Source organism: Desulfomonile tiedjei (assembly GCA_016212925.1).
Classification (GTDB): domain Bacteria; phylum Desulfobacterota; class Desulfomonilia; order Desulfomonilales; family Desulfomonilaceae; genus JACRDF01.
The window spans coordinates 115,344-230,686 of sequence record JACRDF010000015.1 but is presented as its reverse complement, the minus strand read 5'-3'; the positions used below and the strand labels follow the sequence as shown (position 1 = coordinate 230,686).

At 54.7% G+C, this 115,343-nt stretch carries 99 protein-coding genes and 1 riboswitch (1 of these 100 only partly in view); of the genes, 49 read left to right on the top strand and 50 right to left on the bottom strand.

The features are described from left to right. Positions 1 to 609: 609 nt before the first annotated feature. From HY913_08435 to HY913_08425, 3 genes are all read right to left on the bottom strand, one after another. Positions 610 to 864, bottom strand: coding sequence for a type II toxin-antitoxin system RelE/ParE family toxin (locus HY913_08435; GenBank protein MBI4963290.1), 255 nt, complete (start codon positions 862 to 864; stop codon positions 610 to 612). Between the two features lie 7 nt (positions 865 to 871). Next, the gene (locus tag HY913_08430) at positions 872 to 1,069 is read right to left on the bottom strand and encodes a hypothetical protein (protein MBI4963289.1); all 198 of its coding nucleotides are present in this window, start codon (positions 1,067 to 1,069) and stop codon (positions 872 to 874) included. A gap of 208 nt (positions 1,070 to 1,277) precedes the next feature. Beyond that, positions 1,278 to 3,002 carry an ABC transporter ATP-binding protein gene (locus tag HY913_08425; GenBank protein MBI4963288.1) on the bottom strand — a complete coding sequence of 575 codons (1,725 nt, stop codon included), beginning with the start codon at positions 3,000 to 3,002 and terminating at the stop codon, positions 1,278 to 1,280. A gap of 581 nt (positions 3,003 to 3,583) precedes the next feature. On the opposite strand from HY913_08425, the gene HY913_08420 reads away from it, so the two are divergent. From HY913_08420 to HY913_08360, 13 genes are all read left to right on the top strand, one after another. Continuing rightward, positions 3,584 to 6,565 carry a CHAT domain-containing protein gene (locus HY913_08420; GenBank protein ID MBI4963287.1) on the top strand — a complete coding sequence of 994 codons (2,982 nt, stop codon included), beginning with the start codon at positions 3,584 to 3,586 and terminating at the stop codon, positions 6,563 to 6,565. Between the two features lie 613 nt (positions 6,566 to 7,178). Next, a complete protein-coding gene (locus HY913_08415; GenBank protein MBI4963286.1) occupies positions 7,179 to 7,886 on the top strand; it encodes a hypothetical protein in 708 nt (235 codons plus the stop codon). A gap of 74 nt (positions 7,887 to 7,960) precedes the next feature. Further along, positions 7,961 to 8,902, top strand: a complete 942-nt coding sequence (locus tag HY913_08410; GenBank protein ID MBI4963285.1) for an OmpA family protein — start codon at positions 7,961 to 7,963, stop codon at positions 8,900 to 8,902. 12 nt (positions 8,903 to 8,914) lie between these two features. Continuing rightward, positions 8,915 to 9,637, top strand: coding sequence for a DUF4384 domain-containing protein (locus HY913_08405; GenBank protein MBI4963284.1), 723 nt, complete (start codon positions 8,915 to 8,917; stop codon positions 9,635 to 9,637). Between the two features lie 60 nt (positions 9,638 to 9,697). After that, positions 9,698 to 10,066: an antibiotic biosynthesis monooxygenase gene (locus HY913_08400; GenBank protein ID MBI4963283.1), complete on the top strand. Its 369-nt coding sequence runs from the start codon at positions 9,698 to 9,700 to the stop codon at positions 10,064 to 10,066. Positions 10,067 to 10,325: 259 nt separating this feature from the next. Next, a riboswitch (cobalamin riboswitch) is annotated at positions 10,326 to 10,513 on the top strand. 342 nt (positions 10,514 to 10,855) lie between these two features. Next, complete coding sequence (locus HY913_08395; protein MBI4963282.1) at positions 10,856 to 11,743, top strand: sirohydrochlorin cobaltochelatase; 888 nt, start codon at positions 10,856 to 10,858, stop codon at positions 11,741 to 11,743. A 119-nt stretch (positions 11,744 to 11,862) separates the two neighbouring features. Further along, complete coding sequence (locus HY913_08390; protein ID MBI4963281.1) at positions 11,863 to 12,882, top strand: iron ABC transporter permease; 1,020 nt, start codon at positions 11,863 to 11,865, stop codon at positions 12,880 to 12,882. Next, positions 12,875 to 13,705, top strand: a complete 831-nt coding sequence (locus HY913_08385; GenBank protein MBI4963280.1) for an ABC transporter ATP-binding protein — start codon at positions 12,875 to 12,877, stop codon at positions 13,703 to 13,705. Before HY913_08390 ends, HY913_08385 begins: the two co-directional genes overlap by 8 nt. Then, on the top strand, positions 13,668 to 14,531 hold the full coding sequence (locus tag HY913_08380; GenBank protein MBI4963279.1) for an ABC transporter substrate-binding protein: 864 nt from the start codon (positions 13,668 to 13,670) through the stop codon (positions 14,529 to 14,531). The genes HY913_08385 and HY913_08380 overlap by 38 nt, the downstream gene beginning before the upstream one ends. Before the next feature lie 36 nt (positions 14,532 to 14,567). Beyond that, positions 14,568 to 15,290 (top strand): precorrin-2 C(20)-methyltransferase, encoded by a 723-nt coding sequence (gene cobI / locus HY913_08375; GenBank protein ID MBI4963278.1) that lies wholly within the window; start codon positions 14,568 to 14,570, stop codon positions 15,288 to 15,290. Positions 15,291 to 15,506: 216 nt separating this feature from the next. Continuing rightward, positions 15,507 to 16,553, top strand: a complete 1,047-nt coding sequence (locus tag HY913_08370; GenBank protein MBI4963277.1) for a nucleoside recognition domain-containing protein — start codon at positions 15,507 to 15,509, stop codon at positions 16,551 to 16,553. A 113-nt stretch (positions 16,554 to 16,666) separates the two neighbouring features. After that, positions 16,667 to 17,524, top strand: coding sequence for an arginyltransferase (locus tag HY913_08365; protein ID MBI4963276.1), 858 nt, complete (start codon positions 16,667 to 16,669; stop codon positions 17,522 to 17,524). A gap of 79 nt (positions 17,525 to 17,603) precedes the next feature. Continuing rightward, positions 17,604 to 19,400 carry an AAA family ATPase gene (locus HY913_08360; GenBank protein MBI4963275.1) on the top strand — a complete coding sequence of 599 codons (1,797 nt, stop codon included), beginning with the start codon at positions 17,604 to 17,606 and terminating at the stop codon, positions 19,398 to 19,400. A 126-nt stretch (positions 19,401 to 19,526) separates the two neighbouring features. On the opposite strand, the gene HY913_08355 is transcribed toward HY913_08360, so the two are convergent. The 6 genes from HY913_08355 to HY913_08330 form a co-directional block, all read right to left on the bottom strand. After that, positions 19,527 to 20,939: a hypothetical protein gene (locus tag HY913_08355; GenBank protein ID MBI4963274.1), complete on the bottom strand. Its 1,413-nt coding sequence runs from the start codon at positions 20,937 to 20,939 to the stop codon at positions 19,527 to 19,529. Positions 20,940 to 21,174: 235 nt separating this feature from the next. Continuing rightward, positions 21,175 to 21,435, bottom strand: a complete 261-nt coding sequence (locus tag HY913_08350) for a hypothetical protein (GenBank protein MBI4963273.1) — start codon at positions 21,433 to 21,435, stop codon at positions 21,175 to 21,177. A gap of 177 nt (positions 21,436 to 21,612) precedes the next feature. Next, positions 21,613 to 22,122 (bottom strand): 2-oxoacid:acceptor oxidoreductase family protein, encoded by a 510-nt coding sequence (locus HY913_08345; GenBank protein MBI4963272.1) that lies wholly within the window; start codon positions 22,120 to 22,122, stop codon positions 21,613 to 21,615. Positions 22,123 to 22,124: 2 nt separating this feature from the next. Next, positions 22,125 to 23,951: a 4Fe-4S binding protein gene (locus tag HY913_08340; protein ID MBI4963271.1), complete on the bottom strand. Its 1,827-nt coding sequence runs from the start codon at positions 23,949 to 23,951 to the stop codon at positions 22,125 to 22,127. 669 nt (positions 23,952 to 24,620) lie between these two features. After that, positions 24,621 to 25,055 carry a hypothetical protein gene (locus HY913_08335; protein MBI4963270.1) on the bottom strand — a complete coding sequence of 145 codons (435 nt, stop codon included), beginning with the start codon at positions 25,053 to 25,055 and terminating at the stop codon, positions 24,621 to 24,623. 47 nt (positions 25,056 to 25,102) lie between these two features. Next, positions 25,103 to 25,888 carry an alpha/beta hydrolase gene (locus HY913_08330; protein ID MBI4963269.1) on the bottom strand — a complete coding sequence of 262 codons (786 nt, stop codon included), beginning with the start codon at positions 25,886 to 25,888 and terminating at the stop codon, positions 25,103 to 25,105. 117 nt (positions 25,889 to 26,005) lie between these two features. On the opposite strand from HY913_08330, the gene HY913_08325 reads away from it, so the two are divergent. Both HY913_08325 and HY913_08320 read left to right on the top strand, forming a co-directional pair. Then, the gene (locus tag HY913_08325) at positions 26,006 to 26,554 is read left to right on the top strand and encodes a hypothetical protein (GenBank protein ID MBI4963268.1); all 549 of its coding nucleotides are present in this window, start codon (positions 26,006 to 26,008) and stop codon (positions 26,552 to 26,554) included. A gap of 84 nt (positions 26,555 to 26,638) precedes the next feature. After that, the gene (locus tag HY913_08320) at positions 26,639 to 27,235 is read left to right on the top strand and encodes an NAD(P)H-dependent oxidoreductase (GenBank protein MBI4963267.1); all 597 of its coding nucleotides are present in this window, start codon (positions 26,639 to 26,641) and stop codon (positions 27,233 to 27,235) included. Between the two features lie 175 nt (positions 27,236 to 27,410). On the opposite strand, the gene HY913_08315 is transcribed toward HY913_08320, so the two are convergent. The 18 genes from HY913_08315 to HY913_08230 form a co-directional block, all read right to left on the bottom strand. Next, complete coding sequence (locus tag HY913_08315; GenBank protein MBI4963266.1) at positions 27,411 to 28,247, bottom strand: 3-keto-5-aminohexanoate cleavage protein; 837 nt, start codon at positions 28,245 to 28,247, stop codon at positions 27,411 to 27,413. Positions 28,248 to 28,356: 109 nt separating this feature from the next. Next, on the bottom strand, positions 28,357 to 29,334 hold the full coding sequence (locus HY913_08310) for a 3-hydroxyacyl-CoA dehydrogenase family protein (protein MBI4963265.1): 978 nt from the start codon (positions 29,332 to 29,334) through the stop codon (positions 28,357 to 28,359). A gap of 402 nt (positions 29,335 to 29,736) precedes the next feature. Further along, positions 29,737 to 30,684, bottom strand: a complete 948-nt coding sequence (locus HY913_08305) for an amidohydrolase (GenBank protein ID MBI4963264.1) — start codon at positions 30,682 to 30,684, stop codon at positions 29,737 to 29,739. Positions 30,685 to 30,696: 12 nt separating this feature from the next. Beyond that, entirely contained in the window at positions 30,697 to 32,439 is a 1,743-nt protein-coding gene (locus HY913_08300; GenBank protein MBI4963263.1) for a thiamine pyrophosphate-binding protein, read from the bottom strand. 102 nt (positions 32,440 to 32,541) lie between these two features. After that, positions 32,542 to 33,252, bottom strand: a complete 711-nt coding sequence (locus HY913_08295; GenBank protein MBI4963262.1) for an ABC transporter ATP-binding protein — start codon at positions 33,250 to 33,252, stop codon at positions 32,542 to 32,544. After that, positions 33,230 to 35,059 (bottom strand): branched-chain amino acid ABC transporter ATP-binding protein/permease, encoded by a 1,830-nt coding sequence (locus tag HY913_08290; protein ID MBI4963261.1) that lies wholly within the window; start codon positions 35,057 to 35,059, stop codon positions 33,230 to 33,232. The genes HY913_08295 and HY913_08290 overlap by 23 nt, the downstream gene beginning before the upstream one ends. Then, the gene (locus HY913_08285) at positions 35,059 to 35,940 is read right to left on the bottom strand and encodes a branched-chain amino acid ABC transporter permease (GenBank protein ID MBI4963260.1); all 882 of its coding nucleotides are present in this window, start codon (positions 35,938 to 35,940) and stop codon (positions 35,059 to 35,061) included. Before HY913_08285 ends, HY913_08290 begins: the two co-directional genes overlap by 1 nt. A gap of 79 nt (positions 35,941 to 36,019) precedes the next feature. After that, entirely contained in the window at positions 36,020 to 37,255 is a 1,236-nt protein-coding gene (locus HY913_08280; GenBank protein ID MBI4963259.1) for an ABC transporter substrate-binding protein, read from the bottom strand. Between the two features lie 139 nt (positions 37,256 to 37,394). Beyond that, the gene (locus HY913_08275) at positions 37,395 to 38,999 is read right to left on the bottom strand and encodes an AMP-binding protein (GenBank protein MBI4963258.1); all 1,605 of its coding nucleotides are present in this window, start codon (positions 38,997 to 38,999) and stop codon (positions 37,395 to 37,397) included. Next, positions 38,992 to 39,414, bottom strand: coding sequence for a methylmalonyl-CoA epimerase (gene mce / locus HY913_08270; GenBank protein MBI4963257.1), 423 nt, complete (start codon positions 39,412 to 39,414; stop codon positions 38,992 to 38,994). Before mce ends, HY913_08275 begins: the two co-directional genes overlap by 8 nt. Further along, positions 39,414 to 39,821 (bottom strand): cobalamin B12-binding domain-containing protein, encoded by a 408-nt coding sequence (locus tag HY913_08265; protein ID MBI4963256.1) that lies wholly within the window; start codon positions 39,819 to 39,821, stop codon positions 39,414 to 39,416. Before HY913_08265 ends, mce begins: the two co-directional genes overlap by 1 nt. A 36-nt stretch (positions 39,822 to 39,857) precedes the next feature. Beyond that, positions 39,858 to 41,531, bottom strand: coding sequence for a methylmalonyl-CoA mutase (locus HY913_08260; GenBank protein ID MBI4963255.1), 1,674 nt, complete (start codon positions 41,529 to 41,531; stop codon positions 39,858 to 39,860). Positions 41,532 to 41,565: 34 nt separating this feature from the next. Beyond that, positions 41,566 to 42,339 (bottom strand): SDR family oxidoreductase, encoded by a 774-nt coding sequence (locus tag HY913_08255; GenBank protein MBI4963254.1) that lies wholly within the window; start codon positions 42,337 to 42,339, stop codon positions 41,566 to 41,568. A 20-nt stretch (positions 42,340 to 42,359) separates the two neighbouring features. Further along, on the bottom strand, positions 42,360 to 43,325 hold the full coding sequence (locus HY913_08250) for a tripartite tricarboxylate transporter substrate binding protein (protein MBI4963253.1): 966 nt from the start codon (positions 43,323 to 43,325) through the stop codon (positions 42,360 to 42,362). Positions 43,326 to 43,395: 70 nt separating this feature from the next. Then, the gene (locus HY913_08245; GenBank protein MBI4963252.1) at positions 43,396 to 44,901 is read right to left on the bottom strand and encodes a tripartite tricarboxylate transporter permease; all 1,506 of its coding nucleotides are present in this window, start codon (positions 44,899 to 44,901) and stop codon (positions 43,396 to 43,398) included. Positions 44,902 to 44,903: 2 nt separating this feature from the next. Then, on the bottom strand, positions 44,904 to 45,383 hold the full coding sequence (locus HY913_08240; protein ID MBI4963251.1) for a tripartite tricarboxylate transporter TctB family protein: 480 nt from the start codon (positions 45,381 to 45,383) through the stop codon (positions 44,904 to 44,906). A 91-nt stretch (positions 45,384 to 45,474) separates the two neighbouring features. Then, complete coding sequence (locus HY913_08235) at positions 45,475 to 46,218, bottom strand: SDR family oxidoreductase (GenBank protein MBI4963250.1); 744 nt, start codon at positions 46,216 to 46,218, stop codon at positions 45,475 to 45,477. Positions 46,219 to 46,229: 11 nt separating this feature from the next. Continuing rightward, entirely contained in the window at positions 46,230 to 46,919 is a 690-nt protein-coding gene (locus HY913_08230; GenBank protein MBI4963249.1) for a GntR family transcriptional regulator, read from the bottom strand. 1,036 nt (positions 46,920 to 47,955) lie between these two features. Between HY913_08230 and HY913_08225 the strand changes: the two genes are divergently transcribed. The 20 genes from HY913_08225 to HY913_08130 all read left to right on the top strand — a co-directional run bounded on the left by HY913_08225 (position 47,956) and on the right by HY913_08130 (position 70,266). Then, positions 47,956 to 48,615: a hypothetical protein gene (locus tag HY913_08225; GenBank protein MBI4963248.1), complete on the top strand. Its 660-nt coding sequence runs from the start codon at positions 47,956 to 47,958 to the stop codon at positions 48,613 to 48,615. A gap of 93 nt (positions 48,616 to 48,708) precedes the next feature. Then, a complete protein-coding gene (locus tag HY913_08220; protein MBI4963247.1) occupies positions 48,709 to 50,025 on the top strand; it encodes a hypothetical protein in 1,317 nt (438 codons plus the stop codon). 28 nt (positions 50,026 to 50,053) lie between these two features. Next, a complete protein-coding gene (locus tag HY913_08215) occupies positions 50,054 to 50,620 on the top strand; it encodes a hypothetical protein (protein ID MBI4963246.1) in 567 nt (188 codons plus the stop codon). After that, positions 50,590 to 51,381, top strand: coding sequence for a hypothetical protein (locus tag HY913_08210; GenBank protein MBI4963245.1), 792 nt, complete (start codon positions 50,590 to 50,592; stop codon positions 51,379 to 51,381). Before HY913_08215 ends, HY913_08210 begins: the two co-directional genes overlap by 31 nt. A gap of 767 nt (positions 51,382 to 52,148) precedes the next feature. Further along, positions 52,149 to 52,760, top strand: coding sequence for a TetR/AcrR family transcriptional regulator (locus HY913_08205; protein MBI4963244.1), 612 nt, complete (start codon positions 52,149 to 52,151; stop codon positions 52,758 to 52,760). A gap of 56 nt (positions 52,761 to 52,816) precedes the next feature. Beyond that, positions 52,817 to 54,475 carry an AMP-binding protein gene (locus HY913_08200; protein MBI4963243.1) on the top strand — a complete coding sequence of 553 codons (1,659 nt, stop codon included), beginning with the start codon at positions 52,817 to 52,819 and terminating at the stop codon, positions 54,473 to 54,475. Positions 54,476 to 54,645: 170 nt separating this feature from the next. Then, the gene (locus HY913_08195) at positions 54,646 to 55,668 is read left to right on the top strand and encodes a TRAP transporter substrate-binding protein (protein MBI4963242.1); all 1,023 of its coding nucleotides are present in this window, start codon (positions 54,646 to 54,648) and stop codon (positions 55,666 to 55,668) included. 242 nt (positions 55,669 to 55,910) lie between these two features. Further along, complete coding sequence (locus HY913_08190; protein ID MBI4963241.1) at positions 55,911 to 56,384, top strand: TRAP transporter small permease; 474 nt, start codon at positions 55,911 to 55,913, stop codon at positions 56,382 to 56,384. Next, positions 56,377 to 57,684, top strand: coding sequence for a TRAP transporter large permease (locus HY913_08185; GenBank protein ID MBI4963240.1), 1,308 nt, complete (start codon positions 56,377 to 56,379; stop codon positions 57,682 to 57,684). The genes HY913_08190 and HY913_08185 overlap by 8 nt, the downstream gene beginning before the upstream one ends. 149 nt (positions 57,685 to 57,833) lie before the next feature. Continuing rightward, the gene (locus HY913_08180) at positions 57,834 to 59,324 is read left to right on the top strand and encodes a 4-hydroxybutyryl-CoA dehydratase (GenBank protein MBI4963239.1); all 1,491 of its coding nucleotides are present in this window, start codon (positions 57,834 to 57,836) and stop codon (positions 59,322 to 59,324) included. Between the two features lie 563 nt (positions 59,325 to 59,887). After that, complete coding sequence (locus HY913_08175; GenBank protein ID MBI4963238.1) at positions 59,888 to 60,619, top strand: GntR family transcriptional regulator; 732 nt, start codon at positions 59,888 to 59,890, stop codon at positions 60,617 to 60,619. A 43-nt stretch (positions 60,620 to 60,662) separates the two neighbouring features. Then, positions 60,663 to 61,637, top strand: a complete 975-nt coding sequence (locus HY913_08170) for a tripartite tricarboxylate transporter substrate binding protein (protein MBI4963237.1) — start codon at positions 60,663 to 60,665, stop codon at positions 61,635 to 61,637. Between the two features lie 343 nt (positions 61,638 to 61,980). Next, complete coding sequence (locus tag HY913_08165; GenBank protein ID MBI4963236.1) at positions 61,981 to 62,220, top strand: 4Fe-4S dicluster domain-containing protein; 240 nt, start codon at positions 61,981 to 61,983, stop codon at positions 62,218 to 62,220. Then, positions 62,217 to 63,371, top strand: coding sequence for a 2-oxoacid:acceptor oxidoreductase subunit alpha (locus HY913_08160; protein ID MBI4963235.1), 1,155 nt, complete (start codon positions 62,217 to 62,219; stop codon positions 63,369 to 63,371). The genes HY913_08165 and HY913_08160 overlap by 4 nt, the downstream gene beginning before the upstream one ends. Further along, positions 63,368 to 64,201, top strand: coding sequence for a 2-oxoglutarate synthase (locus tag HY913_08155; GenBank protein MBI4963234.1), 834 nt, complete (start codon positions 63,368 to 63,370; stop codon positions 64,199 to 64,201). Before HY913_08160 ends, HY913_08155 begins: the two co-directional genes overlap by 4 nt. Then, positions 64,198 to 64,731: a 2-oxoacid:acceptor oxidoreductase family protein gene (locus HY913_08150; GenBank protein MBI4963233.1), complete on the top strand. Its 534-nt coding sequence runs from the start codon at positions 64,198 to 64,200 to the stop codon at positions 64,729 to 64,731. Before HY913_08155 ends, HY913_08150 begins: the two co-directional genes overlap by 4 nt. Before the next feature lie 113 nt (positions 64,732 to 64,844). Next, positions 64,845 to 66,308, top strand: a complete 1,464-nt coding sequence (locus HY913_08145) for a 4-hydroxybutyryl-CoA dehydratase (protein MBI4963232.1) — start codon at positions 64,845 to 64,847, stop codon at positions 66,306 to 66,308. Between the two features lie 32 nt (positions 66,309 to 66,340). Continuing rightward, a complete protein-coding gene (locus HY913_08140) occupies positions 66,341 to 67,420 on the top strand; it encodes an Ldh family oxidoreductase (protein MBI4963231.1) in 1,080 nt (359 codons plus the stop codon). A gap of 180 nt (positions 67,421 to 67,600) precedes the next feature. Beyond that, positions 67,601 to 68,065: a (2Fe-2S)-binding protein gene (locus tag HY913_08135; GenBank protein ID MBI4963230.1), complete on the top strand. Its 465-nt coding sequence runs from the start codon at positions 67,601 to 67,603 to the stop codon at positions 68,063 to 68,065. Then, the gene (locus HY913_08130; GenBank protein MBI4963229.1) at positions 68,062 to 70,266 is read left to right on the top strand and encodes a xanthine dehydrogenase family protein molybdopterin-binding subunit; all 2,205 of its coding nucleotides are present in this window, start codon (positions 68,062 to 68,064) and stop codon (positions 70,264 to 70,266) included. Before HY913_08135 ends, HY913_08130 begins: the two co-directional genes overlap by 4 nt. A 208-nt stretch (positions 70,267 to 70,474) precedes the next feature. On the opposite strand, the gene HY913_08125 is transcribed toward HY913_08130, so the two are convergent. Together HY913_08125 and HY913_08120 are read right to left on the bottom strand one after the other, a co-directional pair. Next, entirely contained in the window at positions 70,475 to 70,729 is a 255-nt protein-coding gene (locus tag HY913_08125) for a Txe/YoeB family addiction module toxin (GenBank protein MBI4963228.1), read from the bottom strand. Beyond that, positions 70,726 to 70,977, bottom strand: a complete 252-nt coding sequence (locus HY913_08120) for a type II toxin-antitoxin system prevent-host-death family antitoxin (protein ID MBI4963227.1) — start codon at positions 70,975 to 70,977, stop codon at positions 70,726 to 70,728. Before HY913_08120 ends, HY913_08125 begins: the two co-directional genes overlap by 4 nt. A 233-nt stretch (positions 70,978 to 71,210) precedes the next feature. On the opposite strand from HY913_08120, the gene HY913_08115 reads away from it, so the two are divergent. From HY913_08115 to HY913_08105, 3 genes are all read left to right on the top strand, one after another. Beyond that, positions 71,211 to 71,825, top strand: a complete 615-nt coding sequence (locus tag HY913_08115) for a LysE family translocator (protein MBI4963226.1) — start codon at positions 71,211 to 71,213, stop codon at positions 71,823 to 71,825. Positions 71,826 to 72,654: 829 nt separating this feature from the next. Beyond that, positions 72,655 to 74,340: an acetolactate synthase large subunit gene (gene ilvB / locus HY913_08110; protein MBI4963225.1), complete on the top strand. Its 1,686-nt coding sequence runs from the start codon at positions 72,655 to 72,657 to the stop codon at positions 74,338 to 74,340. Then, complete coding sequence (locus tag HY913_08105) at positions 74,324 to 74,659, top strand: ACT domain-containing protein (GenBank protein ID MBI4963224.1); 336 nt, start codon at positions 74,324 to 74,326, stop codon at positions 74,657 to 74,659. Before ilvB ends, HY913_08105 begins: the two co-directional genes overlap by 17 nt. Positions 74,660 to 74,946: 287 nt before the next feature. Here the strand turns inward: HY913_08105 and HY913_08100 are convergent, their stop codons facing one another. Beyond that, on the bottom strand, positions 74,947 to 75,195 hold the full coding sequence (locus HY913_08100) for a hypothetical protein (protein ID MBI4963223.1): 249 nt from the start codon (positions 75,193 to 75,195) through the stop codon (positions 74,947 to 74,949). A 334-nt stretch (positions 75,196 to 75,529) separates the two neighbouring features. On the opposite strand from HY913_08100, the gene nadA reads away from it, so the two are divergent. The 3 genes from nadA to nadB are packed head-to-tail and all read left to right on the top strand — an operon-like array spanning position 75,530 to position 79,067. Then, on the top strand, positions 75,530 to 76,549 hold the full coding sequence (gene nadA, locus HY913_08095) for a quinolinate synthase NadA (GenBank protein MBI4963222.1): 1,020 nt from the start codon (positions 75,530 to 75,532) through the stop codon (positions 76,547 to 76,549). Positions 76,550 to 76,569: 20 nt separating this feature from the next. Then, a complete protein-coding gene (gene nadC, locus HY913_08090; GenBank protein ID MBI4963221.1) occupies positions 76,570 to 77,409 on the top strand; it encodes a carboxylating nicotinate-nucleotide diphosphorylase in 840 nt (279 codons plus the stop codon). Between the two features lie 38 nt (positions 77,410 to 77,447). Continuing rightward, positions 77,448 to 79,067 carry an L-aspartate oxidase gene (gene nadB, locus HY913_08085; protein ID MBI4963220.1) on the top strand — a complete coding sequence of 540 codons (1,620 nt, stop codon included), beginning with the start codon at positions 77,448 to 77,450 and terminating at the stop codon, positions 79,065 to 79,067. A gap of 87 nt (positions 79,068 to 79,154) precedes the next feature. Here nadB and HY913_08080 read toward each other — a convergent pair whose 3' ends face one another. The 16 genes from HY913_08080 to HY913_08005 form a co-directional block, all read right to left on the bottom strand. Further along, positions 79,155 to 79,865: a response regulator transcription factor gene (locus HY913_08080; GenBank protein MBI4963219.1), complete on the bottom strand. Its 711-nt coding sequence runs from the start codon at positions 79,863 to 79,865 to the stop codon at positions 79,155 to 79,157. Between the two features lie 17 nt (positions 79,866 to 79,882). Then, the gene (locus HY913_08075) at positions 79,883 to 81,595 is read right to left on the bottom strand and encodes a hypothetical protein (GenBank protein ID MBI4963218.1); all 1,713 of its coding nucleotides are present in this window, start codon (positions 81,593 to 81,595) and stop codon (positions 79,883 to 79,885) included. 364 nt (positions 81,596 to 81,959) lie between these two features. Beyond that, positions 81,960 to 83,402 carry a VWA domain-containing protein gene (locus HY913_08070; protein MBI4963217.1) on the bottom strand — a complete coding sequence of 481 codons (1,443 nt, stop codon included), beginning with the start codon at positions 83,400 to 83,402 and terminating at the stop codon, positions 81,960 to 81,962. Between the two features lie 407 nt (positions 83,403 to 83,809). Beyond that, positions 83,810 to 84,622: an ABC transporter ATP-binding protein gene (locus HY913_08065; protein ID MBI4963216.1), complete on the bottom strand. Its 813-nt coding sequence runs from the start codon at positions 84,620 to 84,622 to the stop codon at positions 83,810 to 83,812. Positions 84,623 to 84,624: 2 nt separating this feature from the next. Continuing rightward, a complete protein-coding gene (locus HY913_08060) occupies positions 84,625 to 85,929 on the bottom strand; it encodes an ABC transporter substrate-binding protein (GenBank protein ID MBI4963215.1) in 1,305 nt (434 codons plus the stop codon). 133 nt (positions 85,930 to 86,062) lie between these two features. After that, positions 86,063 to 87,142 carry a branched-chain amino acid ABC transporter permease gene (locus HY913_08055; GenBank protein MBI4963214.1) on the bottom strand — a complete coding sequence of 360 codons (1,080 nt, stop codon included), beginning with the start codon at positions 87,140 to 87,142 and terminating at the stop codon, positions 86,063 to 86,065. Between the two features lie 3 nt (positions 87,143 to 87,145). Beyond that, complete coding sequence (locus tag HY913_08050; GenBank protein ID MBI4963213.1) at positions 87,146 to 88,036, bottom strand: branched-chain amino acid ABC transporter permease; 891 nt, start codon at positions 88,034 to 88,036, stop codon at positions 87,146 to 87,148. 148 nt (positions 88,037 to 88,184) lie between these two features. Continuing rightward, positions 88,185 to 88,973 (bottom strand): ABC transporter ATP-binding protein, encoded by a 789-nt coding sequence (locus tag HY913_08045; protein ID MBI4963212.1) that lies wholly within the window; start codon positions 88,971 to 88,973, stop codon positions 88,185 to 88,187. A 66-nt stretch (positions 88,974 to 89,039) separates the two neighbouring features. Continuing rightward, entirely contained in the window at positions 89,040 to 90,986 is a 1,947-nt protein-coding gene (locus HY913_08040) for an AMP-binding protein (GenBank protein MBI4963211.1), read from the bottom strand. Between the two features lie 837 nt (positions 90,987 to 91,823). Then, positions 91,824 to 92,117, bottom strand: coding sequence for a type II toxin-antitoxin system RelE/ParE family toxin (locus HY913_08035; GenBank protein MBI4963210.1), 294 nt, complete (start codon positions 92,115 to 92,117; stop codon positions 91,824 to 91,826). Further along, positions 92,114 to 92,341, bottom strand: coding sequence for an addiction module protein (locus tag HY913_08030; GenBank protein MBI4963209.1), 228 nt, complete (start codon positions 92,339 to 92,341; stop codon positions 92,114 to 92,116). The genes HY913_08035 and HY913_08030 overlap by 4 nt, the downstream gene beginning before the upstream one ends. Before the next feature lie 362 nt (positions 92,342 to 92,703). Further along, a complete protein-coding gene (locus HY913_08025) occupies positions 92,704 to 94,161 on the bottom strand; it encodes a 4-hydroxyphenylacetate 3-hydroxylase (protein MBI4963208.1) in 1,458 nt (485 codons plus the stop codon). A 32-nt stretch (positions 94,162 to 94,193) separates the two neighbouring features. Then, positions 94,194 to 95,198, bottom strand: coding sequence for an electron transfer flavoprotein subunit alpha/FixB family protein (locus HY913_08020; protein MBI4963207.1), 1,005 nt, complete (start codon positions 95,196 to 95,198; stop codon positions 94,194 to 94,196). A 9-nt stretch (positions 95,199 to 95,207) separates the two neighbouring features. Next, the gene (locus tag HY913_08015; protein MBI4963206.1) at positions 95,208 to 96,002 is read right to left on the bottom strand and encodes an electron transfer flavoprotein subunit beta/FixA family protein; all 795 of its coding nucleotides are present in this window, start codon (positions 96,000 to 96,002) and stop codon (positions 95,208 to 95,210) included. Positions 96,003 to 96,350: 348 nt separating this feature from the next. Further along, on the bottom strand, positions 96,351 to 97,493 hold the full coding sequence (locus tag HY913_08010) for an acyl-CoA dehydrogenase family protein (protein ID MBI4963205.1): 1,143 nt from the start codon (positions 97,491 to 97,493) through the stop codon (positions 96,351 to 96,353). A 56-nt stretch (positions 97,494 to 97,549) separates the two neighbouring features. Further along, positions 97,550 to 98,140, bottom strand: coding sequence for a TetR/AcrR family transcriptional regulator (locus tag HY913_08005; protein ID MBI4963204.1), 591 nt, complete (start codon positions 98,138 to 98,140; stop codon positions 97,550 to 97,552). 458 nt (positions 98,141 to 98,598) lie between these two features. Here HY913_08005 and HY913_08000 point away from each other — a divergent pair, with 458 nt between their 5' ends. Continuing rightward, positions 98,599 to 99,150 (top strand): cysteine hydrolase, encoded by a 552-nt coding sequence (locus HY913_08000; GenBank protein ID MBI4963203.1) that lies wholly within the window; start codon positions 98,599 to 98,601, stop codon positions 99,148 to 99,150. Positions 99,151 to 99,290: 140 nt separating this feature from the next. Beyond that, positions 99,291 to 100,538, top strand: coding sequence for an ABC transporter substrate-binding protein (locus HY913_07995; protein ID MBI4963202.1), 1,248 nt, complete (start codon positions 99,291 to 99,293; stop codon positions 100,536 to 100,538). A 534-nt stretch (positions 100,539 to 101,072) separates the two neighbouring features. Here the strand turns inward: HY913_07995 and HY913_07990 are convergent. The 4 genes from HY913_07990 to HY913_07975 all read right to left on the bottom strand — a co-directional run bounded on the left by HY913_07990 (position 101,073) and on the right by HY913_07975 (position 105,342). Then, positions 101,073 to 102,479, bottom strand: a complete 1,407-nt coding sequence (locus HY913_07990) for a CoA-binding protein (protein ID MBI4963201.1) — start codon at positions 102,477 to 102,479, stop codon at positions 101,073 to 101,075. A 41-nt stretch (positions 102,480 to 102,520) separates the two neighbouring features. Continuing rightward, positions 102,521 to 102,934, bottom strand: a complete 414-nt coding sequence (locus HY913_07985; protein MBI4963200.1) for a carboxymuconolactone decarboxylase family protein — start codon at positions 102,932 to 102,934, stop codon at positions 102,521 to 102,523. A gap of 320 nt (positions 102,935 to 103,254) precedes the next feature. Next, positions 103,255 to 104,091, bottom strand: coding sequence for a MaoC family dehydratase N-terminal domain-containing protein (locus tag HY913_07980; GenBank protein MBI4963199.1), 837 nt, complete (start codon positions 104,089 to 104,091; stop codon positions 103,255 to 103,257). A 105-nt stretch (positions 104,092 to 104,196) separates the two neighbouring features. Further along, positions 104,197 to 105,342 (bottom strand): nitronate monooxygenase, encoded by a 1,146-nt coding sequence (locus HY913_07975; GenBank protein ID MBI4963198.1) that lies wholly within the window; start codon positions 105,340 to 105,342, stop codon positions 104,197 to 104,199. A gap of 1,130 nt (positions 105,343 to 106,472) precedes the next feature. Here HY913_07975 and HY913_07970 point away from each other — a divergent pair. The 6 genes from HY913_07970 to HY913_07945 form a co-directional block, all read left to right on the top strand. Continuing rightward, positions 106,473 to 107,717: a TetR/AcrR family transcriptional regulator gene (locus tag HY913_07970; protein MBI4963197.1), complete on the top strand. Its 1,245-nt coding sequence runs from the start codon at positions 106,473 to 106,475 to the stop codon at positions 107,715 to 107,717. 6 nt (positions 107,718 to 107,723) lie between these two features. Further along, positions 107,724 to 109,853, top strand: coding sequence for an enoyl-CoA hydratase/isomerase family protein (locus tag HY913_07965; GenBank protein ID MBI4963196.1), 2,130 nt, complete (start codon positions 107,724 to 107,726; stop codon positions 109,851 to 109,853). Positions 109,854 to 109,863: 10 nt separating this feature from the next. Further along, positions 109,864 to 111,669 (top strand): acyl-CoA dehydrogenase, encoded by a 1,806-nt coding sequence (locus HY913_07960; protein ID MBI4963195.1) that lies wholly within the window; start codon positions 109,864 to 109,866, stop codon positions 111,667 to 111,669. 139 nt (positions 111,670 to 111,808) lie between these two features. Continuing rightward, positions 111,809 to 113,011, top strand: a complete 1,203-nt coding sequence (locus HY913_07955; GenBank protein ID MBI4963194.1) for an acetyl-CoA C-acetyltransferase — start codon at positions 111,809 to 111,811, stop codon at positions 113,009 to 113,011. Between the two features lie 336 nt (positions 113,012 to 113,347). Next, on the top strand, positions 113,348 to 115,024 hold the full coding sequence (locus tag HY913_07950) for a long-chain fatty acid--CoA ligase (protein ID MBI4963193.1): 1,677 nt from the start codon (positions 113,348 to 113,350) through the stop codon (positions 115,022 to 115,024). A 63-nt stretch (positions 115,025 to 115,087) separates the two neighbouring features. Then, positions 115,088 to 115,343, top strand: partial view of an aromatic ring hydroxylase gene (locus tag HY913_07945; GenBank protein MBI4963192.1) — the 5' portion only. Its footprint extends 1,244 nt past the window's final position; 256 of the gene's 1,500 nt are visible here — the first part of the coding sequence; its start codon is at positions 115,088 to 115,090; its stop codon lies off the right edge, out of view.

Below are 115,343 nucleotides of genomic sequence, written 5' to 3'. Positions count from 1 at the left end.
GGTTCATTGGCACGTCGCGTATCAGCTCGCGCCGGACGCCGTCCCCACCAGACGAGTGTTCCTCCGATAAAGGCCAAGAATATTCCCGGAGGGAGGAATACGAAGGGCAAAGCAAACATGAGGCCGCCAGGGGGCCAGCTTGATATCCCGAGAAAAATGAGTACCCCTGCCAGAATCACGAAAAGCCAGCCCAGAAAAATCGCTACGGGACGCAATGTCTTAACCCTAAGTGGCCTGATGGCATGAGTTCCGAACGCCGTCCACACCAGCATGGTCACCTGATAGCAATTGCCAAAATTTCTGACCGAATCGGTGGTGTGGCATTGAGAAAGGCTGCGGCTATCTGAAGCGCTTTTGGCAATCGTCATTCATGAGACGGCGGGCACGGCCCGCCCTACAGGAGGCGCGTCGCAAATTCGTAGGGCGGGCCGTGCCCGCCGACCGTGACGGTGACCGAGAGCTCACCAGATGGCGTTGGCGGACATTATTTTTTACACTTGCTATAATTATAGCTGTTTTGAAGAAACATACGAGGACAGGAGCCCACTGCTGGAAAAGCCGACAGTGGTACCCAACATTCAGTCGGCCATTAGCATCTGTCCCAATCGCCTACGGGAAATATCTGTAGATGTCACGGCGATTCAGAACCCTCACAAAAGTGACGGTACCACCATCTATCGCCAAGCCTATCCTGTGGTCACCGACCCTTTCTCGGAAATAGCGACCTTCTACACTGAGCTTCTTGAGATTGGGTATATCCGAAAGAGACGGGGCCGATTCTATGGCCTCAATTATTTCAAGAGCTTGGCGCAAAATCTCCTTATCTTTGACTCGTTTCACGTCTTTCGCGAAACGGCCCTGAATTCGACCTTCATGCCTGTCCGCCTTGGAGAATGTCGAGAATCTCTTGCTTATCGATCGATTTAGTCGCCTCTCCTTCCTTGATGGCGCTAACTAATGCCCGATCTTCTATCACCCCCGACTGGATGTCGTAGATCACGTCCTTACGATCCTCCAACACCTCCATCAGTGCCTCTTTCATCAATTCCTTGAGCTTACTTCTCGCCAACACATATTTCCATGTAAAACTCCAGTTCCGACGTACCGCCTGCTGCCATACACCAGAAGCGGTTTCAAAACCTCGTAGGTGAAGGAGACATTGGACTAATCTGCACCGCATCATTGTCGGCACTGGCGACAATGATGCAAGATCACAGGAGTTTTTGGGGAAGGGTTTGGGGAGGCCCTTTTTGCAAAAAGGGCCTCCCCGGAAGTTTCTACTCTCCGACCCGCCCGCCTTCGATCACCACAACTCTGTCGGCGCATTGAACCGCGGATTGGCGGTGCGAGATGAATACCACGGTCATTGTGCCTCGGAGTTCTTGCAGAGCCTGTATGATGCGCTGCTCGTTTTCCGCGTCCAGGTTGCTCGTGGCTTCGTCCAGCAGGAGCAAAGTGGGCTTGCGCAACAGAGCCCTTGCCAGAGCGACTCTCTGCCGCTGACCGCCTGAGAGCCTTACCCCGCGGTCTCCAAGGATTGTGTTCAGCCCCTCGGGCAATGCTCTGACAAAGTCCTCGGCCGCGGCTAGTCGCAGGGCCTCCCAGATGTCTGCCTCGGAGCTTCCTGGCGAAGCCCAACGCATGTTTTCCTGTAAGGTCTCGTGGAACAACAGGCTTTCCTGCGGAACGTAACCGACCGATTTGCGCCAGGAATGCAGAACGTTTCCTTCCAGCCTCTTGCCGTCAATTAGCACCTCCCCCAAATCCGGGGTCAGCAAGCCTATCAACAGGTCTGCGAAGGTGCTTTTGCCTCCACCGGACGGCCCGAGAATGACCGTGGTTTTCAAAGCATGAAGAGTCAAATCAACGTCTTTCAGCACGAAATTCCCGTCTGCCTTGTCATACCTGAAGGAAACGTCACGAAATTCCACCCCGCTCTGAAGCTCGATCGGGTTAACCTGACCGTGCGCCAACGGTTCCTCCGCGGAGCGGAACCTGTCGGCCATTTCCAACACCGCCCTGTAAGCGGGCAGCATATTCAAGATCCCTTGCCATGTCCGCTGCATCCAGGAGAATTGGGGCACAAGGCTCGCAAAAAGAAAAACCATGATCAGCAGTCGGGCCGCGGGGATGTGCAGAACTTGCACTCCGACGAAGAAGAACACACTCACCACAAAGACTCCGCCAATTTCGTAATACATTGACGTGGAGGAGAGGATTCCCGCGTACCGATTGGCCTGTTGCTCCAGGTTGCCACTCAATGAGCAGAAACTCCGGACATGCCGATCCTCGGCCCCGAAGCTTTTGGCCACCTTCATCCCGGCCAAATGGTCCATCAAGACGCCGAATAATGAGGCCATGGTCTGGCGCCATTCCTCGCCGAGCGAATAGGAGCGGCGATTCAGCGGCCTGAGTATCACGAGCAGGACGCCGGAACTTGCCATCGCTACGCACGTTAGAGGAAAGGACAACATCATGGCTATTCCGATATGAACCAGGACGACAAAGACGCTGCTGATAAGTGCGAAAAGACCGTAGGTCCCGTTGTCTACGGTGGTGAGGTTCGATGTCATGACATGGTTGATTTCCGATTGCCTCATCTGAATGAAACGCAGCCATTGAACTCGGGCCATTGCCTTGAACAGATCGTCACGCAGTTTGCGCGTGAATGCGTGAGAGAGCTTTGAATTGAGTATGGTGGACCACCGTTGTATCACGGCATACAGGGAAACTATTCCGACATAGACTATCAGCACGGCCGGCAGGTTCAATGGAAGCCCTGTATAACTCCATGCTTGTCCTATCATCGAGACAATTCCGGTAGGCGTCGCATCACCAATGCCGATCAATTGCAAAAAAGGGATCAGCATCAGCAAACCGACCCCTTGGGTAAGTCCCACAGCGATCAACACTGCAATGGCAAAGAAAGCCTTTGCTCCTGCCTGCTCGAACAGCTTTTTCAGGTATTCGATAAACAGCTTATTTTTGGTGAATTCTTCCATGCTGGTGTCCTGCCTGAGTTCAGTGTCAACGCCGGCAATAAGCCGACCGCCCAACGCATTATTGGTTCACCGTGCTTCCACGCCTTGGCGTGGTACGCCCGGTGAGGATGGCAGGGGAGATGCATCTCCCCCTCCATGCCTCCCCCATCGTAATTCTGAGCCGCCACACTCGTCCCGGTGAACGTTTACGTTTCTTTATTATATTGCATACTTTAATTTTTCAAACCGTCCAAGGTCCGTTGAACTGTCGCTCCTGTCCTTTGCGGTAAGCTTCGAAAAAAGAGCGGTCAATTACTTGACTTCGGTTCAGGAGTAGCCAAGCTAACTGCATAGCCATTGGAGCCTTCGGAGAGCGGAGCAATCATGAAGTAGCAAAGGAGCGGCAAGATGAATCCGTGGAAGATTTTAACAGACCGGAAGCTGCAATTGCTTCTCATTTTGTTCATAGTTGCCGCCATCCCGCTTGTCCGTTCAGCTCAATTGACTCCTGCCACCTGTTCCCAACACCGTGGAAAACCTGATATTCCCCGTGGATCGTCCGATCCGAATCCAAATCATGTCCAGACAAAGGGAGGTGTACTGTGAACGCACCAATGCTCCTCAAAAGGAATTTCCCACCCTTCTACATAATGGTCCTGGCAGTTTGTCTTTCATTGGTCTTACCGGTTCAAGCCCTTGGCAGCTCCAGCGGAGGAGGCGGAGGGAAAGGTGGAGGCGGATTCGGCGTCGGCGTGTACATCGGCGGACCTCCAGTCGGCGGCGGCGGATGGACCTACATGGGGACGACGTCTCAACATGAAATCGACAGGGCCAATACCGAGATCATTCCGGACGGGGGATCGACCGGGGGACGCACGGCCGTGGCACAGCCAAAGCCGGTGGAGCGGCCTGTCAAACTGAGCAAGCTCCGCATCGGCTATCTCGAAGATTTGGCCGTGAATTTCGATCCTGAGATGAAGAAAGAGGCCCTTTCCAATCCAGCCAAGACACTGGAGAGTTACCAACGTCTGTTGGCGCAGGCCCGGCAAACAGGCGACAAGAGAGCGGAACAGGCGGCGCTGACCAATTTGGGAGCCCTTTACCTTCTTATCGGGTGGTTTTCCAAGGCCGCGGACACATTACAGCAACTCTTGAATTTGGCCGGAACCGTGGGTGATACCAGACTGCAAGCGCAGGCCCTGAGCAGTTTGGCCGCGGTTATGATCGCGTGGGGAGATTACGCGAAGGCAGCAGAATATGCCGGTAATTCATATTTGATTTATTCCACGGAAAAGGATGCCGTCGGAGAGCAAACGGTTCTCAACAACTTGGGCGTCCTGGAGAAGAATAAGGGTTCCTTTGCAATGGCCCGAGCCAGCTTCAATGAGGCGGTCAAAGCAAGCCCTGGCAACAACAAGCTGCTGGTCGTGATTTTTTCCAACATGGCCAACCTTTACAGGCGATGGGGCTTCCAGACAGAGGCGTCCGATTACTACCAGAAGGCCATTGATGCCGCGAAACAGTTGTCGGATCCTGCTAAAGAGGCGGAAGTCCTTCTTGCCGCGGGTCAGGGATACCTTGACATGGGGAATTATCAGAAGGGCCTTGAAGCTCTGATAGCCGCGCTCAGCGTATCGGCTCAGGTCGGAACTCCTACAGACTGGGCCGCAAAGCTTATAGGTGATGCATATCTTGACGCGGGCATGCTGAATGAAGCGGAAGGTCTCATCCGGCAGGCTGATTACGATTCATCGTTGGGCCGTTTGTATTTGCTGAAATCCGATCCCGGCTCCGCAAAGAAGCATTATGAACAGCTCCTGCGATCTGCCAAGAACGCTGGCAACGCAGAAGAGACTTTTACGGCATATGTAGGTTTGGGAAAGGTTTACGAACTCACTGGGAATTTCGACCAGGCCCGTAGCAATTACTCGCAAGCTGTCAAGATAATCGAGGAGATTCGGTCAGGGCTACTTCCTTCAGAAAGAAGGAACTTCTACGCAGTGACAGTTAACGGTTTCTCCAGGTCGGAGCCTGCCAAAGGCCTGGTACGCATCGCGTTGAAGTCGAACAACGGAACTCAAAGCATTTATCCGAGCGAGCTGCTCCGAGCGAGGGATTTCGCGGAAAACCTTGCCAGGAAGTTTGATTTCGAGGCTTTTGGCGTTCCGCAAGAAGTCTTGGAAAAAGAGGTCGATTTGGAGAACAAAGTGGCCTCTCTGAAGGTCGCGCTCACTGTGTTGCCCAAACAGCTTGAACCGAGGCGGTATAACGATATTGCAAACCAGATCAAGAAAGCTGAATCAGCTACACAAAACCTTACCAAGGAAATTGCCGCCAACTACAAAACCTATGCTTCGGCTCGATATCCGAAGCCTGTTCAGTTGGAGAATGCGCTCATAGGCCCACAAGAGCACGTAATTCTATTTGATGTGCTCGGCGATGGTGTCGGCGCCAGACTCATCAAAGGCAAGAAAGTCGTAAAGACGACGTACGCCAAGTTGCCGGGTTCCGACCTTGAACGGGAAATTCAGGAGTTCAGAAAGCCCTTCGAAACAGTCAAGCTTGATGAATTCGACCCGGAGAGGGCCGCCAGGCTGTACCGGATTCTTCTCGCCGATCTGGTGCAGGATGTTCCGGAAGGGGCCTCAATCACTATTATTCCGGACGGCCTGTTGGCTCTGCTGCCCTTCGAGGCCCTTGTAACGGGCGGCACACCGCAGTGGCAAGGGGGTAAAGGGGGCAAATATCCGACCGGTCTGAAGTATTTTGGCGATCGGCATCCGATAACATACTACCCCTCCATCACAGCGCTCACTTTTACAAGATCGCTGGCGGGAAAAGGCGCACCCGGCGGCCGTACACTTGTCATGGCCGACCCGGTGTTTACCATAGCTGACGCCAGGGCGCAGAGCGCAGGCCCTAACATGAACGTAGCTGCGACCAGCGGTACGGATTCTTTGAGGCTTATGGCGTCAATTGAAGATGAGACCGGCGGGTTCTTCAAGCTCCCCAGACTTGCGGAAACTGAAGGGCTCGCCAAACACTGTAACGAGCAAATGTACGGTGAGAACTGCGAAGCATACACCGGTCTTGAATCAAGCAAGTCCAATTTCATGGCTAACATTGTTCCGCATTTGTTCAATTTCAAATCGGTTGTGTTTGCAACCCACGGCTTTGCTTCGAACACCATACCGGGAATCATGGAACCGACGCTAGCGCTAAGCATGGTTCCTCCCGGAACGGACGGATTCTTGACCATGAGCGAAATAGCCGCGTTAAAGATGAACCCTGAAGTTGCCGCTTTGGTGGCCTGCCAGACCGGGGTTGGAGTGAAACTTCCCGGCGAAGGCGTGATGAGCATGGGCCGAGCGTTTTTGTCCGCGGGCGCAAAATCGGTCGTTATGAGCCTGTGGTCGGTTTCGGAGGAATCGTCGGTCAAGATGATGGATTCCTTCTTCAGGAATTTGCAGGCAGGAAAACCTAAGCTGGCGGCCTGGACCGAAGCCAGGAATTCGGTGCGTCAAGAGGGCTTCGAGCATCCTTTCTTCTGGGCGGCCTTCGTGCTCGTAGGAGAATCGAGTTGATAGGGAGCCGCCTCAAATAAATTGAAAGGCGCTCGTCACCCCATCAAAATCCGTAGCCATATTTTGTATGTCTCCCGTGCTTCGAAAAGGAGCAGAAAGGAGCAGTCCAATGTCCCGGAGAATCCCGACCATAACCCCATCCACAGGTCTTTTCATAGTCGTTTCCGTGCTCGTCGTAACGGGACTAACTGTTGTATCCGCGCAGGCTATGCAGGGAATGCCGGCGCCAAAGAGCCAATCCCAACCGCAGCAGGCACATCAGCCTCAATCCAGCCCCGGCATTGATTGGGGAAAGTTGTTCGGTCCTTTGCTTATGCCTCCAAGGGGTCCTATGGTGTATCCAGGGGGAAATACTCCGGAGCCTCCCGAGAACATTGACCTTTTGTGGCCAAGCGATCCGGGCACAGGACTTGGGATGCCACCAGAGATCCCAAGAATACCGGAACAGCAGGAGCCAACACCGACCGCGACCCCCAGCAAGGGGAATTTACTCAATTCTGGTGGCGGCAATCCAGTGGAGTCGCTGACAGGGCCCGCAACCCCCAAAACTCCGGATACACCAACCGAGAAGACACCGGAAGATCTACTGCAAGGCAGCCCGGGGAATACCCCAATGTCACCTATAGATTTGGCCCAAGAAGGACCCGGCATTATCACGCAGGACGATAGAGGCAACACGTACCTTGACGGTGTATGGACCGGGGGGCCGGATAATCCCGAGAACCCACAACCGAAGTCATCGCAGCCTAAGTTAGGCAGCAATGTGGATCCGAATAATCCAGCGGTAAAGCAACTTATCGAAAATCCGAAAGGCAGTCAGACCACAACACCTCCGCCTGTGCCGCCGGCACCTTTGACTGCACCGCCATCAGTCGCTTCATCAGAGCCGACTAAACCCGCTACGGGTGCGCCACCATCGGTTGCATCATCAGGGCCCACAACAACCACGACATCGCCTTCATCGGCTAAGGCCGGCCTCGACAAGGCTTTGAAGGCAGCGGACAAACTGGACAAACAGGCCAAAGACAAAGGTCTGGATCTTCCCGGGATCGACAATGTCCTCGAACACGTCCCTGGCGGCAAACATTTGAATCCCGCGCGAGAGGTAATCAACACTGGGAAGGACTTCCTTCGCAACATTCAAAAGACTCCGGAGGAGCGGAAGGAATGGGGCAAGCAGCAAATGGAGGAGAAGGCGAAGCCGGTGACGGACGCCTTGAAAGGAATTCGAGAAAAGGCCACGCAGCCGGGAGGATTCATGAACCCACAACAACAACAACTGGAGGACATGGACCTCAAGATGCCGACAGATAACAATTAAGGGGAAACGATTCGCGGGAGTGGGAAAGCTAAGGACGAACCAAATTCGTTAACGAACAAGCAAGCAGGCCCGAAATGAGAAATCACACGAACATGGTTTTGGTCGGGATCTTCTTTTGGATCTTTTGCTTGGTGACAACCTCCATAGCAGACGATTGCGCGAAAGCGAAAGAGACTTACGCATCCGGCGTCCCTCTATCGAATTACGAGCAACGGCGGGCCGTGTTCCAGAAGGCGGTTGATCTATGTCCATCTTATGCGGAAGCGCACGTCAATCTGGCAGATGCTCTGGAGAATCTCGCGAGAGAGCACAAAGGAGACGTGGACCGCTTCAACAGGCTTCTTGACGCGGCTGCGGGGGAGTACGTGCAGGCAATAAAACTGCGAAAAGACCTCTTTCCAGCTTTTCTCGGCCTGGGAGAAACTTTGAGAGTCATGGGTCTTTACGCCCAATCGGAACAAGCGTACCTGCGAGCGCTTCAGTTGAAGCCCGGACATCCTGCCGCGGTTGCGGGACTCGACAAGATTAAGGCGATCAATTCTTTCGAGCACGACGGATTCAAGTCTTCAAGAGAAATTGTGAATCATTTTAAGAAGGCATCTGAGGACAAAGGGCAAGGGACATTGATGGGCTTCAAGAACGAAACCGCGATCAAAGATCGCATCAGATTTAGTAATGTTCTATTTGATGAATGGTCCTTCAACCTCAATCGTCCTGAAGCGCAAAAGCAGCTCAAAGAGATCGGAGAAGCCGTTAACGACCCTGAGCTGAAGGGCAGCATATTCATTATCGAAGGGCACACAGACAATCGGGGCGGCGAAGAGCGTAACATGAAGCTTTCGCTGGATCGTGCCGAATCCGTCCGGAAATACCTTATCGACCAATTCAAAGTGGATGCATCCCGTGTCAAGACGCAAGGTTTTGGGTATTCCCGCCCAAGATTCCCCAATGACAGCCCGGTTCACATGCTGAAAAATCGTAGGGTGGAACTTCTTTTCGTGGATCGCAGCGATTGAAGGGAGAAAGCCATGGTAATTGATAGTAGTTTTAGGGGCGCATGTTCGGTGCTATTTGCGGTGACGTTCGCTTTGGCCGGCGCTTCGGCACTCCTCGCCGCAACGAATAATACCCCGTTTGAAATCAAGACCCAGTTCTTTTACAAAGATGACGGCAAAGAAATCAAGCCACTTGACAATAATTCGGTGCTCAAATCGGGCCAGAACGTAGGGGTCGTCTTTCAGTCTAAAGAGAACTGTTTTGTTTACATTTTTTGGAAAGATTCGACGGGCAACGTGGGGACGCTTTTCCCTAACCCAGGTCTGACCGCGGAAATCCCCCAAGTTATGGCCGGTAAGACCTACTGGCTGCCTCATCAAGACGGGGACAGGTGGTACATACTGGATGACACTCCCGGAACCGAGGTTCTCTACTTTGTGGCAAGCCGCACCAGGAATTCAAGGCTCGAGCAGCTCTCCAAAGCTCTGCTCGCCACATCTTCAGGCACTCAGGCAAATTCAGGCGAAAAGGGTGTTGCTCCATCTCAGGCGACTCAGCCGGCAAATCAGGCTACCGCACGGGAAATGGAACGCGAACTCAGTACTATGGGATTTGCTCAGTACAGTGTTCCGAAAGGAGTTGAGAAAGCGTCTTTTGCCAGTAAGGAGGAAATGTTCAAAAACCTTGAGGGAGTTATTAGGGTATCCGGCGCGGAAGCTCTCATCAAGATTGAATTCAAACATATCCCCAATTGATTCGTTGGAACGGAAATGCGAGCTCGGATTTTACGTCGTTGAGGCAGGAAAGGAGGAGATATGCCCCAATTCGTTGAAATGGATGAAAAGGTTACCATTTTTGCTCAGATGGAAGGAGAGGGCGGCCCGGTCATTCTGATTAACAAATTCAACGTTGCGCCCGATGAAGCGGAACAGCTGCTCCAAGCCTGGGCGGAGGACGCTGCCTTCATGAAAAGGCAACCAGGTTTTATTTCCACTCAACTGCACCGTGGGATTGGTGGCAGTTGCGTGTACATAAACTATGCCGTATGGGAGTCGGTCGCAGACTTCAAGCAGGCGTTTACCAATCCCGAGTTTCAATCTCATTTGAAGAGTTACCCATCCAGCGCAGTGGCGTCGCCTCATCTATTCACGAAGGTCGCAGTGCCTGGGATATGTGTGGCCTAATGCTTATCCGAATACATGAGAAAAGAATATCGTACCTTGTTTAGTGCGATATGGAAACACACGTGCCTTGCACGTGATCAGGGGCCATAGGTTGTGCCGGTAGATTTCGTAAAGCTTTCGTAGAACCCCTCAACCCAGGTCGTCACCCCGGCGAAAGCCGGGGACCAGTATTAGGGGCCTGGATTCCCGCTGGTAACTGAGGCGTTACCTATCTTCGCCATTTTGGCTTGACCCTCTCACTTGCCACAAGGTACAATGCAATCTGCAAAACTCTGCGGGTTCCTCATCGAGGATAAATGGGAATCCTGTGTAAATCAGGAGTGGGCCCGCCGCTGTAACCGGGGACGAAGCCCGTAAAACGCCACTGGGGAAGTCAAATCCCTGGGAAGGCACGGGCTCCAGGGTGATCCGGAAGCCAGAAGACCAGCTCGCAGGGTATCGTTTTCTTGCCGTCGCGGACTCAAGGCAAGAGCGAAGTCATTCGAGGGATAAAAAAGGGCAATCCCCGGCCGAATAGGTACGGGGTTTTTTTGTGGAAGGGGGAAGAGAACTGTGGGGAGGCCCTTTTTGCAAAAAGGGCCTCCCCACACCCCTCCCCAAAAACTCCTGTATATTTGTGGCTTGGGAACATCCGCCGATAGCGGAAGTTCCCAAGCCACAAAACCTGAGGGTCACTTGACACGCTTATCGCGGTTCAGCATCCAGCAGATACCACAGGGAAGATACCGCCCTGAATTACGCCGTTTGCACTTCGGTTGATCAGTGGAAAGTGCAGAAGAAGGGTGCCTCATGAAGAAGATCTTATGTGTCGTCGGCGTCTTAATTGCGGTCAATCTCCTCCTCATCGGCAATGTCAGCCAAGCCAAGCACGGAGAGGAGAAACCGGCAAAGAAGGCCATACTTGTGGTGGCCTTCGGCACCTCTGTTCCTCAGGCCCAGGTAGCATACGAGCAGGTAGATAAAAGAATTAAGGAGATTTTCCCGGCCACCGAGATCTGCTGGGCGTACACCTCGAAGGCCATCCGGCACAAACTGGCCAAACAGGGGACGGTCCTTGAATCGCCGGAGACGGCAATGGCAAAGCTGATGGATGATGACTTCACCCATGTTGCAGTGCTGCCTTTACACGCAATACCGGGCCTGGAATTCCATGAGACTTATGCCAACCTCCGGGCTTTCCAAACAATGTTGGGTGGAATTAAGGAGTTACAGGTCGCTCGGCCCTTGCTGGCATCGCAGGAAGACTGCCGAAAGGTAGCCCAGGCCTTGATCAAACGTGTCCCTGAGAGCCGAAAGCCCGATGATGCGGTGATTTTCATGGGGCACGGCACCCCAAACCATCCGTCGTATGCAGGGTATTACGCTATGAACGCGGCTTGCCAAGCTTTGGATCGGAACGTTCATATAGCCTGCGTTGCCGGTGAACCGTGCTTGGAGGACGTTATCCTAAAAATCAAAGCCCAAGGGGTCAAAAGAGCCTACCTGATGCCGATGATGGCAGTGGCCGGCGAGCACGCTCACAAGGACATGGCCGGGGACCAAAAAGATAGCTGGAAATCCGTCCTTGCGAGCGAGGGGATCCAATGCGAGGCAGTGCTCAAAGGCATAGCCGAGTACCCTGAAGTCGTCCAGGTCTGGCTCGATCATTTGAAGGGAGCATACGAGCGGCTGAAATGAACTATCCGCGGAGAAGGTGATACACGGAAAAGCAAGCTCTCCAAACCACTGTCGATCAGCGCCAATCCCCCAGCGAGGTGATAAGGGCACAGGAGCAGCGGTGGCATCGCCGATTTGTGATGCTGCTGGTGTTACTGACGCTCGGCACGACCGTATCTATTCTGGCCGCGGCCATGTTCGGCCGAATGGAGATTCCCGCTCTGGGTGTTTTCAAGGCCATTGCAGCCGGCTTGGGCCTTTCGAGTGGTTCCGGCCAAGATCCCGTATGGGAGAAAGTGGTTTTCAATATAAGGCTGAGCAGGATTTGTCTTTCCGGTCTCGTGGGGCTCACATTGGCTGCAGCAGGTGCTGCTTTTCAAGGGATTTTGAGAAATCCGCTGGCTGATCCGTTCACTATAGGCGTTTCAACCGGAGCGGCCTTTGGCGCTTCTCTGGCCATTTTTCTGGGTCTTGGCGGCCAGACTTATCTGGGCATGGGGTTCATCCCGTTGGCCGCGTTGGCCGGGGCTCTTGCGGCGCTCTTTACTGTAATAGCCTTAGCCCGCATAAATCGTCAGCTCAGGCCCGAGACCATGGTCCTGGCAGGCATAGTGGTGGCTACTTTTCTGGCTGCGCTCATATCCCTGATTAAGTCACTGGATGAGGAATCCGTGTCAAGCATTGTTTTTTGGGTCATGGGCAGCTTTCAGGGAAGGGGCTGGAATCACGTAGCATTTGCCCTGCCGTACATGGCCGCAGGGCTCGTGCTCATCGGGCTCTATTCCCGAGAGTTGGATCTGCTGTCGCTTGGAGGCGTGCAGGCTCGGCAGCTCGGCGTAAATGTGGACCGAGTTCGCTTGAGGATTTTGATCGGCGCCAGTCTGTTAACTGCCGGGGCTGTGTCTGTTTCGGGTGTCATCGGTTTTGTGGGACTGGTCATACCTCATCTCGTGAGGATGGCCGTGGGAGCCGATCATCGGCCCCTGCTCATACTATCCGGGCTGCTCGGGGCTGTTGCTCTAATATGGTCCGACGTGGCTGCTCGGGTTCTGCTCCCCGGAGGTGAGGAGTTGCCCGTGGGCGTAGTAACAGCGTTGCTGGGAGGCCCTTTTTTCTGTCTGCTTCTGAAGTGGAGGAAGGAGCGCGGCGGTCTTGATTGAGGTACAAGCCCTTCACTGCGGTTACGGGAGCACGGAAGTGCTCAAGGGCATATCCCTCAAAGTGCCCGCGGGAGAAATGGCCGGCCTTCTCGGTCCCAATGGAAGCGGAAAGACCACTCTATTGCTCGCGCTGACAGGCGTGCTCCCTATTCGCTCGGGGAGCATCCGAGTGGAGGGTGTGGATATCAGCCGGCAAGACAGCAGGTGGAAAGCGCGGCTCATGGCTTCTGTTCCGCAGAGGTCTGAATTCGCTTTTCCCTTCAAATGTCTGTCAGTGGTCTTGATGGGGCGCTATCCTCACCTCGACAGTTGGGGTGGATATTCCCCGAAAGACCTGGAGGTAGCCGTCTCGGCTCTGGAAGAAACCAAGATCTCGCATCTGGCTCAAAGATACATCGGGGAGGTCTCCGGCGGAGAGGCCCAGATGGTAATGGTAGCCAGGGCCCTGGCACAAGAAACCGAAATCCTGCTCCTGGACGAGGCAACTTCCAATCTGGACGTGGCACGCAAGGTCCAGGTCTTCGATTTATTGGCGGAGAAGAACCGTCAGGGCGGCACCATGCTATGTGTGATGCACGATTTGAACCTGGCCGCGCTCTATTGTAGGAGGCTCATTTTCCTGAAAAGCGGCAGGGTAGCGGCAGACGGAAAAACTGAGGACGTGTTCAATGACAGGAATCTTTCGGAAATATACGAGACTGAGATCCGAGTCTCAAGGCACCCGATCACCGGCAGTCCGCAAGCGCATTTCGTACCTAATCAGGGCCGCGTTGGTGTTGGCGGTGATTCTGCTCCCGAGTCCGGCGCCGGCCTCGGCCTTTGAGATCGTGGATGACACGGGTCGAACCATTCGACTCGACAAGCCCGCCACAAGGATTATCGCCCTATACGGGGCATATAACGAAATCCTCGCCAGCATGGGCATGGAATCGAGGATAGTTGGAAGGACCAAAGCCGATGTGTCGCCTCCGTCGATAGTTTCCAGACCGAGCATAGGCACGCACATGCGACCGAACGTAGAAATGGTAATGGGCCTCAAACCCGATCTCATAATTCAAGGAGCCGGCCGAAAAGAGGCCATGATGCCTGTTAATCAGTTGAGCAAAGAAGGGCTGACCGTGGCGGTGTTCAATCCGACCAGCTTTGCCGAAATATTTTCAGTCATCGAGCGTATCGGCACGCTTACCGGCGAGCCCGTGGAGGCGGATCGTCTGGTGAGTTCCTTGAAGGGTACGCTGGATAGAGTGAAGAAACGGCTTGCCGCAGCCTCAACGCGGCCGAAGCTTTTTTTCGAGGTGCGTTATCCTGACATCCTCAGCGCTGGAACCAATTCCATAGTCAACGACGTCATCGAGCACGCGGGCGGGTCCAATTGTGTCTCTGTGAAGAAAAAGCTGGTGCGAATGAGTATTGAAACAGTGGTTGCCTGCAACCCGGACTTTTACGTGGTCCAGGAGGGCCCAATGAACCGCAATCCCGTGCCGCCTGGGGAGCGGCCGCATTTTTCCGCGCTTCAGGCTGTGAGAGATGGGCGTGTGCTGACGGTGGACGAGCAGGTTTTCTCGAGGCCTGGCCCACGGTCAGTGGAAGCGGTCGAGCAGTTAGCGACTTTCTTGCACCCTCAGTTAATTTCAGAGGATAAACCATGATTTGTGTAAGCTCGATCTTTCCGAGGAGACGCGGCCATGCCTGAGAAAGCCGGTACATTGTACGGGCTGGGTGTCGGGCCGGGAGATCCGGACTTGATAACGGTCAAAGCCCTGGAAATCCTCAGACGTGTGCCGAACATCTTCGCGGCATCTTCCACGAAGAACCACTATAGCCTGGCCCACAACATCGTGCGCAAGCATCTGCCCAACGCGGACGTTGAACGGATCGCGTTCCCAATGACGACAGACAAGGCGGTCTTGCAGCCTGCATGGGAGAAAGGAGCGCGGCGAGTCCTGCAAGTCCTGGATTCAGGCAACGACGCTGCGTTCGTCACTCTCGGAGATCCACTGACATATTCCACTTTTTGCTATCTTCTCAGGACTGTAAAAAGCATTTCGCCCGAGACCAGGGTGGTTACGGTGCCGGGGGTCACGTCTTACCATGCGGCCGCTGCAGCTTCCAACACACCGCTGACGGAAGGCGAGGAATCGTTTCATCTAATTTCCGGCGCGATGGGCGGTTCGCAACTGCGCAAGATCATAGAGACCTCGGATAATGTGGTAATGCTGAAAACCTACCGGCATTTCGACAACATTTATCAAACGCTTGAAGAGCTGAGCCTGCTCGATCGAGCAGTCTGCATAAGCCGCTGCGGGCTGGATGGGGAAACCGTGGTGGAGAATATCCGTTCCTTGCGTGGCAAAAAGATGCCTTATTTGTCATTGATCATCATAAAAAGGAAAGGCATCGAGTTGTGAGCGTTTGCGCAGCCCGGTTGGGCTCAAAATAGGAATGTCTGTGAGGAGCGTCTTGCGATAAAAGTCTTTCCGGCAAGGCTTTCGAGGAACTGCTATATCCTTCCCGTTGAGCCGCGTGCGCTGCCAGCGCAAGCGGCTCAACGGGCAAGATATGGAGTTTTTTGAAGGGGGTGCGGGGGAAACTCTTTTGCAGAAAAAAGTTTCTCCCGAATTCTTATGGAACGCAACCGCCGTTGGATCATAGTTCCTGTTTTGCTGTCAGCTACAGCCTGCGCGGGCATCGCCGTGGGAATGCTGCACTTGGGAGGGATCGCTCTCTCGCCTGAAAAGGTCTACCAAAAGTTAGTGATCCCGGTGGTTCGTCTTCTTTGCTTTCTGGGATTAGGCCTGCTGGCGGGACAGATGCTGGAAGCCCTGGGATGGATGTCCGCGTTGGCCGGATGGGTTAGTCCTCTGACACGATGGGCGCACTTGAAGGGTGAGAGCGGTGCAGCCCTGGCCACGGGGTTTGTTTCCGGAATCCTTGCGAACACCATCCTCATGAACGCTTACCTCGAAAAGAGGCTCACACGCCGAGAGGTAACAGTAACATATCTGCTTAACGCCAGCCTGCCGACCTTCCTGGTGCATTTGCCTACTACGTTTTTCATTGTAGCTTCTCTCGCAGGGAGCGCGGGCATGTTGTACATGGGTATGGTTTTCGCTGCTGCGTGCCTTCGCGGCGCCGGGCTGCTGATTTACGGCCGCTCTGTGCTCCCCGTGCCGTGCAGTTCCACGGCGACGGGGAACTTGGAGGGCGAGCCCAAGGCCTCTGCAAAATTTGCCACTATTTTGAACAGGTTTCAGTCGAGGTTTGTTCGTGTGGTTCTTTACACAATACCCATTTATGTTCTCGTCTTTCTGGTCAATGAATGGGGTTTGTTCCAATGGTTGCGGCAGGGCTCCGCTGGGTGGATATCAAAGGAGTTTTTCCCCGTGGAAGCTGCCGGAGTGATCATATTTGCGCTGGCAGCGGAATTCAGCTCCGGCATGGCCGCCGCGGGAGCTTTGCTGGAAGCCGGCAGTCTCACCGCCAAGCAGACCGCCTTGGCCCTGATACTTGGAACGATCATAGCCGCTCCCATCAGGGCCGTCCGGCATCAGCTCCCGACCCAGGTTGGGCTCTTCCGGCTGGCAATGGGCACCCAGCTTTTGCTGCTCAGCCAGGGATTGAGAATTTTCAGCCTCCTTGCCGTGGCAATACCTTATGCCGTATGGTGGTGATCTCTGAGGATCTTTCCATCTCTTCAGTGATGAAAAACCGCTTTCTGATGCCAAGTCAGTGGTATAGAATAGTTGGCAGGGCAGAATAGCTCTGAAAAACCGAGTTTTTTCCGATGCACATGGATATCACGAACCCCAACAGCCGGTCTGCGGCCACCGGTGGTCGCATAAGTTCACTTTTTTCCCCGCATTACGGGACGATCCCGCTTGATTTTCTGATGGCCGGGGATGTGCATGCTTGTCCTTACCTGCCCGGCCGAGACGCGAGGGAGGAGTTCTTCCTGGCCGAGGCCTTCCCGTCAGAGCTGTATCATGACTTTATGGATCAAGGGTTTCGGAGATCAGGTCAAATCTTTTACCGGCCCATTTGTGACGGATGCTGGGAATGCCGTCCCATAAGAGTTCCTGCTGCGACCTTCAAGCCCGATAAGTCCCAGAGGCGGGTTCTGAGAAAAAACGCGGAAGTGGAGGTCAGGGTCGGTGCTCCGCGGTTTTCCAAGGAGAAGTTTAGCATATACTCCGATTATCTCTTGCTGAAACACGGCACCCTTCCGGACAGAACTCCCGAATATCTCAAGGAATCGCTTTACCTCTCGCCTGTGAAGACCATCGAATTTGAGTATCGAGTTCGCGGGCGTCTGGTGGGCGTGGGAATCGCTGATTTGTGCTCGCGTTCCTTATCGAGCGTGTACATGTTCTATGACCCGGATTGTGCTTACCGGAGTCTTGGCACCTTTTCGGCTATCCAGGAGATATGGTTCTGCACAGGGCACTCGATTCCCTACTATTACCTGGGCTTCTTTGTCAGCGAATGCTCGGCAATGAGTTACAAGCAGCGGTTCAGGCCTAATGAGATTCTGGATCGGTCCTGCAATTGGATAAGCGGGCAGGATGGAGAGGCCGGGGGAGCAACGAAGTCCGCGGGCCGCTCCTTCAAGCAACGGTCGGGCCTCAGCCCCGGCAAGGATTGACGTCATGAAGCGCGGTACATATATTTATCAGAAGCCAAGATGACAGTGGCTGTTGTTAAACGTTTGAGAGGCTTGAACCATGGACAAGAAAGATGACGTTCAGGGAACCAATTTCCCCGACCCCAAAGAGGTCGAGAAAGAAATAAACGAATTCCTCGCGAGCAAGTACGGAAATCGTATTAGGGTGATGGGGACCCAGATCGGTCCCTGGCCTGGTGCGGAAGAAACGGGCGAAGGACATACTATCAAGACTGATGTGGGACCTTCTCCAATTCGTTTCGATATGAAACCGGCCGAACTCCACGAGTACCTGGATCGTTTCGTGATTCGCCAGGACGCGGCCAAGGAAATTCTCGCCACCAAGATGTGCACTCATTTCAACCGGATTCGATATTACCAGGAAAAGGGTGAGGGTGAGGACCGCGAAGGACTGGGGAGGATCAAAAACAACATTATCCTGATCGGTCCCACTGGTGTGGGCAAGACGTATCTTATCAAGCTGATTGCCCGCAAATTGGGGGTCCCCTTTGTCAAAGGCGATGCCACCAAATTCAGTGAGACCGGGTACGTTGGAGGTGATGTCGAGGACCTGGTGAGAGACTTGGTCCAGGAGGCCGATGGAGACATTGAAAAGGCCCGCTACGGCATCATCTACATAGACGAAATAGACAAGATAGCGTCTTCCGGCAACATCATCGGCCTGGATGTTTCGCGATCAGGGGTGCAGCGCAATCTTCTGAAACCCATGGAAGAAACGGAGGTTGACCTTAAAGTCGCTCACGACCCGGTGTCGCTCATGGAGGCCGCAGCGCATTTTCAAAAGACCGGTAAACGGCTGAAACGGACTATAAACACTCGAGATATACTGTTTATAGTTTCAGGGGCTTTCAACGGGCTCGACGAGATCGTTTCCAAGAGGCTGACTCGAAAAGGATTGGGCTTTGGGGCGACTCTGAAAGGGAAAGAAGACAGAGGTGATTTGTTCCGCGAAGTGAAGGCTGAGGACCTCATCGAGTACGGTTTTGAATCCGAATTCGTGGGGCGCCTCCCGGTCATCGCTGTTTTGGAGGACTTGGACGAGGGAGATCTGTACCAGATTCTTCAGAATAGGTACTCATCCGTTGTGACGGCCAAGAAGCAGGATTTCAAGTCCTACGGCATTGACATTCGGTTCGCTGACGGAGCCTTGAGGCAGATGGCCGCGCTGGCTCACAAAGAAAAGACAGGAGCTAGAGCGCTTATAAGCGTGATGGAAAAAATCCTTGTCGGGTTTGAGCGAACCCTTCCATCGACTCCGGTAAAACAGTTCGCTGTTACCGATGAGTTGGTGGAAAAACCCAGATTGATTCTGCAGGAGATTCTGGAGGACGAATCGCATCCATTGCGATGCGAGGTTTTCGACGGGATTGATTCCCAGGAGCGAGCGGAATTGCTGGAGGAGCTTGAACGCCGCGGCCCGGAACTCGCGAAAACTTACGGCCGGGCTCTGACTGGCGCCGCGCTGGAAGCTGTTGTAGACGCTTCGGTATCTCAAGGGATAGCCCCCGAAACCATGTATAGGCGTTACACAAGAGTTGAAAGCCAAATCCATGATTTTGAGAAAGAATTCGAAGGCCTTTATGGGCTGAGGATTCGCTTTGCCGATGACGCTCTCCACGAATTGATCCGGCGGGTGCTCAACGGTTCAGAGGAAGCTCTCATTGTCTGCCGCAAGATTTTCCAGAATTATCACCACGGCCTCAAGTTGGTGATGGAACGCTCCGGTCAATACGAGTTCGTCATTCCAAAGAGCGCCATCGAGAACCCTGAACGCTTCCTGAACGAAATGATTCAACTCACCTACCGACAGCAAGACGCTGAGCAAAAGTCACGATAACCGCGTTAGGCGAACCTCGTCACCCGAGTGATGGGGCGCGCCTACTTGCTGTACCTTGAACAGGATCCAAATAAAAAGTCCGGCCATAGGCCGGACTCACTTCACCATCCTATGTGACCGCTTTTCTTAGTCCGCATGATGTCTAGACTTGTCCCTGTCAATCATGCTGCGAGGGGACGGGCCGCTTGTGCTGGTGGTTGGCGGCGCGAAAATCTCCTTCAAGGTGGACCACAACCCGCCACCTTCAGGCTGTTGCTGCTGTTGCACCTGTATAGGGGTGGCTTGGCCGGATGGCTGAGAAGGCATGATTTGCAAAGGGGCTCCAGGGGCCGCTGCGGTAGCCGGGTAACCCTGGCCGGGAGCGGGGTAGGCTTGTCCGGGGGCAGCCGCGGCCTGCGGATATGCCTGCTGGGGCTGCATCGGTTGCGGGTACTGAGCAGGAGCAGGCTGGCCTTGTGCTTGAGGCATCGCCCTTGCCTGGTAACCGCCTGCGGGGGGGCCACTCTCACCGGAAACTCCCATTAACTCATAGTATCTTTGCTGGGCCGCTCGAAGGGCTTCGTATGATTCCGCTAGAGCTTTCTTGTGGTATTCCTCACGTAACTCCGCCTGTCGCCGCTCCTGTTCGACCGCTTTTTGCTGCGCAGTTTGAAGCATTTGCTGGGCCTGCTGAAGTTCCTGAGAAGCGGCCTGCTGCTGTGCAGCCAGTTCCGCCGCGCGCTGACGCGCGACTGCTCGCTCGTAAGCCTTTTGCTGAGCGGACCTGACCATCGGGTCCGAACTCAAGGGGTCTTGGCCTGCCGCCTGCTGTGGTTGAGCAGCTTGCGGTTGCATCTGGCCGTAGGCCTGCTGTTGATAGCCTGCAGGGTAACCGCCTTGCTGCTGCTGGTAGCCAGGCTGGGCATATTGACCCTGCTGATAGGCCTGTTGCTGTGCATACGCCTGCTGTTGCTGCGCATAGGCCTGCTGTTGTGCGTACGCCTGCTGCTGTGCGATTTCCGCTGCCTGGCGCTTCGCGCTTACTCGTTTTTTCTTGCCTGTGGTTCCCTGGGGCGCTTGCATGGCCTGCGGGGGGGCTGCGGCAGGAGCCTGCTGATAGTAGGTTTGACCAGCCGGAGCCTGATAGCCCTGCGGAGCCTGAGGTGGCGCATACGCCTGTCCGCCTGGAGCTTGCCCGCCATAAGTCGAGTAATAGTCCGACGGATTGTAATACATACCGGCGGCTTGGTTGGTAGCCTGAGGCGACGTGGCCTCGCTGGAAGGGGAAGCCGGATAGTAGCTGGTCACCGGCATGGAACCGGGATAGCTGCCTGTTACGGATTGATAGCCTCCCTCTCGCTGCAGGTTGTCGAGGTAAGTCTGCCAGTACGGATAGTACACGCTCGGCTGACTGCCGAAGCTGCCTGTGGGGGTTTCCATTAAAGAAGATGCGTCGCTATTAGCGGAACCTCCCTGTACTGACCACTGCCCGGGAGCTGAACCCACCATCAGCGTCAATCCCGCGACAGTCACTATCAGCACCACCCATATCTTTCGCATGACGAATCTCCTTTCGGCACGTGCAATCCGGCAGGGGATTTGTTGTGCCGAGCACGCCTAGTCCGTGCTTATCTAATATGTTCTAGCTACAGCTATTCCTACCGCCTTGGACATTTCCACTCACATTATACCTTTTTTGCTAGCAAAATCAAGCTGAAAAAGCAGGCCTTTTCCCTCGAAGTTGCGTCTTCAGAGATAACTAGCCCTACTTCTTCCCAAATTACAGACAAACAACCTACTTGACTACTTTAAGCAGGTTTTTTGATGGCTTAGTGGGCTCCGGCGGTCTCGAACCCTTCACTTTTTCATTAAAGATCTTGTTCTTGACCCTTACCGAGTTAATCAGAAAGTACACCACTATGGACCGTTCCCAGTCTCGCGTAGGCGAAAACTCGGAAACTTTCTTTAGATACTTCTCCTGAAGTTGGGCCAGGGATGCCTCGTCGAAATCCAGAACACGATCCGCCAACCCGAGAAGTACGTCTTCAATCCCCACGGCGCCTCCTAAAAGAACCTTCAGTAAAGGGTAAGGTTTTTAGCCGGTCAGGTCAAGGGGAGAATGGCCACCTGCAACCTCCGCATGGCAATCCGCCCTTGCCTGAACGAGGTTTTACGTCTTCAGGCATGATGCGAGGAAAATGTGTCCCGCACATCTGATTTCACGATACAACCCCTATGCCGCCGCGTCTACTCCGGCTTGCAGCGCTCTCAGATTAAGAGACCGAACCTGTTCTCTCGGTTCCTTGCTTAGCTGGCCGCGGATTTGCTCCACAGTCACAGGAAACCCTTCAAGAGTAGCCGCGTACCCGAGAAGCACAACGTTTTCAAGCTGAACTCGCCCCAGTTCCCTGGCCAGGCCGGCCGCGTCGATTCGCTTGATCCCGGGCTCTTCGGCCAGAGTTGAATTCTCCACGATCAAGCCGCCCGGCTTCAGGTAATGCTTGTTATTATCGGTTTCTGTGGCGTCCAAAGAAATCAGGAAGTCCGCGTGCCCCGCTCGGATCAGCGGAGAAAAGAACCCTCCGATCCTGAGGTGGCTGTTGATCGACCCCCCGCGCACCGCCATGCCGTGAGTTTCGGAGGACACCACATTCAGCCCTTTCGCAGATAGGACCTGTCCGATTTGCCGTGTCAGGAACACAATCCCCTGACCTCCTCTGCCGCACAAAATCAATTCAGCCATAGTCAGGCCCCTTTTGCCTTGATAGCCTGTGAAGGACATACTTGTACGCAGAACCCGCATCCTGCACAGAGGTCTGCATCGATCTCCATTCTTTTTTCGCTCTTCACGTAATGAAACGCAGGGCATTCAAGGTCTCTGAGGCAGCTCATGCAGAGGTCACAGGCTTCGCCGATCTCGAATCTGTCGGAAGGCAGCTCAACTTTAGGGGCCCGCACACACGGGCGGCGGGTTATGACAACTGCAACGCCTTTATCATCATCAAACGCGTAGCTCCTGGCCTTCTCCAGAATCTGCTTCATCCCTTCGGCGTCATACGGATCTGCGATTTCCAGGAAGTCGACGCCGCAACCTCGAACCAGCCGCTCCATGTCAACGGCGACTCCCGGCGATCCGTCGGCCAAGAAATCCTGCGCAGGGGTAGGCTGGCCGCCGGTCATCGCGGTGATGTTGTTGTCCATGATGACCAGGACAAATCGCGCCCGCGTATGGACGGCATTGACCAGAGCCGGAACGCCCGCGTGGTAAAACGTCGAATCACCGATGGTAGCCACAACCCTTGTCTGTCCCTCGGTGAACGGCGCCCTGGACATACCGCCTGCCATGCCTATGGAAGCCCCCATACAGAGGCACGTATCCACAGCGCCCATATTTATTCCCAGTGTGTAGCAACCGATATCTCCGGTATAAACAGCCTGGTCGAACACCTGGCGCATCGTGTAGAACGCGGGCCTGTGCGGACAGCCGGGACACAGGGAAGGGCGCCTTGGCTTGACAACAGGGGCTTCCCGCAGGACAGGTTCCTTCCCGCAAACCCGGAGAACAATCTCTTCCACAAGCTCGGGCAGGAGTTCGCCCTGCGAAGGCACATCGCCCGAAAGCCTACCCGTGACCTTTCGCCTATCCTTTATCTGCAATTCCAAAACGGGGTAGGTTTCTTCCACCACGAGGGTCCGTTCATGCTCGTCCACTATTTTTTGAAGCGCGTCCCGATTTGCAGGGAAGGGCAGGTCGACCTTGTACACGTCTATGCCTTGGAGTCGTTCGTCAGAGGCTACTATGTCGCGAACATGCGAGGATACCGATCCTGAGGTAACCAGCGCGATGGAGTTGCCCGCTCCCTCATTAAGGAGGACAGGACTAGCTGCGGGTTCTTCTCGTTCAATTCGTGCCAGCTTCTCGTTCAATTCCCCGTGAAGCTTCAGCCTGTATTTCGGTATGGCGGCCCAACGAGTCCAGTCCTTCTTGAACGGGCCCACGTATGCCGCCGGCCGCGGAGTATTCAGAGAGACGTTTTGCCGAGCATGGCACACCCTTAAACACGGCCTCAACAGAACCGGCACCTGGTACTTCTCCGAGAGTTCGAAGGCCCGCAGGGTCATTTCCAGGGCCTCCGCGGGAGTTCCAGGGTCCAAAACCGGAACTTTGGCGAACCATGCGAAAAATCGGCTGTCCTGTTCCGTCTGGCTGGAATGAGGCCCTGGATCGTCCGCCACCACCACGACCAATCCGCCTCGAATCCCCAGGTAAGCTGCGCTCAGAAACGGGTCCGACGCGACGTTGAGCCCGACCATTTTCATGGCAGCAGCAGCGCGTACTCCGCCAAGAGAAGCGCCGTAAGCAACCTCGAACGCTACCTTCTCGTTTACGGACCACTCCACGTAAATAGGATGGTTAAGCTCTTTTTTCCAGCGGACGAGGGATTCAAGGACTTCGGACGACGGAGTACCGGGATAAGCTGCTGCCACGGTGCAGCCGGCTTCGACAATACCCCGCCCGATGGCCTCATTCCCCATGAGGAACCTGACATCGGGATTATTTTGTTGTGTCATGGTTTTTTCTTACCTTAGGGGTCAAAAACTGTCAATCGGTGGATCGGTGACAAGATCGCACGACAAGGACCTTCCGGGATTCGAAGCGTCCGCGCGTAGTGACCTGTTTAAGGAAGTCTTCTACCGATCGGAATGGTTCACTATGCAAATAATGCTTCACTTTCGCGGAAATCATAGCGCCGACCACATGGTATCCGTGCTTGTTTCTCATCGCCTGCTCCTGTAGGGGCGACCGGTGGTCGCCCTAATACGGGCGCACGCCATGCGCGCCGTACAGGAATTGGAGATGCAGCTCTGGATGATGACCAGCTAGCAGCCTCTTATTTGCCAAGTGCATGATTCAGTTACCGATTTGCCTTCAAAGAAGTGACTTCAGCAATGGCCGGCAGGGACGCCGGCCGCTACCATAATGTGGTGGCGGTCCTGCGGGACGCGGGAAGCCCGCCATGTTCACTGGTACGAAAGCGCATTGGTATTGTTCCTGTAGCGCCGGCATCTTGCCGGTTGCCTTCGAGACGTTTTCATAGGAATTCTGGAATGTTAGCAGGGATTGATTCCCGGGTGCCACGGACCTGGGCTTTGCCAGGTCCGTGTGTGATTCAACGGGATATTCATTGTTTGACCGCGCATTGGTCTAAGCTGGGTTTCAAGACAGCCGTTGCGCGAAATTCAATGCCTTGCACTATGACTTGACCCCTTTTCATCGAGAAGGACCAGCCAACCCGCAGTGCAGAGGCCCCACACAATATTGAACAAAATAACGAACAGCGGCATCAGGGTGCCCAGTTCCAAACCCAGCCATCCTTTTCCGAGCTTGAAAGGAAAAACCACCAGCAATTGCACAGCCGTCGGCCCCAGGCTGTAGATGATACCCCGCGCCACCACCGAACCTTTGAGAAAGGGCAAGAGGAACAGGAATCCCCACAGGCCTCCCCACACAAGGCGAGGATACAGAAAACCCGCGGTCAATGCAGGAGCTGATTGGACGCCGAGAGCGGCCGTGATCCCCAAAATACCGAAAAGCCACGCGGCCAGGCTGTTGGCCAGAGCGCCCACACTACCTGCGGCATAGGTCAACGACACGTCTTTCAGAAAATCCTTCATTACACCCCCCTCGTGAAAAGGGTTGCCTCGGTAACCCATGATACGGTTCAAACAGCCTCAGCAGGCAAAGATTCAATGAAACTTCTTATCTTGTCAAAATATTCTCGCCCGCCTACAAAATAAGTATCATTATGTCCGGCCCCTGCAATGGTGACGAATTCCTTCGAGGCTGTTGCCGCGTTGAAGAGTTCACGCCCCAGGTCAATAGGGACTATCGTGTCGAGGTCTCCGTGGAAAAAGAGAATCGAGGCCTTTACGCGGGGGATCTTCTCCAACGCATTCAGCCTGTTTTGAAGGAGCTTCCCCGGAACGGGCAACGGAAAATGCACCGCGGCCATCGCGGCCATGTGCGTGAAGGTTGATTCAAGTATAAGGCCGGGAGCGTTATGTTGAGCGCCCAGATGGACCGCTGCGATGCCGCCGAGCGATCTGCCGAATATGACGAGTTTGAGGTGCCCCCGGTTCACGTACTTCCGAGCTTCGCGGTAAGCAGCCTCGGCATCAAGATAAAAGCCGGCTTCGGTTATTCGGCCGCTGCTCTGCCCGTACCCGCGATAATCAAAAATGAACACGCTGATCCCAATATCGTGTAACCGGCGAATATTGTCCACGCGATGGGACACGTTCCCTGCATTGCCGTGGCAGAACAGCATAAGAGGCGAGTTCTCTTCCGAGGGAACCAGCCAGCCGTGGAGGCGAATGCCGTCGGTTGTTACAAACCAAACGTCCTCATAATCGAGCTGCACCTCTGCGGGCGTGCAGATCAGAAACGGGTCGGGAAAGAATATCTGACTTTCTATGAATCGGTTCAACATGTCGCCGGTGAGGTTCATTTTAAATCTCGCTCTCGACCCTGTTGACGGCAATAGGTATAATTCGATCCGAGCTGCGCCATGATATCTGATTAGGGACCGGCTCTCAACCGTTTACAGCGCTCCGAGAGGCGAAAGATGAAATATTCCGACCCGAACAGAGTGATCTTTCGAGAGATCCAAGAGTTTCGGCAGCCCTATGTATGGGTCATTATGATTGCAGTTCTTGCCGTGACCGTTGCTACCTGCGGATGGGCCGCCGTGATGGTGCTCAAGACCCCGGCGCCGTCCGGGGCAGGAAGGTCTCAGGGTGTGGCTCTGTTGGCCCTGGCAGCTGGTGTTCTGGTAATGGGAGGCACAGCCTATCTTTTGTACGCTATGAAATTGATAACGGAAGTTAGAGAGGACGGTCTGTACATTCGATTCTACCCGCTGCACTTTTCCTTCAAGAGGATACCGCTGGAGAAGGTAAGGAGATTTACTGTCGTAACGTACCGGCCTATTCTTGAATACGGCGGGTGGGGCATAAGATACGGCTGGCATGGCAACGCTTATAACGTCAGCGGCAACAGAGGCGTGAAGCTCGAGTTAATCAAGGGCAGGCATCTGCTTGTAGGTTCGCGGAAACCTGAGGAACTCGCACACGCGCTTGAAGGGATTATGCCTGAGTCCCACAGAGGTCTATAGTCTGGGCTTCTGCCAGGCAGGGTAACAGGTGCGAAACACCGGCGGTTCAGGCTTTGGGTCCTACCGCGGAGAGGACTGATACTTATGAACATTCTGGTCATCTATGCACATCCCGGTGAAACAAGCTTCAACAAGGCTATTGCAGACACGGTTGTCCGGACCTTGCGAAGCAACCGGCATGAGGTCATATTTCATGATCTCTATAAGGAAGCCTTTGATCCGATCCTGTTGGAAGGCGAGACCCCGAAAGGTGCTTCTCTGGACCAGGCAATCGAGAAACACTGTGCAGAACTCTCCGCCGCGGAAGGCATCGCGATCGTTCATCCCAACTGGTGGGGGCAACCGCCTGCCATTCTGAAAGGATGGGTCGACAGGGTTTTTCGACCGGGAGTGGCCTATGAATTCCAGGAGGGAGACGCTGGAGAAGGAATTCCTGTCGGATTGCTAAAAGCCAAGGCAGCAATCGTATTGAATACCTCCAACACATCCATGAGCCGGGAGCTGGAAGCCTTCGGAGATCCGCTGGAAACTCTGTGGAAGAACTGCATCTTCGATCTTTGCGGAGTAAGGAACTTTCACCGGAGAATGTTTACCGTGATCGTCACCAGCACGCCGGAGCAGCGCGAAGATTGGCTGCGAGAAGTTGCGGACCTTATTGAAAAGCATTTCCCTGGAGACTGATACCGATTTGCAATGAAACTTGGAACATCGCAGCGAAGCGGGTGCCACTGCTGGCTTGCCCAGCAGTGCCTTCTCAGGAAATCCCGCGGCGGGACTGGATTCCTGCTTCCGCAGGAATGACGGAATGGGGTCCTATCGAATCGGACAAAACTTTTTTGGCGCCTGGTATGGTATTTTAGCCGGGTTTTTTGATCCCGAGCATCTTCCGAGCCTGCGCGGGTGTGGCCACCTGTCTGCCAAGTCGCTCAGCCAGATCCGCGGCCATCTCCACAAAATGCGCATTGCTCTTGGCCAAGACGCCTCTTTTCAGATAGATGTTGTCTTCGAAGCCGACCCTAACGTTTCCCCCCAGGATCAGGGACATCGTAATCATGGGGAGCTGGGACTTCCCGGTCCCAAGAACACTCCATAGGGCATTAGCAGGCAGTTTGCTCTTCATGAAGAGGAGGTTTTCAGCAGAGGCTTCAATGCCCCACTGTACGCCCATGCACAACTGGAAATAAGGCGGCGGGTCGATCAGTCCCCGCCGAACAAGATCTGCCGCCTGCCAGATATGGCCTGTGTCGAAGACCTCTATCTCGGGTTTTACACCATTCTCCAGCATGCATTTTGCCGCGCTTTCCGACCATTCCGGCGGGTTGTTGAACACACGGTCGTGAAAATTCATCGATCCTAAATCCAGGGAGCAGATATCGGGTTTGAGAAATACGGGTTGAAGACGCTGCATGATCACATCCGACCCTGCCAGACGCAGTCCGCTGGTGGTGAGATTTACGATCATGTCGCACTTCTCGCGGATACGTTCCAATACCTCTCTGAAAAGCTCAACTTTGAACGCCGGTTCTCCTGTTTCCGGATCTCTGACGTGAATATGAGCTATCGCAGCTCCGGCCTTGCAGCTCTCTACCGCGGCATCCGCGATTTCTTTGGGTGTATAGGGTACGGCCGGATTCATTTCCTTTGTGGGAAAAGATCCGGTAACGGCAGCGGTTAGGATCACTGGATCTGCCATAGACTCTCCTGCAATTCTTCAGACGAGCTTATTGTTTACGAAATAGTGGGGCTGGCGTACGCAACAGGTGACGAAAACCTATTCCCCATGCCTCCACAAATTGGGTTGCTTAGTCAGAGGCCCACAACTCCTCCTCAATCTCTTGGAGCACTTCTCTCATGCGTAACAGCAACTTGTCTCGCCGTTCATAAATCTCTTGAAGTTCCTCTCCACCGTAATCATAAAAGCCCTTACCCGACTTTACGCCCAAATGCCCTTTTGACACGAGTTTCTTCAGCGCGGCAGGTGCGTTGTCCTCGGTCATCAAGCCTATGGAAGGATTGGAATATACCTTGAGGGCAAAATCCAGACCAGCAAAATCATAGCGGCGGACGACTCCAAGCACGGGAAGACGAATTCCCAGGCTGGCCAGCACCGCCCGGTCTATCTCTTCCGGTTTGGCGTAACCCTGGTCAATGAGATGGAAGATCTCGCGGCCCAAAGCCCGCTGAAGTCTGTTCACGATGAAGCCGGGGATGAATTTATCCAGCACGACCGGCTTCTGGCCCGCGGCCAACAACATGTCCCGCATGCGGTCGATGACTTCACCAAGGGTCGCCGGCCCCCGGACAAGCTCGACAAGCGGGATGAGATAAGGTGGTGCAAAGAAATGGCTGATCAGTAGCCGTGGCTGAAGTGACTCCGGGGCAAGTTCGAACACATTTAGGTAGGATGTGTTGCTGGCCACGATAGCGTCCGGCCTACAGAGGGTTTCAGCCTTGGCGTAGAAGGCCCTTTTTGCCTCCGGATCTTCAGAGATGGTTTCTATCACCACGTCCGCCTCTGATAGGGCCTCGATGCCGGTGCTTGGCCGTATCCGTTCCATGACCTCGGGGATAGACCTCTCGGGCATCTGCCCCGACTCCGAGAGCTTAAGAAGGTGGGATTGGATCAATGTGACGGCTTTATCAAGGATCTCTTGGCTCAGATCCATGATAATTGTCTCGTGTCCCGCTTTGGCCATCAGCAGGGCCAGCCCGTGCCCCATGGTTCCTGCTCCCGCCACCACTACCCTGAGGCCTTTGCCGGCCTCTGTCTGTTCGGTCAAAAGTAATCCCTCCAAAACCGTAGTTATTCATTTACTACAACTGGCTGCGGAACCTCTATGTCCCATTGTGGTGCAGTAGGGGCGCTTCGAGAAGCGCCCTGATTCCGGGCGGTTCACGAACCGCCCCTACAATAGGACAAAACATATTGTTGTCCCGTGTAGGTTTTGCAACCAGTTGTAGGGGAACGGACGGTGGGAGTCAATGCTCCTGAATTCAGCAGAATCCCGGCAATCCCCGACTTCAGCTCGACGAACCCCGGAATCCACGAAAATCTCTGGACCCCGGCCTCCGCCGGGGTGACGGATGCTTGATTTCGGCCTTACGTGAAAATCTAGTGCCGAGGCTTTCATGCTCCGTTGTGACTAACGTATCACGGAGGTTCGCCGGAACGACGGAGTATGTCAACTATTCCGGCTGTCAGCCTCCATCACTCTCAGGGCGTTTTGGTACAGGATTTTTTCTACCTCTTCGGAGGTGAATCGAATTCCAGCCGGGGCCTGTTCAGGCAAGCCCTTGATAATTTCCATATAGCTCTTGTTTTCCATGCCGTAAAGCCGAAATGCGGGGCCGTCCGTTGCAAAAAGAAATGCATGCGATCCCGCTATGTCCAGCATGTCTCGCAGATACCGGCAGAATAGTTCGTAAGAGCGGAACGCGAGCGGCTGCCATCCCGAGATGTCCGTCATCAGGTTCGCTTTCCTACTGATCATGAAACAGAGCTGCTGCCACCACCCGAAGGACACGTGCGCCGCAATGACGGTCAGATCGGGAAAATCGAGGGTCACGTCGTCGAGGTATATAGGATCGCAGAATTTGTTCCGGAACGGCGCAATGGTAGCCCCTGTGTGGACCAGGACCGGGACTCGCAGTTCCAAGGCCTTCTCGTAATAAGGGTAGACGATCCGCTCGTTTGGATAGTACCCAGAGGCGGGGTCGAGCTTGAGGCCTGTCATACCCCACTCCGTGACGGCCTTCTCAAAGAGAGCTACGCCGCCTTCCCGTTGCGGATCGATCCCGAAGTAGGCTTGTACCTTGGGTGAATGCTGTTTGACGATCTGACTGATAAGCCTGTTTTTTTCCTCGATGGAAGCCGGAGGCTCTCCGAGTTCGAGACCCAAATCCAACGGCATAATCTGCGTAACAGCGATACCCGACTCATCCATCTCGCGAACCAGCACGTCCCCGTTCGGATCGTCGAAGAGAACCGAGAACTCCCTCTGAACTTCTTCACGGGTGGGTGTCTGCCCAGCCCTTTCCTTGACTGCTAAGGTCCTTTCGGTCATGCCATCCCAGAACTTCTCCGGCAGCCAATCCCTGTTGAATAAATGCGCATGGAAATCAATAACCATAATTCCACCACCTTACTTGTAGTAGCAGTTTCTTGAACTCATTCGTGTAAAGCTCTTCTTGGCAAATGGCGAGAAGAGCTGTTCGTATATCTTTTCTTCCCGGCTGATCTGCACATCCAGGACATAGGGTCTATTCGATTCATAGGCCGACTTCAGAGCCTTTGTGAACTCACTCGGGCGGGTTATTCGCTTGCCCTCGCAGCCGAAGGACCTGGCGATCGCGGCATAGTCCGTGTCGTTGAACTCCGATCCGATCGGCCTCTCCCACTGGCCTTCGCGAACCATGCCCAACTGGGAGTCGTTCATCACCACAAAAACCACACCTAGGCCGTACTGTACCGCTGTGGCAAGGGCATGGATCTGCATGGAGAACCCACCGTCTCCTGCGACCGAAAGGACAGGGCGGTCGGGAAACAGCAGCTTTGCGGTAAGTGCCGCGGGAATTCCGAAACTCACTGAGAGCGTTCCGCCGGGGCTCCAGTAACATCCCGGCTTGGCGCTGTAGTAACGGAGCATCCAGAACCGGTTGTTGCCTCCGTCCGTGGTGACGATGGTGTCCTTGGGGCTGTGCTTCGAGATCTGTCCGGCCAGCCATTTTGGATGGATCGGCTCCGAGGGCTCCATTTCGAGAGTCGACTCAAAGTGATCCTGGTGCTTTAGCTTCTGCATCTTTTCGATCCACTGGCTGCGGTCAAAGCGAGAGAGGCCTTCCTTCCGAATCGCGGCCAGAAGCTGCAAAAGCATGCTTTTCGCGTCAGCCTGGATTCCCAGGGCCGCGGGGAAGGTCCAGTTGATGTTTGCCGGGTCGATGTCCACATGGACGATCTTCTGGCGGTCCGGATCGATCATCTTCGGGTCCTCGTAACACGTATCCGGTGGTTTCAGCCGTGACCCTACGATCAGGAGGAAATCCGCCTGGCTGACGATTCGGTTCGCGGCAGGTTGGCCGAAAGACCCGATGGTGCCGAATGATTGCGGCAGGTCTTCATCAAAGACCCCCTTCCCCATGCTGGTTGTGACCACCGGCAAGGAGAGAGCTGTTGCCAGGTCCCGCAGTTCATCATAAGCCTCCGCGACGTTGATCCCGTTCCCGGCTATGATCACAGGTTTTCGGGATGCCTTCAGAAGCTCCAGGGTTTTCGCTACTGCGGAATCGGAAGCCACCGCTTTCTCGGATACGCTGTACGCCTTGGGAGGGAACAGCCTTGGGAGGAACCCTTCGTCCGCGTCAGCGCAGATATTGGAAGACCTAACAACGACCGCACAGGGACCCGGCCTGCCCGTCACAGCGTGTTTGAGGGCTTGTTGAACAGCCTGTACGCAATCGTTCTGGGCCGTAGGGGCGGAAACGAATTTGCAGCACAGCTTGAGGACGCCCCGAGCATCCAGGGACCCGTATTCACCCGAGGTCGATTGAGGCACCCCGTGGGCGTGGAATACCCCGAAATCGGTAATGTCCGTTATGAGGACCATGGGTGCGCTTCCCAGAGCCGCTTCGTTAAGCCCGAATAGGGCCGTGGAAATCCCGTAAGGCCCCTGGCATATGACCACTCCGGGCTTGCCGGTCATGCGGCCGTAAGCGTTCGCCATACATGAGGCTGTCTGCTCGTTTCTCGTTACGATCACGCTGACCGAGTCTCTATAATCGTAAAAGGCATTGATGAATGGAATGGTTATGCCGCCCGGGTAGATGAATACATGGGTGATGCCTGCGTCCACAATGGACCTGGCGATCAGATCGGTTACCTTGCTCATTTGAGACGTCTTCCTTCGAGGTTTTGATTGGATGCAAAGCCTAAATTGTGGACGGATCACGGACCACATGTGCCTGGCCGCTCTTCCGCTTTCGAGCCCTTTTCAGAGGCCCAGATACGCCTTTCTGACCTTATCGCTCGCTAAGATCTCACCCGCATTTCCGGATAGAACCATCCGCCGGTTCTCCAGGACGAACCCCTGCACGGCGATCTCCAGCGAGGCCCTGACGTCCTGTTCCACAAGGAGGATGGTTGTGCCCGACCGATTTATGGAAGCGATGGCCCCAAATATCTCCTTGACGATAATGGGGGCAAGGCCCAGAGAGGGCTCGTCCATCATCAGAAGCCTGGGATCCGCCATAAGCCCGCGTCCTATGGCGAGCATCTGTTGTTCGCCTCCACTAAGGGTCCCGGCTGTCTGATCCGACCTTTTGGCCAGGAGAGGGAAGAGGTCCATGGCCCGTCCAAGGTTCTCACGTCTTTTACTTTTTGCTCTCCGGGTCATGGAACCCAACTCCAGGTTTTCCCTGACGCTCATGTGAGGAAAGACGTGCCGTCCCTCCGGGATTTGGATCAGGCCCAGCTCCACTCGCCGGTGACAGGGCAGGGCATTGATAACTTGGCCGTCAAAACAGATGCTTCCGGAATGACAGGCAACGAGCCCGGAGATGGCCTTGAGCATGGTTGACTTACCCGCACCGTTGGAACCGACAATGCTCGTGATCGCATGCTCTTCGGCCTCCATGGAGACTTCACTCAATGCCTCCATGTCACCGTAGCGCACCGTCACTTTATCCAGTCTTAATAAGCTCATAGCCGTCTCCCAGATATGCCTTGATCACGCGTTCATCCTTGATGACCTCCTGAGGCGTTCCTTCCATCACCTTCAGGCCCTCCGCCATGACCATGATCCGGTCCGAAAGGCTCATTACGGCCTGCATTACATGTTCTACGATTATCACGGTTATTCCGCAGTTCCGAACTCGGTTGATCAGTTCTATCGCTTCGTTGACCTCTGTGGGAGTGAGCCCGGCCATCACTTCGTCGAGTAAGAGAACATCCGGTCTGGTGGCCAGGGCCCGAGCCATTTCGAGCCGCTTCTTATCCGCCAAGGTCAGGGCGTTCCCCAGGGAATCCTTTTTCTCGGCCATACCTACGAAATCGAGAACGTCGTGCGCGAGTCTCACGGCCTCGGCCTTGATGCTACCCTTGCAAAAGGCGCCTACCAGGACATTCTCGAACACGGTGATGTTTTCGAAAGGTTTGACTAACTGAAAGGTCCGTCCAATCCCCATCCTGCAAACTAGATAGGGCCGGTTGATCCCGGATATGTCTCGGCCTTTGAACCTGACAACCCCTTTGTCCTGAGGAAAAACTGCGGACAGGACATTGAACAGGGTACTCTTCCCCGCGCCGTTGGGTCCTATAATGCCGAAAATTTGGCCCTGTTCGACCGAAAAGCTTATCTGATGCAATGCAAGCACACCGCCGAAGCGCTTGGCGACTCCTTCGGCCTCGATCACCGGAATGGAGGCGCTTGTGGGCATTCGGGTTGGGCGCAACCCCGCGGCTAAGTCATCCGCCTTTTTAGGCGCAGGGCTGCCTTCCACTGCCGCTTCTCCGCTTCCGAACTCCGGCAAGCGAGAGACGAGCCGCCGGTAGGGGGTCGTGAAGAAGGCCGTAATGCCATGGGGCATAAACATGACCACCCCAATCAGTGCGACTCCGTAGATCACGAAGTAAAGCCCCTGGTAGGCCCCGCCAATCCATCCTCTCAAGAACTCCTGGAGAGGGATCAACAGAAAGGCCCCGAGGGCCGGGCCTACCACCGTGCCCAATCCTCCGACCATGGAGATAAGAGCCAGATTGATGGATATATTCAAGGAAAACGCCGAGTGCGGTTCCAGGAAAAGCACATACTGAGCAAAAAGGCTTGCACCCAGCGCGGTCAGTCCTCCGCTGATAAGGAGAGCAGTGATCTTTGCTCTGCTGGTGCTGATGCCCAGGGATTCCGCTGCATTGTCGTCATCGCGGAGCGCAACGAGGTGATAACCGAGTTTGGAGCGCTGAATCCACCTGGAGACCCCGAGCACGAGCAACATGAAACCGAAGGCGACCAAGGCATAATTGGTCTTGGATTCAAAGGCAAGGTTCAGAAGCGAAGGCTTATACGGGATGGAAAGCCCCTCGGACCCGTCCGTTACCCCTCGAAAATAGACGGCAAGAAGCTGAAGGGCTTCGGCAATGGCGATAGTGGCCAGAGTGAAGAACGGCCCTTTGAGCCTGAAGCACGGAAAACCTATCACCAGGGCCAACACAAGGGCCAGGGCGATGCTTGCAAAGACTCCGATCAGGGGCGGGATACCGAGTTTTACAAACAAGAGGGCCGAGGTGTAGGCCCCGACTCCGAAGAAAGCGCTGTGACCTAGGGAGAGCTGGCCGCCAAACCCGCCGATGATGTTCCAGGCCCCCGAAAGCCCGGCAAACATGAAGACCATAAAGTACAGGTTCAGGTAAAACGAGTTTTCCGTCAGGAGCACCAAAACGGCCGTTGCCGCTAGGAGTGCCAAGGGCACATATACCTCGGGTTTTCCCAATGATCGGCCTCTGACAAGCGGCATTATTTCATCCCCATTTCTTCTGCGCCGACCATTCCCATCAATCCTGACGGCTTAACCAGCAAGACGATCAGGAAGATAATGAAGTAAACGACTTCTTTCAAAGAGGGGTCGATGTAATAACCGCTCAAAGAGTCGGTCACGCCGATGAGGATTCCTCCGATCAGGGCACCCATCATGTTGCCCATCCCGCCGAGGACAACCACCACGAAGGCCGTAAGAACGAAATAGACCCCTACGGACGGAAAGACATAGTAGACGGGCATGATCAGCCCGCCGGCAATGGCCACCAACGCACTTCCAATTCCAAAGGTGACCATATAAAGCCGATTCAGATTGATCCCCATCAACTGAGCGGCCATTCGGTCCTGGGCAATTGCCCGGATCTGTTTTCCCGTGTCCGTCTTCTGCAAGAAGAGGTAAAGCCCCACGGATACGACCAGCGCTGAAAAAAAGATGACCAGCCTGGCGTAACTAATAGCAATGCCTCCGAGCAGCAGGGTCTTCTTGGCAAAGGGCATATTGATGCTCTGATAATCGCCTGTGAAGAAAAACAGAGCCGAATTCAACAGAACAATAGATAAACCGACCGTTGCAAAGATCTGCATATACGAAGGGGCGTTCCTCAGCGGCCGTATGATGATCTGATCGGTTACGACACCTAGGACGAACATCAGAGGCACGTTGATTATCAGCGAAACATAGGGATTCAGACCGAGGAGGGAATAGCTGAAATAGGCCACATACATGGAAAGCATCAAAAACTCCCCATGTGCAAAGTTGATCACCCGCACGACACCGAAGATAAGGGTCAGGCCGATGCTGATAAGCGCATAAATGCCTCCCAGGAGAATGCCGTTCACTATGATTTGCAAGAGGATCATTTCGGTCGTTCCTCTCCTTCGGCTTCCGGTACAGGAGGCTTGCCCGACGGGAAGCCTCCTGCCGCTTTTCTCTCAACGCTTACTTCGATATCACCAGACTTTTTCCCTTAGATGATGCTGCTTCCGGAAAAACGATATAGAGGTTCCCATCCTGCCATTGGGTCACGAAGTAGTGAGCCAGCGTGTTCTGGCCCATGTTCGGGCTCTCCGGGGGAGCGAACTTGATTCCGTAGCCCAGAAGAGTGGCTTCTCCCGGTATGCTGGTTTCCCTGGCGGCCTTGACTATGGCGTCCGGATTGGTCGAGCCGGCCCTTTCGATGACATCCCAGAGCGCCATGGTGCCCATGTAGTTGATTACCGAGAAGACGCTGGTGGGATCCTTCTGGAAGGTCTTGACGTACAGAGCGGCAAGCTTGTCGATCCCCTTGGCATAATCCGGGTTGAGGTTATAGCCGGGGTAACCCACATTGCAGACCTTATTGTCGATGGCATTACCCAGGGCTTTTTGGTACCCGGGAAGGTTCATCCCGCCGCCCGAGCCGATGAACATCTTGACATCCAGACCTAGTTCCTGCGCCTGGCGAAAGAACAGAATGGCGTCGTTCTCGTAGGAGGATTCAAGGATCACGTCTGGAGCGGCCGCCTTGACTTTCATGACCAGGGAAGACAAATCGGTGGTCTTGTGATTGTACGATTCGTCTGCCACGAGCTTAACGCCCATCTCCTTCGCCAGATCCCTGATGCCTTGTGCGCAGGGAGTGCCGTACGCAGAGTCCTCATAGATGCTCGCAATGCGAATGGTGTCCTTTGTCTTGCCGATCTTCGGCGCAATTCCGTTCAGGGCAAACCGGAGCTGCTCACGTCCCAGGTCCGATCCCGTAGGACAAGTGCGGAAGACGTACTTCAGCCCTCTCTCCGTAATCTTGTCTCCCACGGCCCCCAGTTCCCAGAATACTACCTTGTGCTGGTCCGCCTTTGCGCTTGCGGCAAAGGCTATGGAGCTGGCAAAAGAGCCCAGGATGACCGGGACTTTCTCCACGGTGCATAACCTTTCCGTTTCCCCCACGGCGGCCGTCGGATCGACGGCATCGCCGTTTACAAACTCGATTTTTTTGCCAAGGAGTCCGCCCTTCTCGTTCTGAACTAGCCGGGCCAGTTCAGCACCTCTCCAACTTTCCAGGCCCAGGTTGGCAAGAGGACCGGTCCGTGAAAAGATGGTGCCAATTTTGATTACGTCCTCCGCGGGCAAGGTGTGCGGAAAGGCAAAGCCTATGGCGAAACAAACGGTGGCTGCAAAAACAAGGTATCTCTTCATGGGTTCCTCCTTTTAGATACCGCTAACATCGACTCACGAAAATACGTCGCATTAACCGGCTGGAATCAAGGCCGGGTCCCCCGACAATATCTTGTCCTTGTGCTCACCTCCTTCAATAACCTTTCGGCAGCATTAATTCTCACCGCTTGCCCGCTGCCGAGGCCGGCGGATTCAGTCGGTCGTAGCAGTCTTTGGTGAGATCGCCTTTTTCCTGCTTCAGGGCGTTCTTTTGTATCCTGCCGATGGCGCTTCTCGGGAAATCTTCACGGAATTCCATGTAACGGGGCACCTTGAAATCGGCCAGGTGATCGGCACACCAGGAGACGATCTCTTCGTACGAAGCCGTCTGCCCCTCGTTCAGCCGCACGTACGACTTGATCTCCTCTTCTCCGGCCCCCAGACCGGAGGAAACCCCAATGACCGCGGACTCTGCCACAGCCGAGTGTCTATTGATCACGGCCTCGATCTCCGTGGGTGAGATAAGCTCTCCTCTTCTCCGAAGGACCTCTTTTTCCCTTCCCACAAAAAAGAAGTACCCGTCCTGGTCCTGATAACCGATGTCCCCTGTATGGAACCATCCGTCCTTCATCGCGTCCTTCGTTTTTTGCTCGTCCTTGAAATATCCGATCAACAGGGCCGGGTTGCGAATAACGATCTCGCCTTGTCTTCCTCTTGAAAGTTCCGCTCCGTCGGGGTCCACGATCCTGACATCGTTCCTGATGTTCGGGTCGGGGTGCTCCATGGGGATTCCTATTCCGCCGGGCTTTCTCTCCATAGTGCCTTCTCGCGGACCCATGATGCCCATGACCGATTCGGACAGGGAATAGATCGTCTGGATCTTCAGGTTGAATCGTTTTTCGAAATCCCAATAGATTTCCGCTGGCACATTTCCGGCAACCAGGGTTCGGACGGGATTGTCCCAATCGTTTTCCATGCGGGGGCGATTCCAGACCCATGGAGTTACGGCCTGGACCAGGACAAGTTTGGTGGCCTGGTACTGCCGGGCCTGTTCGAGTATCTGCGAAGCACTGAAGCGCCTGAGAAGAACCAGGCTTGCACCCGCGGACAAGGCACCCATGGTTGCGTACGCCTGTGCGTTGGCATGAAAAAGGGGGTTGGACGTCATCACGCGGTCTTCTTCCGAGATGCCGACCGTGTATGCATAGGCCTGGCCGGTTAGTATCCAGTTTCCGTGAGAGTTGAGCACACCCTTGGGCTTGTCCGTTGTCCCGGAGGTATAGATGCAGACCGCGGGGTCTCTTTCAGAAATCGACACATGGTCCAGTTCGGCCGATTCAGAGAACATCTCCGAAAAACCGACCGCTGATTTGGGCACATGCTCTTTCCCGTCCACAACGATGTGCTTGATATTCGGGATATCCTTCGGGTCGATTCGGCCAAGGACCGGATAGTAATCCTCGTGGACAACCATGCCGACCGCTTCCGAATGCTGAAGGACATAAGCCAGTTCGTTCTCCTTGAAATTGGTATTGACGGGGACCTGTATTGCGCCGATTTTGTTGAGGGCCATCCAGGCGTAGAGAAACGCAGGCGAATTAGGCAGCATGAGCGCTACCATCCGGCCCTTTTTTATGCCCATTTTCCTAAAAGCGTTTGCCACGCGATTGACCGAGTCGTTGAAATCCCTGTAACTGATCTCCTCATTCTCGAAATAGAGAAAGACCTTGTTCGCGTATCTCTCCGCCTGCTTTTCCAGCAGCTCACGAACATTCAGCTCAGTCACCCGTGACCTCCCTTTTTCTTTCCACCAATTCGGTCAGAACATTTTGTGTAAAAGAGGGATCTATAAAGGCAATTCTCGAATCATCACCGCCGGGCCTGGGTTGTTCGTCTCTGAGCCGAGCCCCCGTTTCCTTCAACCTGCTAAGGGCCGCATCAATGTCCTTCACTCGAAAAGCGATATGGTGGAATCCTTCTCCTTGCTCCTGCAGGAACTTCCCGATGCGGCCGGCGCCTTCCTCGGTGGGCTCCAGCAGTTCGATCAGGACTTCTCCGAGGGGAATGAAGGCAATTCTCACATGAATATCCTCAAGAGTCTGTATTTTCAGGGGATGGAGGCCGTAAACCTCCTCGTACATTTTCAAGGCCTTTTCCAGACTGTGGACCGCGATGCCCATATGATCGATTTTTTCGAACATCAGGAGTCTCTCCTCTTTCGGATCTCTTCTTGTACAATTCTGACGATTTCGCTCATGGAAGAACCCGGACCGAATATCTCCACGATGCCGAGCCGTTTTAACTCCGCCACATCGTCCGGGGGGATGATGCCTCCGCCGAAAACCAGGATATCGCCGGCCTGCCTTTCCGTCAGAACACCGAGGACCCTTTTGAACATGGTTTCATGGGCGCCGGACAGGATACTGAGACCGATCGCATCCACATCTTCCTGCAAGGCGCTGTTGACAATTTGCTCAGGGGTCTGGCGCCTTCCCGTGTAGATGACTTCCATACCCGCGTCTCGTAGCGCTCTAGCCACAATCTTCGCGCCCCGGTCATGTCCGTCCAGACCTGGCTTGGCGATCAATATTCGCAGCCTGCGTTCCATCCGGCCTCCTCGTGAACCGAACCTTCAAAATGGACCTTAAAAAGCGGTCTCCTCGTACCCGCCATAGACCTTCCTGAAGACGTCGCAAATCTCACCGAGAGTGGCGTAGTTCTTGACAGCCTCTACGAGAATGGGCACCAGGTTGTCTTCACCCTCAGCCACGCGCTCGATCTCCTTCAGCAGGCCCTTGACCTTGCTGTTGTTCCGGTTTTCTCTTATTCTCTTCAGCTTGGAGTGCTGTTTCTCCGCAGTGTCGCGAGGTGGTTTGAAGACCTCGATAGGGGTCTCTTCCTTTTCCCGGTACTCATTGACGCCAACGATGACCCGCTCCCGGTTTTCTATCTCGTTTTGAAGCCTGTACGAGGCCTCGGCTATCTCCTCTTGGAAATAGTTTTGCTCTATGGCCTTTACAGAGCCCCCTCTCTGTTCGACTTCCGCAAGATAGCGGATTACTTCAGTCTCAATGCCCTTTGTAAGCGATTCCACATAATAGGAGCCGCCCAAGGGATCAATCGTGTCGGCCACGCCCGTCTCATGGGCTATGATCTGCTGAGTCCTCAACGCAACATTGACAGCTTGTTCCGACGGAGTGCAGTACGCCTCGTCCATGGAACACGGGAACAGAGACTGGCAGCCGCCGAGCACCCCGGCCAGGCACTCGATGGTGACTCGAACGATGTTGTTCATGGGCTGCTGCGCAGTCAGGCTGCTTCCCGCTGTGAAGTTCACCAGATTGAAGTTGAGAACCGATAGGTCTTGGATAGCGTATCTCTGTGCGAACAGGGTGGACCATAATCTTCTCAAGGCCCTGAACTTGGCGACCTCTTCGAAAAAATCCATGTTAACGCTCATGAACGCGGAGAGCTTGGGAAGCACCTTCTCCATGGCAAAGCCTTTTCGGTGGACGTGGTCCATGTACTCCATCGCATTGGCCAAGCTAAAAGCGATTTCCTGGATAGCCGTGGAACCGCTCTCCCGGATGTGATACCCACATATGGTCATGGGCAGCCAGTTCGGGTGATTTTCCGCGCAATAGGTGACCACGTCAGTGGCCATTCTCAGGGAAGGGCCTGGAGGGCACATGTAGGTGCCACGTGCTATGAACTCCTTCAGGACATCGTTCTGGATGCGGAGGATCGTGTCCTGCGTTGAGACCTTCTGTTTTTCCGCCAGCGCGATGAACATGGCCAGGCCGATCAATGCAACCGAATTGGCTACAAGGCTGATCTGCCGCGGCTTGTTGAGGGGGATGCCGCTGAAGAGGATCTCAAGGTCTTCGAGAGAATCGATTGCCACGCCTACCTTGCCCACTTCCCCTTCAGCAAGCGGATGGTCCGAGTCGATGCCAATCTGAGTGGGAAGGTCAAGAGCGATAGAGACGCCTGTCTGGCCCTTTTCCAACAGAAACCGATACCTCTTGTTCGCCTCCTCCGCATCCCCGAACCCGGCATACTGTTGGAATATCCAGAAATTGTCCCTGTATCCCGTTGCATCCTTTCCTCGGGTAAACGGGTACTGTCCCGGAAAACCGAGATCTTCCCGGTAGTCAAACCCGATATCCTCAAGATCCAGAGGCGTATAGACAGGCTTAATAGGCAGCCCCGATTGTGTCGCGAAGGCCTTCTTTCTTTCTCCTCGGCCTCTCAGGCCTTCCCGATAGGGACCTTCAAGCCATCGGTCTTGCGCCGCCTTCAGATCTCGTTTTCCCATACAATCTCCTTCCGGGATTCGTTTCCGATCGGGCTTATACGGAGAACAGCCCGCCGTTTACATCCAGCGTGAGGCCTGTAATGTAATTGGATTGCTCCGAACACAGAAACAGCACCGCGTCGGTCACTTCGGATATCTTTCCCAGCCGTTTGAGCGGGATCTTCTGCACGTACTGCCGTCTTTCGTCCTCGGTTTTGCGCTCGTACCACATCTTCTCCAGGCGAGGTCCGCTCAGTATGATCCCCGGGGCCACGGCATTGACGCAGATACCGTACGGCCCCAGTTCCTGCGCCACGTGCCTGGTAAAAGTTGAGATAGCGCCCTTGGAGGCCACGTACTGAACAGGAGTGAGTTCCCCTCCCACCCGGGCGGTTATCGAGCTGAGATTCACGATCTTGCCTGCCTGTTGCTTCTTCATCCAGGGCACGACCGCCTGAGTGCAAAGGAACGTCCCTTTCAGGTTCAGCGCAACGACCCGGTCCCAGTCCGCTTCGTCCACCTGGTCGATGGGGACCTTTGGGACCCCCATGCTACCCCCGGCATCGTTGATCAGGATGTCGATTCTGCCGAAGGCTTCCAAGCAACGTTCTGCCATCCGGATCACTTCGGCCTTGACGGTAACATCGGTTCTGTGAAAGAGGCATGCCGCTCCCCCGCTGCGTAGCTCCTCCGCTGTGGCTTCTCCGGAGGTCTCTTCGCAGTCTGCTACGAGGACTGAGCAGCCTTCGGCGGTCAGCGACGCGGCAAAGCTCTTTCCCAGGCCATTTGCACCGCCGGTCACAATTGCTGCCTTGCCTTGAAACCGCATGTCAATTCTCCCTCGAAGCTTTACTTCGGCGCGTAGATCCCGATCCCCAGGCTCTTAATGAACTCGCCCATGAACTTGTCCTGCGTGCGGATAAGTTCCGCGTCCTCTTCAGGGCCAAGGAAGTCGTTGGGCATATCGAATTTCAAACACACCTGCTTGAAAGCGTCGGTCTGGGCGGCTTTCCTGAAGGCTTCCGCCAGCTTCTTCACTATTTCCTGTGAAATACCGTGCGGTGCCCAGAGGCTAATTCCGGTGGTCACCTGGACGTCGATGCCTTTTTCCTTAGCGGTAGGAACATCCGGGAAACTCAGGAGCCGCTTGGGGTTCCAGGCAAGCAGCATCCGCATCTTGCCTGCGAGCACGTGGTCCTTGAACTCGGTCGTCTGCGAAACCGCGTCCACGTGGCCACCCAACACCGCCACGGCAGCCTCCACGCCTCCCTTGAACGGTACCATGGACCACTGGATGCCGTTCTTCTTGGCAACGAACTCCATTCCCAGGTGCTGTCCCGTGCCGACGCCGGCCGTGGAGTACTTGATCTTGCGAGGGTTCTTCTTGGCGTAATCGACGAACTCTTCCCAGGTCTCCCACGGCGAGTCCGCTCGGACCGCCAAGCCGTACTGGTACTGGGAATACTCACAGATCGGGACAAGGTCCGACGCCTTGAAGGGCGACTCCTGAATGTGGGGTATTCGGTAGACATTTGCCGTGGGAGCGGCTGCGAGCACATAGCCGTCCGGCTTCTGGTTCTTGATCTTCCCGAGAACCAGGTTTCCTGCGGCCCCGGGTGTGTTGTTGCAGATGATGGTCTGCCCCAGGAATTTTCCCGCTTCGGTGGCAAGGGCGCGGGTTACGAGGTCAGTAGAGCCGCCCGCGGGATAACCGATCTCGATGGTGATCGGCTTGGCCGGATAGTCGGCCGCCCAGCTCATGGACACAAAGGCGATCAACCCTAGTAGTCCGGCTATGATCAGAACACGTTTCATCTATTGCCTCCTTTCGCGTTTATGCAGTTGAGATTCATGGGTTCACGATCGCGTCCGGCCGCAATTTCCATCAGCTATCTTCCTCAGCAAACTCAAGCGCCTTCTTTCTCCAGAAACTGATCCGCGGAAGGTATGGAACGATGAGGAGAAGAGCGGCGAAAACTAGACAAGCAGCCGAAAGCGGGCGGCTGACAAAGATCGCGTACGACCCGTCGGACATGATGAGGGACTGCCGCAAGGCGTTTTCGTACAAAGGACCGAGCACCATTGCCAGGACGAGAGGTGCGGTGTCGTACTCGAACTTCCTCAGCAGGTAACCGACTACGCCGAACAGCAGCATCACGTATATTTCCTGGATGTTCTGATTGATGCTGAAGACCCCGATCATGCAGAACAGACAGATCAGCGGGAAAAAAAACTGGTACGGAATTTTGAGCAACTTTACCCACAGGCCGACCAGAGGGAGATTCAGCACCAGCAACATGACGTTGCCGATGTACATGCTGGAGACCACACCCCAAAAGAGCCCCGGATCGGTGGATAGGAGCATCGGCCCGGGACGGACACCGTAGATGATCATCGCCCCTAGCAGGACCGCGGAGACCACGTTGAACGGCAATCCTAGAATGAACAAAGGAATGAACGCCCCACCGGTGGCCGCGTTATTGGCGGTTTCGGGCCCGGCTACCCCTTCTATGGCACCCTGTCCGAACCGCTCCGGCTCTTTGGCCAGCTTCTTCTCCATGCCGTACGAGAGAAACGACGAGAGAACTGCGCCTCCGCCCGGAAGAGTGCCCACCAAAAAGCCAAGTCCTGTGCCGCGCAGGATGGGGCCGATCGAGCGGCGGAAATCATCGCGGGTGGGCCAGATTTTTTGGATCGCTGTAGAGAAAACGGAGACTTTCAAGGAAAATTCGAGGTTGGACAAGACCTCAGCGATGCCATACAGACCCATGATGACCGGGACCAGGCCCAGGCCGTCCTCGAGCATTCCCAGGCCCAACGTGAATCGAGGCTTTGCAGAGATCACGTCCATCCCCACGCAGCCCAGGAAAACACCCACTGCTGCCATGAGGAGGGACTTGATCATGGATTTTCCCGCCAGGAAGGTAACGACCACCATGCCCACGGTCATCAGCGCGAAGTACTCGGGCGGGCCAAACGCCAGGGCCACTTGGGCCAAGGGCGCGGCCACCAACATGAGTCCCAAGACCGAGATCGTCCCGCCGATAAACGAGCCGATGGCGCTGATGCCCAGGGCAGGCCCTGCTCGGCCTTTGCGGGCCATCTGGTACCCATCCATACACGTGACCACAGACGCGGCTTCTCCGGGCAAGTTCACCAGGATGGAAGTGATGGAGCCGCCGTACATGGCCCCGTAGTAGATCCCCGCCAGCATGATGATGCCGGAAACCGGGCTCACTTTGAACGTAACGGGCAGTAGGATGGAGATGGCGGCAACGGGCCCCACACCGGGGAGCACGCCGACCAGCGTCCCGACTAGGCATCCGATCAGGCAGAATAGGAGGTTCCAGGGCTGAAGGGCAATCGAGAAGCCGCTAAGGACTGCGTCCATGGTCATGGCAGCCCCCCGAAGATCCACTCGCCCAGCACACCGACAGGCAGGCTTGTCTGCAAGACTCTCGCGAAAAGATAATATGACCCTACCGATACCGCGACTGCAATCCCCCCGGCGACCGGATGGTTGCGATTGCCGCTAAGGAGGATCAGCCCATAGAGCAGGAGCACCGAGTCGACGCAGAAGCCGAGATAGGGCAAAAGGACAGTATAGACAAGGAGCGCTAGCAGGGTGCAAAGGACCCGGGGCATGTTCCCGCGAAACAGCTGGCTTAGAGGCTCGCGCACCCTGGAGCGAAGGTCCTGGAGGATCAGGATCGCCGAGAGCAGGCAGATAACGAGTCCCATGAGAAAGGCGATATATCCGGGCCCGGGTTCCCTCGGCGTGCCGATGCCGTAACCCGCTGCCACGTATGAGATGATGATCCCTGCGATCAGCCAGAAAAGGCCGCTCTTCTGATTGTGGGTGGCGAGCAACATCCGGATCTAACTCCTTTAGCCAGGGCTACAGCGCTTCCACGGGGCGACCGCGCGTGTAGCCGTTTCTTACCACCGCAACCTAGATCTTGATCTACCCGGAAAACATCCCTGTCCCTCCTGTCACTTCGAGGCAGATCCCTGTAATCCACTCTGCCTCATCAGAGGCCAGGAAGGCCGCGGCATACGCCACATCCTCCGGTCTGCCCGGCCTTCCCAGGACTATCTGATCAGGCCGTTTGATCTCATTGGTCAAATTTTTCGTCAAATCGGTCTCGATAAAGCCCGGGAGGAGGGCGTTGACGGTAATGTTGAAGCCGCCGAGTTCTCTTGCAGCGCTCTTGGTCAGCGCGATGATCCCCGCCTTGGAAGAAGCATAGTTAATATGGCCGTAGCTGCCGCCTTTCCCTGCCCTCGAGGACATATTGATTATCCGGCCGCTTTTCCGGGTCTTCATGATACGGGCAGCGGCCCGCGTCCCCAGGAAGGTCCCCCTCAGGTTTACATCCACCACGCGGTCCCATTGTTCCACGGTCATTTCGTCGAGCATGGCCCTGCTGCCGATTCCGGCGTTGTTGACCCATATGTCCAAGCGGCCAAAAACCTTGAGGGTAGCATCCGCGGCCTCATCGAAATCGCGGGGCTCTGAAACATCCAGTTTTAAGGCCGCGGACTTCCTGCCTTTTCTTCTAACTTCGGCGGCCGTCTTTTCAGCCATCGCGGGATCAACATCCGTGACGACCACATCTGCCCCCTTTTCGGCGAAGATCAGGCAGATGGCCTTACCCAGGCCTCTTCCCCCGCCAGTGACAAGGGCAAGCCTATTTGTCAGGTCCATGACACCCTCGTTCAACGCGGTTGGGCTGACACGCTTGCGGCCACTGAATTGGCCGTGTCGTGAAATCGCTTTAGATGGCCGATAAGCACTTCTCTGATGGTCTGAAGATGGACTTTCATATAGTACTCGGCTTTTTCGCCGTCCCTCCTCTTGCAGGCCTTCAATATGCCTTGGTGCTCCTCAAGGTAGGTCCGGAAATGGCCGGGAACACTTACTATGATGTACTTGTACCGATGGATCCTGCGCTGGAGCGTCCGCAAGATCATGCGGAGATTCTCATTCCCGCACTGGTCGTAGAAGAAGTTGTGGAAGACGGAATTGTGTTGGAGCCAGCCGGGCAAATCCATACTGTTTGCGGCCACTCTGCATTTCTCATTAATTTCCTGCAAGAATTCAATTTGTTCTTGGCTTATATTTTCCACTGTCAATCTTGTGGCATAACTCTCGAGCAGCCACCTGATGCTGTAGATCTCGTCCACCTGTTGGATTGAAAGTTTTGACACGGTAAAGCCCTTGTTCGGTTCGAAGGTGAGCAGTCCCTCGGTTTCCAATTGGCGCAAAGCCTCTCTGATGGGGCTGCGGCTCGCGCGAAACGTAATTGCCAGAGCTGATTCAGTGAGCCGTTCCCCGGGATTCAATCGGCAGTAGGTGATTTCATCCCTGATGTGCTCGTAGATCTTTTCTCTTACGGATTTGTTCATGCTGTGAGGACTCTCGATTATGTCACAATATTGTCGACAATCTTGTAGTATCATTTGGTCGACCGCGTCAAGACAAAAAAATGAGACTCGTCGCAGGCATTCTGGTACACGAGGCGCTTTGCCGTGCTGGATCTTCGCGAGGAGTGAAATAGCACATTCCGCCGAAAAGCAATCTCTGCCTTTTACCGCCGAAATTTGCTTCGCTACGCTGCAATGACCGTCTTTCGCCGCGGTGAATGAATGAATACATTAGCCGGAATCATTCATTTGCGTGCGTGAGCGTCTCCCATGCCCCGAAGGGGCAGCCCGACGGTAGCCACGGGCGTAAGAGGTTGTCTCAAAAGTCGAGGCACGAGACAAATCGTGTTACGAGACCGGGTAGCCTGGACGTTACTACGTCCGGGTCGCAAAGCGACAAGAGGTCTTGTGGCCGAACTGACCGTCCAAGCCCCTATTTTTCGCATTGATTCCGGTCATGTATCACAGGTCCAGACCTCTTGTGCCTTCGGCACCCGGAGGCCGTAGCCTCCAGGCTACCCAACACCTGAACTTCCGTCCAATTCGTGGCACGATCCTTGTTTGAAATTCGTTTTTGAGACAGCCTCGTAAGCCCGTGGAGAATGGTCCACACAATAATTTGTATCACGGCCCTGGAGGGGCCGACCCCACCAGCGCTCACGGAAAATCTGTCCCCCTAACCCAATGTTTACGTTCGTCATAGCGAATTCCCTTGACAGGTTCCGCGGCTCCATGAGACGCTTTTCAGCAATACGCTTCATCGCCTGATTCAAACTACTTATGTCTCACTGGCGGCCGGGCCGGGTCCCGCGACGGGCCGGTTGCACGGGAAGCGGTCACAGCGGCTTTCCTAATAATTGATACACAATTTGAACTGTTTCACAACTGCTTTCCAACTTGGCATCACTCAGGGAGGAGTTGTTGTCGTTATGGGGTTAGGGACCTTTTCAGATCAAACCAGGCTTTGGGACGAACCGCGGGGAAAGACAATGCACCTCTTAGGACACGGAGGACCTCGATGAGCATCCGACCTTTCAAATGGATACTGTTGGGGCCTGCCTTAGCCCTGTTGCTCCTCGGTCATAGCCTTGGCTACGATATATGGCAAGCTCCGCCGGGGCAGCCTGAGCAGATGTCCTCTAAGGTTAGTTACGATCCGAAGCTTTCGGATACGTTCTTCGAATCAGATGAGTGGAGCTATCCGCATTGGATCACAAAGCATCCGGATGGCCATTTTACAAGCAGTAGAGGCATCGACAAGAATCCGGTAGAAGACCCGCCCCGGTTGAAGCACACGTCCAAGTGTTTTTCCACCTCTTTCGGGGTCAAGCATGTTGTCAATTTCTGTGAAGCCAGGTTAGTTGACGGGCATGTCCTGGATCTTCTCTTCCATGAGAGGAATGCAGCGTTTCGTGATTCACTGCTAGTTCGGATCAGGAATGGAAAGTTCACGTGTCAGTACTGGATTGTTGACGATGTCGGTGTCTTCCAGTGGACGACGACACGGCAGAAGTTGACTTTGGATAAGAAGGCGTACCGGAAGGGTGATGTAATCAAAGGCAGGATTGACTTTGAGTGTGTTATGCAGCTCATCAACCCGAATGACATTAAGAAATGGAGTCGAGATCCGACAGCCGTCATCAAGCTCTTCGGGGTATTCAAATCGACTGTTGAATGAGCGGATGACAGCCCGTAACACTTTCGACGAGGCATCCAAGTCAAGGCGTGCTGCGACGATGTCATCCGGCTAGGAGTGGAGGAGAGGTTCAGAATGAATAAAGTGACTATGGTGGTTACTAATAAGCAGGTAGGTTACAGTTTTCTGAGAAGTTGTGCCGGACCCGACACATCCTTGTACCTCGTCCCGACTTACTTGATGGAACTAAAATGGACTGAGGGAGGGAAAGAATATATATGCGAGTACGAAGTTGTTCGCTTTGGAATTGACTACGATGCTGCGAGCGGGCGAACCTTTGTCAATGATCAACTCAAAAATGCGACGGAGCCAATCAAGATATTTACTTGGTTCGACTACAAAACAGGTAACCATAATGCTGAGGTTGGCGCGTGGAAGATCTGGGAGAAAGGGGAGAAACAGGATAACTTGGTGCATGACGGTCCGGATGAACCGCGATGGTTTCTGCCCAAAGATGAAAAATATTTTGCTTTTTGCTCATTGGGTTGCTTGTTGGTGTGTGGCGAGGGCCAATGGAGGCATCTGAATGAAACGATTGGGAAGGCAGCCGGGGTCGGTGAGTCCTGGGGGCGCGCGGCCGGGAAGAAAGGGAACTTGTGGATTCAGTTTCAGCAGGTTTCAGACGAGCAGTTCCCAAAACTATACGAAATCGACAATTGGAGAGACGAACAAGGGAATGTCAATTTGGGAGCAGTCGCTCCTAAGATAGGGGAATTCCTCAAAGAAACCTTTGGGACAGAACCACCCGAGTTTCAGCCTCGATGCGAGGCGCATGCCCCTACCCCCGATCGCGGTTTGTTGAGGCGCGCGTCAGCAGCCGTCTCAGCGGAACATACCGATCCTTTAATACTCGATCTTAACGGTGATGGCATCAAAACAGTCACGCTCCAGGATGGGGTAAACTTTGACCACGACGCCAACGGCTTGGCTGAACAGACCTCCTGGGTTGATCCTGACGATGGCTTCCTGGTCCTGGACAGGAACGGCAACGGCTTCATCGACGACGGACGAGAGCTGTTCGGCAACGCGACGATCCTGAGTAATGGCAAGAACGCATCAAACGGCTTCGAAGCCCTTGCAGGCTTGGATAGCAATAAGGACGGAAGGATAGATGCACCCGATCCTATATTCTCGCAGCTAAGGGTCTGGAAAGACGAGGACCAGGACGGGTACTCATATCCTGACGAGTTGCACACCCTCGATGAGCTGGGCATCAAATCCATCAATCTTCAATCAACCATAACCCAGAGCACGGATGAACAGGGCAACATCCAGAACAGGGTCGAGCAGATCCAATTCATGGACGGGACCGTCCGGACAGACTCCGACATACCTCGTATTCAGTTTGGCCCTCAGCATGGGCCAAATTCGATTCATCTATGGGCGGCATAAGCGGAGCCGCACCGCAGGAGGCGACCTTATGGCTGACATAAAGAACGCAACACCACCAGGTGACGAAGTCATTCTTTCCACTAAGTACTCAGGGGCACGGTTTTGGGCTCTGGGCGGATTTCTTGCGGTTCTTGCTTGTGCATCGCTTTATGGGATCTATGCCTTCACACTCCGAGGGGACTACTTCAAAACCGCTTGCGCCATAGTCGGAGTCCTTGGGTTTGTTCCATTGTCTCTTGATGCACTGCTGACCAAAGGAATTTATTTTTATAGTGATCGGGTGGAGAAACTCTGGTGCTTCTTCGCTCGGAGAGCGATCCCTTATTCGAAGGGAGTGGTCCGAGGTCCTGCTAACGAACTCCACTGGGTCCAAAAGGGATATACCATTACAGAAGTGGGAGCGAATGGGAAAAGAAGTCTGCTACAAATACCCATTTTTTATAACGCTCGTTTCGTAGACCAAGAGACCGCCAAACAAATCGATTCGATTATGGCTTATATGGCCGGTGACGCCCTGAATAAACCAACCAGATTCACAAGGGTCACGCTGCCGAAGGAGGTCCTATGTCGAGTGAAGGGCAATTTGCAGTCATAGTCCCCGTAAAGTCCGCGATTGTTGCCGGAGCTGAGTATGGAGAGCACGCCATTGTGCGGTGTGGCGTGCCCAAGAAATACGCCGTGCCCATGAAGTTCACCTGGGAATTGGTTCACCAAGGTGGCACTGAGGCCGTAGCGGCCCTGCTGAGAGAGCAAAATCACGGGCTTACCGCGCTCGAAGAAGCCGCAGTTATTTCAGGTGCTGAAGCAGCTATAGCATTCGGCGCCGCCGTTGCCATCCCGGCAGGAACACCTGTTATTGTGGTAGTCCTCGCAGGCGTGGGAGTGGTGGTTATGGTAGGGCTGGCCGAACCTTATATTCTGGAATTGGCTGGCTACATAAAGAAGAGCTTGCTGGAGGCTCAGTTCCCGGTGACGGAGCCGTGTGAGCAGATGTACTGGCTTGGTCGGGAGGCCAAAGAGGCCGCTGAGATACATCACAGCGATCCCTTGGTTCTTGACTTGAACGGTGACGGGATCAAGACGACGCATGTCAGTGCAGGAACTTATTTCGATCAGGACGCGAACGGATTCGCAGAACGCACTGGCTGGGTTTCACCCGAAGATGGCCTGCTTGTCTTGGACCAAAATGGAGACGGGATGATAAACGACGGGAGGGAGCTGTTTAGCGATCAGACTGTCTTGAAGAGCGGGCGAAGAGCGACAAACGGATTCGAAGCATTGAAAAAGGGGTCAGGTCTGCTCTTGGCTCATGTTGAATTGTATTGCGGCTTCCCAAGCCTCACGGACTGGCATTAAGCGGACTCGGCTGCACCCTCGGAGTGTGCAAGTTGGGATGATGTTTGCCAGGGCCACGGATTCCTTTGTTCGTTATGTAACCATTTATACCGGTTGCCAAAAGTGCTGTCCGTTTGGCCGGAAGGTGATCAATCTGGTCTTCAGATCGTATCTACAGGGCCTATTTTTCAAGAGCGTAATAACGCCCGTCGTTCCCGCGAACGACCATGACCTGTCAATCACAACGGAACATGAAAATCCTGGTGCCAAATTCCAAGGTCCGTCACCCCCCGGCGAAAGCCGGGGTCCATCCCGCGAGACGCGGGACTGGATTCCGGCTTCCGCCGGAATGACGAATAACATGCGGTTTCCTGCACCAATCTAGACCCGGCAGATTCTGGGCTGGGACTTTCAGGTAAAGGAGGGGACCTTGTAGGCGCCGGCCTCTGTGCCGGTGCACATTTTGGCCGGCAGGGACGCCGGCCCTACGATCCCTGCCTCCGCAGGAATGACGGAATTGAGCGCTTGCCAAGCGGACACAAAATATGGCAACCGCTATAGTTACACGGGGCGGTTTGCCGTTCCGTGTTTTTGCCAGAAGTGAGATTCCGCGTCCCGCGGAAAAGCAATCTCTGCCTTTAAGCGCTGAGATTGCTTCGCTACGCTCGTAATAACAATCTTTCGCCCGTCGTAACTGAAAAGGTTGCGTAGGCTCTTCGTTTTTTCTTGACAACATTATTCCGAATTATGTAGATTTTATGGACTGAACGATCAGTCTAGAACGGACAATGGCGAACGATTCTGAAACCAGCTATGTGAAAGAAGCGATAATGAAGGAAAGCACGAGACTGTTCCTGGCGAACGGGTTTCGTGGGACTTCGGTGAAGGAGATTACCCAAGCCGCCGGAATTGGACGGGGGACGCTGTACTGGTACTTCAAGAGCAAAGAAGAGATCTTGGAAAGTATTTTTCGAAAATTCGAAAGCGAATTTGTCGAGGGAATTATGGAAGCCGTGCGGAACTGTGATGGTGATTTCGTAGCGAAGTACAGGGCTTTTCATAAATTTGCCACCGAGTTTGCCCGCGATAACAGGGACCTGGCGTTGGGCTTCAATACCCTCCTGAACGAGATTGTGGGAAGCAATACCGAAAGTGAGAGATTGGCCAAGGACATGTGGGAACGGTTTCGCTCCTTTGTCGAGGGCATGCTGGAAGACGGCAAGCGTGAGGGAACCGTCGCGGCTGGGATAGACGCTGCAATCTACGCTCATATTGTGGTAGCGAGCCATACCGGCATGCTTGTTCAGTGGTTCGTTAATGGAGAGTCGCTCGACGTGCGCTCTTTTGTGAGGACGTTTCGAAAGTTCTTGTTGAAAGGCCTCACTGGCCGGGAGAGGTGAGAGAAAATTTTTTTGGGATTTTGTGGACTGATCGGTCAGTCCACTGGAGGCTGAACATGGATCGCAGATGGCACAAGGTTTGGCCGGGTTGGGTTCCAAAGACTTTTACCGTGGACAAGCCCACTTCCGAGTATCTACGGGAATGGGCAACGTTCACACCTGAAAAGATCGCCCTCACATTCTACGGGCGAGACATTACCTACGTCGAACTGAATCGAATGATCGATGCAATGGCCTGGGGCCTGGTCGATCTGGGGGTTAAGAAAGGCGACCGTGTTGCCATTCATATGGAGAACTGTCCGCAATTCGTGATCGCGTATTTTGCCGCACAAAGGGCCGGCGCGGTTGTGGTGCCTGTAAACCCCATGTTCAAGCATGCCGAGATTGAATACGAGATCAACGATGCAGGCGCCGAGACACTTATCGGGCTTGACTACCTCTACCCAAGCGTTGAAAGAGTCAGGGACAGGACGCCACTAAGAAACGTGATCCTCGCATCTCTGAAAGATTACCTGCCGGCTGAGCCTACCTTGCCCCTGCCGCCGGATGCGAAGGAAGAGAAACGATCTTTTGCCGGCACACTCGATTTTGGCGCGTTCACAGAAAAGTCTCAGGATCGCCCCATATGTAATGTAGGCGACCTGGACTCGGAACTTGCGCTTCTACAATACACCGGCGGCACCACAGGTATCCCCAAAGGGGCCATGATCAGCCATTACGCCCTTGCCTATGCATGTGTCGGATCAATGCACTGGTTTCACCATAGGGAAGATGATGTTCATTTAGGCGTTACGCCCTTCTTCCATGTCATGGGCCAGCAGCAGTTGATGTGCACCCCGCTGGTGTCCGGGGGCCGGATTGTCATTCTCTCCAGGTTTGTTCCCGATGTGGTTGCTCAGGCCATAACCCGTTATCGCTGCACTTACTGGGTGGGCGCTACGACCATGGTGATCGCTCTGTTGGGTCTTCCCAACATCGAGGATTACGATTTCAGGTCTTTCCGGTGTCTCTGGAGCGGAGGTACGCCCATATCGGCTGAGCTTCAGAAAAAACTAAAGGAGCTAGCGCCCGCTACCATTATCGGTGAGGGCTATGGACTCTCGGAAACCATAGCTCACGGAGGCGCTTGTACCCCACTATACAGATACAAACCCGGTTTTCTGGGCATTCCCCAGCTCAATGACATCAAAATTACGGATCTGACTACAGGGGAACAGGAACTGGGACCGAACGAGGAAGGGGAGATAACGATAAAGGGACCGGCGGTAATGCAAGGATACTGGAATAAGCCTGAAGAAACAAAAGGAGTCTTAAAGGATGGTTGGCTCCACACAGGCGATATAGGGCTTATGGATGAGGAAGGCTACATCAAGTTTCTAGGCCGCACGAGGGAGCTGATCAAGTGCTCGGGCTACAGCGTATTCCCTGCCGAAGTTGAAGACCTCCTTTACAGGCACCCGGCGGTCAAGGAAGTAGCGGTGATAGGTGTAAGCGACCCCTACCGAGGAGAGACCCCGAAAGCGTTCGTGATTCTGAAAGAGGGGTATGCTGGAAAAGTCCGGGAGGAAGAGATTCTGGAGTGGTGCAAAGACAATATGGCTGCATACAAGCGGCCTCGACTCCTGGAGTTTAGAGAAGAACTGCCCAAGAGTGCGGCAGGGAAGCTATTGAGACGGATTCTGGTCGATGAGGAACGCGAGAAGCCTGCGGTATAGGCCCTCCGATTGAAAAACGAGAACGTGCATTTCTTGATGATTGGCGGCCGAGCAAGCCCATAATCCCGTGAGTTACGAAACGATTGTTTAACATAATGAGGTTAAGAAGACGGATGTCGGAAAAGGATCGGGAAGTTACTCAGAACCTACACCAGGAGAAGGAGGTAATCATGAGAAGGCTTGGGTACACATGTTTCGGCTGGTTTGTCGTCGCATTTTGCGTTCTGTTCATGGCTGGTCCTGTTTGTTCGGAGGAAAAGGGCGTTAAGCTAAGGTATGCGACGTTTTTCCCGCCGATGAGCGGCATGGCCGCGATTGCCGACCAGTGGTGCAAAGAAGTGGAGAAGCGAAGCAACGGCAAGGTAAAGGTTAGCTTTCATCCGGGAGGCTCCCTGACGCCCGCACCGCAATCTTACGAGGCGGCCGTCCGGGGCATTACGGACATTTCCATGACAGCTACGCAATGGACCTCCGGAAGGTTTCCCATGTCGGAGCTGATTCATCTTCCTCTGGGAGTGAAGAGCGCGCGCCAGGGCACCGGACTGATCAATGCCTGGTATAAGCAATTCAAACCCAAGGAATTTGACGACGTGAAAGTGCTTTACTTCTTTGCCTCGGGGCCCAGCCATTTCATGACCTTGAAGCCCCTTGCTTCCATAAACGACTTGAAAGGCATGAAAATTAGGGCCGCCGGGGATACCAGCAAGATTGTCGCCGCCATGGGTGCGGTACCGGTTTCGGTTCCCATAGCGGACGCTTACGAGGCCTACCAACGGGGGATCTGTGAAGGGGTGTTCTTGTCTTCTGAGACCTTGAAATCTTTTCGGTGGGGAGACCTGCTCCACGGCCTTCAGGACAATGATGGAATCGGAGCGACGAACGCCTTGCTGGTGGTGATGAACAAGAAGAAATGGGAATCCCTTCCTCCTGATATCCAACAACTTCTCGGACAGGTCAGCGAAGAATGGGTAGAAAAGACCGGGAAAGCTTGGGATGATATCGACCGGGAAGCGATAGAATATGCTGAAACAAAGGGTATGAAGGTAGTCAAAATCTCCAAGGAAGAGGAGGCCATAACCGCGGAGAAGGTTAAACCGCTTCTGGATGCTTATGTGGAAAACATGAAAAAACAGGGTCTGCCGGGAGAGGAAACGCTGAAATTCGCGATCGAGTACATAAAGGCTCATCCCTGAAGGAGTTCCGTGCGCGGCCTACGGTCAATACCAAATCGCAATCAGCCGTAGGATTTTTAAATCAAGAACCACGGACCTGCTTGCGCGGGTCCGTGGCGCCCAAAGCCTCGGAACACAGATGTTGTCGGGTGCCGCACTGACCTGGTCTCCAGGTCGGTGCAGGATGAAGCCGGTCTAATGTTTTTGAAAGCTCATTGGCTCCGGTTCATAATTCGAGGGTCTTTGACTCAGTGAGGACGAGCATGCGGAAACGGCTAACATGGTTATGCAGTCTCATGTCGCTCATAGCGGGAATCATTCTTCTTGTAATGATGGGTTTCACCTTTGCGGACATCGTCCTGCGATACCTTGGAAGGCCAATCGTGGGCGCGTATGAGGTCGTTGCCTTTCTGGGAGTTGGTGTCATCGCTTTTGCTCTGCCGCGTGCTTCAATCCTGAAGACCCATGTGTATGTGGATCTGTTGATTGACAAACTCCCTGCCAAAACTCGAAGAGTCGTAACAGTCATCACAAGGATCATGGTTTTTCTCACGTTTTTGATGGCTGCCTGGTACTTCATCCTCATGGGAAAGAGCTATATCGCCACCAAGACCGTCACCATGAGCCTTAAAGTTCCCTTCTATCCTGTGGTGTTCGCTCTGGCGGCCAGCTGCATTGTCCAATGCCTCGTGTCGCTTTGCGAGATTTTCGGTGATGACGGAGGCAGCAATGAATGAATTAGCCTTAGGCCTTGGCGCGTGCGTTTTTCTTATGGTTTTCCTTCTGACGGGTGTTGAGATAGCCTTTGGCATTCTGATGGTAGGCCTTGTCGGGTATGCGCTACTCTCCGGCTTCGATGCTGCTTTTAGTCTTATGGTTCAGGATTTCTTCGATGTTTTGTCCGCGTACAGCCTGACGGTCGTTCCGCTTTTTATGCTTATGGGCCAGATCGCTTTCAACGCGGGAATCGCCAAGAGACTCTATGATTCAGCATACAAATGGGTCGGCCGCGTGCCCGGCGGCCTGGCCATGGCTACTGTCGTGGCGGCTACTCTATTCAAGGCAATGTGCGGGTCTACCCTGGCTACGGCCGCAACCTTTTCGAGTGTAGCCGTTCCCGAAATGACCAGATACAAATACGGCAAAAAGCTGTCCACCGGAATAGTGGCTAGTGTAGGCACCATTGGTATTCTCATCCCTCCCAGTATTACCATGATCATTTACGGAATCATGACTGAGCAGTCTATTGGAAAGCTATTTTTGGCGGGTTTTATACCGGGTTTGCTTATTTCCGCGTGCTTCATCGGAATAATCTATGTGTGGTGCAAAATCGATCCCACTCTTGGGCCAAGGAGTCCGGAGAGATTTACTATCCGGGAGAAAGTCAGTACGCTTCCCGAATTCCTTCCTGTCGTGGTCATTTTCACCGCGGTTATAGGCGGGCTCATGTTAGGGATATTCACCCCCACGGAGTCGGGAACCATAGGAACAATCGCAGTCTTGATACTGGCGCTGTTGAGAAGGAGCCTGACCTTTCAGGCGTTCTTGAAGTCCATTGACGAATCCCTGAGAGCCGCGGTGATGGTGCTCATCCTTATAGCCTGTTCGGCTGTGCTCGGCCATTTCCTGGCGATTACCGAAATTCCGCAGGTTGCCGGAGATTTCCTCGTGACCCTTCCGCTTCATCGAGTGGCCGTCATGGTCATCATTTTCCTTTTCTACCTTTTGGGAGGGTCGTTTATCGATGATTTGGCCTTTATGATCCTTGTTACGCCAATCCTATACCCCGCGGTGCAGCAGCTTGGGTACGACCCTATTTGGTTTGGTGTGATGATTGGAATTACCTTAATGGTCGGAGCAATTATCCCTCCTGTTGCGATCAGTGTTTTTGTGGTGAAGAACATCACAGGCGAGCCTTTTAATGTCATTTACGCGGGCGTTGTTCCATTCCTTGCCAGCTTTGTCGTTGTTGGCGCACTTCTATTTATATTTCCTCAAATAGCCACATTTCTGCCCAATCTGATGATGGGAAAGTGAGGAAGCAGGGCCAAGGATAAGAGACAAGGTCGATCACCGGGCAAATTATGGACTGAGCGTTCAGTCCATTGGACCAACGCGGCGACAATGCCGCTATGTAATGGAAAACAAGATCTGAACAATGATGGAAAAATCGAAAGGAGATAAAAATGGGGCTCAAAACACCTCAGGAATACATCGAGAGTCTCAAAGACGGACGTGTTGTTTACTGCAACGGCGAAAGGGTACCGGATGTGACGAATCATCCGATTCTAAAAATCTGCCGCGATTGGATGGCCATGGATTATGTCTTGAATCAGGACCCACGCTACCAGGACCTTTTGACCGAAAAGGACGGGGACGGGGAAAGGGTCAGCTTTGCGTTGATGCCGCAGCGGTCCAGGGATGATCTCTTTCGTCTGCGCGAAATGGTAAAGCTGTGGGCCAGGGTCTGTTTCGGAAAGCCTCCGGGCGCGAAGTTCGTGGCCAAGGACGGTTTGAATGCGGTGACTGTGGTCAGTCCTCGAATCGATCGAAAGCATGGGACCCATTATGCTGATAATGTTGAAGCCTATCGCAGGCATCTGCAAAAAAACGATCTTTCGTTCGCCATGGGCTTGACCGACGTCAAGGGCGACAGGAGCCTCCGGCCCGCTGAACAAAAGCAGCATCAGGATTTTTACGTGAGGATCGTGGAAGAGCGCACAGACGGCGTAATCGTCAGGGGCGCAAAGACCCACATCAGCCAGGCGCCTCTTTGCAACGAGATAATAGTTGCGCCTTGCCGGGCCATGCGAGAGGAAGATAAGGCCTATGCCGTCGCCTTTGGGGTCCCGGTCAACGCCAAGGGGTTGACGCTCATTTCTGCGGAACCCGAGGTTGCCGAAGGCGCGAGTCTCTTCGATCACCCCATTGCCGGCAGTATCTTCATCAACGACGCCACGATCATTTTCGACGATGTCTTTATCCCTAACGAGCGACTCTTTTTGAAGGGTGAGTGGGAATTTGCCGGCCAGGTAGCACACATGTTCGCCAATTTTCATCGCCTAAGCGCGGAGACTTACAAGGCCATGGAGCTCGAGCTTTTTACCGGCGCGGCTGCGTTGATGGCAGAGTACAACGGCATAGAGAAAGTCCCCCATGTGCGGGAAAAATTGACCTGGCTGGTCATGTATACCGAAGCTGTGGAAACCCTCGGAAGGGCCGCGGTCGAACATTGCAGCAGCGAAAAGGACTCGGACCTTGTGTACCCGAATCCGATGATTGCCAATATCTGCAAATTCCACTTCGCCGATAACTGGCATCAGGCCACAAAGTATATTCAGGACATTGCCGGAGGGATTGTGGCGACCTGCCCATCTTCCAAAGACTACTTCAATCCAGAAACGCGGTCGCTGTTGGACAAGTACTTGGGCGGCAAGGCAGGGGTCCCCACGGAAGACCGGCTTCGCATGGTCAAGCTCGTCAGAGACCTGACCTCGTGCTATGAAGACGTGCTCACTATTCATGCCGAGGGATCATTAGAGGCCCAGAAGCTTTCCATACTGGCTCTGGCTGATTTTGACAGGTACCGTGCAGCGGCCAAGAGGGCGGCCAGGGTGGAGAACACGAAGGGACATCCCATATTTGACGAACTGCCCGCTTTTCCTCCAACCCTCTAGTAGATCGGAACCCTAGACATATGGGGGCTATTGGTTTTTGTTGTCCCATTCGGAAGAATGGGGCAACAAAAAAGCCTTCCTGCAAGAACGAGCCTCACGTATTGGCCACCTTGTAACGGGTCTCACAAGGTCTGTAACCCTTCGCATGGAATCGAAGAAATATGGATCGTAATTGGGTGCCACGGACCTGGGCTCCGCCAGGTCCGTGCCGGCTTTCTTGGAAAACAACAAGGTTGGTCCTCGCACTGAACACCAAATTGAAAAGAGACCCGATGGCACGGTGAAGCTGGGAATCTTCCGAGTTATCGCGGCGATAGAACTGGCCGGAAGCACGGACCTGGTAAGGCCCAGGTCCGTGGCACCCAATACAGAGTGGGCTACTATAGTTGTTCCCAAAAGCTCTTCCCGAATGAGGTCGCCCCGCGTCGGCGGGGCACCCGCAAATTAATCCGTGTTCACTGTTGAGAATCGGAATACCTCCATGATTGCAGACCAGTGCAAAAATGCTTGACGCTTTTTTCGTCCAAATGGTATACCAAAAAACATACAAAATGGAGGGCAATGTGACAAAGATCGGCACAAACACCAATGAAGCAGAGAACTCCACGACGAGCGTGAGTTCGGCGATGGTGCTTCGGAAATTGGAAAATGCCATTCTCTCGGGCTATTTCAAGCCTCGGGAACGACTCGTCGAAAGGGACCTGCTCGCACACTTCGATGTCAGCCGCACGGTGATCAGAGAGGTCCTGAAAATGCTGGAGGCAAAAGGGCTGGTAAAGATCACTCCTTTCCGTGGGGCCATTGTTGTGGATCTTACCGCGAAGGAGGTGGAGGAGATCTTCTTCCTCCGTTTAAGGCTCGAAGCTATTGCCGCTGCGCTCGTTATCAGGAATATCACTCAAATCGAGATCCAGCAGTTGAAAAAGCTTTGCAGAGAATTGGACAGGCACTTGCGAGAGGGCACAGACCAGATGATTGAGAAGGACAATGAGTTTCATCGGGCCTTGTTCCAACCCTCCAGAAACAGCCACCTCAACGACATGATCGATTACCTGAGCACAAAGGCCCATATGGTGAAGTTTAACGCCTGGTCTTTGCCAAAACGAATAGAACAATCAAGATTGGAGCACAAGTCCATGATGGAGGCCCTCGAACGGCGAGATGGGGCCGCGTTCGAAAAACTTGTGATCGATCATCTCCTTTTTTCCAAGAACAGCTACGTGGCTCAGTTGACAAGGATAGACGCGAAGCTGACGACAACAGGCCTGTCCGGGTCCAAAAGGCGACAGGATTGACGGATTCGTATCAATTCAAGCGCGTGACCGAAGGAGGGAAAAAATGATGAGACATGATTCCAAGATTAGATTGGCTCTGGCCATCCTTGCGGTGGGCCTGCTGCTTATCCCCACGGCCGGTCAAACCGCCGACTTCCCAAAGGGTCCCATCACTCTCGTTGTCCCCTGGGGGGCTGGGGGGGCTACCGACGTCACCTTTCGCGCGTTGGGTGAGGCAACCAAAGACATTCTAGGCCAGCCGATAATCGTGGAGAATCGCGTTGGTGGAGGTAGCGCTGTCGGGGTCGGCAGCATCGTGGGTAAGAAGGCCGATGGCCACACGCTTTGCGAAGCGACCAGCAGCCTCCATCGCAATTCCTGTCTCAACAAATTGCCCTTCGACACGGTTAAGGACCTGACCCCAATCACTATGGTCGGCGGGCACTTGTTTGGGATTCTTGTCCGCGCGGATTCGCCTTTCAAGACGCTGAATGACGTGATCGAATACGCCAAGGCCAATCCCGGTAAGCTGACATACATGGCTTCCGGAGTCGGCAGCGGTGGGCACATCGCCTGGGAGGAAACGGCATATAACGCTGGCGGGGTTCAGGTTCAGCATATCCCTTCCAAAGGGGACCAAGAATCGTCCACCGCGCTTTTGGGAGGGCATGTAGACATGATTGCCACCTCCGGCGGCTGGGTCCCACTGGTTCAGGCTGGAAAGTTGAGGCTCCTGGCCACTTTTGGGAAAGAAAGATCGGAAATATTTCCCGACGTTCCCACGGTCAAAGAACTCGGACTTAAGGTCGTTCACGACAACCTGATGGTCATTCTCGGACCGAAAGGGATGGATCCCAAGGTGGTCAAAACTCTTCAGGACGCTTTCCACAAGGCCCAGAAGGACCCCCGTTTCGTCTCGGCCATGGGCTCATATGGCATGCCCATCCTGTACATGGATACCCAGGAGTGCATGAAGTACTGGACCGATTCTTACAAAGAGGCTCAAGAGCAGGTAGCCAAGTTCATACTCAAGAAATAGTTCTTCCGAAAACGTTGAGATTTCGTAACTGGCGAGGGCACAGGTTCCGGCTGATTCGCGTCGTGATGACGCGAAGTATGCGGGTTTTCCGGAAGGCCGAAAGCGCCGCGACCAATGTCAGTCCGACGCCGGCATTGTGGGAACTGGACAGGCCCCTGCGAAAGCGACAGGACCGAACGAATGGGAAGGGCGAGAAGTTTCATCGAGCCCGGTTCCGGTCCTCCGAGAAAAGCCGGCTGTCTCAATCAAGGGTCAAAGCACGGAAGGAGGACATAAATGACGGTCAAGGTCCTGTCCCGGGGAAAGGATAGATCTGGAAACGACCATGGAGGACAAAATATCAGTGAGTAAGGTGAGGATATACCAGGAGTTGTGCAAAGGTGTCGAGGGGTGCGGTATTTGCCTCAGCGTTTGCCGAAATGAGGTTTTCAAGCCCGCGGCGACACTGAACCGGAAGGGCTACCGTCCTCCGGAAATATCCGAGCCGGAGTCATGTACCTCGTGTGAGAACTGCATGATTTTCTGCCCGGATTTGGCCATCGCTGTGGCCGCGAAAACGCGAAAAAGACGTGTGAAGAGATGACAGCGGAAAGAGTCCGGCCAGGACGGTACTTTATGATGGGAAATGAAGCCTGCGCTGAAGGGGCCCTGGCCGCGGGCTGCGAATTCGCAGCGGGTTACCCGATAACCCCCGCCACCGAGGTCGCCAATCGGCTGGCCGCAAGACTCCCTCAGGTTGGCGGTATTTTTCTTCAGATGGAAGACGAGATAAGCTCGATTGCCGCCATTATTGGAGCCTCCTGGACAGGTAAGAAAGTGATGACGGTAACCTCGGGACCCGGCATCAGCCTCATGTCGGAGAACATCGGCTTTGCCGTCGGGGTGGAAACCCCATGCGTCATCGTCAACGTTCAGCGTGGCGCTCCCACGACCGGCATGCCCACCGCTGGCGTGCAAGGGGACATGGTACAGGCCAAACACGGCTCTCATGGGGACTACGAGATCATCGCGCTTTGTCCTTCTTCTCCTCAGGAAATGTTTGATTGCACGATCACGGCCTTCAACTATGCTGAAAAGTACCGGACCCCGGTCTTCATCCTTGCCGACGCTTTTGTAGGACATATGCGGGAAGAGGTGGTCATACCGGACGCTGAAACGATTAAAACGATGTACCGAAAGATTCCCGCTCAGGGGACAGACCCGCAGACCATTAAGGGGTTTCTTGATGAGGATGTCGCCCCGATGCCCATCTTTGGGAGAGGTTTCAAGGCTCACGTGACCAGTTCCTGCCACGATGAGTCAGGAAAACGGAACCTCATTGACCTGTCCTCTCTCGATCTGTTCGTGAGGAGGCTGAGTAACAAGATCCTCAAACACAAAGAAGAGATTACGATTGTGGAGGGAAATTACGAAACAGGAGATGTCGTCCTCGTTTCCTACGGCCCGGTGGCACGGGCTGCTGCGACCGGGGCACACCTTGCGCGGGAAGCAGGCCTTCCTGCCGGAACGTTGCGTCTGGTCACCGTATGGCCCTTCCCGGATCACGAAATCGAGAGAATGGCCGGACGAGCGAAGCACGTAATAGTGCTGGAAAACAACCTGGGGCAAATGTACCCGTATATCAAGGCAGCCGCGGCCCGTTTTGCCGATGTGTCTTTTCTTCCTCCAAGGCTTGTCGGGCAGATCCAGGACCCGGAGGACATACTGGAAAAGATCAAGGAGGTCCTCCGATGAAGGAAATTATCCATCCCCTTCACCGCTTTATCCGGCCTTCAGTCACCTCCAGTACCAATTGCCCGGGATGCGGAAACGGCATCGTGGTTCAGAGTATCCTGCGGGCCCTTGACGAGCTGGGAATGGACCTGGACGAATTCGTTTTTGTCTCGGGAATAGGCTGCGCTGCCTGGATACCCAGCCCTTTCTTTAACGCGGATGTTCTCCACTCCCTCCACGGGCGCCCCATTGCTTACGCACTGGGCATAAAAATGGGCCTTCCTGAAAAGAAAGTGATGGTTGTGAGCGGGGACGGTGACCTCGTGGCCATCGGAGGCAACCATCTTATCCATAACGCAAGGCGTAATGTGGAAATGACCGTTATCTGCGTCAATAACAGGATATACGGCATGACCGGCGGGCAAGCCGGACCCACCACGCCGCCGGGAGTGAGGACCACCACAACGCCGTACGGAAGTTTCGAAAACTCCTTTGATATCTCACGCCTGGTCATTGGGGCCGGGGCTTCCTTTGTGGCCCGCTGGACAACCGTTCATGCCAGGCAGCTCACCAAGTCGATTAAGAAAGCCGTCCAAAAGAAAGGTTTCGCTTTTATTGAGGTCCATTCCCAGTGTCCGGTGCAGTTCGGCCGCAAATCCGGCATGAGTGGATCCGTTCAAATGATGGAGGATTTCCGTAAGAGGTCCGTTTCGATCGAAAAGGCTGCCGGTCTGACGCCGGAGCAGTTGAAAGACCGGATTGTGGTGGGGGAACTTGTGGACATCGAAAAGCCTGAGATGATGGAAGAGATAAAGAGGATCAAGGCAAAAGCCGCGGGGAGGCCTCGATGAGTCGTACGGAAATCATGGTAGGCGGGGTAGGGGGCCAGGGTGTGGTTCTGTCAGGGATACTTCTCGGTACAGCGGCCACGCTTTTTGAAAACAAGAAGGCGGTCCAGACCCAATCCTACAGTTCCGAGCTAAGAGGCGGTTCCGCGAGGGCAGAGGTGATTATTTCGGAGAAGCCGATTTCCGATCCTCAGGTCAGGAGGCCGGACATTTTCATCGCCTTGGCCGAGGAAGCCTTGCCCCGCCATATCGGTCGTGTGAAGCCGGGAGGGCTGGTGATCGTTGACTCGGACAGGGTGACAGGACTTCAGCCGGGTAATTACGAAGTTATTCGGGTTCCGGCATCGAGTATTGCGGAGAAGGAAATGGGTGATCTGATCGTCGCCAATCTCGTCATCCTGGGAGCCCTGATTAAAAGGCATCCGATCGTGTCGGCGCAAGCACTGGAGAAGGCTATTGAAGCCACAGTTCCACAAAAGGCTAAGGCACTGAATATTGCAGCTTTTCGAAGAGGGCTGGAGATGAACGTCTAATACCAGTTCGCAATAAATAACCTGACTTTGGGTGGACAGGTGGCATGTCTCTGGAGCGAAGTCAGGTCCGCCGTTCGCAGCGGAAGAGACATGCCACCTGTCTTATAAGGAAAATGGCGAACTGGTATAAGTCCGGAGGAGGCAGGTCGTTGAAGACTTTTGAAGAATACTTGGAAAGCCTGAAGAAGCTGAAACCCACGGCTTACATGTTCGGGGAGAAGCTGGAAGATCCGATAAACAACCCAAGGATACGTGCGGGTATCAACGCGACGGGCGCCACCTATGAATTGGCCAATGATGAAACATATCAGGACCTCTTTACGGCAATCAGCCCGCTGACAGGAAGTCGGGTTAACAGGTTTACCCTGCCGCCCCACTCTATCGAAGACCTGGTGAGGCGGGTTAAGATCAACCGGATACTCGGAGGCTACGTGGGAACGTGTCACCAGAGGTGCACAGGCCTGGACTGTCTCTGCACACTGTCGATCGTCACCTACGATATCGACAAAAAATACGGGACCAACTACTCCGATCGCTTTGCCGAATTCCTGAAATATGTGCAGGTCAACGACCTCACGGGCAACGCGAGCGTTACGGACGTAAAGGGGGACCGCAGCCTGAGCCCTCACGATCAGGAGGACAAGGACATGTACCTCCGCGTGGTGGATCAAACAAAAGAAGGGATCATCGTAAGGGGGGCCAAGGTTCATCAGACAGGGTCATTGAGTGCCCACGAAGTCATTGTGCTTCCCACAAGGGCCATGCAAAAGGGGGATGAGGATTACGCCCTGGCCTTTGCAGTTCCCGCGGATACGAAGGGGCTCATTCATGTTGTGGGTAGAAACTCGATGGATACCCGTGAAATCGACGGGGTGGATTGCGGCAATGTCCGGTATAGCAAGTACTGTCCCACACTCATCTTTGATGAAGTGTTTGTGCCCTGGGAACGGGTGTTCATGTTCAGGGAGTTGGAATTCGCAGCGGAAATGGTGAGTCGGTTCTCCGCTTTTCATCGTCAGTCCCACGGCGGCTGTAAATCCGGCAAGATCGATGCCATGACCGGCGCGGCCCTGCTCATGATGGAGTACAACGGAACAGCGAAGGCCGGACATCACAAGGAGAAGATCATCGACATGATCCATACCGCTGAAACCCTATACGGCTGTAGTCTGGCTGCTTCGTACGAGGGCAAAAGAGAGCCGTCGGGGACTTTCTTCATAGACTCGGTCCTGGCTAACGCGTCGAAAATCCACGAAGGAAAAGAAATGAGCGAGGTGATCCGCATCCTCATCGACGTGAGCGGCGGGTTTGTCGCGGATTTGCCTTCCGAAAGGGACTTTGACAACCCGCAGATCGGCCGGTTACTCAAGAAGTACTTGAAAGGGGCCACCGGGGTTCCGGTGGAAAACAGGGTCAAGATGCTGCGGCTGGTCGAAAAGATGGCGATGGAAAGCGCGGACACAATCTCCGATATCCACGGTGGAGGTTCGCCGGCTGCCCATCGTATGACAATCTTCAGAGAATCGGACATCAACTACAAAAAGAAGTGTGCAAAAAGGCTGGCTGGAATCGAATAAGGTGTGGCAGATTTTAACCAAAGAGGTATGTTATGGAGGAAGATACCATTCGGCGGGTTTCCTTTGCCGATCTAAGAGCATTCTGCTGCAAGGCCTACGTGACAGCGGGAGTCCCGGCTGCCGAAGCTGAGATTGTTGCCGACCTTCTCGCGAGGTCGGACCTGCGGGGTGTCGAAACCCACGGGGTCACGCGCCTTCCTATTTATATCCATAGGCTGAACAAAGGGTACGTTCGCAAAGAGTGCCGGCTCACGACCATTAAAGATAAAGGCCCAACCGCATTGCTGGAAGCTCACGGGTCCATGGGGCACATAGTTGCCTATAGGGCCATGGAAAAAGCCATTGCCAAGGCGGAGGAGTTCGGCATTGGTTGGGTTACGGTGAAAGACAGCGGCCATTTCGGCGTCGCGGGCCTCTTCCCCATGATGGCGGCGAAGAAGGACTTCATCGGTTATATTGTCTCCAACTCCGCCCCCATGATGTTCCCCTTGGGCGGCCGGGAGCGAATTATAGGCAATAATCCCATGGCTTACGCGGTGCCCGCTGGTGAATATCCCCCTGTGGTTCTGGATTTTTCCATGGGGGTTGTATCCTCCGGGAAACTCATCCTGGCCCGGAAAAAAGGAGAGAAAATCCCACTGGGGTGGGCTGTGGATAAAGAAGGCCTGCCGACCGACGACCCCTATGAAGGGTATGAAGGAGGAGGGTCACTCATGCCGGTGGGTGGGCATAAAGGCTACGGCATGGTGGTGCTTCATGAAATCCTCACCGCGGTGCTCGCGGGCGGCAAATGGACCCGGCGGATCAAAGCAATTTATGAAGAGGATGAGACGGGTATTCAGGGCACTTGCCATTCTTTCATGGCCATAGACCCGGATTGCTTTATCGGAAGAGACGAATTCAAAAGAGAGATGGACCTCTATATCAAGAGCATTAAGGAAAGCGCGAAAGCCAAGAACTGCACTGAAATTCTCATGCCCGGAGAACCGGAAATGAGAACCGAAGCCGAACGCCTGAAGAACGGGATTCCTTTGGCCCCGGCCACGAGGAAAGAGTTAACTGACCTAGGTGAATCCTTGGGAATTCCGCCTTCAATATTTGAAGGTGCGTAATCGTTGAGCCACGCGGGGATTATCAGTTCCCTGTCATTGCTCCGCTAACAACTGAAAGGTTCTGAAGGTATTTCGTGAAAACCAGGATCTCAATCCTCTATCCCGTAACAACGAAAGGAGGGGTCATGATTCGGCACGAGCAGGTTTCGGAAACTCACCATCAAATGAAAGGAGGGGCCTATGATCTCTCTTAACGTGAACGGCAAGGTTTACGATCTGGATGTTCCCCCTGATACGCTTTTGCTTTGGGTGCTAAGGGATCACATAGATCTCAAAGGCACAAAGTATGGCTGCGGTATCGGAGAATGCGGGACTTGCACGGTCCATGTAGACGGCAAAGCAGTGCGATCTTGCACGACTACCGTCAGCGAGGTCCAGAAAAAGAAGATCACCACCATTGAGGGGCTTCCCGAAAACCATCCTGTGAAGCAGGCTTGGATCAAGGAACAAGTTCCCCAATGCGGTTACTGCCAGCCCGGGGTGATCATGCAGGTCGCGGCTCATCTCTCTGAAAAGCCCACTCCTGATGCAGACCAGGTCATCACCAAAATGGATGATACCATCTGCCGCTGTGGGACCTATCCCCATATCAAACAAGGCATCAAGACGGCCATCCAAATCATGAAAAAGGAGGGAAAGGCATGAGTAACACCTCTGTTACGAGACGTACCTTTCTGAAGGGTTCTCTGGTTACCGGCCTGACCCTCGCTGTTTCCGTAAGTCCCTTCGGGTACAAGATCCTCAATGCCTCGGAAAAACCGGCAGGGAAGATCCCGGAGTTCAGTCCCAATGCCTGGTTCACCATCACCCCGGACAACAAGGTCACCATGCACATTGGCAATTCCGAGATGGGTCAAGGGGTCCTGACCGCGCATTCCATGATCATCGCTGAAGAGCTTGACGCCGACTGGAACCTGGTTCAGGTGCGACAGGCCCCGGCGGGAGATGACTACAAAAGCCCTATTTTGGGGGCGCAGATTACAGTGGGCAGCGCCAGCGTTAGAGGCTTCTACGAGCCGTTGCGAAAAGCGGGCGCAGCCGGCCGAACCATGTTGATCAAAGCTGCCGCGGCTAACTGGAAAGTCCCCGAAGAAGAATGCACAGCTCTGATGGGCGCCGTGAAGCACGAGAAGAGCGGCCGCACACTCACCTACGGCCAGGTTTGTCTGGAAGCGGCCAAACTTGAGGTCCCCAAAGATCCGCCGCTCAAGAAAGAAACGGAGTTCAGATACCTCGGCAAAACCATGCCCAGAGTGGATGTGCCGGAAAAGGTGAGCGGTAAGGCAGTCTATGGTTTGGACGTGACGTTGAAGGATTTACATTACGCTGTCATAGCACGGCCACCTGCTTACGGAGCGAAGCCCGTTTCCTATGACGAGAAAGAGGCGCAGCAGGTCAAAGGAGTGGAAAAGGTTGTCCCGCTCCCAATGGGTATTGCAGTCTGCGCCAAAACCCTCGATGCGGCCCTCAAAGGACGGGATGCCCTCGAAGTGAAATGGGACAAAGGTCTCCTTCCGGACATGGACACTGAATACGTGGAGAAGTCCCTGATCGAAGACCTGAACAAACCGGGTTCTTCTGCGGTGAAAACGGGCGACGCGAAGAAGGCCATCAGCGAGGCTAATAAAAAGCTCTCAGCAACTTATTACGTCCCGTGTGTCGCTCATGCCACAATGGAGCCGATGAACTGTACAGCCTCAGTGACCGCGGATCGGTGCGACATTTGGGCGCCTATCCAAGCTCAGGTGGCGGGATTCGCTGTAGGCTCAAAGGTGACGGGACTTCCCAAGGAAAAGATCCATGTGAATACCACCTTCTTGGGATGCGGGTTAGGCCGGCGGGCCAGGCCGGATTTTGTGGTTGAGGCGGTCATTCTTTCAAAGGCGCTGGGGAAACCGGTCAAGGTCGTGTGGACACGAGAAGAAGACATCAAGTACGATGCCTTCCGTGCCCCGGCATCCCACCGGATCGAAGCCGGCCTCGATGCTCAGGGCCAGTTGAGTGGATGGTCCCACAAGGTTGTCAGTCCCTCCATTCTGAAGGACATCAGAGCTGAGATGATAAAGGATGGCGTTGATTTTTATTGCCTGTGGGGTCTGGCAGATGTTCCAAATTCTCCCCACTGGAACAACAAAATCCAGTATGAAATCCCGAACCTCGACGTGGAATTCCTCATCTCTCCTCTACCCATCCCTGTGGCGCCTTGGCGTTCGGTCCAGAACGGGCCCAATGCCTTTGTTATTGAATCATTTATAGACGAATTGGCTCACGCGGCAGGGAAAGATCCTCTGGAGTTTCGCTTGGCGAGCTTAAAGAACAATATGAGAGCCAGCCGGGTGTTGCAGACGGTCGCTGAAAAGTCCGGCTGGGGCAAGCCCATTCCAAAAGGTGAAGCGCGAGGAATTGCTCAGCACGCCTGTTTCGGGACCTGGACAGCGCAGGTGGCCGATATTTCGGTGGACAAAAAGACCGGCAAGATCACGGTCCACCGAATCGTGGCGGCTGTGGATTGCGGCCCGACAGTCAATCCGGGCCCGATCGTCGAACAGATCGAAGGAGGCATCATTCTCGCCCTTAGCACAGTCCTGAAAGAAGAGATCAAATTCGCAAACGGCGGGGTCAAGTCGGCCAACTTCGACGATTACCCCGTCATCAAGATGAGTGAAGTGCCGGAGATAGAGGTCCACGTGGTCAAGAGCACGGAGAAGATCGGCGGTATTGGAGAACTTGGAGTTCCTGCATGCGCGCCGGCTGTTGCCAATGCCTTTTTCAAGGCAACGGGTGTCCGAATCCGGCGTCTCCCGCTTACCGCTGCGACCGTTCTGGAGGCCCTGAAGAAAACGTAAGAATTCAAGATCGATGGATGAACCGAATAAGGCGGGATGTTATTGGTGAAGAGGCCAGTGACATCCCGTTTTTTGTTATTGATCAGCCGCGTTTGAAGTGAGGTTGTTACGGCTTTTGACTCATGTTGAGCTATCGAGCGGCTCATTGGCCGAATCAATGGGCCAAGACCAGGACGGCAAAAATTGTTTGAGGAACAGACATTTCCTGTCAGTAGTGGTATCTGAGCTGAGCGATCAGAAGAGATTCCGATTCTACTTTGTACACGATCCGGTGTTCTTCATTAATGCGGCGGGACCAGTAGCCGGACAGGGCATGTTTTAGGGGCTCAGGCTTTCCGATCCCTTCAAAAGGAGACCGCTGGATTTCCTTGATGAGCGTGTTGATTCGCCCTAGTATCCTTTTGTCGGTCCGCTGCCAATACAGGTAGTCTTCCCAAGCATGTTCGGAGAAAATAAGCTTCATTCGGCCAATTCCCGTTCCGTCCCGCCGCCCGATTCCAGTTCCGCTATGGACTCAACGAGTCTTCGCACGTTTTTCGGGCTCTTCAGAAGGTAGGCCGTCTCTTCCAGAGCTTCGTAATCTTCAAGAGATATCATTACCACCGATCGTCGATTCTTTCGTGTGACGATGATGGGAGAGTGGTCGTCGCAGACCTTGTCCATCATCTTGGCTAGATCAATACGGGCCTGTGAGTATGTCAGAGCGTTCATGAGCGGTCCTCCTGCTCAGTCTCAATTGTACAATTTATTGTACAACAGAGCCGAGCCTCGTGCAAGCTGTTGGTTGGCACTTGTTATGCAACCTCTCGAGATTGCTTGGCTGATCCCTGGCAGTTTTGCCATGAAACGCCCGATATAGTAGATTGGTCCCAGGTCAAAGGCACCCGGCAGCCGGTCAGTTTCGGCCCAGGGTGTCAAACCGGCCCTTGGACGAGAAGGCAAAGATGGATATTTACTTGAGCGCGGGGATTGTTTTGGGGCTCTCCGCGGGTTTTTCCCCGGGGCCGCTTACGACCCTCGTCATTTCTCAGGCTCTCCAATACGGAGCAAAAGAAGGAATAAAAGTGGCGGTGGCTCCATTCATTACCGATTTGCCCATCGTCCTATTGTCTCTTTTCGCACTGACACGATTGCATGATTCCAAGGCCATTCTGGGTTTGATTTCCATCCTTGGCGGTCTGGTTGTGGCGTACCTGGCTTATTCGAATTTCAGGACGACCAAGATCGATATTGATGTCAAAGCCACCGAGGCGCGATCGCTCGGCAAAGGAACGCTTGTCAATTTTTTCAATCCTCACCCGTACCTGTTTTGGTTGACCGTTGGAGCGCCAAAAGTGGTCGAGGCGTGGCAAATAAATCCTTGGTCCGCAGCGGGATTTCTTGGGTTTTTCTATGCCTGCCTGATAGGGAGCAAAATGCTTCTCGCGTATGTGGCTGCTCGTTCGAGGCAATCGCTTTCCGGGAAAGCCTACCGCTACGTGACGTGTATTTTGGGCGCATTGTTGTTGGTGTTTGCCGCTCTCCTACTGCGGGATGGAATAAGCTCTCTCATGTATTGATTCTACTCAGACAACTGCGCCGCAAATGGTCCATGAACCCTCGTCCGGAATGCGGCGTTGCCGGACATTTCGTAATCATTCACTTACGTGCGGGAGCGTCTCCCATCCCCCGAAGGGGCAGCCCGACAGTAGCCACGGGCGTAAGAAACTGTCTCAAAACCCTAAAATGGATACATTTCCGGGTAGGGGCGCTTCGAGAAGCGCCCTGATTTCGGGCGGTTCCCGAACCGCCCCTACCGGCCGGCCGATGAAATCCTCAGTTCTGAGACAGTTTCGTAAGCCCGTGGAGAATGGTCCACACAATCATTTGGATCACCGACCCTGGAGGGGTGGACCAATCCCGAAGTCCAACTCACATTCATGGTCGACCCCTCCAGGGTCGGTGATCCAGGGCTGTGGCAGTGCTTCCGGTCCACGGGTTACACCCGTGGCTACCATTGGTACGCCCCTTCAGGGCTAAGAATCCCTTCTACCCCCGCAAGACTGAATGGTTACATCATTTCTTTTCGCGATCTTGACAACCGCAGAAAATGACGATAAGCTCCCCATGCAGAATTCGATATTTGGCCTGAGTTGGATACCGCTATGAACCACGACAACAATATTGCCATAGCTCTTAGGGCGGGCTACAACCTCCTCCTTAGCCTACAGGTTGTTGTCGTACGCGTCGTTGACGCCGGTGCGCCCTAGCGGGATCTGCCAGTCTCAGACAAGAATGCAACCCCCGTCGGCGCACGGCGCCGACGGGGGTTGTTTTTTTTTGGAGCATTTCACCTTTCGCCGGCCCGACTGCAACGAGAATCAAAAACAGAAGGAGAGAAGACCCACGATGAAAATGACCGGCGCAGAGATTACAGTCCGTTTGCTTGAACGGCAGGGCGTTCGCCTCATAGCCGGGATTCCCGGGGGAGCGAACTTACCCCTGTACGACGCCCTGTCTCGAAGCACAAAGATTCGCCACATTTTGGCTCGCCACGAGCAGGGAGCGGGCTTCATCGCTCAGGGCATGGCGCGTGTGAGCGGACACCCTCAGGTATGCTTTGCCACATCGGGGCCGGGCGCTACCAACATTTTGACGGCCATTGCCGACGCCAAGCTCGATTCTATCCCCATCATATGCATCACCGGTCAAGTTCCCCGGCCGTTCATAGGCACCGATGCATTCCAGGAAGTCGACACCTATGGTCTGAGCATTCCCATAACCAAACACAACTTCCTGGTGCGGTCGGGGCAGGCCCTGCTCGATGTCATCCCCGAAGCATTTCGAATTGCCACCTCAGGGCGGCCCGGACCAGTGGTGATCGACTTGCCGAAGGACGTTCAGGCAGAACTCGTGGAGTTCGCTGCGTGGCCGGAACCGGGTCGTGCGGATCCGGCCCCGATTCCCGATCTTTCCGGTATCGTGCGAGCCGCGGGGCTTATCAATTCTGCCCGCCGACCTGTCCTGTACCTTGGTGGAGGAGTCATTCATTCCGGCGCGGCCGAGCTTGCCACCCGCTTAGCTGAGAAAGGCTCAATCCCGGTCACCATGACTTTAATGGGGCTTGGTGCAGTGCCCGCGGACCATCCTCGAAGCATTGGGATGTTGGGCATGCATGCCGAGCGCTACACGAACATGGTCTTGGAGGACTGTGATCTGTTGATTGCCACAGGCGTTCGCTTTGACGACCGAGCCACCGGCAAGGCGGCCCAGTTCTGCCCGGCCGCGGACATCATCCACATTGATATAGACGGGAGCGAACTCGATAAGATCAAAACCGCGTGCGTGGGAATTGTCGGTGACGTTGGAGAGGTGCTCCAAGCTCTTCTGCCGATGATTGACGAGAATCCTCGGAGCGAGTGGTTGGCCTCGGTATCCAGCGTACGGGAAAAGCATCCTCCCCGAAAACCGGAGTCCGGCGACTGGCGCGACCCGTACGAACTGATTGGCCAAATCGCCGGGCTGCTGGACACTGAGACTATCATAGCCACCGACGTGGGACAGCATCAGATGTGGACAGCCCAGACCTATCCCTTTCGTCTCCCGCGCCGGTGGCTGACATCGGGTGGGCTGGGGACCATGGGCTTCGGCGTCCCCGCGGCCATAGGAGCAGCTCTTGCCGGTCCACGCCATAGAGTGGTCTGCTTCAGCGGTGACGGCAGTCTGATGATGAACATCCAGGAGCTGGCCACCGCTGTCGAGCAGAAAGCCAACATCAAAATCATCTTGATGAATAACAACTCCCTCGGATTGGTCTGTCAGCAGCAGGACCTGTTTTACGGAGGGCGAATCTATGCGTCCACGTACCAGGCACAGGTGGATTTCCTGAGAATCGCTGAAGGCTTCGGCGTAAAGACCTTTGATCTTGCCACAGTCACAGACCCCTTGGAGACGCTTGCATCAGCCCTGAGTTCAGCCGGTCCGTGTCTGATCCATGCACCGATCCATCCGGATGCAAAGGTTTTTCCGATGGTACCCCCCGGCTCCGCGAACAAAAACATGATTGGAGGTGAAGCCCATGAGTGCGCGCTTTAATGAAGCACAAAACCGCAACTGGCCTCGAAACGAATATGCCGTGATTGAAGTGACTGTCAGGAATCATCCCGGCGTCTTGTCCCATATCTGCAATCTGTTCTCGCGACGGGCCTACGATGTGGAAGGGATCCTCTGCTTGCCCGTTGGCCGAGGAAGACAGAACCGGATCTGGGTGCTTGTCAATGCCGAGCAGCCCCTCGAACAGATGATTAAACAGGTGGAAAAGCTTGAGGACGTATGCGGCGTAAGAAGTCGCGTCGCTGACAGAGATGGATTTCTGCGCCTTGAAGGGTTCTTGGCTTCGGACCCGGCTGCTTAGAAAAATGACTGCTTCACGTGACCGTGCAATCACGAGTGGGGAAGGGCTGTCCTTGACATCCCAGTGGTAGGCGAGGACACACCTAGTGTGACCGCGCGTAGAAAATACACCTCTTGTCGATTCGCGATCCGGACGCGTTACGCCCGGGCCAGCCAGCAGGTAACAAATGCCGTCCGCGTGCGACAATTCCGCCGGTTGGGTGGGTCTTGGGACAATTTCAGGTCCCGGCGTTCCAGAAGGCTTGCCCGATCGGCCGGTAAGTGAAGAGTTACTTCGTAAGTAAGCATTCAGTCTTGCGGAGGTAGAAGGGATTCGGAGCCCTTAAGGGGCGTACCAACGGTAGCCACGGGGGTGCAACCCGTGGACCGGAAGCACTGCCACAGCCCTGGATCACCGACCCTGGAGGGGTCGACCATGAATGTGAGTTCGACTCGGAATTGGTCGACCCCTCCAGGGTCGGTGATCCAAATGATTGTGTGGACCATTATCCACGGGCTCACGCCCGTGGCTACTGTTGGGCTGCCCCTTCGGGGCATGGGAGGCGCTCCCGCCCGTAACTGAATGATTACCTTCGCAAGCCAATTCCAGCTTGACAACAGAGCGCGAGCGAGTTAGCTTCCCCGATTCAAGGTGATAAACTAATTTCCTAGGAGTTCCATCGAGAAATCCCCACAGCTTATTCAGGATGCTAGCATTCCCGCCTAACACCTCAGGACCGAACCCTTGCCGCTTTCTGCCACCGACCCTGACCGTTGGCCGGGTGTTGCAGCTAATCGTGCCCCTTGGAGATGGATCCACGAGGATTTTCAAGGACGCGTTCAGCCAACTGGAGGAGCTTGAAAGGAAAACTTCCTTATAAGGGCCTTGCCTATGATAAACACCGTAATTCTGCCGGAGTCCGATTCGTTGACGGAAAAGGATATTCCCTCAACGCTGGACCTCGAAGCTGCTATCGACGATCTCCGCAGGGAGAAAAATGCGGTCATATTGGCCCACTACTATCAGGACGGCAAGATCCAGGACCTGGCGGACTATGTGGGGGATTCCCTCGACTTGTCCCGGAAAGCCGCGCAAACCACGGCTGACGTGATTGTCTTCTGCGGCGTGCGCTTCATGGCCGAGGTGGCCAAAATCCTGTCTCCCACACGCAAGGTCCTGATACCTGACGCAAATGCCGGATGCACCTTGGAGGAATCATGCCAACCCGAGGATTTGAGCGAGTTCAGTCGGATCCATCCCGATCATCAACTGGTGACGTATATTAACTGCTCCGCAGAGGTTAAAGCCCTATCCGATGTTATCGTCACTTCCTCGAATGCGGAGGCGATCGTTCGACAATTGCCCGCGGACCGACCCATCCTGTTTTCGCCCGATCAACACCTGGGAAGATATATAAGCCAAAAAACGGGGCGTGACATGACTCTGTGGCCGGGGTCATGCGTGGTTCATACACAATTCTCAGTGACAACTCTGGAACAACTTCGGGCCGACAATCCTAATGCCCTGGTCGTCGCCCACCCGGAATGCCCGGAAGAGGTCCTGGCCCATGCCGACCACATAGGCTCCACGCGCTCCTTGCTCGATTTTGCGATCGCGACGCCGGCCACGGAAATCATAGTGGCCACGGAACCAAACCTGTTACACGAGATGAGGAAAGCCGCTCCGCACAAGAAGTACATCCCTGTACCCGGAGCCACGGAAGGGTGTAAGGGCGGGCTTTGTGCATTTTGTCCCTTCATGGCCCTCAATACCATGGAAAAGCTTTATCTCTGCCTTGTAAACGAGGCCCCCGGGATCGAGATGCCCGAGTCTCTGATGATGAGGGCTCGAAAGCCTCTTGACCGGATGCTGGAACTGTCACCGCCCGCGAAATCTTACGCTCCGGAGTGATCTCCTGATGCGAGGACCTCATGAATATGGACGATCCCGCTATTCAGCGATTCATTGATGAGGTGATTGCCGAGGACGTTGGACTCGGGGATATCACCACCAAAGCCGTTGTCCCGGATGATGCTCGGTTTGATGGGGTCCTGTCTGCGCGCGAAGACATGGTGGTGGCAGGTATGCCCATTGCTGCCGCGATCTTTCGCAGGCTGGACCCGCACGCGGACATACAGATCCTGGTTTCTGACGGGGATCGCGTCCGGGCACCGGCGATCCTGGCTCACATTAGGGGAAAGGCCGGTTGCCTCCTGACGGCCGAACGCACGGCGTTGAATGTTCTCCAGCACCTCTCCGGCATCGCCACTTTGACTCGCCAATATGTGGACAGCCTCGCTGGAACGGGAGTGGTCCTGTTGGATACTCGCAAAACCATCCCCGGCCTGCGGGCGTTGGCTAAGTATGCCACCCTCATGGGGGGCGCACAGAACCATCGCCGCGGCTTGGATTCCGGTACTCTTATCAAGGACAACCACATAGCCGTGTGTGGTGACATCCGGGAGGCTGTAACCAGGGCCAAGGCCGCAGGTCTTTCACCGATCGAGGTGGAAGCGGAAACCCTCGATCAAGTGAGGGAAGCGATCGAAGCTGGCGCTGGTATGCTGCTCCTGGATAATATGGATGCGCATACTCTGCGCCTTGCCGTCCGAATTGTGGCGGGCCGTGCAAAGACCGAAGCCTCGGGCGGAGTGAGTTTGAGCAACATAGGGGAAATCGCTCAAACAGGGGTGGATTTCATTTCGGTAGGCCGAATTACTCAGTCCGCGCCGGCCGTTGACATCGGGCTGGATTGGGTGCGAGGAGGCTGAGCGTTCGGCATGTGGGCAAATATGAAATGAGCGACAGAATGAAAGAAACGGGGTTTTTTGATGTGTTGATCCTTGGCAGTGGGGCCGCAGGGTTGCGGCTTGCCCTGGAAATCGCTCCTCATGCCAGTGTGGCGGTGCTATCCAAGGGTTCCCATACCGACAGCAGTACGTTTCACGCTCAAGGGGGAATAGCTGCGGTTCTTGACGACCGCGACTCCGTGGAATCGCATATCAAGGATACCATGGAAGCCGGCGCAGGACTTTGCGATCCTGAGGCTGTGCGCTTCATCGTTGAGCGGGGCGGCCGGGCCATTGAACATCTGGTGGAGCAGGGGGTGGAGTTCAGCCGCGAAGGAGGCCCCGACGGAAGGTCGCTACTTCACTTGACACGTGAAGGCGGTCACACTCGTCGCCGCGTCGTGCACGCAGCGGACGCCACAGGCGCAGCGGTCGCGACGGTCCTGGCCCGACTGGCCGAGGCTCATCCCAACATCACCCTTTTCGAGCACCAGACAGCGGTGGACCTCATTCTGCAACGCCGCGCGGACGAAAGCATCGAGCGCTGTGTGGGGGCCTACGTGCTGGAAAACAACACCAGGCACGTCCGGAGCTTCTTAGGACGCAAAGTGGTGCTGGCCACAGGAGGCGGTAGCAAAGTTTACCTGTACACCAGCAACCCGGACGGCGCGACCGGCGATGGTATCGCCATGGCCTGGCGAGCCGGCTGCCGCATTGCCAACATGGAATTCACGCAGTTTCACCCCACCTGCCTCTACCATCCTCATGCGAAATCGTTTTTGTTGACTGAGGCCTTGCGGGGAGAAGGAGCAATATTACGGCTACCCGACGGGTCTGCCTTCATGACACGGTTCCATTCTCAGGCGGACCTCGCTCCACGTGACGTGGTGGCAAGGGCTATCGACCACGAAATGAAACGACTCGGTATAGATTCTGTGTATTTGGATATCACGCACAAGTCCGGAAATTTCATCAGGCAACACTTTCCGACGGTGTGGCGGCGCTGTCGGGATTTCGGCCTCGATCTCAGCAAGGAACCAGCTCCTGTGGTGCCTGCTGCCCATTTCACGTGCGGGGGCGTGGTCACTGATTTGCAGGGCCGCACTGACATAGAAGGGCTGTATGCCGTTGGAGAGGCTGCGTGCACCGGGCTGCACGGCGCGAACCGTATCGCAAGCAACTCGCTCCTGGAATGCCTGGTGATGTCGGCATCGGCTGCCGAACACATCCTCAAAACACTGCCTATGGCAGCGGAACCACCTGTGCCTCCGGACTGGGAGGAGGTGGGGGCCACCGATTCCGACGAAGAAGTGGTGGTGTCCCATAACTGGCACGAGCTGCGTCAGTTTATGTGGGACTACGTCGGAATTGTAAGGACCACGAAACGCCTGCAAAGGGCCAAACGCCGGGTCGACATGTTATTGAGCGAGATAGATGAGTATTTCGGTGAGTTCCGCTTTAATACCGACCTGTTGGAACTGCGCAATCTAGCCGTGGTCGCGGATTTGATAATCCGTTCAGCCTTGGCGCGCACTGAAAGTCGGGGATTGCATTTTACTTTGGATTATCCCGAGACTGACACAAGCCGACCGGCTCAAAACACCATTCTGCCCGGTGCGGGTCACAGACCTCCGGCATGAGATGACGACCGAGTGGGGTATCATCCCGAGGTCTCGTGAAAGAAGTCATTGCATCCTTTTCTTGGTGCCATTGCTCGATGAAGATTCTCATTCCGATTCGTATCGGTACCCCACCCCATGAATGGTTTTAATTACCGGCCGGTTCGCGATGTCGGGGTCCAGTTTCTTCCTTAACTGCGCGATATGTTGGTCCAATGTTCTGGTTGTGCCGTAGTAGGTTATTCCCCACACCTCATTGAGCAAGTGTTCCCTGCTCAACACTTTGTTGGGATTGGCATAGAAAATCTGCAGCAGCTTCACTTCTCGCGGGGAAAGGTCAAAAGTTCGAGCCCCCACTCGTACCTTGAATTCAAGCGCGTCAACAAGGGCCTCTCCAATGGCGAATCGGGCCGGGGCAGGGGGCAGGTTCGTTAGACCTTCGTTGCCGCGCCTCGATCGTCTGAGAAGAGCGGCGATTCGTGCGAGAAGCTCTCGCACGCCAAAGGGCTTTGTCACATAGTCGTCCGCGCCAAGCTCAAAACCCACCACCTTGTCAATTTCCTCGCCCTTGGCCGTAAGCATCATCACGGGAAGGTCCTGATCCGTGGCTCGGATCGTCTTGCAGACATCGTACCCGCTTCTTCCCGGCATCATGACATCGAGTATGACCAGATCGAATTTCTCCGTTTCCAGGAGAGACACAGCCGCCTTGCCGTCGGCAGCCGGCGTGACCCGATAGCCTTCGCTCTCCAAGGCATCTATCAGGCCGGCGAGTATGTGTTTGTCATCTTCAGCGACGAGGATATGAAGTCCGTTCATGGCCACTTTCACCCACCTCAGACTTGTGGAGCGCTTCGGGGTGCTGCCAGTGGCACAGACACCACAAAGCAGCTCCCCTTGCCGTCTCGCTGTTCATACACGAGGTCCCCCCCGAGGTCTCGCATCATGCGTCGGGCTATGGAGAGTCCCAAACCGGTACCGACTTTCCCTGCTGTCAGGGAATCGTCTACCCGCTGAAACTTCTCAAAAATCCTGTCACGATGCGAGGCCGGAATTCCCGGCCCGTAATCCAGGAATCGTATCTCGCACATCGAATCGTTAGTTGAGACCATGATTTCCAGCGTCCCGCCTTCGGAAGCGTACTTGACTGCGTTGTCCAGGATGTTCAGAAACGTATGCTCCAAGGCATCCCTGTCGGCACGCACAAAAACGGGGGCATCAGGAATTCTCGCGGCAAGGGACATTTCGGATTCTCGAAGCCTTATTTCGTTAGTGCCCAGAAAGGAATGGACGAAGTCCACCACATCGAGGTCCTGGATATTGTACTTCATACGGCCCTGTTCAAGACGGCTGAACCCCAGCACATTGTTTACCAGCCGAGTCAATCGCTCCGCCTCCGAAACGATGACGTGAAGGTAATGGTTCGTCTTCTCCGGGTCCTTGACTATGCCCTCATTCAAGAGTTCGGCATACATCCGGATCGTCGTCAGCGGGGTCTTAAGCTCGTGAGACACGTTGGAAACAAAAGAACTCTTCTGGAGCGAATCCTTCCAGTGAGAATATGCCTGGCGAGTTAGCAGCGCGCCTCCGAGCAGAATGGCGACCATTAAAGTTGCCAGAAGTAAGCCTGCAATAATCGAGAACGCATTGCCCGATTGCACGTTTGCTCTCTGCGGATCCAGGTACACGCCCACGCGCCAGTGCGGGAGATGCGGTGCGAGCGAGACTTCCAGGGTGGGCATCGCGGCCGATTGAATCGGCGATTTCCCGAGTTGGTGGAGTAATCTTCCTGCGTCGTCAATGAGCGCGTACGATATTCCTTCGATTTCCTCCGTTGGGAATTGCTCGATCAGGTGGGACACCAAAGTGACCGTTTCCAATTCCACCCCAACCACTACATCGGAAGGGCCTCGCTGGATCCAGCCTAACAGATGAAATCTGTTGTCGGTAAACCAAGGTATCCACCCGCTCCTTACTTCTCGGGCGGTGGGCATCGCTTGGGGCAATTGCCGCTGCGTAAACTTAGAGGGTGATCTTTGCAGCAACTGCTTGTCATATTCTGGCTCGGGAGATGGTGAGATCTTGCCCCGCTTTCCCTCAGGCCCCGTGGAACTCGACGACTCGGTGAGAGAACTCGAACCCGGAGGGAGCCATGATGCTCGGCCGACGAAAAGCGTTTGATACCGACTCATAAACCTCATTTGCTCAGAGGAAGCCTGCTGACCTCCGCGCGGGTACCGCAATCCTATTCCGGGTTGCCAGATGAAGACGTTTCGAATGTTCGGATTTTCCTTTTCCCACATGAGCAGGGTGTCGAGGAGGGTTTCCCGCGGAATGGCCGTCAGGCCTTCGATGATGTCGTGCTCGATACTCTCGATGGTAACCTGGATCGTTTGTGCGATTGCTCGCGCCCTCTCCAGCGCTGAAGCCCGTTCCATCTGATCCCATCTCTCCTGTTCCGTTGAGAGCAATTTGATCCCGGCCACTCCAATGAGAATAGTGGGTATAAGAAGGAGACCCCAGTAGAGGAAGACGGACCGTTGCTTCATAGTTCCTGGATTATCATATCTTGTTCCGCCGGGTGTTCTTTCTCAATCATTATCACTTTTCGATTAAGTGGGAGAAGAAAAACGGATTTGGGAGCAGAATCCAAGGGATTTTCCTTGTGGGCCGGGAACAGGAATTCCTCAGGGATTGCCAAAACCGCAGTTTCAGGTGCGCTAAGAGCGTCATTGCGAGCGCAGCGAAGCAATCTCAGCCTCTAAAGCTTGAGATTGCTTCGTCGTTTTACGCCTCGCAATGACAACGACTTATCTCCCAGGTGAACAACTATCACCAATCCAACGGGGTTTTTGGTAGCCGCTGATAGTCTCACCTCTGCCCGGCCTCCTTGCGACCTCGACGAGCGCGGGGCTAACGATTCTGCGGAATCATCTGCTGCTGTTGCTGAAGCTGTTGCTGCTGCAGACGCATCTGCTGCTGAGACGGCGCTTGTTGCTGCATCATCTGATACGCGTCGGTGCGCAAAGTCTTTCGAGACTGCTGTTCCCACCCACGCGCCTCAATGGCCTTTGCCCCTGCGACCATTTCATCGGCTTTTCGCAGCAGCCGTGGGTCCGAGTATTTAAGACCGATTGACCGCAGCCGCGATGCGGACCTGTTGAGTTCGTCGATAGCTTCTTTGGTGCTTCCCTTGTCGGCCAGTTCAATGGCTTTCTCCTGAATCAAGGCATTGCGAGTCATTTCGTAGGCGGTTGCCACGGCCACGTTGGTGGATTGCTCGACCTCGGCCTTGTCACGGCTAAACCTGACCCCGGCCGCGCCGTCCACGGTCCCGGAGTGGCCCGTCAGAGGGTCATAAAAGCTAACCCTGGCACGCGCCACCTTAAGGGCTTCGTTGTGAGGCTTGCCAGTAACCTGTAGCTCCAGGAGCGCAAATTTTTCTTGGCCCCCATAGAGCTGATTTAAGGTCAGTTCCACCCTTCGGCCGGCTATCCGTCCGTCGCGACCTATGATGGAGATCGGTGTGACCCCATCGGGTAACTCCACCACCAGCGCCACTTTTTTGGCCCTGACGCTCAGGACATCTCCCAGCTCGGTTGAGAATATCCTCGGAAGATCTCTGCTCGACTCCACGAAATAGGCATTTCCGTCACTATTCCGTGACAGTTTGGTCATGAGGTCCTCGTTGTAATCCAGGCCCACGCCGACCGTTGTAACGGAGATCCCTTCCTTGAGCAACGCAGCTCCCAAGCGCCCAAGCTCCTCCGGGGAACTCGGTCCTACGTTGGCCAGACCGTCCGACAGGAGAATGATACGGTGAACGTATTTGTCCTCTATGTGTTTACGAATTTCCGCGGCTCCGTGTGTCATTCCACCGAAAAGAGCAGTGTTGCCGCCGGGATGAATGCCCCTGATCTTCGCTGCTATCTGCTCCACATCCTTGACGTGCCTCGCGGGTATTAAGGTCTGAATCGTGTGGTCATAGATCACGAGTGAAAAGACATCCTTGGGACCAAGCCGTCTCACGGCTTCAACGGCTGCTTCCCTGGCTTTGACGATCTTGTCTCCTGCCATGGACCCGGATCGGTCCAGCACAATGCACAGATTCACCGGGGTACGGTCCGAAGCGGCCGGAAGCTTGAGAGCGTTCAGGGTCACTTTGGCAACAACCTTTTGTGATTCGTTTGCCGACAAAACCGATCTGTCCGTTTCCACAGAGCATGTGACTGCAGTGGTGCGTCCTGCAGCTTCAAGGAGAGTCGCTCCCAACCAAAGTCCGGATAAGACACCTATTAATCCCACCACCAGCGCCATTTTGTAGACACACTTCTCTCGGATCCTGGAATGCTTCATGACAAATCTCCTTGGAAAACTGTTCTTTTCTTGAACATCAAACTCCAAATAGGCCGAACCTCCCCCTTACATCGAGAGAGCCAAGACTTTCGCAACCCGGGTCTGAGAGTATTGGAGCATGAACGGAGAGGGGAGTTGTCATGGGCTAGTAAAACATTTGTAAAAGATTTGTAAAACAGCAAGATTTTGGGAACTGGTATTTCAGGCGGGTTGTCCTGTCAAGTTTTTCGTCGGCAGCCACGAACGGCGGGCACGGCCCGCCCTACGATTGGTTGACGTCTCTGCTGTAGGGCGGGCCGTGCCCGCCGCCACATGGAAGGAGATAACGAGGATCCTGGAAGTCGCAGGAACTAGGCACTAAGCTCGACGCCATTCGGACAAAAAATCCGGCAATGGACATGATACAACTAAGCCAGCCACCGTTTGCGACGTTTGTAGTGCTTCACATCACGGTAGCTCTTCTTTCCGATCGCGGTGAGGCCCAGATAAAACTCTCTGACGTCTTCGTTGCCTGCGATGACCTGAGCCTCACCATCAAGGACCACACGGCCGTTTTCCATAACGTAGGCGTATCGAGCGAAGTCCAGGGCCATGGCTGCGTTCTGCTCGGCCAGAAGCACGGCGACGTTTTCCTCTGCATTCAACTTGGAAACAATGTTGAAAATCTCTTCGACCAGGATTGGAGCGAGTCCCATCGAAGGCTCGTCGAGGAGCACAATTTTGGGTTTGGACATTAACGCTCGACCGATGGCCACCATCTGCTGTTCGCCTCCCGAGACGTAACCGGCTTTGGCGTCGCGTCGTTGTTTGAGTCGCGGAAAGTAGTGGTAGACCCTTTCCAGGTCTTCCGTTACCCGCTTGTCCGACCGGGTGTAAGCCCCGGTGAGGAGATTGTCTTCCACAGTCAAATGCTCGAAGACGCGGCGACCCTCCATGACCTGTATCACGCCGTTTTTGACCACTTCCGCCGCGTGCATGCGATCTATGCGCATGCCGTCGAACTCTATGGTACCTTTGGTCACCTCACCGCGCTCCGCTCGAAGGAGGTTGGAAATGGCTTTGAGTGTGGTGCTTTTGCCGGCGCCGTTGGCCCCGAGAAGGGCGATGACTCCCCCCTCGGGAACCTCAAGAGAGACCCCCTTCAAGACCAGGATCACGTGCTCGTAAATGACTTCAATGTTGTTTACTCTGAGCAGCGGGGGCGGCGCGCCTTCAATCATCCTTACTTCTCCTCTTTCTTCTTGGCCGCATATTCAGCGGCAGACTTTTTGACCTGCTCGGCCACGACTTCTTTCATTGGTGTTACCCAGTCGCCGATAGGCACCCACTTGGTGCCGTCCCACTGCTGGAACCTTACCCAACCTCCGCCTTCATGATCGGTGGGGCTTGTTTTGATCGGCGGCATAAACCCCTGTGCCCCGATCTCTTTCAGCCGCGCTGCATCGATATTGAGGTGCTCCAGTGCCCATTTCACCTGCTCGCCGGTGACCGGTTTGGCCCCGAATTCCTTATAGGCGGTCCGGAGCGCTTCCACCGTCATGATCCCCTCGATGACACCCCTGTTGTAGTACACTGTCCCGACTCGCGTGACCGGCAGATTGCCCTTCCCCTTCATGTAGATCTGATCGAGGATCTCTTGGATGACGGGGAAGTTTTGACCCACACCGTGGAAATTGGTCGAAATGTAGCCCTTAGCCGCGGGTCCTGCCGGGACCACATCTTCTTCCGAGCCGCACCACCACACTCCGATGATGTGGTCGCGAGGGAAACCGACTCGGGCCGCTTCCTTCAGTGGAACAGTGCAGCTAATGCCCCAGTTACGGTTGATCACCCAGTCGGCTTTGAAGCGACGTTTGATGTCGAGCCATTGCGCGCTTTGCTCCAGTCCCGGAGGAGGAACGGGGAACAGGCCGAGTTCGAAGCCATACTTTGCCGCCAAGGTTTTCAAAACCGGGATGGTTTCCTGACCGTATGCCACGTCAATATAGAGAAGCGCGATCTTCTTGCCCTTGAGTTCCTCCAGCCCGCCTTCCCTTTGGGCTATATATTTAATCTTTCCGGTTACCTGGGACCAGTACGTCGTTACCAGTGGGAAGACGTAGGGGAAAATATCCCCCCCGGCTTGTGCGTCGGCTCGCCCGTACCCAAGGGTCATCAACGGGATTTTGTCCGCGGTGGCCCGCTCTGTGAGAGCGTAGGTGATGCCGGTGGCTCGGGGATGGTGGACGCAAGCGCCGCCGTGCTCCTGCTTCGTCCGCTCGTAACACTCCACTCCCCTGGGCGGGGAGTAGGCTGTCTCACATTCTTCCCATTTGAGCTTTATGCCTTCGACACCACCCTTAAGATTGATAAGGTCTATGTAATCCTCGAAACCTCCACACAGGCCGCTCCCGCCGGGTGCGTAAGGGCCGGTGCGATAGCAGAGCAGCGGAAGCCACTGTTCCTTTTCCTGGGCCGCGGCCGGACCAGCCATCAACATGGGGCCGGCAATCACGAGCGAGATCACGAGGGCCCATCTGAGTTTCATAGCTTTGGACATAGACTCCACCTCCTTGGAAGGAATTTGGTAAAAGCCGTGTTTGTCATCCTGCCTGAGGTCCGGACTCGACCGGCGCCCGGCCTGCCTCCGCCTGTCCGGCACAAAGACTCTTTCAGAACCCTTAGTAAGGAAACGGCCACAAGCGCAGGTAGTCCTTAATGGTGTTCCAAAGCCGCGCCAGGCCCAAAGGCTCCACCGCCAAGAAGAAGATAATGAGTGCCCCAAAGATCATGTTTTTCGCGTTGGCCATAAGGTCCGGCGTAAACACCTTACTCAGGTCAACAATGTTGTGGCTTATGGACGATATGGACAGGTCAATGAAAATCGGCAGCAGCGTCATGAACGCGGCGCCGAGAAAGGACCCCAGAATGCTTCCCATTCCGCCGATGATAACCATCCCAAGGATCTCGAACGACAGCATCAGATGGAACTCTTCAATGTTGGCCGAACCGTAATAGACGGCTACCACCAGACCGCCGGCCACACCCGCATAGAAGGAACTGACAGCGAAGGCCAGGACCTTATATTTAAACTGCGAGATTCCAATTATTTCCGACGCCACATCCATGTCGCGAATGGACATCCACGCTCGACCTATTCGGCTGCGCATGAGGTTCTTTGCGAAGAGGGCCATTACCACCACAATTACCAGCGCGACGTAATACTTCTCGGGGGCCGTGTCGATTTTCCAGCCCATGAATTCCAGTGCTCGGATGTCTACAGTGGAATATACTCCCCCGCTGATCCACTTCACGTGCGTGATTACCCACTCGATGATCAATTGCGCAGCAAGAGTGGACACAGCCAGATAGAAGCCCTTGATCCGCAAAGATGGCAAACCGAAGGTGGAACCTACGACGGCCGTAATCGCCCCGGCCCCCAACAGAGCCAGCGGCAGCGGCACATCATAGCGGTTATACATGACCACCGTCGCGTAGGCCCCCACAGCCATAAAGCCAGCGTGGCCCAACGAGAGCTGACCTGCATAACCCGTCAGAATGTTCAGACCAAGCGCGGCCAAAGAGAAGACCAGAAACGGAATGAAGATGCTCACCAGCAAGTAGTGGCTCGCAAAGAAAGGCACAATCAGAAACGCGAATAAAATGCAGACCGCGAAGCCGATTTTATCCAACGGAAGCGGAAAAAGCTCCATGTCCGTGGCATACGTGGTCTTGAATACGCCGGTTTCTCGATAGAACATCGTTCAGACCCTTTCGATGATCTCTCGGCCGAACAGGCCGTACGGGCGAACTCCCAGTACAATCAAGGCTAGGAGATAGGGGAAGAAATTCTTGATGCCTCCTCCCACCATGGGACCGAGGAGGCCTTCGGCCAAGTTTTCGGTAGCGCCTATGATCAACCCGCCTATAATGGCGCCCGGAATGGAATCAATTCCTCCCAGGATGAGGACCGGCAAAGCCTTCAGCGCTAAGAGCGCCAGGCTCGCCTGAACCCCGACCCTGGTTCCCCACAACGCCCCTGCAACAATGGCAACTATCCCGGCTATCGCCCAGGTGATGCCCCACGCTTTTCTCAGCGGAATCCCCACGGAAAGCGCTGCTTCATGATCGTCGGATACGGCTCGAAGGGCCCGGCCGGTCTTGGTCTTTTGGAAAAACCACACAAGAACCACAACCAAGACTCCGGCCACGATTGCGCCGAGAATATCCAGAGAGCTGACAAAAATGCCTGCGATCTCGTACGTCTCATCAGCCACACCGAGGTTCAGGCCTCGCGGCTGGGTGCCCCAGACTCCCTGAGCCAGGCCCTGAAGAAAGAAGGCTATTCCAATTGTGGCCATAAACAGCACAAGGGGAGGCCTGGCAACCAGCGGCTTGAGCACGATCCGCTCAATCGCCATCGCCAGAGCCACCATCACACCGATGATGATGATAACTCCCACCCAGAGAGGCAACTTGACCGAGAGCGCAGCCAGACCCAGTGCCGCAAGAAACGTCATGTCTCCTTGAGCAAAATTGAAGACTCCCGAGGCCTTATAGATGAGCACGAAGCCCAACGCGACCAGTGAGTACATCAGACCTACGAGGAGGCCGCTTATGGTCAATTCCAAGGCAAAAAACGCCGTATCCCACATCGGTGATTCCTCTCGGTTTTGGCTCACCGGGCTTTCACGCTTCGGCGTGGTGCGCCAGGTGAGGATGAAGGGGAGAGCATCTCCCTTTCCAAGACTCGTCTATTGTGATACCAGGCGGTCGATCTGTCCCGGCGAACGGCTGCCCTCTTCACTTCTTTCCATGAGCCCCAAGGTAGGCTTTGATCACTTCCGGGTTGTCACGGATCTCGCCCGGTGTGCCTTCGGCAATCTTCCTACCGTAATCCAGCACCACGATCCTGTCTGAAATGTCCATTACCACGCCCATGTCGTGCTCTATCAAAGCTATGGTGATCCCTCTTTCCTCATTCGCATCCAGGATAAATCGAGCGATGTCTTCTTTTTCTTCCAGGTTCATCCCGGCCATGGGCTCATCGAGCAGGAGCAGCTTGGGTTTGGCTGCCAGCGCCCTGCCGAGTTCGACCCTTTTTTGCAACCCGTACGGAAGCATTCCGGCAGGTGTCTTGCGTATGGCCTCAATTTCCAGAAAGTCGATGATGTCTTCTACTGCTTCCCGGTTGCTGATCTCTTCTTTTTGGCCCCAACGCCAATAACAACCCGAAGCGAACAGGCCGGAACGCATGAGGAGGTGCCGGCCTACCAGGAGGTTGTCCAGCGTGGTCATTCCCTTGAAAAGGGCCACATTCTGGAATGTCCTGGCAATTCCCAAGGCGGCTACATGGTGCGGAGACATTGAGGTCCGCTCCTCGCCCTCGAAGAACACCTCCCCGGGAGACGGATGGTACACTCCGCTGATCACGTTGATCAGAGTAGTCTTTCCCGCTCCGTTGGGTCCGATTATGGCAAGTATTTCTCCGGGGTTGATTTCAAGGCTGACGCTGATCAAGGCGTGAAGAACCCCGAAGCTTACGTAGGCGTTGCCGACTTTGAGCATCGGGCTCTGGATGCCGTCAGGCATGCTCGTATCTCTCCTTCTTCGCAGCTCCGGAAAGACCGCTCGACCGTTTCGTCTTGCGGCCGCCGGTCAATTCTTGATTTCTACTTCGCGGATGACCAAATTGGCTCGAATGGTAGCTTGGCGGCCGTCTTCATAAGTAATGACCGCCTCCACGTTTACTCGGTCCTGGTTCGAGTACAGCGCATTTATGAGTTTCTCGTATTTTTGGGCAATAAAGCGCCGTCTGATCTTACGGGTGCGGGTAATTTCCGCGTCATCCGGATCCAACTCTTTGTGGAGGATCAGGAAGCGCTTGATCTGAGCACCACGGAGTTGCTCCTCTTCGAAAAGGAGGCCGTTGACTTTCTTCACTTCCTCGTAGATCAGATCGTAGATTTCCGGTTTTTGGCTCAGGTCTGTGTAAGAGGTGAAGCCGATACCTCTGCGTTCGGCCCAGTTGCCCACCGTTTCTGCGTCGATGTTGATCATTGCGGCGACGTAGTCTTTGTCCTGGCCCAGAGTGACCGCCTCCTTGACAAACTGGCTGAATTTAAGCTTGTTCTCGATGTATTGAGGAGCGAAAATGGTGCCCGTAGCCATGACGCTAACGTCCTTGGCCCGGTCGATGATCTTGAGGTGCCCGTCCTTGTCGATGATGCCCGCGTCCCCGGTATGCAGCCATCCCTGGTCCAAGGCTTCGGCAGTGGCCTCAGGATTCTTGTAGTAACCCTGGAAAACGCCGGGGCTCTTGATCATGACCTCCCCCTGATCGCTTACCCGTATTTCCACACCCACGCAGGGTTTGCCCACTGTATCGAGCTTGACATCACTATCCGGCTGGTACGTGCACATTGCCGAAGTCTCGGTGAGCCCGTAAATCTGTTTGAGGTTCACCCCTATGGCCCGAAAGAAACGGAATACCTCCGGACCGATCGCGGCGCCGGCGGTGTATGCAAAACGTATTTTGGCGAGGCCAAGATTATCCCGTAGCGGGCTGGTAGCCACCACTTTCCCGACCGCACGCAGCACCTTGAGATGTAGGGGAACAGGCTTCTTTGCACTCTCCAGCTTAACCGCCTCAATGCCTACGTTCAGGAAATAGTCATACGCTTTGCGGATCGGCCACCAGGCGTCGTCCATTTTCACCTGGACCATGGAGAGAATGTTTTCCCAAATACGAGGCGGACATACCAAAAGGGTGGGACCGATTTCCCGCATGTCCCGCATGACTGTCGAAGGGTCCTCCGGACAGTTGACCGTAAAGCCTGTGTTGAGGAACATGGCGATCGACAGCACCCCATCCCCGATCCACGCCATGGGCAGATAGGCCATGATCTGATCCGTGGGGCGGTGGTCTTCCATGGAAGAAAGGGAACGAGCATTGGTGATGAGGTTGGCGTGGCTCAGCACGACACCCTTGGGATTTCCTGTGGTTCCCGAGGTGTACGCAATGAGTGCAATATCGTCCGGTTGGACTTTTTCGATTTCCCGGTCCACGTAGCCCGGGTTTTGCTTGTCGAACTCGACGCCCAGTTCCTGGACTTGGGTGAAGGCTTTAATATGCGTATGATCGTAATGCCGCATCCCTTTGGGGTCGTCGTAGATGATAATCTCGATGGCCGGCACTCGTTCCTTGAGAGCCAGCATCTTGTCCACCTGTTCCTGGTCTTCGGCGACTATTATGCGGGCATTCGAGTGTTCAATAATGTACTGAAGTTCTTTTTCAATGGCATCCTGGTACATGGGGACCGGTATGCCCCCAAGACACATGGTCGCCACCTGGGCCCAGTAGAGCTGGGGACGGTTATCACCGATGACTCCGAGCGTGTCACCGCGCTTGAACCCCAGGGCAGCCAGGCCCGCAGCAAACGTCCTGACCTGTCTCCAATATTCTTCCCACGTGTAAGACTGCCAGATGCCTAAGTCTTTCTCACGAATGGCAACTCTGCCGGCTTCTTTCCGGGTCTGCCGACTTAGCAGCAGTTTGGGCAGAGTGTTGCCCCTGGCGTCTTCCCTGACATTGTCCAGCGTCATGGGTTGACTCCCCGCGCGATGTCGCATGAGAGAAACTGCGTTTGAATGCGCGGCCGAAAGGGTTCAGCGCGCCGAGCTTAGTTGTTACCAGTTACCGGTTAGAGGACAAACAGCACTATGATCCACACCCGGTTGTCTTGGTCGAGCTATTCGCTTCCCAGGATACCGGCAGAGAAAGCATCGTCACCGTTTGATAGGAGAAGGGTTTTCATCCCTGTAATTCCCGATGGCTAAGACAATAACAGGTTTGAACGTTTAACAGGTCAGATTAGACGGTTTGAAAAAGAATGAACGGAGAATTTACGCCACACGGATCTATGATATCATGAAATGTTGAACAGACACTAAGTCTTCCTTGGGCTTGAGACCGACCGGTCGGTCTCCACTGCACACTACTCAACTTCCCGCCCTCGTGTCAAGCATTTTTGCGTACGGGCCGTAACCGTTCAGTTTCTAGCAGGAAAACTATCATTGCGCGCGAACCTAAGCAATTCCAGCCCTTATAGTATTTCTCTAAAGCTCTTTCCGAAGAGCGCATACCCGTCGTCCCAGCGAAAGCCTGGCCCCCCTTCCTTCTGGATTCCGGTTTCCGCCCGAATGACGCAAGCACACAAATTATTTTCTGGAATCGCTTTAAGCGCTGAGATTGGCTCGGGCTGAGGCCCTCGCAACGACAAAGTGACGCTCCAAGTAACTGAAGGGTTGCTGTGCACACAATGGGCTCAAGTTGGCTCTTGGCCCATGTTTAGCTATCAAGAGATATTAGCAGCCTCATAAATGGGCCTTTTTGTGGGTGACTCCATCCCGTGCCCCCTGTTCATTGCATGCGCATGTCTCCTAAACCCTTCTCTTACGCCAATAATCCGGTTTCCGGTTGAGCTGCATGACAGCTATGACGATTATTTCGTCACCTTTGAACTGATAAACCAGCCCATATGGGAAGCGATTTAGAAGGCATCTCCGGGTGTTCGGGGAGAGAGATGTCCAGGCAAGTGGGTATTGACAGATATTTTGTACCGCAGCATAAACCGCCCTTGCGAATTCCAGACCGAGACCTTCTTCACATCCATCGTAATAATCAACCGCTTCGTTAAGTTCAGCTTCTGCATCCGGGTGGAAACGGTACTTCATTTCTTGAGCCGATTATGTAGCTTCCGGAATACCTCGTCTCCCGGGACGGTCTTCACTTCTCCTTTGTCTATTTCAGTGACTCTCCGTTCTGCCTCGATAGCCCACAGCTCGTCTATGTCTTTGTTACAAGGATTGAGGCTTTCAAGAAGCCTTTCTACAAGCTGAAGGCGAATTTCGACAGGGAGGGCGACCGCTTCGGATATGAACTCGTCTTTAGAAATCATGGGATTACCTCTGACATCAAGCATTCATAAATTATTATATACTCAGGTTCGGGATAGGTGAGAACTTCTTGCAAAAGAAATGCGGGCATTCTCTTTCTTGGGTTCGCTAGGACTAGATTAGTGGTGTCCAGTCTGCTCTCAGCTCATGCAGAGCTATCGAGCGCTCGCATCAGCCTCTTAGTTGTGCGCGTAGGCTGCGGTGACCGACGGGAACCGCATCGTTGGCTTTCTATTCCGCAAGCGATGCGGTTCGCGCAGCTCACCGCATCCTACTTAGGGTCCATTCCCGCAGGTTCGTCTAGTCGGCGGCCATAGGCCGCCCTACAAATGCCAAACCACCACAGAGACCACGCCAGGCTGTGCTACTTCGCCGGTTCAGGGATCTCTTCTTCAATCCCCGCCAAGCTCTTGGCATAGCCTGCGTACTCTTCCAACGGGCTGGAACCGAAAACCACCATCCTTGCTCCGTCGGGCGAGCCGCCTCCGTGCATACATCCGGGCACCCCCGCGCCGATGGTCAGCCATTCGATCAATCGCGCTGCACGGGCTCTGCTTTCGGCTGAACCTGCGCCGGCCTTGATGTATTTCTGAATAAGATGGCCGTATTCGGGGCTTGTGAGGTCCTGGTATGACGGGAAACAACCGGTCTCAACGATCCCGCCGCCGATTTCCTGGCAAAGTCTCTTGGTTTCATAAGGCAGAGTCGCCACGAGGATCTTGTTCGCGTGGCCGGTGAGACTGTCCGCGAGCCAGACCCCTGACGGGTGCTTCTTGCCCAAGGCTATGGCGCCGATGCCCGTAGCAAAGGTGGCCTCGTTGTTGAGTTCCATGATGACCAGTTTGTCCCTGAACGCCTTGGCGCTAAGACCATTCGTGCGAGCGATCAGCGCCGCAGCCCCCACCATCACGTCGCCTTGTCCCGCCACACAGGCCCCGATGCACGAGCGGTACGTTGCTGTAAACCGGGTCAGGATCGGAGCCGTGTACTGGTATTCACCGGCCAGAAAAACTCGCTCGTTGGGTACGAAAACATCTTCGAATATGAGATAGGCCTGCGTGATTCCCGTCTGAGTCGGAACGTCGAACCCTTCTTCCAATTCCCGGCTATCACTGGGACGCCTGGTTTCAACAATAGTGAGACCGTCGATGTCTTTGGGGATAACGCCGACAAAGGCGAAATCCTTGTCCCCTTCTCCGTACCCGCTGCCGGGTAAGAGGAATATCTCGTCCGACGCGGCCACCCCGCAGATCATGAGCTTGGCCCCACGGATTACTACGCCGTCCTTCTTCCGTTCAACGATGCGGACATTCGAATCCAGGTCTACTTGCTGGTGTGGTTTCAGCTTGCGGTTGCCTTTAGCATCGGTCAGAGCCCCGGCCACGACCAGGCCTTTCTCCTGGAACCCCTGGCCCCATTGTTTCAGCCGAGCGTGGTAATCGGTGCCCAGGGCCTCGTCCATCTCACTGGTCACTGACCACATTACGTTCAGGCCGTTCCAGCCCACGCAAAGGCCACCTGTGCACGTGCCCGTAAGGTGGTACATCTTCCGCTTGAATTTGGAGTTGCACATCATCTCTTCGGGCGACGTCATGAGCGCGGAATTCCGGTGAATGGTCTCGCCGGTCAGGGTCGATTTTGTCGTAAAAATCTCGGCCAATTTCGGATCATGGGCCGCGTCGATGCCCCGGGCGTGACTCTCCACAACGCGCATGGTGGCGGGATGAGTGGTGACGTCCTCAATGAGTTGACCGAACTTGTGGACATTGGGTCTCATCTGCTTCAAGGCTGACAAATACTGCTCTCTTGTTCTCAGGGCCATGTTGGACCTCCGTGGTTTGAAGGGTATAGGGGTTATTGTGCTGAGGAATAGGACTTTATTTTCTCTATCAGGGCCGGAACGATCTCCTTGAAATCGCCCACCAGGGCCAAGTGACAGTGGTCGAATATCGCCGCGTTGGGGTCTCCGTTGATAGCCACTATCAGTTCCGGGTCCTTAAGACCTACAAGGTGATGCATATGGCCGGAAATCCCGACACCGATGTACAGCCTGGGGCGAATCGTCCGTCCACTCTGGCCGATCATCTGCTTTTCTTCGGCCCAGCCTTCGTCCACCGGGGGGCGCGTGGCCCCGACTGCCGCGTTCAAGACCAAAGCCAGTTCTTCAATATAACGCCAATCGGCCTTCGTGCCTACCCCCCACCCGCCGGCCACGACCACTTCGGCTGTCTCAAGGCCGCCCTTTGGTGCTTCTTCTCGCTTTACTTCCACGGTGCGATACGTTATGTCCGCAGGTTCGATCAGAGTTTCGACGGAGATTTTGCGGCCCCGGGCCTCCGTGGCATCAGGGAGGCTGAATACCCCCGGCATCACCGTTGCCACCTGGGGACGAGTCCGGGGGCAGCTAACCCGCGCCATGACATTTCCGCCCCATCCTGGCACGACAGAAAGCAATTCGCCTTCAGCGGTGAGGTGCAGATCGATGCAGTGAGCCGACAGGCCTGTGCGCAGGCGCGCGGCCAACCGCGGGGCCAGATCGGTTCCCATAGCTGTGGCCCCCAAGAGCAAAATCTCGGGCTGCCATGCACTGACAGCCTGCTCCAAGACCTTGACATAAGCCTGATTGCAGTAATCGGTCAGCAGCGGATTGTCGGCCACGAGAACTTCGTCCACGCCGTAAGAGAGCACCTGGTCGGACAGTGAGGCCAATGAACTGCCAACGAGCACACCGGCAACTTTCGAGCCAATGGACAGCCCCAATTCAGCAGCTTTGCCCAGGATTTCAAGTCCCACTTCCGCCATTCGTCCTTGGCGCTGCTCGATAAATACCCAAATCTTGCTTTCGATGATTTCTGTCACGTTGGCACCCTAGCAGAATCCTGAGCGATGGAGTCGATCAGCCAGTTCAGCGGCTTGTTCACGAGGCCCGCCCTGTAAAATTTCCGCCCTGCCTTTCTTCTCCGGAACAAAGAGGTCCACCATGCAGGTCGGTGATCCGTTCAAGCCAAGCCAGGGCTCTTTTAGTTCCAGATCGCTGGACGACCAGATTTGCGTTTCTTTCTTTTCCGCTTCCAGGATATTCATCAGGGTCACGTATCGCGGTTCGTTTATTTCCTTGAGCACTGAAAGCACCATTGGAGGCTTGATCTCCACCACGACGTAGCCGTGTTCAATGTGAGAACGCACTAACCACGATGCTGCCGGAGTGACATCGACAGCCGTGACGTGCATGAGATTAGGCACATCTAGAAACTCGGCCACTTGGGCGCTGACCTGAGCGGTACCGCCGTCTATGGTCTGGTCGCCGCAGACCACCAGGTCGAATTGTCCCAATTTCTCGATGCCCGCTGAGAGGACGTAAGCAGTGGCCAAGGTGTCGCCGCCGGCAAAGGCCATATCGGAAAGCAGAATCGCTCGGTCAGCGCCCATAGCCAGCGCTTCATTGAGCACGGAGATCGCATCGGGCGGAGCCATACTGACGACCAACACTTCGCCGCCGTGCTCGTCACGTAAGCTCAGGGCAAGCTCCAGAGCATTCCTGTCAAGAGGATTGATTGTGCCCGGAATGCCTTTGCGAACCAGGGTCTTGGTCTTGGGATCCAATGCCAGACGGTTCCAGTGCTTGGAATCGGGAACCGGTTTGATACAGACAATCGTACGCATTTCTCTCCATCGGCCTTATTTAGTTCGACTTAGAAAGTCACGTGCTGTGCATGTGGTCAGAGTCGCTTGGCTCAGCCGTCAGGTTCCTTGAAGCCTTCGCACAGACTCGGGACCGCACGCCGTCACCCCGGCCAAAGCCGGGGTCCATCCCGCGTTCCTCGCGGGACTGGATTCCGGCCTTCGCCGGAATGACGCTAGCAGCTACTACTTTTTCAGGAGCAAACGTCTGAATGCCATGACCTTGCCACTTCGGGCGGCCGGCATCAAAGCCACGTGCTCTATACGTGAATCCTTACTTTGGGGAGAGGCCCGGCCTTGGAGGCCGGGTCCACAAACAAGCTATGATCGTTAACTGAACGTAGAGAGCGCCTGGCGGGCCAGCACCACTCTAGCTATCTCCGCGGTTCCGCCCGCGGGAATTGTCACCAGCGCGTCTCGGAGCAGCCTCTGGACCGGATATTCCTTCATGATGCCGTAGCTGCCGTGGATCTCGATGGCTTTGCGGGCCGATCTTGCAGCGGCCTCGCACGCGAATTGCTTAGCCAGGGCTGATTCGGCAGCGCAGTCGATCTTCTGATCGAGCATCCAGCCCACACGGTAGGTGAGTAACCGGGCAATCTCCAGGTCCGAATAGATCTCGGCCAACGGCCACTGAATGCCTTGCAGCTTGCTGATCGGTTTCCCGTACAGACTGCGCTCATTGGAAAACTTCACCGCTTGCTCCACAACCGCATTCAAGATGCCCAGGCCCACAGAAGCCATTCCAGGCCTGCCGCACTCGACGATGTCCTGAATCGCGACCATCATGCCCTGGCCTTCGCTCCCGATGAGATTTTCCTTGGGCACTTCGCAATTGTGAAACGAGAGTTCGCCGGTATTTGCTCCCCTCAGGCCCACTTTTTGCTCTTTGCGACCGGCCTTGGCCCCAGGAAAGCTCGGTTCCACAACAAAGGCGGACAAACCCTTTCCGCCTTCTCCGGTTCGGGCAATCACGACCCAGATGTCCGAGTGATGAGAATTGGTTATGAAGCATTTTCTGCCGTTCAGGATGTACTTGTCTCCATCCAGAGCGGCTGTGGTCTGAATTCCGGCAACATCCGACCCGCCGGATGGCTCCGTGACGGCCACCACCCCCATGGTCTCCCCTTTGCACAGCCGGGGTAGATATTTCTGTTTCTGGCTGTCGTTGCCCCATCTGTTGAACACATGGGTACACATGTGGTGAACCTGGAGCGCCATTGGGATGGCCGGACAAACACGCCCCAGTTCTTCAAGAACAATGATCCGCGCCAGATGGCCCAAACCTGTGCCACCATACTCCGCGGGAGTAATCACACCGAGAATCCCCATCTTCCCCATGCTCGCGAGCAAGTCTACGGGGAAGTCCCCGGTCTCCTCCATTGCCTCCATCCGAGGAGGGATCTCCTTCTCAGCATATTCTCGTATGCTTTTTCGTAGAAGCTCTTCCCTCTCCGAGAACTTGAAATCCATAAGAATCCCCCTTCCTGAGTATAAAAGACGAATCCGCCTGTTGAAGTCCTTCAAATCTATCGGGTGTCAACCAGGGCATCCAAATACTGGATCAACGGAGCGACGGATTTTCCCAGTTCTTCAGAAGACTTGTCCATGCCGTAGAGGACCGAAGCCCCCAAAAGCCCGAGGAACAAAACTCGGCTCACTGCTTCGGTGTTGACGTCTGCTCTCAGTTCCCCTGATGCCTTTGCCTGTTCCAGGAGTCGATTCATCATCGAGAGCACTCTGGAAAAGCCTTCGGAAATTTCTCTGGCAAAATCGGGCCGTTGATCATCGAGTTCAACCAAAAGAGTCACAAAAACGCAACCGCCGGGAATGTTCTCGGAATCCTTGAGGTATAAATCCCGAAAGTTCTCGAGAAATTTCCGTAATTTCATGCAAGGGCTGCTCGTCTGTTCCAGTCCGTCGAGCACTCTGCTACGCCATATCTTCCGCGCCTCGCTCAAGACCGTCATGAAAAGTTGGTCTTTGCTTTTGAAGTGGTTGTAGAATCCGCCTTTGGACGCATGGGTCTGGGCCAGTATGTCTTCGATAGAGGTGTTGGAGTAGCCCTTCAGCGAGAACAGCTTGAGTGTTTCGTGAATTATTTTCTCTCTGAGATCCAAATTGGTGCTCCCGTAAGACCGACCGGTCGGTCTGCCTTCGCCTAAGCGTACCGATGCTCCTCACCGGTGTCAAGTTTTTTTCTGGGTGTTCAAGTAATCATTAAGTTACGCGAGGGAATTTGCCATTCTGTGTCATTGCTAGGACTGAAATCCCGCGTTCCGCGGGAAAGCGATCTCTGAATTTGAGCGCTGAGATTGCTTCGCTGCCGTCGCAATGACAGTCTTTGCCGCCGGTAACTGAATGGTAACGCAGGCCACGCGATAAATCTGTTTACAGCGGACCATGATCCGTTGTAATAACCCTGCTAGACCTCAGTTCTTTTTTTCGGAATCACACCTCCAACAAGATTCGCGGAGCCGTCTCATGCCTAGCCCCTTTACAGTCCCGGCATGCGGCGATTCCATCATCAAAACCTTAACTGCCCTGCGGATTATTCCTGGAAAGGAGTGGTTCTGTGATGAAAAGTGCTCTGCTTCTTATCGACATTCAGAATGACTATTTCCCCGGCGGGAAGATGGAATTGGAACAGAGCCTTGAAGCGAGTCGCGCTGCTCAAAGAGTCTTGGCTCATTTCCGAACGAAAGAACTCCCCTTGATTCACATCCAACACGTTTCCCCTCGCCCGGGTGCATCATTTTTCCTGCCCGGCACCCCAGGGGTGGAGATTCACGAAAGTGTGACGCCCTTGAAGGGCGAAACCGTGTTTCAAAAAAACTACCCGAACGCATTTCGAGAAACCGCGTTGTTAGAGCACCTGAGGAAACAGGAAGTAAGTCGATTGGTGGTCTGCGGGATGATGACCCACATGTGTGTGGATTCTACTGTAAGGGCCGCTTTCGATCTGGGCTTTCAATGTTTGGTGCTGAGCGACGCTTGCGCTACCAGAAGTCTTGCCTATGGCGGCGTCGAGGTGTCGGCTCCACGAGTCGGGGCGGCATTCATTGCCGCTATGGGCTCGATGTTCGGGAAGATCGCCACCGTGGATGACTTCCTATCCCAATCTGATTAGAGCGATTGTCAAAGGTTTTGTCCGCTCGGCCAAATAATCCTCTGTCTTAACGGCGGATTTGGCTAGGGATTTTGGCAACGGTTGCAGGCTTTTATTGCGGGGGGGCTCGTACGCATAAAACCACGAAGGAGGTAGGTCGTATGAACTCTAACATCGTCATGAAAGCCATCCTGATCACCTTGGGTCTTCTTGTCGTCTTTGGCTCCTCTTCGTTTGCGCAAGGCCCGGTAAAGATAGGATTCGCGCACGTTTTCTCCGGTCCTATGGCCACGTTCGGTGACGTGGCCCGGCAGGGGGCTCAGATTGCAGCGAATGAGATTAACGGCGCGGGAGGAATCCTGGGACGCAAGGTCGAACTCGTTTATGGCGACACGGCAGCCAAGCCGGACGTCGGTAAGCCGGAGATTGAGCGGTTAATCAACTCGGAAGGGGTCGCGATCGTAATAGGCATCGTCTCCAGCGCGGTGGCAAAAGCGGTAACCCCTGCCATGAATGACCTGAAATGCCCGTTGATCATTACCCACGCCATGCTCGACGAAGTTACGGGCAGTCTGTGCAACCCCTGGACTTTCAGAATGACCTGGAACATGGATCAGTGCTACAAGTCGTCCGCAATCATCGCCAAGAACTCAGGGGCCAAAAAGTGGACCACAGTGGGACCCGATTATGGGTTCGGTCAAGATTCCTGGAAATATTTCATGCGTTACGGAAATAATCTCGGAGGGATGTCATTCGAACAGGGGATCTTTACTCCGTTAGGCACCAAGGATTGGGCGCCGGTCATCGAGCAATTGAGAACCAAATCGAATGCGGATGGCATAATGCTGTCCCTGTGGGGCAACGATCTGAAGGACTTCCTGAGACAAGCCCACAGGGACGGGCTTCTCGAAGGCAAGACGACAGTCTGTGCGGTGGGTGGTTCTGTCGAGATCTTCACTGCTCTCGGAGTTTTGGACATGCCCAAGGATGTGTGGTTCGGGAGCCCGTATTGGTACGAGGCCTACAACAACGCGTCAAATGCCAATTTCATTAAATCTTACGGGGCCCTTTCGGCCGCCGAAATACCTCCCTCATATGCCGCGTACAATTCATACGCCGCAATAATGATGTTCAAAGCGGCTGTAGAAAAGGCAGGGTCCTTTGACAGAGCTGACGTGGCGGCGACTCTCAGCGGACTGACCGTGGCGGATCTGCCCGTCGGTTCGACGACCTTCAGGGGGGAAGACCACCAGGCGATCTTTGATGTGGCGTTCGGCAAGACCTCCGCTCATGTCAGCAAGATGTACAAGAGGATCCGGTCTCTTGATTCCATCAAACTGTTCCCCGGTAAAGAGGTCACGCCTCCGGCATCGGAAGGTCCCTGCAAAATGCCCGCTCTGGCTGAATAGAAGAACAATCGATCCGGAAAAACTTTCGAGGATCACTATAGGCCCTAGCAATCAGGACGGCTAATGGCCAGTCGAAAGGGACGCGCTCGCGGTCGAGCGTTCCTGCCGCGTAACCATTCAGTTACACGGGGTGGTTTGCCGTTCTGTACAATTGCGAGGAGTGAAATCCCCGTTCCGCGGGAAAGCGATCTCTGCCTTTTAGCCCTGAGATTGCTTCGCTACGCTCGCAATGACCATCTTTCGCCGCCATTAACTGAATGAATACATTAGGCCTAATCAATCACTTACGTGCAGGAGCGGCTCCCATGCCCCGAGGGGGCAGCCCAACAGTAGCCACGGGCGTAAGCCCGTGGACAATGGTCCACACAATCATTTGGATTCCCGACCCTGGAGGGGTCGACCAATCCCGAAGTCCAACTCACATTCATGGTCGACCCCTCCAGGGTCGGGAATCCAGGGTGTGGCAGCGCTTCCGGTCCACGGGTTTCACCCGTGGCTACCATTGGTACGCCCCTTCAGGGCTGAGAATCCCTTCTACCCCCGCAAGACTGAATGGTTACCCTGCCGCGCCGATTCCCAACGACCTGTCCAGAACTTCGACGCGGCCCACAGACAATCGGCTATTCTCGAAATATCTTCATGAACCAAAATTCCAACAGCGCGAGCCGCCTGACGGAATCGCTCGCATCCCTGTTGGCGCCCCATGATCCAGAATAAGATCAGTTTTCCGCAGGCATCGGCCCTTTTCTTCAAGTCGGCAAGGTCCGGGATGTCCTCGTCCAATCCAACCACAATGTGTATGAGGAGCACATCTACGTTGGAGTCTTTCAAGACAGCGGAAACCGCATGGTCAAAGGCGATGTCCCGGCCCCGTGTCGACACTGCCGGAAAAAGGTCCACTGGGTTGGAAGGGGGCATCCAGGGCGGAAAGACTTCCTCTAATGCTTTCTTGGTTTCGTCCGAAAGGTCGGCCACAGGCAGTTCGCGTTTTTCCAGAGCGTCGCAGGCAAGAATACCCGCTCCACCGCTCAAAGTAACTATAGCGGTGCGGCATGCAGGATTGACGTAGCGGATCACCGCTAACGCATTGGCCAGGTCCATCATCTGGAAAATTTCGTCGGCTAACGCGACGCCTAATCCGTCCAAGACGCTGGTTAGGAGACGAGAGTTCCCAGCCAGGCTGTAGGTGTGGCTCTTGGCTGCTATGGCGCCGGCTTTGCTTCTGCCCCCTTTCAAGAGCACGATGGGCTTGGCCGTTTTTTGGACCATTTGTGCAAAGAGCCTTCCCCGCGGAATGGATTCCAAGTACAAGGCAACCACATCCGTGTCAGGGTCCTCCAACAGGTACTCAAGGACATCACATTCGTCGACATCCGCTCTGTTCCCAATAGAGCAGGCCTTAGCGACACCAATACCCCTTCTGGCCAGCTCGGCAAGAAAAATGGCGGACATCATGCCGCTCTGGACGATCAGGGAGATCCGACCGGGAAGCAAGCCTTCCTTTCGCACGCCCGGGTGCATAAAGGTAAAGAAATACTCTCGCCGAACATCCACCAAGCCCATGCAGTTCGGTCCCCAAATTCGCATACCGGCATTTTTCGCAATGGCCACACACCGGTCTTGCAATGCTAGACCGCTTTCGCCGATCTCCGCGAACCCCGCGCTTTCGATTATGATCCTACGCACGCCTTTTCGGGCACATTCCTCCAAAACCGGCGGGACCGATGATGCAGGCACCAGGACAATTGCCAGGTCCACTCCGTGAGGGATGTCTTCCACGGAGGGGAAACAGGGAAGGCCTTCAATTTCATCATAATTGCGATTTACCGGATAGATTCCCCCTTGGAAACCGGAAAGCAGATTAGAAACCACAAAACCGCCTATATTACGCTTGCTGGCTCCAATAACCGCAACGGAGCCTGGATTGAAAAATGTATCCATAGCATCCTCGTGTGATCAAATTCGGACTAATCGGCTCTTGGCTACTTTGCCGGGCCTTTCTCAAAGACCTGTCTGGCGACCGCCAAGCCCTCGATGCAAACCGGCATGCCGCCGTAGGTGGACATTTGCAGGATGACCTCAGCCACTTGCTCCTTGGTGGCGCCGGTACGAAGCGCAGCAATGATGTGGCTCTTTAATTCATTGGTGCGGTTCAGAACGCATAATGCGGCCACCGCGCAGAGTTCGCGCTCCCGCTGAGTCAGTACATCGCGAGCGTAGAGATTTCCGAACACGTGATTGATAATGTCCGCGGGTATTTCAAAGTACCCGAACAACTCTCTCAGCAATTGGGTTCGCGTTCTGCCCACCAGTTTGTTGGAAACCTCGGTGGGGTCATCGCCCGGTCGGATATCCGAAGCGATTGCCGCATTCATTTCCTTCTCCCGCTTTTCCATGACCGTGTCCTTTCCGGACGCTCCCCCATCTTCCGTTACGGTTTAAAGCAAGTGCCGAAAATAGTGTCCGATTACGAAAAACGCCTCTTCGGAAATCGGTTGGGGCTGGCCTCCGGAAACTGTCTCAAAACTGACGATTTCACCTGACCTTCTGTAGGGGCGGTTCGTGAACCGCCCGAAATCAGGGCGCTTCTCGAAGCGCCCCTACCCGGGGATTCCTCTGATCCGGGGTTTTGAGACAGTCTCTCCGTGCCGGAACATTTATTGGAGGCGTCGCAAGAAGATCCCGCCCGTGACTGAATGCTTGCCTTATCTTTATCTTACTCAACCTTCGCGTAGGCATGGCTGAGCACCACCCCGCGGTCGGTGCGGCACCGGATCAGGTAACGCCCATCTTTGTCGTTCCATCCCTCGGTCACAAGCGTGTCGCCTGGATAGACTACGCCGGCGAAACGCGCCCTGAATTCCTTGAGGCGCGCGGGATCTCCGTCACAGGCTCCGTGCACAATAGCCCTCACTGCGTAGCCGTACGTGCAAAGGCCATGTAGGATTGGTCGAGGGAACCCCCCCATTTTGGCAAAATCCGGGTCAAGATGCAGTGGGTTGAGGTCGCCGTTGAGCCGGTAAAGGGCTGCCTGGTTCTCCGGTATATAATAGGAGACAATGAAATCCGGCTGGATTCCTTCGGGAGGATCGAGCGGTTCGCTTTTGGGCCCGGCATCTCCGCCAAAGCCCCCTGCACCTACATAGAAAACTCCATGCTCGGCTTCGAGGAGCGGTTCCCCCTGTTCGGTCAGGGCCTTCAAGCGCCAGACAATCAGAGCCCCTTTGCCCTTGTCGTAGACATTGGTAATCTCTCCTTCAACAAGTACCTTCCCCGAAGGCGGGATAGGGCGGTACAACTTTATCGCTTCTTCTCCGTGAATGAATTTGGAAAGGTCGACGGTCACATTCTCGAACAGGTCCGTGAACAACGCGACTCCCATCACCGTACCAAAGCTTGGAAAGACCCTCAACCCGCCTTTGGCGTTTTCATAGACAAACGGGAGTTCCTCTGTCTGCGCCCCGATTCCCAGGGCATACAGGACAACATCCTTCCAGGTGTACTCGAAGGGCATCGGCCCCGACTTCTTCCCTATTAGGTCCAAAAGCAACATGCGTGTCTCCTGCCTCCTGATGTCCCTAAGGACTTCCGTCCGGGGGACCGGTGGATCTTAGCGTTCCCGAGGACCTTCCCGGACCTGGAAGAAATGGACGGCGATCTATTTGGCAACCACGGTGGCCGGAAGCCGTCGGGTTAGAATGTCCACCGCCTCTTCCACCATCTCATCGAGGACTTGTCGTGCGGGCTTGATTTCGTGGATAAGGCCTGAAACCTGCCCGGCCAGACCACCCACGTAGTCCGTCTTGTTGGCCTCCACAAAGCCCCAAAGGAGCGCAGAAGAAATCATGACTTGAGTGGGGAAGGGGAGGGGATCAAGACCCGATCCGTCCCACAACCTGTGATACTCGTTCAAGCTCGCCCGCAAGGTTTTCCCTGTATACGCCGTGCTCACACGGGTATCCTCATCGGTTGACTTGATGATTTTATCCTTGTTGGTATCTAAGGCGCCTCCTTCGTTGGTTGCAAGAAAGCGCGTCCCGACCCAAACGCCTATGCATCCCATTGCCAATGCGGCCGCCAGGCCCCTGCCGTCACCGATACCTCCTGCGGCCAGGACGGGCACAGGTGCGGCAGCGTCGATGGCCTGGGGCAGTAATGCCATGGTCCCAATCCTTCCGGTATGGCCTCCCCCTTCATGTCCCTGGGCTACAACGAAATCCACACCCGACTCGGCCATGCGGCGGGCATTCTTCGCATTGCCTGTAATCCCCAGCACCTTCATTCCCACTGCATGAGCTTCTTCCACCATGAAGCCCGGATTACCGAGCCCTGCGCAGAAGAGCGGCACTCGTTCCTCTATACAAACCTGAATGGATTCCTTCGGACGATGGGTAGTGGAATTCAATTTGATCATGACATCCACATCAGGGAGCCCCATCTCAGCTTTCACTTTCTTGATCCATTCCCGATGCGGTTCGGGAATAGTCTTGAGCACCTCACTGAGCGGCACCTCTTGCGCTCCCCCGAAAGATTGAGAAGCCACGCTCTTGGGCAGCAGAAGATCGACTCCGTAGGGTTTGTCGGTCTGGGCCTTGATCTCCCGAATGGCATTTCGAAGTTCTTCCACCGTAAAGCCGCTGCCTCCAAGGACACCGAGTCCACCGGCCTCTGAAACGGCAACAACCAGTTCAACAGGAGCGCCGGTTTTTTCGCCTATCAGCGTAGGGCCCATGCCTGCGCTCAGGATCGGATACTCCATTCCCAGCATGTCGCAAAGTTTTGTCCTCAGTGTTCTTTTACCCATTGTCGTCTCCTTCCGTCAGGATGAAAAATGGCTCGGGCAGGGTCCTGTTGCCCTCATGTTTCGTTAAACCCATGGCCTTAAAAGAAACGTGGTTGTTTTGGGCTGCCGAATGTCATTCGGCTATGCGCCGAATTGTAACAGACTTCTGTTTGGCCGGTTGGAGCGCCAGGATAAATAGTCCGGCTCCGTGACCGCCTTCGTTGGAAGGGTCGTCGAAGGTCCGTGCCTGTCTTTGGCTCCCACGGCCTGGAATTAAGCGTGCCGGAAATAGGCACTTCAGCAACCACACGCTCTCTCAAGGACTTTAGTTGCGTGTCACCATCCTCTTTTTTTCCTCCAGTCCGGGGAGTGGCTTGAAAACTCTCTCCCCTGGCGGGGTGAAGAAGAGTGCCGGTTACCTAAGGTTTGCTGAACCAACAGTTCCGCAGTGTGCTTTCTCGGTTGAGAATCCCCTTTGATCTCGGGCGCCTTCTTGTGCATGAAGCCTGATATGTTCGGACAGTCCCATTGGGGTGGCTGGAGGTATCCCGAAGTCTGTCTTTCCCTGCTTCAGAAGGCGATAGGCCTTTATGGCCCGGTTGATTCACGTTGGCGGCATTGTGCCGCCAGAATCACATTCGGAAAAGAAATTAACTTTACTTTCATTTCAATATCGTGTTAGAGTGATCTTGTCAAGCGCGGACGAGCATTTTCCGAACAAGCATATGCGCCTTGAGGGGGATTCGCGTTCAGCAACTTAGTTAAACTGCAGGGCTGCTGTTTCAGCAGCGAAATTACTTTTGGATCAGGCGGCTTAGGCGTGATTCGCGCCTTCGCCGAGGTTTTTATTCGACGCGACTCTCCCTCACTGAACCATAAGGAAGCGGGAAGAACGTCAACGACGGCAACAGTAGGCGGCGCGGACGTTGTTCCTGAATCCTTCAACGGTCCGGATTACGGGCCTCTGATGGACCGGAAGCATGCCCGCGTGAAAGGCCGCTGCAAAAGTCGGCCCGGCCGGATGGGGAATCGGGAGTATTAGGAGTTGACACCAGCTATCGAATTCTACGAATTGGGTTCACTTGCCATAGAGGGAACGTTAAACGAACTCGTAATTCCGGACCTCAAGATTGGGAGGCAGTGAACGGACTATGCGGTCGGTGAGCGGTCATTCGAACGATTTTGAACAAGATCAGAAAAACGGGCTGGCCTGCGCGACCAAATGGAAGATCCTGGCCGCGGCCGAAGAAATCATGTCGCAGAAGGGTTTTGCCAACTCGTCCATTTCGGAAATTGCCCGTAAAGCCAATGTGACAGATTCTGTTATTTACCAGTACTTTAAAGGCAAGCAAGATCTTCTCTTCTCGGTGCCCGGCGAAAAACTGAAAAGGCAATTGGCCTTGCTGGACGAGCATCTGGCAGGAATTCCGGACGTTCAAAGCCAACTACAAAAGCTCATATGGTTGCAGCTCCGATATCACGACGCTCACAGGGCCTATGCCCGCTTGCTGCTTATGGAATGCAGGTCCTTTCAAGCGTTTTATTCCAGTCCTGCCTATGAGATTGTTCGTGAATATTCTCGCATAGTCGCTTCAGTATTGGGTCGGGGAGTCAAAGAGGGGAGGTTCCGCTCGGACATCCCCATCCGCCTTATTCGGGACACGATTCTAGGAACTCTGGACATGGAGACCCTAAGCTCCCTCACGGTCGGCGAACTGGAAGCAGGTGAGTCGGATTTCTCGAATGTGGTGGACCTCGTGGATTCCATGATCGTGCCCAAGACTCCGCCGGAAGGCTGCCGGGTAAACCGCTTGGACTCCATACTCAACGCGGCAAAGAAAGTCTTCGCTGAAAAGGACTTTGCCAAGGCAACGATATCCGAAATCGCGAGTTTGGCCGGGGTTGCTGACGGAACGATTTACGAGTACTTCCAGAGCAAGGAAGATATTCTTCTTTCTATGGCCACAAATCGATTTGAATCATATTTGGAACAGGTTTCCGGTGCGTTTGAAATCAAGAGCCCCGACCGGAAGCTTCGCAGATTGATCAGGTATCACTTCTCCAGCTTTTTGAGCGACACAGAGTTCCTCAAGGTGTTTCTGCTCCGACTTCAGATGAACGATCGTTTTTTCGCGTCCAAGGCTTTCGAGGCATTCAGTGACTATTGCAGACTTATCGAAGACGTGATCGAGGAAGGGAAGGCCGCTGGTGTTTTTCGAACAACGGTCAATTCCAGGGTCTTCCGTAATATGTTTCTCGGCGCCTTTTCCCATATGGCTATGCGATGGTTTGTTTTGCGTGAATCCGCTTATGTTGACAGAATGGAGGAGATCGATCAGATAACCGAGCTGCTGACATCAGCGGTTATGGCAAGCCCTTCCTGCCGAAAGGAGTGAATAAGGATGAAGACTGACTTCAAAACTGTGAAAGTAGAAGTTCAGAACGGCGTGGCTGTGCTGTTCTTGAACAACCCACCGGTAAACCAGCTTTCGGAACACTTCGTGATGGAATTCGTCGAGGCTATTCTGAGCGGCTTCGAGGACCCGGAAATTAAGGCGATCGTGCTGACGGGAACGGGAAAGAACTTCGTAGCGGGCGCAGACCTGACGGAAGTCTACAAGGCGAAAGAAAAAGACGCCATGCTGCCGAAAGTGAAGGCCATGTCGGCCTTTCTCAACCAGATGGAAAAGGGCCCCAAGCCCGTAATAGCCGCGATCAACGGAAATGCGCTCGGGGGCGGGTTGGAGATCGCAATGGCCTGCCATTATCGGGTCGCGTCCAAGGGCGTCAAGCTCGGGCAACCCGAGGTTCAGGTCGGCCTGATACCCGGCGCGGGTGGGACCCAGCGCCTGCCCCGGCTTATTGGCCTGCCCAATGCCTTGGAGATGATGACCGTCGGGAATCCCATCGACGCTGAGAAGGCCCTGTCCAGAAAGCTCATTGACGAAGTAACCGACGCAGAAAACCTTGTGCAGACTGCCGTGGCCGCTGCGGCCAAGTTTACCTCGCGCCTGATCTCTTTGGATAGCAAACGCACCTGCAATAGGTACAATCGGCTCCCCAGCGCGGCTGAACTCAAGGCCATTTCGAACGGCGCGAAGTTTATGGCCATGACCAAAGCCAAAGGGTACATCGCGCCCTTCAAGGTAATCGAAGCCGTGGAAAACGGCCTGTCCTTTAACATGGAAGCCGATATCGACCGTGAGGCCGAACTGTTTGCCGACTGCGTAGTCTCGGACGTGGCCAAGAACCTGATCGGGATATTCCTCAACACCAGAGCCGCTGGCCGGCTACCCCGCATTGAAGGAATTGAGCCCGCCAAGATCAAGAAGGTGGCGATGCTGGGTGGAGGCGTAATGGGCTCGGGAATCGTCAACCTCTTGCTCGCCGGCGGCTTTGAGGCGGTCCTCTGGGACATTAACCAGGACGCGCTGGACAAAGGTGTAGCGGCGGTGCGGAAGACCTTCGAGTATCCCATCAAAAAGAAGAAGATGACCCAGGCTGACCTGGACACAATGGTTCAGAAGCAGTTGAAAACGACAACGTCCCTGGAGGACGCGAAGGATGCGGACCTGATCATCGAAGCCGTGCTCGAGAACATGAAAGTCAAGCAAGACATATGGAAAAAGCTCGACGAGGTCTGCAAGCCCGAAACCGTTTTTGCCACGAATACCTCGGCCCTTCCGATCACGGAAATGGCAACGGTGCTCCGCGACCCGGGGCGCATGATAGGCCTGCATTTCTTCAATCCGGCTCACCGCATGATGCTCCTGGAAATCATTTGTACGGAGAAGACTTCCGATCAGACCCTTGCCACATCCGTGGCGTTCGCTCGCGCAATCAAGAAGATCCCCATAGTGGTCAATGATGCCCCCGGATTCTATGTATCCAGGCAGCTTGGAGGTCTCTTCGGAGGCGCCGTGTATCTGAGTGCCGACGGCGTGGACGGCGCTCAAATAGAGAGGGTGATGAAGGACTTCGGCATGCCCATGGGACCGGCTGAACTGGCCGATCTAACGGGTATCGACATCAACTATCACGTGAACAAGACGTTCGAGCAGAGATTGGGAGAGAGATACAAGATCCACCCCCTCACGGAGCGGATCTACGAGATAGGTTGCTATGGGCGCAAAACAGGCGCCGGTTACATGGATTATAGTGGCGCCCGGCCTGTGCCCAACAAAAAGGTTGTGGATGTTGTAGTCGGGTATCTGAACGAAAAGGGCGTGACACCCAAGAAGGTCTCTGATCAGGAGATAGTCGACGCCATGCTCGCCCTTGCAATAAACGAAGCGGCCCTTATGATGGAAGAAGGGGTTTGCGACAGGCCCCAGGACATGGATCTGGCCATGATCTACGGCACCGGATTCCCTCCGTACAGGGGCGGCATATTCCGCTACGCAGACAAATGGGGCGTTGCGAACGTGTACAACCTATTGGTCGAACTCGAGAAGCAGTACGGGGTCCGTTTCCAGCCGGCGAAACTCCTCAAGGAGATGGCGGAATCCGGAAAGACCTTTTACCCGGCATAACGGAGGCCTCATGGCGGAAAAATTCGTCAGCAAGCGGAACCTCGATTTCCTGCTTTACGAAGTGCATGGAGTGGAACAACTTTCGAGGTTGCCCTATTTCGAAGATCATACCCGTGAGACGTACGATCTTGTTGTGGATACGGCCCTGAAATTGGCTCGTAACTTGATCTACCCGTACTTCCGGGAAATGGATGAAAAGGCGCCGTTTCTGGAGGACGGCCAGGTGAAGGTCCATCCTGTGGTCAAGACCATGATGAAGGAATGGGGAGAGGGCGGGTGGATCTCTTCTTCCATGCCGTACGACGTGGGGGGCCAACAACTGCCCATCACGGTGCACATGGCTTGCAACTACATATTTGGAGCGGCCAATTTCCCCGCCACGGGTTATCCGGGCTTAACGACGGGAGCCGCTCACCTGATTCTCTCTTACGGCACGAACGACCTTAGGGAAACCTACGTTCCCCAGATGCTGGGCGGCGAGTGGCAAGGGACAATGGCCCTCACCGAACCCCAGGCCGGCAGCTCTCTTTCCGACATTACCACCCGCGCGGAACCCACGGATCAAGGATACTACAAGATCCGAGGGCAGAAGATATTCATCTCGGCCGGGGACCATGACGGTGTGGAGAATGTGGTCCACATGATGCTGGCCAAGATCAAAGGCGCTCCGCTCGGCGTCAAGGGCATTTCCCTCTTCCTGGTCCCCAAGAAGAGGCTCACGAGTGACGGGACCCTCGAACCCAACGATGTGGCCGTGGCGACGGTGTATCACAAATTGGGCTACCGAGGGTGTCCGATCACTCAGCTCAGCATGGGGGAAAACGACGATTGTCGCGGGTTCCTTGTGGGGGAGGCCCACAAAGGTCTCTCGTACATGTTTCAGATGATGAACGAGGCACGTATAGGCGTAGGCATGCAGGCTACTGCCATTACTTCCGCGGCCTACTACGCGTCTCTGGAATATGCGAGGGAGAGGCCTCAGGGCCGCAGGCTGTCCAGCAAGGACCCGACGCTGCCGCAAATTCCCATCATTGAACATCCGGATATCAGAAGGATGCTTCTCTTCCAAAGAGCAGTGTCGGAAGGCTCCCTGTCCGTGATTCTTCAGTGCGCTATGTACTCGGATCTGGCGAAAACAGAGGATGCGGAGCAAAAAGAACGCTGCGAACTCTTGCTCGATCTACTGACTCCCGTGGCAAAGAGCTATCCGTCTGAAAACGGAATCATCTCGGTAAGTCAGGGGCTCCAGATACTTGGAGGTTATGGTTACTGCCAGGAATTCCCCCTGGAGCAATACTACCGCGACATCAGGATACATCCCATCCACGAAGGGACTACCGGTATACAGGCCCTGGACCTGCTTGGCCGCAAGGTAGTCATGAAGAACGGCCAAGCCTTGCGAATCTATCTTGAAGAGGCCCAGGCCACCATACAGGCCGCCATGCCATACGAGGGACTTAGGCCGTATGCGGAGCGATTAAAGGAAGCTCTGGAAACACTCCAGGGCGTTACCCTTCATCTTGTGCAATTCGGCATGCAAGGTCAGGTGGAGAAGTTTTTGGCCGACGCAACGCTGTATCTGGAACTGTTCGGGATTATTGCTATTGCTTGGCAATGGCTGGTCCAAGGTGTAGCCGCTCAAAAGGGATTAGAGACCGATTGCGCTACCCTGGACAAACGGTTCTACGAGGGCAAGCTTCACACCATGCGTTACTTCTTTCACTATGAGGTACCTAAGACCTGCGGTTTGGCCGCGAGGCTCATGGAGACCGACGGCCTGACAGTGGAAATGAGCAGCGCAGTCTTTGATGACTGACCAAGGCTTTGGACATATGCAGTATCTTGACGGGAATTAACGTGCGATGCAGGCCTCCTGCCCAGCAATCGCCGGAAACTAAACAAGAACATCCGATTGAGAGAGAAAAGCCTAACGATCTATAGAAGGAGACACGCAGATGAGAGACGTAGTTATCGCAGGATACCTCAGGACCGCTCAATCCCGTTCCCGGCCAAAGGACCCGGCCAGAGACGTATTCTGCAAAATGAGGGCCGATGAGCTGCTGGCCAAGCTGCTCCCCGAGTTGGTCAAGAGAGCAGGCCTCAAGCCCGAGGAAATCGATGATTTCATCGTGGGATGCGCCACCGCTGTTGGCGAACAGTGGGCTTATGGAGGTCGCTTCCCGATCTTTTTGGCCAACTTCCCCAATACGATCGCAGCCAAATTCGTAGATCAGCAGTGCGGTTCCTCCATGGCTGCCATACACATGGGTTTCCTGGAAGTTGCCACCCAAAACGCGGACGTCGTCATGGTGGGAGGCATGGAGCACATGACGAGGATTCCCATGGGGCAATCAACGACCGAGGGCGGGCTGATCGTCCCGAACATGGCTCTTTTCGCGGCTCCGGAGTACCTGCACTGGGACATGATGACCACCATGAATATGGGGCTCACAGCTCAGAAGCTCCTCGCCCAGGCCGGCCTGAATCGTGAAGACATGGACAAGTGGGCTGTGCGGTCTCACCACCGGGCTGCAAAAGCCCAGGAAGCCGGCTTCTTCGATGGTGAGATACTGCCGATCGAAGCGGAGCAGGCAGACGGTTCAGTCCTTACCGTGAAAACGGACCAGGCGGTACGGGCGGACACGACCCTTGAAGGACTGGCGAAACTGTCTCCGGCTTACAAGAAGGATCATCAGATTACCGCAGGCAATTCGTCGCCTCTCAATGCCGCTGCCTCATCCATGATTTTGATGGCCAAAGAGACTGCTGAGGCAAAGGGAATCAAACCTCTGGCGACCATCAAATCCATTGGTTTCGCGGGTGTGGATCCGACAATCATGGGCGCGGGCCCGGTGCCTGCCAGCCAAAAAGCCCTTCAAAAGGCGGGCTTGCAGGCCAAAGATGTCGATTTTTGGGAAATCAACGAGGCTTTCTCCGTTGTGGCCCTGAACTGCATCAAGGAACTGGGGCTCGATCCGGAAAAAGTCAATGTTATGGGCGGAGGAGTAGCCATTGGGCATGCTCTGGGAGCGACCGGTATTCGGCTCGTAGGGACCCTGGCCCGCATCATGGAGAAAAACGGCGGACGCTACGGATGCGCCAACGCGTGTGTGGGTGGCGGTCAGGGCGTGGCCACGATCATCGAGCGGACTGTCTAACGATTGATGGTGAGCGTTCACCGGGACAAGCGCAACCGCTCGGAATCACGATGGGGGAGGCTTGGAGGGGGAGATGGTCTCCCCCTCCATCCTCACCGGGCGCCGAGCCGCCTCAAGCCCGGTGAACGATTACGATTGGTGAGCCTGCCGAAGCAGTTTTCAGGCTTGTGGCGGTGCTTGAAAGCTGTTTCGGAACTCGCGATGGGGTATTCGTGCCACGATTTCCACCAGTTCAATGAGATTTGGGGCAGCTTCAAGAATGGCGGCCGGCAGTACTTCGTTACGTACCGGGTTTACCGATTATTTACCTTGTACAGACACTGAGAGGAGCGTCACATGGAAAAGATTTGGCTGAAAGCGTACGCGGATGGTGTTCCACCAGAGGTGGCCTTCGAAAGAATCACCCTGCCGCAGGCCCTTGCGAGATCAGCCGAGCGGTACCCCGATAGCCCGGCTCTGCTGTTCCAGGGCACAAAAATAACATACCGCCAACTTGATGACTTGGTCTCCAGGTTTGCGTCAGCCCTGGCGGCCCTAGGGGTTAGGCCCGGCGACAAGGTGGCTCTCCTAATGCCGAATCTCGTTCAGACGGTAGTGGCAACCTATGGGGCCTTGAGAGCCGGAGCAGTGGTGGTCATGAACAATCCCCTGTACACGGACCGCGAACTGGAGCATCAGTACAACGACTCCGGTTCCCAATACCTTGTAAGCCTCGACCTCTTGGTCCCGAGAATGATCAATTTGAGGCAAAAGACAGGGATTCGAAAGATCGTCTCCTGTCATATTCGGGACTTTCTGCCTTTTCCTCTCAAGCAGTTGTTCCCGTTCGTCAAGAAAGGCATGCACCTGAAAACCCCGGCGGCTCCCGATGTTTTCGAGTTCATGGATCTGGTGAAGAAATACGAGCCGATAACCAACCCGCCAAAACTGGAGTGGGACAGCACGGCTGTTTTGCTCTACACGGGCGGAACCACTGGTGTGTCCAAAGGCGTCGAGCTGACTCATGCAAATCTGTCCAGTAATGTTCAGCAGACCAACGCCTGGTTTCCCGAATTCGCGCCGGGCGGCGAGATCGTGGTCGGTTGCCTCCCGTTCTTTCATTCCTTTGGGATGACCTCGGCCATGAACGTCGCGATCTATCACGGATACGCGAACATCCTGATTCCCAAACCTGAGCCCAAACCAATTCTGGAGGCGATCGACAAGTACAAGGCAACTTTCATACCCGCTGTGCCGACGTTGTACAACGGCATGATCAACTTCCCCGAGCTGAAGAAATACAGCCTCAAATCCCTTAAAGGGTGCTTCTCCGGAGGGGCCCCGATGCCGATGGAGACCATGAGGAAGTTCGAGGAACTTACCGGTGCTCAGATCTGCGAAGGCTATGGGTTGACTGAAACCTCGCCCGTCACCCATACCAATCCGTTTGGCGCCAAGACCAAGCTCGGCACCATAGGTTTGCCGATGCCCAATACAGACGCCAAGCTCGTGGACGTGGACGATTACAGCAAAGAGATCACAACACCCGGAGAGCCCGGCGAACTGTGTCTCAAGGGTCCGCAGATTATGAAGGGCTATATCAATCGCCCGGACGAGACCGCCGCCACATTACGAGACGGCTGGCTCCTCACCGGTGACATCGCGATCGTTGACGAAGAAGGCTACTTCAGCATCGTGGACAGAAAAAAGGACATGATTATCTCGGGGGGATTCAACATCTATCCGAGGGATGTGGACGAAGTCCTCTTCTCGCACCCGAAAATCCTTGAAGCATGCGTGATAGGAGTTCCGGACGAATATTCCGGCGAGCGCATCAAGGCCTATGTGGTGCTCAAAGAAGGGGAAACGGCCGCTCCTGAGGAGATCGTTGACTACTGCAAGCAGAACCTCGTGAAGTACAAGGTCCCGAAGTACGTGGAATTCGTTAAGGACCTTCCAAAAAGCGCGGTGGGCAAGATCCTCCGTAAGGAGTTAAGGGCCATGGACCAGGCGAAGGCCGGTTCCACCCGATAGATCGAGACACCGTATGAAACGCTAACCCCCGAGCCAATTACACCCACTCTGTCAGGAGGCAAAATGAGAACAAAGGAACAGTACATCCAAGGTCTGGCCAAGATGAAGCGGAATATCTATTTCAACGGCAATCTTCTCGACCGGACAGACGAACTACAGCAGGCATGCCTCGATACCATGGGCACCACGTATGATGAGGCGGCCAAGCCTGAGAACCAGGAGTTGTTTACCGCCATCTCTCATCTCACGGGTGAGAGAATCAACCGCTTTACCCATATTCATCAGAATACGGAAGATCTCCACAGGAAGCAGGACATGA

Bases quoted from the DNA above. Each gene is read 5' to 3' on its own strand.
- HY913_08425 (MBI4963288.1), bottom strand. From the start codon at position 3,002: ATGGAAGAATTCACCAAAAATAAGCTGTTTATCGAATACCTGAAAAAG.
- HY913_08415 (MBI4963286.1), top strand. From the start codon at position 7,179: ATGTCACCTATAGATTTGGCCCAAGAAGGACCCGGCATTATCACGCAG.
- HY913_08410 (MBI4963285.1), top strand. From the start codon at position 7,961: ATGAGAAATCACACGAACATGGTTTTGGTCGGGATCTTCTTTTGGATC.
- HY913_08405 (MBI4963284.1), top strand. From the start codon at position 8,915: ATGGTAATTGATAGTAGTTTTAGGGGCGCATGTTCGGTGCTATTTGCG.
- HY913_08400 (MBI4963283.1), top strand. From the start codon at position 9,698: ATGCCCCAATTCGTTGAAATGGATGAAAAGGTTACCATTTTTGCTCAG.
- HY913_08395 (MBI4963282.1), top strand. From the start codon at position 10,856: ATGAAGAAGATCTTATGTGTCGTCGGCGTCTTAATTGCGGTCAATCTC.
- HY913_08390 (MBI4963281.1), top strand. From the start codon at position 11,863: ATGCTGCTGGTGTTACTGACGCTCGGCACGACCGTATCTATTCTGGCC.
- cobI (MBI4963278.1), top strand. From the start codon at position 14,568: ATGCCTGAGAAAGCCGGTACATTGTACGGGCTGGGTGTCGGGCCGGGA.
- HY913_08370 (MBI4963277.1), top strand. From the start codon at position 15,507: ATGGAACGCAACCGCCGTTGGATCATAGTTCCTGTTTTGCTGTCAGCT.
- HY913_08365 (MBI4963276.1), top strand. From the start codon at position 16,667: ATGCACATGGATATCACGAACCCCAACAGCCGGTCTGCGGCCACCGGT.
- HY913_08360 (MBI4963275.1), top strand. From the start codon at position 17,604: ATGGACAAGAAAGATGACGTTCAGGGAACCAATTTCCCCGACCCCAAA.
- HY913_08355 (MBI4963274.1), bottom strand. From the start codon at position 20,939: ATGCGAAAGATATGGGTGGTGCTGATAGTGACTGTCGCGGGATTGACG.
- HY913_08345 (MBI4963272.1), bottom strand. From the start codon at position 22,122: ATGGCTGAATTGATTTTGTGCGGCAGAGGAGGTCAGGGGATTGTGTTC.
- HY913_08340 (MBI4963271.1), bottom strand. From the start codon at position 23,951: ATGACACAACAAAATAATCCCGATGTCAGGTTCCTCATGGGGAATGAG.
- HY913_08335 (MBI4963270.1), bottom strand. From the start codon at position 25,055: ATGAAGGATTTTCTGAAAGACGTGTCGTTGACCTATGCCGCAGGTAGT.
- HY913_08330 (MBI4963269.1), bottom strand. From the start codon at position 25,888: ATGAACCTCACCGGCGACATGTTGAACCGATTCATAGAAAGTCAGATA.
- HY913_08325 (MBI4963268.1), top strand. From the start codon at position 26,006: ATGAAATATTCCGACCCGAACAGAGTGATCTTTCGAGAGATCCAAGAG.
- HY913_08320 (MBI4963267.1), top strand. From the start codon at position 26,639: ATGAACATTCTGGTCATCTATGCACATCCCGGTGAAACAAGCTTCAAC.
- HY913_08315 (MBI4963266.1), bottom strand. From the start codon at position 28,247: ATGGCAGATCCAGTGATCCTAACCGCTGCCGTTACCGGATCTTTTCCC.
- HY913_08305 (MBI4963264.1), bottom strand. From the start codon at position 30,684: ATGGTTATTGATTTCCATGCGCATTTATTCAACAGGGATTGGCTGCCG.
- HY913_08300 (MBI4963263.1), bottom strand. From the start codon at position 32,439: ATGAGCAAGGTAACCGATCTGATCGCCAGGTCCATTGTGGACGCAGGC.
- HY913_08295 (MBI4963262.1), bottom strand. From the start codon at position 33,252: ATGAGCTTATTAAGACTGGATAAAGTGACGGTGCGCTACGGTGACATG.
- HY913_08290 (MBI4963261.1), bottom strand. From the start codon at position 35,059: ATGCCGCTTGTCAGAGGCCGATCATTGGGAAAACCCGAGGTATATGTG.
- HY913_08285 (MBI4963260.1), bottom strand. From the start codon at position 35,940: ATGATCCTCTTGCAAATCATAGTGAACGGCATTCTCCTGGGAGGCATT.
- HY913_08280 (MBI4963259.1), bottom strand. From the start codon at position 37,255: ATGAAGAGATACCTTGTTTTTGCAGCCACCGTTTGTTTCGCCATAGGC.
- mce (MBI4963257.1), bottom strand. From the start codon at position 39,414: ATGTTCGAAAAAATCGATCATATGGGCATCGCGGTCCACAGTCTGGAA.
- HY913_08265 (MBI4963256.1), bottom strand. From the start codon at position 39,821: ATGGAACGCAGGCTGCGAATATTGATCGCCAAGCCAGGTCTGGACGGA.
- HY913_08260 (MBI4963255.1), bottom strand. From the start codon at position 41,531: ATGGGAAAACGAGATCTGAAGGCGGCGCAAGACCGATGGCTTGAAGGT.
- HY913_08255 (MBI4963254.1), bottom strand. From the start codon at position 42,339: ATGCGGTTTCAAGGCAAGGCAGCAATTGTGACCGGCGGTGCAAATGGC.
- HY913_08250 (MBI4963253.1), bottom strand. From the start codon at position 43,325: ATGAAACGTGTTCTGATCATAGCCGGACTACTAGGGTTGATCGCCTTT.
- HY913_08245 (MBI4963252.1), bottom strand. From the start codon at position 44,901: ATGGACGCAGTCCTTAGCGGCTTCTCGATTGCCCTTCAGCCCTGGAAC.
- HY913_08240 (MBI4963251.1), bottom strand. From the start codon at position 45,383: ATGTTGCTCGCCACCCACAATCAGAAGAGCGGCCTTTTCTGGCTGATC.
- HY913_08235 (MBI4963250.1), bottom strand. From the start codon at position 46,218: ATGGACCTGACAAATAGGCTTGCCCTTGTCACTGGCGGGGGAAGAGGC.
- HY913_08230 (MBI4963249.1), bottom strand. From the start codon at position 46,919: ATGAACAAATCCGTAAGAGAAAAGATCTACGAGCACATCAGGGATGAA.
- HY913_08225 (MBI4963248.1), top strand. From the start codon at position 47,956: ATGAGCATCCGACCTTTCAAATGGATACTGTTGGGGCCTGCCTTAGCC.
- HY913_08220 (MBI4963247.1), top strand. From the start codon at position 48,709: ATGAATAAAGTGACTATGGTGGTTACTAATAAGCAGGTAGGTTACAGT.
- HY913_08215 (MBI4963246.1), top strand. From the start codon at position 50,054: ATGGCTGACATAAAGAACGCAACACCACCAGGTGACGAAGTCATTCTT.
- HY913_08210 (MBI4963245.1), top strand. From the start codon at position 50,590: ATGTCGAGTGAAGGGCAATTTGCAGTCATAGTCCCCGTAAAGTCCGCG.
- HY913_08205 (MBI4963244.1), top strand. From the start codon at position 52,149: ATGGCGAACGATTCTGAAACCAGCTATGTGAAAGAAGCGATAATGAAG.
- HY913_08200 (MBI4963243.1), top strand. From the start codon at position 52,817: ATGGATCGCAGATGGCACAAGGTTTGGCCGGGTTGGGTTCCAAAGACT.
- HY913_08195 (MBI4963242.1), top strand. From the start codon at position 54,646: ATGAGAAGGCTTGGGTACACATGTTTCGGCTGGTTTGTCGTCGCATTT.
- HY913_08190 (MBI4963241.1), top strand. From the start codon at position 55,911: ATGCGGAAACGGCTAACATGGTTATGCAGTCTCATGTCGCTCATAGCG.
- HY913_08185 (MBI4963240.1), top strand. From the start codon at position 56,377: ATGAATGAATTAGCCTTAGGCCTTGGCGCGTGCGTTTTTCTTATGGTT.
- HY913_08180 (MBI4963239.1), top strand. From the start codon at position 57,834: ATGGGGCTCAAAACACCTCAGGAATACATCGAGAGTCTCAAAGACGGA.
- HY913_08170 (MBI4963237.1), top strand. From the start codon at position 60,663: ATGATGAGACATGATTCCAAGATTAGATTGGCTCTGGCCATCCTTGCG.
- HY913_08160 (MBI4963235.1), top strand. From the start codon at position 62,217: ATGACAGCGGAAAGAGTCCGGCCAGGACGGTACTTTATGATGGGAAAT.
- HY913_08155 (MBI4963234.1), top strand. From the start codon at position 63,368: ATGAAGGAAATTATCCATCCCCTTCACCGCTTTATCCGGCCTTCAGTC.
- HY913_08150 (MBI4963233.1), top strand. From the start codon at position 64,198: ATGAGTCGTACGGAAATCATGGTAGGCGGGGTAGGGGGCCAGGGTGTG.
- HY913_08145 (MBI4963232.1), top strand. From the start codon at position 64,845: ATGGCGAACTGGTATAAGTCCGGAGGAGGCAGGTCGTTGAAGACTTTT.
- HY913_08140 (MBI4963231.1), top strand. From the start codon at position 66,341: ATGGAGGAAGATACCATTCGGCGGGTTTCCTTTGCCGATCTAAGAGCA.
- HY913_08135 (MBI4963230.1), top strand. From the start codon at position 67,601: ATGATCTCTCTTAACGTGAACGGCAAGGTTTACGATCTGGATGTTCCC.
- HY913_08130 (MBI4963229.1), top strand. From the start codon at position 68,062: ATGAGTAACACCTCTGTTACGAGACGTACCTTTCTGAAGGGTTCTCTG.
- HY913_08125 (MBI4963228.1), bottom strand. From the start codon at position 70,729: ATGAAGCTTATTTTCTCCGAACATGCTTGGGAAGACTACCTGTATTGG.
- HY913_08120 (MBI4963227.1), bottom strand. From the start codon at position 70,977: ATGAACGCTCTGACATACTCACAGGCCCGTATTGATCTAGCCAAGATG.
- HY913_08115 (MBI4963226.1), top strand. From the start codon at position 71,211: ATGGATATTTACTTGAGCGCGGGGATTGTTTTGGGGCTCTCCGCGGGT.
- ilvB (MBI4963225.1), top strand. From the start codon at position 72,655: ATGAAAATGACCGGCGCAGAGATTACAGTCCGTTTGCTTGAACGGCAG.
- HY913_08105 (MBI4963224.1), top strand. From the start codon at position 74,324: ATGAGTGCGCGCTTTAATGAAGCACAAAACCGCAACTGGCCTCGAAAC.
- HY913_08100 (MBI4963223.1), bottom strand. From the start codon at position 75,195: ATGCCCCGAAGGGGCAGCCCAACAGTAGCCACGGGCGTGAGCCCGTGG.
- nadA (MBI4963222.1), top strand. From the start codon at position 75,530: ATGATAAACACCGTAATTCTGCCGGAGTCCGATTCGTTGACGGAAAAG.
- nadC (MBI4963221.1), top strand. From the start codon at position 76,570: ATGAATATGGACGATCCCGCTATTCAGCGATTCATTGATGAGGTGATT.
- nadB (MBI4963220.1), top strand. From the start codon at position 77,448: ATGAAAGAAACGGGGTTTTTTGATGTGTTGATCCTTGGCAGTGGGGCC.
- HY913_08080 (MBI4963219.1), bottom strand. From the start codon at position 79,865: ATGAACGGACTTCATATCCTCGTCGCTGAAGATGACAAACACATACTC.
- HY913_08075 (MBI4963218.1), bottom strand. From the start codon at position 81,595: ATGAAGCAACGGTCCGTCTTCCTCTACTGGGGTCTCCTTCTTATACCC.
- HY913_08070 (MBI4963217.1), bottom strand. From the start codon at position 83,402: ATGAAGCATTCCAGGATCCGAGAGAAGTGTGTCTACAAAATGGCGCTG.
- HY913_08065 (MBI4963216.1), bottom strand. From the start codon at position 84,622: ATGATTGAAGGCGCGCCGCCCCCGCTGCTCAGAGTAAACAACATTGAA.
- HY913_08060 (MBI4963215.1), bottom strand. From the start codon at position 85,929: ATGAAACTCAGATGGGCCCTCGTGATCTCGCTCGTGATTGCCGGCCCC.
- HY913_08055 (MBI4963214.1), bottom strand. From the start codon at position 87,142: ATGTTCTATCGAGAAACCGGCGTATTCAAGACCACGTATGCCACGGAC.
- HY913_08050 (MBI4963213.1), bottom strand. From the start codon at position 88,036: ATGTGGGATACGGCGTTTTTTGCCTTGGAATTGACCATAAGCGGCCTC.
- HY913_08045 (MBI4963212.1), bottom strand. From the start codon at position 88,973: ATGCCTGACGGCATCCAGAGCCCGATGCTCAAAGTCGGCAACGCCTAC.
- HY913_08040 (MBI4963211.1), bottom strand. From the start codon at position 90,986: ATGACGCTGGACAATGTCAGGGAAGACGCCAGGGGCAACACTCTGCCC.
- HY913_08035 (MBI4963210.1), bottom strand. From the start codon at position 92,117: ATGAAGTACCGTTTCCACCCGGATGCAGAAGCTGAACTTAACGAAGCG.
- HY913_08030 (MBI4963209.1), bottom strand. From the start codon at position 92,341: ATGATTTCTAAAGACGAGTTCATATCCGAAGCGGTCGCCCTCCCTGTC.
- HY913_08025 (MBI4963208.1), bottom strand. From the start codon at position 94,161: ATGGCCCTGAGAACAAGAGAGCAGTATTTGTCAGCCTTGAAGCAGATG.
- HY913_08015 (MBI4963206.1), bottom strand. From the start codon at position 96,002: ATGCGTACGATTGTCTGTATCAAACCGGTTCCCGATTCCAAGCACTGG.
- HY913_08010 (MBI4963205.1), bottom strand. From the start codon at position 97,493: ATGGATTTCAAGTTCTCGGAGAGGGAAGAGCTTCTACGAAAAAGCATA.
- HY913_08000 (MBI4963203.1), top strand. From the start codon at position 98,599: ATGAAAAGTGCTCTGCTTCTTATCGACATTCAGAATGACTATTTCCCC.
- HY913_07995 (MBI4963202.1), top strand. From the start codon at position 99,291: ATGAACTCTAACATCGTCATGAAAGCCATCCTGATCACCTTGGGTCTT.
- HY913_07990 (MBI4963201.1), bottom strand. From the start codon at position 102,479: ATGGATACATTTTTCAATCCAGGCTCCGTTGCGGTTATTGGAGCCAGC.
- HY913_07985 (MBI4963200.1), bottom strand. From the start codon at position 102,934: ATGGAAAAGCGGGAGAAGGAAATGAATGCGGCAATCGCTTCGGATATC.
- HY913_07980 (MBI4963199.1), bottom strand. From the start codon at position 104,091: ATGTTGCTTTTGGACCTAATAGGGAAGAAGTCGGGGCCGATGCCCTTC.
- HY913_07975 (MBI4963198.1), bottom strand. From the start codon at position 105,342: ATGGGTAAAAGAACACTGAGGACAAAACTTTGCGACATGCTGGGAATG.
- HY913_07970 (MBI4963197.1), top strand. From the start codon at position 106,473: ATGCGGTCGGTGAGCGGTCATTCGAACGATTTTGAACAAGATCAGAAA.
- HY913_07965 (MBI4963196.1), top strand. From the start codon at position 107,724: ATGAAGACTGACTTCAAAACTGTGAAAGTAGAAGTTCAGAACGGCGTG.
- HY913_07960 (MBI4963195.1), top strand. From the start codon at position 109,864: ATGGCGGAAAAATTCGTCAGCAAGCGGAACCTCGATTTCCTGCTTTAC.
- HY913_07955 (MBI4963194.1), top strand. From the start codon at position 111,809: ATGAGAGACGTAGTTATCGCAGGATACCTCAGGACCGCTCAATCCCGT.
- HY913_07950 (MBI4963193.1), top strand. From the start codon at position 113,348: ATGGAAAAGATTTGGCTGAAAGCGTACGCGGATGGTGTTCCACCAGAG.